Below are 111,683 nucleotides of genomic sequence, written 5' to 3' on the forward strand. Positions count from 1 at the left end.
GAGGTGCTCAAGGAGATCCAGGCCCGCCTCGGGTTCCTGCTCGACGTCGGGCTCGACTACCTGTCGCTGTCCCGGCCCGCGGCGACGCTCTCGGGCGGCGAGGCGCAGCGCATCCGGCTGGCGACGCAGATCGGCTCCGGGCTGGTCGGCGTGCTGTACGTCCTGGACGAGCCGAGCATCGGCCTGCACCAGCGGGACAACCGCCGGCTCATCGAGACCCTCACGCGGCTGCGGGACCTGGGCAACACGCTCATCGTCGTCGAGCACGACGAGGACACGATCCGGGCGGCCGACTGGATCGTCGACATCGGTCCCGGCGCCGGCGAGCACGGCGGCCACGTCGTGCACTCCGGTGACTTCGCCGGCCTCCTGGCCTCGCCCGAGTCGATCACGGGCGCCTATCTCTCCGGCCGGCGGGCCATCCCGATGCCGGCCGAGCGGCGACCGGTCGACCCGGCGCGCCAGGTGACGGTGGTCGGCGCGCGCGAGCACAACCTGCGCGGCATCGACGTGTCGTTCCCGCTCGGCACCCTCACCGCCGTCACGGGCGTGTCCGGCTCCGGCAAGTCGACGCTGGTCAACTCGATCCTGTACACGGTGCTCGCGAACGAGCTCAACGGGGCCCGCCAGGTCGCCGGCAGGCACAAGCGGGTGACCGGGATGGAGCACCTCGACAAGGTCGTGCACGTGGACCAGGGGCCGATCGGCCGCACGCCGCGCTCCAACCCCGCCACGTACACCGGGGTCTGGGACCGCATCCGCAAGCTGTTCGCCGAGACCACCGAGGCCAAGGTCCGGGGCTACACGCCCGGCCGGTTCTCGTTCAACGTCAAGGGCGGGCGCTGCGAGGCGTGCTCGGGCGACGGCACGCTCAAGATCGAGATGAACTTCCTGCCCGACGTGTACGTGCCGTGCGAGGTCTGCCATGGCGCCCGCTACAACCGGGAGACCCTCGAGGTCCGGTTCAAGGGCAAGAACGTCGCGGACGTGCTGGACATGCCGATCGAGGAGGCCGCGGAGTTCTTCGCCCCCTTCTCCGCGATCTCACGCCACCTGAGCACCCTCGTCGACGTCGGCCTGGGCTACGTGCGGCTCGGGCAGCCCGCCCCGACCCTCTCGGGCGGCGAGGCGCAGCGCGTGAAGCTCGCCACCGAGCTGGCGCGGCGCTCGACCGGCCGGACGATCTACGTGCTCGACGAGCCGACCACCGGCCTGCACTTCGAGGACATCCGTCGGCTGCTGGAGGTGCTGCAGTCCCTCGTCGACAAGGGCAACAGCGTCATCGTCATCGAGCACAACCTCGACGTGATCAAGAACGCGGACTGGGTCATCGACATGGGCCCCGAGGGTGGCAGCGGCGGCGGCATGGTGGTCGCCGAGGGCACCCCCGAGCAGGTGGCCGCCCACGAGGGCAGCCACACGGGCACGTTCCTCGCCGAGGTGCTCGAGCCGGCCGAGGTCGCGATCAGCGCCTAGGCCTCGGCGGCCCCGACCACCGCGGTCGGGCGGGTGCGCGGCGGGGACGGCTCGAACCGCACCGGGAAGTTCACCGAGCGGGCGATGAAGCAGTGCTCGTGGGCGCGCACGTGCAGGGCGTCCAGGCGGGCGTCGTCGACGGCGCCGCCGTCCCGTGCCCGCGTCCCCGCGGCGAGCGTGACGGACGGGCGCAGCACGACCTCGGTGAACTGGCCGTGCCCTGCGGCCTCGACCCGCATCGTGCCGTGGGCGCGGTCCGTGTACCCGGTGACGACCACCCCGTCGGCCGCCGCCAGGTGGAGGAACCAGAGCATGTGGCACTGCGCGAGGGCCGCGACCAGCAGCTCCTCGGGGCTGTACCGCGTCGGGTCGCCGCGGAACGCGGGATCCGAGGACCCGGGGAGCGGGGGCTTGTCCCCGACGCGCACGTCGTGGTCGCGGCTGTACGAGGTGTAGCTCGCGGTGCCGGAGGCTCCGGCCCCCGTCCACACGATGTCGGCGGAGTAGGTGTGCAGGGGTCCCATCGCGCCACGCTAGCGGCGCCGCGGCGGGCGTGGGCCGTGTTCGAGGTCAGGAGCGCGAACTAGGCTCGTGCGCATGGCCGATCCTGCGACCTATCGTCCCGCGCCCGGTGAGATCCCCGACTCCCCGGGCGTCTACCGGTTCCGCGACGAGCACGGCCGCGTCATCTACGTCGGCAAGGCGAAGAGCCTGCGCTCCCGGCTGAACAGCTACTTCCAGGACGTCGCGGGGCTGCACCAGCGCACGCAGCAGATGGTCACGACGGCCGCGTCGGTGCAGTGGACGGTGGTGGGCACCGAGGTCGAGGCGCTCGCCCTCGAGTACTCCTGGATCAAGGAGTTCGACCCCCGCTTCAACATCAAGTACCGCGACGACAAGTCCTACCCGTACCTGGCCGTGACCATGTCGGAGGAGTTCCCCCGGGTCCAGGTGATGCGCGGCGCCAAGCGCCCGGGCACCCGCTACTTTGGGCCGTACGGGCACGCGTGGGCGATCCGCGAGACCGTCGACCTGCTGCTGCGCGTCTTCCCGGTGCGGACCTGCTCGGCGGGTGTCTTCAAGCGGGCCAGCCAGCAAGGCCGTCCGTGCCTGCTGGGCTACATCGACAAGTGCTCGGCGCCGTGTGTGGGCCGGATCTCGCCCGACGACCACAAGGCGCTCGCCCAGGACTTCTGCGACTTCATGGCCGGGGACACCGCGAAGTTCACGCGCCGCCTCACCCAGCGCATGAAGGAGGCGTCGGCGGACCTGGACTTCGAGCGCGCGGCTCGTCTGCGCGACGACATCGCCGCGCTCGAGCGGGCCACCGAGAAGAACGCCGTGGTGCTGCCGGACGGCACGGACGCCGACATCTTCGCCCTCGTCGGTGACGAGCTCGAGGCCGCGGTCCAGGTGTTCCACGTGCGGGACGGGCGGATCCGGGGACAGCGCGGCTGGGTCGTGGAGAAGGTCGAGGACGCCGCCGACGACGACCTGGTCGAGCACCTGCTGCAGCAGGTGTACGGCGGGGAGGACGAGGCCGGGCGCGTCGACGGAGAGCGGCGGGGCGACACCCGCGCCGTGCCGCGGGAGGTGCTGGTGCCGGTCCTTCCGCCCGATGTCGAGCAGGTGCAGGCGTGGCTCACCGGGCTCCGGGGCAGCCGTGTCGAGGTGCGCGTGCCCCAGCGCGGCGACAAGAAGGACCTCGCGGAGACGGTGCGCCGCAACGCCGAGCACGCCCTCGCGCTGCACCGCACGCGCCGCGCGGGCGACCTCACCACGCGCAGCCAGGCGCTCCGCGAGATCCAGGAGGCGCTCGAGCTGCCCACCGCCCCGTTGCGGATCGAGTGCTACGACGTCTCGCACAACCAGGGCACGTACCAGTCGGCGTCGATGGTGGTGTTCGAGGACGGCCTGGCGCGCAAGAGCGAGTACCGGCACTTCTCGGTGCGTGGCGCCGAGGGCGACGGCGCACGGGACGACACCGAGGCGATGCACGAGGTCATCACCCGGCGGTTCCGCCGCTACCTCGCCGAGCGGGCCAACGCCGGCGACCTGGAGATGGGCGCCGACGAGGACGGCCACCCGCGCTCCGGCCCGATCGACGAGACCACCGGCAAGCCCGTCCGCTTCGCGTATCCGCCGAACCTCGTGGTCGTCGACGGCGGCCCCCCGCAGGTGGCGGCCGCCGCAGCCGCGCTCGCCGAGCTCGGGATCGACGACGTCGCCCTGTGCGGCCTCGCCAAGCGGCTCGAGGAGGTGTGGCTGCCCGGGGAGGAGTACCCGGTGATCCTGCAGCGCAGCTCCGAGGGCCTCTACCTGCTGCAGCGGGTGCGGGACGAGGCGCACCGCTTCGCCATCAACGCCCACCGCAAGCGCCGGAGCAAGGGCATGACCGTCTCGGCGCTCGACTCGGTGCCCGGGCTCGGGCCAGCCAGGTCCGCGGCGCTGCTCAAGCACTTCGGGTCGCTCAAGCGGCTGCGCGCGGCCTCGGTCGAGGAGATCGCCTCGGTGCCGGGCATGGGGGAGCGGACCGCCGCGGCCGTGGTCGCCGCGCTCGCCACGCCCTCGCACGCCGGAGCCACGCTCACCTAAGCGCGCCTGGCATGCTGGGGCCATGTCAGACGAGCCGTCCCCCATCACGGTGCCAGCCGGCATCCCCGCCCTCGAGGCAGCAGCCGAGGCCCCTCGCCTGGAGAAGCCCGAGGTCCTGATCATCACCGGCATGTCGGGTGCGGGCCGCACCCGTGCCGCCGCCGTCCTCGAGGACCTTGACTGGTACGTCGTGGACAACCTCCCCGCGCAGATGCTCACGCATCTCGTCGGGCTCATGACCCATGGCTCCGGAGGCGGCCTCCAGCAGCGGCTCGGTGCGGTGGTCGACGTGCGCGGGCGGGAGTTCTTCGCCGACCTGGAGCAGGTGCTGTCGGGGCTCGGAGAGGCGGGCATCGACTATCGCGTGCTGTTCCTCGACGCCTCGGACGAGGTGCTCGTGCGCCGCTTCGAGCAGGTCCGGCGCCCGCACCCGCTGCAGGGCGATGGGCGCATCCTCGACGGGATCGGCGCCGAGCGGGCGATGCTGCGCAGCACGCGCGAGCGCGCCGACGTCCTGATCGACACCTCCGATCTCAACGTGCACGACCTCGCCCGGGAGGTGCGCGCCGCCGTCGCCGGCGGCAGCTCCGACGCGCTGCGGGTCAACGTGGTCTCGTTCGGCTTCAAGTACGGCCTCCCGCTGGACGCGGACCACGTGGTGGACGTCCGGTTCCTGGCGAACCCGTACTGGATCACCGAGCTGCGCCACCTGTCCGGGCGGGACGCCCCGGTGCGCGACTACGTGCTGGGCCTGCCGGGCGCGCAGACCTTCGTCGACCGCTACGTGGAGGCCCTGGAGCCGGCCCTGGCCGGGTACCTGCAGGAGGAGAAGCGGTACCTGACGATCGCTGTGGGGTGCACGGGCGGCAAGCACCGCTCGGTGGCCATCAGCGAGGCCATCGCGGCACGCCTGCGCGAGCGCGGCGCCCGGGTGACCGTCTCGGCGCGGGACCTCGGCAAGGAATGAGCGCGCACGCGGGCGCCGCCCCCGCGTTCGTCGCGCTCGGCGGGGGGCACGGCCTCTCGGCGACGCTCTCAGCGCTGCGCCTCATGTCCGACCAGCTCACGGCCGTCGTCACGGTCGCGGACGACGGGGGCTCGTCCGGGCGGTTGCGGGACGAGCTGGGCGTGCTGCCGCCGGGAGACCTGCGGATGGCGCTCGCGGCGCTCTGTGACGACTCGGAGTGGGGCCGGACCTGGCGGGACGTGCTGCAGCACCGGTTCTCGTCGTCAGGCGACCTCGACCATCACGCGGTGGGCAACCTGCTGATCGTGGCGCTCTGGGAGCTCCTGGGCGACACGGTCGAAGGCCTCGACTGGGTGGCGAAGCTGCTCGGGGCCCGCGGCCGCGTCCTGCCGATGGCTGCCGTCCCGTTGGAGATCGAGGCGGACGTCGACAAGGGCGACGGCGTGACCTGCGTGGTCCGTGGGCAGAGCGCCGTGGCGGTCGTCGGCGAGCGCATCACCCAGGTCCGGCTGGTGCCCGAGGCCCCTCCGGCGTGCCCCGAGGCCGTGGCCGCCGTCGAGGCGGCGGACTGGGTCGTGCTCGGGCCTGGCTCGTGGTTCACCTCGGTGCTCCCGCACCTGCTGGTGCCCGAGCTCGCCGATGCGCTGCACCGCACCGCCGCCCGGCGGGTGGTCGTCCTGAACCTCGCGCCGGACGCGGGGGAGACGGACGGCATGCGCGCGGAGGACCACATCGACGTGCTCCACCGGCATGCGCCCGACCTCCGGATCGACGCGGTGGTGGCCGACCCCGGGGCGGTCGAGGACGTGGGGGTGCTCGTCGAGCGCACCCGCGCGATCGGCGCGCGGCTCCTGCTCCGGCAGGTCGGCAGCAGCGACGGATCGCCCCGCCACGACCCGTTGCGGCTGGCAGCGGCCCTGCGCGACGTGGTCGACGGGTTTCTCGGCGACGTGGGGACGCGCGCGACGGACTCGTAGGGAATGGCAGGATGACGCCATGGCGCTGACGGCACAGGTGAAGGATGAGCTCGCACGGCTCCAGGTCGACAAGACGTCCTGCCGCAAGGCAGAGGTCTCGGCGATGCTGCGGTTCGCGGGAGGGCTGCACATCATCTCGGGGCGCATCGTCATCGAGGCCGAGCTGGACACGGGCATCGCGGCCCGGCGGTTGCGATTGGCGATCTCGGAGGTCTATGGGCACGGGAGCGACGTCATCGTCGTCTCGGGCGGCGGCCTGCGGCGCGGCAGCCGCTACGTGGTGCGCGTGGTCAAGGACGGCGAGTCGTTGGCCCGGCAGACCGGCCTGCTCGACAACCGCGGCCGGCCGGTGCGCGGGCTCCCGCCGCAGGTCGTCTCGGCGGGCGTCGGCGAGGCCGAGGCGGCGTGGCGGGGGGCGTTCCTCGCGCACGGCTCGCTCACCGAGCCGGGCCGATCGTCCGCCCTCGAAGTGACGTGCCCCGGGCCGGAGGCGGCCCTTGCACTGGTGGGCGCCGCGCGGCGGCTGGGCATCGCGGCGAAGGCCCGCGAGGTGCGGGGCGTCGACCGCGTGGTGATCCGCGACGGCGACTCGATCAGCGCGATGCTGGCACGGCTCGGCGCGCACGACACGATGCTCGTCTGGGAGGAGCGCCGGGTGCGGCGCGAGGTGCGCGGCACAGCGAACCGCCTGGCGAACTTCGACGACGCGAACCTGCGTCGCTCGGCCCGGGCCGCCGTCGCGGCGGGCGCGCGCGTCGAGCGCGCCTTCGAGATCTTGGGCGCCGACCTGCCCGAACACCTACGCGAGGCGGGCGAGCTGCGCCTCGCCCACAAAGAGGCGTCGCTCGAGGAGTTGGGCAAGCTGGCCGACCCGGTGCTCACCAAGGACGCGGTCGCCGGGCGCATACGGAGGCTGTTGGCGACGGCCGACAAGCGCGCCGCCGAGCTCGGCATCCCCGACACCGAGGCGGGCTTGAGCCCCGAGCTCTTGGACCTCTGAGCGGCGTCTCACGCAGACCAAGGTCCCGGCGTGATGCCTGTCACGGGTATAGGCTCGGGGTATCCGGTGGCCGGGGGAGGGCCAAGGGGGAGCACGACTCTTCCTCGCAGGACACCGGTGCGCACATCGGCGTGCGTGTCAGTCAATCACCGTAAATGTGTGCGCCGACCTCCGTCGGCGCTGCCGAGGAGGGCAAGTGACCATCCGCGTCGGTATCAACGGCTTCGGCCGCATCGGACGTAACTTCTACCGGGCCATCCTGGCGTCCGGGGCGGACATCGACGTCGTCGCTGTCAACGACCTCACGGACAACAAGACCCTGGCGCACCTGCTGAAGTACGACTCCGTCCTGGGCCGCCTCCCTGCTGAGGTCACCTACGACGAGTCGTCGATCATCGTGGACGGCAAGGCCATCCGCGCCCTCGAGGAGCGCGACCCCGCGCTGCTGCCGTGGGCCGAGCTGGGCGTCGACATCGTCATCGAGTCGACCGGCTTCTTCACGGACGCCACGAAGGCGAAGGCCCACATCGAGGCCGGCGCCAAGAAGGTCATCATCTCGGCTCCGGCCAAGAACGAGGACGGCACGTTCGTCGTCGGTGTCAACCACACCGACTACGACCCCGCGACGCAGCACATCATCTCCAACGCGTCGTGCACCACGAACTGCCTCGCGCCGATGGCCAAGGTCCTCGACGAGGCCTTCTCCATCGAGCGTGGCCTCATGACCACGATCCACGCCTACACGGGTGACCAGAACCTGCAGGACGGCCCGCACCGCGACCTGCGTCGTGCGCGTGCCGCTGCGGTCAACATCGTCCCGACCTCGACGGGCGCCGCGAAGGCTGTCTCCCTCGTGCTCCCGCAGCTCAAGGGCAAGCTCGACGGCTACGCGCTGCGCGTGCCGGTCCCGACCGGCTCCGCCACGGACCTGACGTTCACGGCTGGCCGCGAGGTCACCGTCGACGAGGTCAACGCCGCGGTGAAGGCCGCTGCCGCGACGGACGCTCTCAAGGGCATCCTGGTCTACACCGAGGACGAGATCGTCTCCTCGGACATCGTCACCGACCCGGCCTCGTGCATCTTCGACGCGAAGCTCACCAAGGTGATCGGCGACCAGGTCAAGGTCGTCGGCTGGTACGACAACGAGTGGGGCTACTCGAACCGTCTCGTGGACCTCACGGTCTACGTCGGCGAGCGTCTCTGATCGTCGACCTGACGTAGCACGACCATGCGTCCGCGTGCGCGCCGCGGCCTTCGGGTCCGGGGCGCGCACGCGGACGCTGTCATGTGTGGCGGGTCGCCGCGCGACCCCTGTGAGGAATGAGAAACGCCATGAAGACCATCGAGGACCTCGGGGACCTGCGGGGAAAGACCGTGCTGGTCCGCTCCGACTTCAACGTGCCGCTCGACGGCACGACCATCACCGACGACGGGCGCATCCGCGCCGCGCTGCCGACGCTGACCACGCTGCTCGACAAGGGCGCCCGCGTCGTCGTCGCCGCGCACCTGGGCCGCCCCAAGGGCGCCCCCGACGCGAAGTACTCCCTGGCCCCCGTCGCAGCGCGCCTCAGCGAGCTGCTCGGCAAGCCGGTCGCCCTCGCCGAGGACACCGTCGGCGACTCCGCCAAGGAGACGGTGGCAGCCCTGCAGGACGGCCAGATCGCCCTGCTCGAGAACATCCGGTTCGACGCTCGGGAGACCTCCAAGGTCGACGCCGAGCGCGAGTCGCTCGCCGAGGACCTCGCTGCCCTGGCCGACGCGTTCGTCTCGGACGGCTTCGGCGTGGTGCACCGCAAGCAGGCGTCCGTGTACGACGTCGCGAAGAAGCTCCCCAGCGCGGTGGGCCTGCTGGTGCTCAAGGAGGTCGAGTCCCTGAAGAAGGCGACTGAGAACCCCGAGCGCCCGTACGTCGTGGTGCTCGGCGGCTCGAAGGTCTCCGACAAGCTCGGTGTCATCGACAACCTGATCACCAAGGCCGACCGGATCCTCATCGGCGGCGGCATGGTCTTCACGTTCCTCGCCGCCAAGGGCTACTCGGTCGGCGCCTCGCTGCTCGAGGCCGACCAGATCGAGACCGTCAAGGGCTACCTGGCCAAGGCCGAGGAGCGCGGCGTCGAGATCGTGCTGCCCACCGACATCGTCGTGGCCGACGCGTTCGCGGCGGACTCCCCGCACGAGGACGTCGCCGCCGACGCGATCCCCGACGGCAAGATCGGCCTGGACATCGGCCCCGACTCCCGCGACCTGTTCCGCGCGAAGATCCTCGACGCGAAGACCGTCGTGTGGAACGGCCCGGCCGGCGTGTTCGAGTTCGAGGCGTTCTCGCAGGGCACCCGCGCGGTCGCGCAGGCGCTCGTCGACGCCGCCCAGAACGGCGCGTTCACCATCGTCGGCGGCGGCGACTCGGCTGCGGCCGTGCGCGTCCTCGGCTTCGACGAGGCCGGTTTCGGCCACATCTCCACGGGCGGCGGCGCCTCCCTGGAGTTCCTCGAGGGCAAGTCCCTCCCCGGCATCGCAGTTCTGGAGGGCTGAGCCATGACGACCCGTACCCCGCTCATCGCGGGCAACTGGAAGATGAACCTCGACCACAACGAGGCCATCCACCTGGTGCAGAAGCTGGCCTGGACGCTCAAGGACGGCAAGTTCGACTACGCCACGACCGAGGTCGTCGTGCTGCCGTCGTTCACGTCGATCCGCTCGGTGCAGACACTGGTGGACGCCGACAAGCTCGAGCTCGGCTACGGCGCCCAGGACATCTCGCAGCACGCCAGCGGCGCGTACACCGGCGAGGTGTCGGCGACGCAGCTCGCGAAGCTCGGCGTCACGTACGTGACGGTCGGCCACTCCGAGCGTCGCGAGTACCACCACGAGACGGACGCGATCGTCGCGGCGAAGGCTGTCGCGGCCTTCGGCGCGGGCATCGTCCCGATCGTCTGCGTCGGCGAGGGCCTCGACGTCCGCAAGGCCGGCGAGCAGGTGCCGTACACGCTGACGCAGCTCGAGGGCTCGCTGGCGGGCATCACGGCCGAGCAGGCGGCGACGGTCGTCATCGCCTACGAGCCCGTGTGGGCCATCGGCACCGGCGAGGTCGCCACGCCTGAGGACGCGCAGGAGGTCTGCGGCGCGATCCGCGGCAAGCTCGCCGAGCTCTACGGCCAGCAGGTCGCCGACGCCGTGCGCGTGCTCTACGGCGGCTCGGTGAAGTCCGGCAACGTCGCCTCGATCATGGCCAAGCCCGACGTCGACGGCGCGCTCGTCGGCGGCGCGAGCCTGGACGCCGAGGAGTTCGCGAAGATCGCGCGCTTCCAGGCGCACGAGGTCGGTCTCTGACCTCGGAGCACAGCTCGACCGGTGGGCGCGCGGGCCGCAGAGGCCCGCGCGCCCACCGGCGTGTGTGACGGCGCGCTCACCCGTTCGACCGGACGTCCTCCGGGATGTTGGCGGGGAAGGTGTGCCGTCGCCTAGGCTGGATCGCCTAGTCTTGACCCGATCACCTCTCGGTGACGGCCCGCACGAGTGAGGACAGACCCCCGACGTGGACGCCCTGCGCATCACCCTCCAGGTCCTGCTGGTGCTCTCCAGCTTCCTGCTGATCCCCCTGGTCCTGCTCCACAAGGGACGAGGCGGCGGTCTCTCTGACATGTTCGGCGGTGGCATCACCTCGAGCGCGGGCAGCTCCGGCGTGGCCGAGCGCAACTTGAACCGCATCACGGTGACTGTCGCGGTCCTGTGGGCGGTCATCATCATCCTGCTGGGCTTGATCCAGCGCGTGGCCTGAGGGGGCGTCACGATGGCGAGTGGGAGTGCGATCAGGGGATCGCGAGTCGGCGCCGGCCCCATGGGCGAGGCCGAGCGGGGTGACAGCGCCCCGCGCGTGTGGATCTCGTACTGGTGCGCCAACGGGCACGAGACGCGCCCCAGCTTCGCCGAGGAGGCCGCCGAGGAGGCGCCCGTCACGTGGGACTGCCCGCGCTGCGGGTTCCCCGCCGGCCAGGACCAGCAGAACCCTCCGTCGCCGTCCCGCAACGAGCCGTACAAGACGCACCTCGCCTACGTGAAGGAGCGCCGCTCGGACGAGGACGGGGAGGCCATACTCGACGAGGCGCTGGCCGCCCTGCGGGCCCGTCGGGGTCGCCGCTGATCGATGCCCGAGGCGCTGCCGCGTCCAGGGCGCCGCATCACCACAGCCTGTGAACGCGCGAAGAGCGCCCACCCGTGAGGGTGGGCGCTCTTCGCGCGTTCCACGGGCGGGGTCGTCCTGAGGCCCGGGTGTCGGTGGTCGGCGCTAGCCTCGGGCCTCCATCGACCGGAGGGACACCATCCATGCAGATCAGCGACCTGGAGCAGTTCATCGTGCGCGCCAAGGCCGCGACGTACGCGGGGTCGGGGGCGGCGGAGCCCGAATCCCGGCCCGGCACCGTGGACCTGGCCTACGCGGAGGGCGACTACGGCTACCTCGACAGCTATGCGGGCGGCAGCGACTTCCTCGGGCGCGAGGTCGTCGCCTTCGAGGGACAGCCTGTGTGGGCACTGGGGTACTACGGGTACTGGTGCGGCCTGAGGTGATCGACGCAGGCCGGGCGGGACAGGTGATCAAGGCGTCGCTGGCCGAGATGTACCGGGAGGGCCGATTCCTGGGCGGGTACCGCGCCACGCAGGGGGAGGACGTCTACGTCGACACCAGCGTCGGCGACGTGGCCCGCTTCGAGGGCAAGGAGTGGATCGAGCGATCAGGCGAGCGCGTGTACGAGCTCGTCTACCACGGTGGGCTGATCCGGCCATGACGGAGGGCGGAGGCTGGCCCGGCCCTCGCGTCGCCGCCGGGGCAGCCGTCGAGGTCGTCAGCCGGTGACGTCGGCGGAGGCCGCGTCGAGCAGCCACAGCGTCCGCTCCAGGCCGCAGACCCCTGAGGCGGGCGTCTGGGTCACCGGGGCGCCGGAGAGCGCTGAGGCGACCGCCTGAGCCTTCTCCGGGCCTGCTGCGACGACCCACACCTCACGGGCCGCGCGGATGGCCTCGAAGGTCAGCGAGACGCGTTCCGCGGGCGGCTTGGGGGAGCCGTGGACGCCGACCGTCGAGACGCCCTCGGCCGCCAGCGCGTCATGCCCGGGGAACAGCGACGCGACATGGCCGTCGGGGCCCATGCCGAGCATCAGCACGTCGAAAGCGGGCGTCGCGGCCCCGCCCGGCGCGAAGGCCGCCAGCTCGCCGGCGTAGAGGGCGGCCGCCTGCTCCGGCGTGCCGACCCCGTTGCCCGGCGCGGGCACGGCGTGCACGTTGCCCGCGGGGAGGGCGTCCCCCAGCGACCGCAGCAGCGCGTCGCGGGCCTGCGTCTCGTTGCGCTCCGGGTCCCCGTCGGGCAGGAAGCGCTCGTCGCCCCACCACACGTGCACCGCCGACCAGTCGACGGCCGCGCGCACCGGGTTGCGCGCGACGGCCGCGAGCGTGGCGATGCCCACCGAGCCACCGGTGAGCACCACGTGCACCGGGCTGCGCTGGGACTGCGCGTCCAGGACCCGGGTGAGGAGCCTCGCTGCCGCCGCCTCGGCGACGACGGCCGCGTCGGGGTGCACCACGACCAGTCGCTCGGTCATGACGCGATCCTCGTGAGCCCCTCGCGGAGCACCTCGCCGTAGACCTCGTCAGGGTCCAGCCGGCGCAGCTCCTCCGAGAGGCACTCCTGGAGCTGGCGGATGGGCAGCGCGATGCGGTGCTCGGGCTGGCCCGGCTGCAGCAGGGCCGCCGTCTTGCCGTCCGGGCGGTCGAGGATGATCGGCCCCGCGTCGCGCTCGAGGCGCACCTGCGTGATCGCCGGCGCGCCCGCGACGCGCTCGACGTCCACGGGGCACCGCAGCGCCTCGGCGAGCCAGGCGGCCATCAGGTCGACCGAGGGGTGCGTGCTCTCACCGACGACGACGGCCCGCTTGACCTGCTCGAACGGCGGCTGGTCGAGTGTCGCCGCGATGAGCCCGCGCCACAGGGTGGTGCGCGTCCAGGCCAGGTCCGAGTCCCCGTCCGTGTACACGGTCGCGAGGTGCCGGAGGGCGGCGGACGGGGAGCCCGCGTTGACGGTGTCGGTGATGCGACGCTGGGCCATCTTGCCGACGGGGTGCTCGGCGGGGTTCTCCGGGACGTCGTAGGGCCACCAGACGACGATCGGGGCGTCCGGCAGCAGCAGCGGGATCACGAGGGTGTCGGCGTGGCTGCGCAGGGCGCCGGCAGCGCGCAGCAGGATCACCTCGCTGGCGCCAGCGTCGCCGCCGAGCCGGATCTGCGCGTCGAGCGACGCCGGAGCCTCGCCCGGCTGGTCGGCGAGCACGATGACCCGGCACGGGTGCTCGCGGCTGGCCTGGTTCGCGGCCGCGATCGCCTCCTCCGGGTCGTGGCCCGCGAGGTCGATGATGAGGGTCAGCACACGCCCGAGGGCCACCGCGCCGCCCTCGTCGCGCGCCTTCACGAGACGCTTGTTGATCGCCCGGGTGCTGGTGCCCGGAAGGTCGATGATCACGGGAGCCTCCAGGCACGGCCGTCGCGGGCCATCATCTCGTCGGCAGAGGCCGGGCCCCATGTCCCGGAGCGGTACGGGTCGGGCTTGCCGTGCTTGGCCCAGTACTCGGTGATCGGGTCCAGGATCTTCCAGGACAGCTCGACCTCCTCGTGCCGGGGGAAGAGCGGCGGGTCGCCGAGCAGCACGTCGAGGATGAGCCGCTCGTAGGCCTCGGGGGAGGACTCGGTGAACGCGTGGCCGTAGCCGAAGTCCATCGTGACGTCACGGACCTCCATGGCGGTGCCGGGCACCTTGGCGCCGAAGCGCAGCGTGACGCCCTCATCGGGCTGCACCCGGATGACCAGCGCGTTCTTGCCCAGCTCCTCGGTGGCGGTCGACTCGAAGGGCAGGTGCGGGGCGCGCTTGAAGACCACGGCGATCTCCGTGACGCGACGCCCGAGGCGCTTGCCGGTCCGCAGGTAGAACGGCACCCCCGCCCAGCGGCGCGTGTCGATGTCGACGCGGATCGCGGCGAAGGTCTCGGTGGTGGAGCCCGGGTTGAAGCCCTCCTCCTCGGTGTACCCCGCGACCTTCTCCCCGCCCTGCCAGCCGGCGGTGTACTGCCCGCGGGAGGTGTGCTTGCCCAGGTCCTTCGGCAGCCGCACCGCGGAGAGCACCTTGGTCTTCTCCGCGCGGAGGCCCTCCGCGTCGAATGAGACCGGCTCCTCCATCGCGGTCAGGGCGAGCAGCTGGAGCAGGTGGTTCTGGATGACGTCCCGGGCCGCGCCGATGCCGTCGTAGTAGCCGGCGCGCCCGCCGATGCCGATGTCCTCGGCCATCGTGATCTGCACGTGGTCCACGTAGTGGGCGTTCCAGATGGGCTCGAAGAGCTGGTTGGCGAACCTCAGCGCGAGCAGGTTCTGCACCGTCTCCTTGCCGAGGTAGTGGTCGATCCGGAAGACGTCGTCCGGCCGGAACACCTCGGAGACCACCGCGTTGAGCTCGCGGGCGCTCTCGAGGTCGTGGCCGAACGGCTTCTCGATGACCACCCGGCGCCAGGTGCCATCGCTCGGCTGGGACAGCCCTGAGCGGGCGAGCTGGCGGCAGACCACGGGGAACGAGCTCGGCGGCACCGACAGGTAGAAGGCGTGGTTGCCCTCGGTGCCGCGCACCTTGTCGAGCTCGTGCACGGTGTCGCTGAGACGGTCGAAAGCGGAGTCGTCGTCGAATGTGCCCTCGACGAAGCGGATGCCCTCGGCGAGCTGGCGCCAGGTGGCCTCGCGGAACGGGGTGCGCGCGTTCTCCTTGACCGCGTCGTGCACGATCTCGGCGAACTGCTGGGTGTCCCAGTCGCGACGGGCGAAGCCGGTGAGGGCGAACCCGGGCGGCAGCAGGCCGCGGTTGGTCAGGTCGTACACCGCCGGCATCAGCTTCTTGCGCGCGAGGTCGCCCGTGACGCCGAAGATGACCAGGCCGCACGGACCGGCGATGCGCGGCAACCGCCGGTCCCGCGCGTCCCGCAGGGGGTTGTGGTCGGCGGAGACCTTCGCAGGGCTCATCGAGCGACCTGCGCGAGCCCGGCCGACACGGTCGACAGCAGGTCGTCCCAGCTCTTCTCGAACTTCTGGAGGCCCTCGACCTCGAGGTCGCGGGTGACCTCGTCGAGGTCGATGCCGAGCGCCGCGAGGTCCGCCACCACCCGGGCGGACTCCTGCTGGGTCCCCGCGACGGTGTCACCGCGGACCACGCCGTGGTCGGCGAAGGCATGCAGCGTGGACGAGGGCATCGTGTTGACGGTGCCCTCGGCGACCAGCTCCTCGACGTACACCGTGTCGCGGTAGGCCGGGTCCTTCACGCCAGTGGACGCCCACAGCGGACGCTGCGGGTGCGCGCCGTGCTCGGCGACACCCTGCCACCGGTCGCCGGCGACGACCTCCTCGTAGAGCCCGAAGGCCAGGCGCGCGTTCGCGATCGCGGCCTTGCCGCGCAGGGCGGCCGCCTCGGGGGTGCCAAGCGCGTCGAGGCGCGGGTCGATCGCGGCGTCCACGCGCGAGACGAAGAACGACGCGACCGACCCGATCGTGCGCAGGTCGTAGCCGTTGTCACGGGCCTTCTCGAGGCCCTCGAGGAACGCGTCCATGACAGCCGCGTACCGCTCGAGGGAGAAGATCAGCGTCACGTTGACGCTGATGCCCTCCCCGAGCACCGCGGTGATCGCCGGCAGCCCCTCGAGGGTCGCGGGGATCTTGATGAACACGTTCGGCCGGTCCACGGCAGCCCATAGGGCCTTCGCGGAGTCGATCGTCCCCCGGGTGTCGTGCGCGAGGCGGGGATCCACCTCGATCGAGACTCGACCATCGACCGTGTCCGTCGCGTCGTAGACCGGACGCAGCACGTCGGCCGCCTCCCGGACGTCGTCGGTCGTGATCGCGAACACCGCCGCGTCGACGTCGGCGCCGGCGGACGCGAGCTCGCTGAGCTGCGCGTCATAGGCGTCGCCCTTCGCGAGCGCGCTCGCGAAGATCGTCGGGTTGGTCGTGACCCCGACGACGTCGAGGTCCGCGACGAGCTGGGCCAGGTCGCCCCTGCGCAGCAGCTCTCGGGACAGGTCGTCGAGCCACACCGCCACACCGGCTCCGGTGAGCCGGTCAAGCGGGTTGCCAGTGGTCTCGGTCATGGTGGATCCCCTTCCTCGCATGGCGGGCTGTCAGACGATCTGGTCGCCGGTCCCGCTCTGCGTCGGCGTTCCCGCCTCGGAGGCCGGGGTGTGCTGGCCACGGGCGTCGGCGATCGACGCCAGAGCGGCCTCGGCGACGGCCTCGGCCGTGATGCCGAACTCCTGGTACAGGCGCTCGTAGTCGGCCGACGCCCCGTAGTGCTCGAGCGAGATGATCCGTCCAGCGTCGCCGACGAGGCGGTGCCAGGACAGGGCGATCCCGGCCTCGACGGCCACGCGTGCGCGGATCGACGACGGCAGGACCTGCTCGCGGTACGCCTCGTCCTGCTCGGCGAACCACTCCAGGCACGGCGCGGAGACGACGCGCGTCGCGACGCCCTGCGCCTCGAGGGCCTCGCGCGCGGCGACCGCGAGCTGGACCTCGGAGCCGGTGCCGATGAGGATGACGTCCGGCGTGCCGGTCGACGCCTCGAGCAGCACGTACGCGCCGCGCTCGACGCCGTCGGCTGTGGCGTAGCCGTCCTCGCCCCGCGGGAACGTGGGCACGTTCTGGCGGGTCAGGATGAGGCCGACGGGGCCGTGGGGGCGCTCGATGATCGTCTTCCAGGCCGCTGCCGTCTCGTTGGCGTCGGCCGGGCGGACGACGTCCAGGCCCGGGATGGCCCGCAGCGCCGCGAGGTGCTCCACCGGCTGGTGAGTCGGGCCGTCCTCGCCGAGCCCGATCGAGTCGTGGGTCCACACGTAGACCACCGGCACGCCCATGAGCGACGCGAGGCGCACCGAGCCGCGCATGTAGTCGCTGAACGTGAGGAACGTGCCGCCGTAGGGGCGCGTCAGGCCGTGCAGCGCGATCCCGGAGAGGATCGAGCCCATCGCGTGCTCGCGGATCCCGAAGTGCAGCGTGCGCCCGTAGGGGTTGCCCGCGAACTCCTTGGTGGAGCGCTCGGTGGGCAGGAAGGACGGCTCGCCCTTCATGGTGGTGTTGTTCGAGCCGGCGAGGTCGGCGGAGCCGCCCCAGAGCTCGGGCAGCGCGTCGGCCAGCGCGGTGAGCACCTCGCCGGAGGCGGCGCGGGTGGCGACGGCCTTGCCGGCGGGGAACGTCGGCAGCGCCTCGGTCCAGCCCTCGGGCAGCTTGTGCTCGACCAGCCGGTCGAGCAGCGCGGCGCGCTCCGGGTTCGCGGCACGCCAGGCGTCGTACTTGGGCTGCCACAGCTCCTTGGCGGCCTTCGCGCGGGCCGCGACCTGGCCGCGGGTGTGCGCGATGACGGCGGGGTCGACGTCGAAGGACTTCTCGGGGTCGAAGCCGACGACCTCCTTGAGCGCGCGGACCTCGTCGCCGCCGAGCTTGGAGCCGTGCGAGCTGTGGCTGTTCTGCTTGGTGGGGGAGGGCCAGGCGATGATCGTGCGCAGCCCGATGAACGACGGGCGGTCCGTGACCTGCTTGGCGGCCTCGATCGCGGCGTTGAGCGCGTCCACGTTCTCGGTGTAGCCGTCGTCGCCGGCGGTCCAGTCGACGAACTGCACATGCCAGCCGTAGGCCTCGTAGCGCTTGAGGACATCCTCGGTGAAGGCGATGTCGGTGTCGCCCTCGATCGAGATGTGGTTGTCGTCCCACAGCACCACGAGGTTGCCGAGCTGCTGCGTGCCAGCGATCGAGGAGGCCTCGCTCGTGACGCCCTCCTGCAGGTCGCCGTCGGAGGCGATCACGTACACGAAGTGGTCGAACGGGCTCTCGCCGGCCGGCGCGTCGGGGTCGAGCAGGCCGCGCTCGCGGCGAGACGCCATCGCGAAGCCGACACCGGACGCGAGGCCCTGGCCGAGCGGTCCGGTGGTGATCTCCACACCGGTTGTGTGCTTGTACTCGGGGTGGCCGGGGGTCTTGGAGCCCCACGTGCGCAGCGCCTCGATGTCCTCGATCTCCAGGCCGTAGCCGGCGAGGTACAGCTCGAGGTACTGGGTCAGGCTCGAGTGGCCCGCGGAGAGGATGAAGCGGTCGCGGCCGAGCCAGCTGGGGTCGGCAGGATCGTGCTTCATCACGTTCTGATAGAGCAGGTACGCCGCCGGAGCAAGGCTGATCGCGGTGCCGGGATGGCCGTTGCCAACCTTCTCCACGGCGTCAGCGGCTAGGACACGGACCGTGTCCACTGCCTTCTTGTCGAGCTCGCTCCAGCCAACTGACTGCGCCTCGGGGGCCTTGGCGTTCACCGCACCTCATTCCCGCCTGGGACTGTGTCTTCCCGGGCGTTGGATCGAACTGGCCGGCCGCCCTCGGTGGGGGCCGGTCACGAGCCCGACTCGGCCTGGTGGGGCTCCTCGCGCGCTCGTGCGCTTCGACCTTATCTCGCCGCGGCCCCCTTCGAGTGAAGGCGCTCACAGGATGGGAAGCGCTTTCCACGCGTATTGGCCGCTCGATTCACACCTGGGGGCCCTGGGTGTGACGTGCCGGGAGGCGTGTGCACGCGGGCTGCGCCGTAGCATGGGCGTCCGACGAAGGTCCCGTGTTCCTGAAGAACGGAAGTCCGTAGCCCGTGCGCACCACGAGCCCAGCCCCCCTGGACGATGCCGGGGCGTCCGCCCGAGCAGCGGGAGTCTGGCGGCCCCCTGTCGTGGAGGTGGTCGACGCGCCTGCTGTCCTGGAGGTGGTCGACGCGCCTGTGGCGCAGGCCGCTGCCATACCCCCCGTGGAGGCCTCGAGTGCGGGATCCCGGCGCTGGCGGGCGATGCGGCGGACGGTCGGCGGCTACGTCTCCCTCACCAAGCCGCGCGTGATCGAGCTGCTGCTCATCACCACGGTCCCCACGATGATCCTGGCCCAGGGCGGCTTCCCGTCGCCCGGGCTGATGGTCGCCACGCTGATCGGCGGCGCCGCCGCGGCGGGTGGGGCCAACGCGTTCAACTGCTTCCTCGACCGCGACATCGACGAGGTGATGAACCGCACCAAGCGCCGCCCGCTGGTCACCGGCGACATCACCCCGCGAGCCGCGCTCGTCTTCTCCTGGGCGCTGTCGCTGGCGTCGATCGCGTGGCTGGCACTGCTCGTCAACGTGGCGTCGGCGGCGCTGGCCGCCGTGGCGGTGCTGCTCTACGTCGTCGGCTACACCATGATCCTCAAGCGCCGGACGCCGCAGAACATCGTGTGGGGCGGCGCGGCGGGCTGCATGCCCGTGTTGATCGGCTGGTCGGCCGTCACCGGCGGCGTCTCCTGGGCGGCCGTGCTGCTGTTCGGGGTCATCTTCTTCTGGACGCCGCCGCACTACTGGCCGCTGTCGATGAAGTTCCGCCGCGACTACGCCGCCGCCAAGGTGCCGATGCTGCCCGTGGTCGCCGCGGACACGAAGGTCGCGCGGCAGATGATCGCGTACACGGTCGCGATGATCGCGTGCTCGCTGCTCCTGGCGCCCGTCGCCGAGATGACCTGGGTCTACACGGTGCTGGCGCTCGCACTCGGCGCCTGGTTCATGGCCTCGTGCATCGGGCTCTACCGGCGGGCCGTGGACCCGGCCCGCGGCAAGCTCGCCGCGATGAAGGTCTTCCACGCCTCGATCACGTACCTCACGCTGCTGTCCGTCGCGATCGCGGTGGATGTCTTCCTGCCCCTCTGACGAGGGTGGGCCAATGCCCGAGTCCCCGCTGCAGCGGATCCTGCAGGACTACCTCGCGCACCTGACGGTCGAGCGCGGCCTGTCCCCGAACACGCTGTCCGCGTACCGCCGCGACCTGGCGCGGTACCTCGAGCACCTCGCGTCGCGGGGCCGCACCAGCCCTGCCGAGGTGACCGAGGCCGACGTCGAGGACTTCGTCACCGTGGTCCGCACCGGCGCGGACGGCCGCGCGCCCCTCTCTGCCTCGTCCACGGCGCGCAGCGTGGTGGCGGTGCGCGGGCTGCACCGCTTCTGGGCCCTCGAGGGCCTCACCGGCAAGGACGCCGCCAGCGCGGTCCGGCCGCCCGCACAGCCCAAGCGGCTGCCCAAGGCGATCTCGACGGCCGACGTCGAGCGCCTGCTGGAGGCCGCCTCGGTGGGCGAGGGCCCCGTCCCGTTGCGCGACCGGGCCCTCCTCGAGCTCGTGTACTCGACGGGCGCGCGGATCTCCGAGGCAGTCGGCCTGGCCGTCGACGACATCGACCTGACGGCGGGCCGGGGGGCGGTGCGGCTGCTGGGCAAGGGCGACAAGGAGCGGATCGTCCCGGTGGGCTCCTACGCCATCGAGGCGGTCGAGGCCTACCTCGTGCGGTCGCGGCCCGTCCTCGCCGCAGGCGGCCGAGGCCTGCCAGCCCTCTTCCTCAATACCCGCGGCGCCCGGCTGAGCAGGCAGAGCGCGTGGGCTGTGCTGCGCGCCGCCGCCGAGCGCGCCGGCCTGCCGGCCGCGGCCCACATCTCGCCGCACACGTTGCGGCACTCGTTCGCGACGCACCTGCTGGCCGGAGGGGCCGACGTCCGCGTCGTGCAGGAGCTGCTCGGGCACGCGTCGGTGACCACCACGCAGGTGTACACGCTCGTGACGCGCGACACACTGCGCGAGGTCTACGCGACGGCCCACCCCCGCGCGATCCGGCGGTCCGCGCCCTCGTCGCCACCCGCCGACGACGTCGCGCGGTAGAGCCCGCCCGGGCGTGTCCGGTCTGTCGCCGCCGCACGGGGCGCCCGCTCCGGTAGGTTGTCCGCGTGGCAACCGAGCAGACGACCGCGATGGAGCTCGACCCCGTCGGTCGACCCCTGCCGCTCTTCCCCGACCCCGCGCCCCTGGCCTCGCACGGCCCGGCACGCGTGATCGCGATGTGCAACCAGAAGGGCGGCGTCGGCAAGACGACCACCACGATCAACCTCGCGGCCGCGCTCGCCGAGGTCGGCCGCCGGGTGCTCATCGTCGACTTCGACCCGCAGGGCGCGGCGTCCGTGGGCCTGGGCATCAGCCCGCACGAGCTCGAGCGGACCGTCTACAACCTGATGATGGAGCGCAACGCGTCGCTCTCCGAGGTGGTGCGCGCCACGGGCGTCCCCAACCTCGACCTGCTGCCCGCGAACATCGACCTGTCGGCCGCCGAGGTGCAGCTGGTCAGCGAGGTCGCGCGCGAGTCGATCCTGGCGCGCGTGCTGCGGCCGGCGCTCGACGACTACGACGTGATCCTCATCGACTGCCAGCCGTCACTCGGGCTGCTGACCGTCAACGCCCTCACGGCCGCGCACGGGGTGCTCATCCCGCTCGAGTGCGAGTTCTTCGCGCTGCGGGGCGTCGCGCTGCTCGTGGAGACCATCGAGAAGGTGCGCGACCGCCTCAACCCGCGCCTCGAGGTCGACGGGATCCTGGCGACCATGTACGACTCGAGGACACTGCACGCCCGTGAGGTCGTGGCCCGCGTGCACGAGGCGTTCGGCGACACGCTGCTGCAGACGGTGATCGGCCGCACGGTCAAGTTCCCGGACTCCTCGGTCGCCGCGGAGCCGATCATCACGTACGCGTCGAACCACAGCGGCGCGAGCGCCTACCGCCAGCTCGCGCGCGAGCTCATCGCCCGTGGCGACGCCGCCTAGCCTGGTCGCCGAGCCGCCTGGCCACCACGACATCGCCGACCGGGCGGCCGCCCCCAGCGACGAGGCAGCGCCACCGTCGAGGACGAGCCCCTTCGAGGTGCACCTCGACAACTTCAGCGGCCCGTTCGACCTGCTGCTCGGGCTCATCGCCAAGCACAAGCTCGATATCACCGAGGTGTCGCTGGCCCGCGTGACGGACGAGTTCATCGCGCACATCCGCGCCGCAGAAGGCGCCGCCGCGGCGGGCGGGTCCTCCTGGGACCTGAGCCAGGCCAGCGAGTTCCTGGTCGTCGCGGCCACGCTGCTGGACCTCAAAGCCGCGCGCCTGCTCCCGCAGGGCGACGTCGAGGACGCCGAGGACCTCGAGTTGCTCGAGGCGCGCGACCTGCTGTTCGTGCGGCTCCTCCAGTACCGCGCCTACAAGGTCGTCGCCCGCGACATCGGCGAGCGGCTGGCCGCCGAGGGGCGGCGGTTCCCCCGCTCGGTGGTGCTCGAGCCGCACCTGGCCGCGCTGCTGCCCGAGCTCGTGTGGCAGATCGGCCCCGAGCAGCTCGCCGTCCTCGCCGCCAAGGCCATGGCGCCGAAGGCCGCCCCGCCCAGCGTCGACCTCAGCCACCTGCACGCCCCCGCGGTGTCGGTCCGCGAGCAGGCGGCGCTGCTGGTCGAGCGGCTGCGGCGCGGCGGGTCGGCGACCTTCCGCGCGCTCACCGCCGACGCGGACTCGACCCTGATGGTCGTGTCCCGCTTCCTCGCGCTGCTCGAGCTGTTCCGCGAGGGAGCCGTCGGGTTCGACCAGGTCACCCCGCTCGGCGAGCTCACCGTGCGGTGGACGGGCGCGGAGGACGGCGACGTGCTGGTCTCCGACGACTTCGACGTGACGGACGTCTCACCTGACCCCCGCACCACCCAGGAGCCCGACGCATGAGCGAGACCCCTCCCGAGCCCTCCGACGCCGACGCCGAGGCCGACGCCGCCGCGGCGGCGGCCCCGGCGGTCGACGCCGACGAGCTCGCATTCGACGTCGACGACCTGCCGGGCGGCGCCCTCGCGGCCCTCGAGGCGGTGCTGATGGTCGCGGACGAGCCCATCCCCGCGGTGCGGCTGGCCTCGGTGCTGGCACTGCCCACCGAGCGCGTGGAGGGCCTGCTGGAGGCCCTGGCCGCGGAGTACCGGGGGGAGCGGGGCGGGCGGGCGCGCGGGTTCGAGCTGCGCCTGGCAGGGGCCGGCTGGCGCATCTACTCGGCGCCCGCGTTCGCCGAGGTCGTCGGGCGGTTCGTGCTCGAGGGCCAGACGTCCCGCCTGACCCAGGCAGCGCTCGAGACGCTGGCCGTGATCGCCTACCGCCAGCCGGTCACCCGGGGACAGGTCTCAGGGGTCCGTGGGGTCAATGTCGACGGCGTGGTCCGCACCCTGACATCGCGTGGACTGGTGGCCGAGGCGGGGTCGGATCCGACCACTGGCGCCGTGCTCTACGAGACCACGGGATACTTCTTGGAGCGGATGGGGCTCGCGAGCCTGGATGAGCTGCCTCCACTTGCGCCCTATCTGCCGGACTTCGACACGCTCGAGGGCGTGGACATGGCGAACAGGGAGACACGATGAGCACAGCTGATGGACGACGGGGCGGCGCCGCGGGCGCGGGCCGTGGACGCGATGGCGCCGCAGGCGCAGCGCGTGGACGCGATGGCGGTGGCGGTGGGCGCGCGGGCGCCAGCCGGGGCGGGCAGGCGCGTCCGGCCCGCGGCGCCGGGCAGCCCGGGCGCCCTGCGCGCCCCGCACGGGCCAAGGCCCCCGCGCGCGCTCCGGAGCCGCTGCCGGACATGCACGACCCCGAGGGCGTGCGCCTGCAGAAGGTGCTCGCGACCGCTGGGCTCGGCTCGCGCCGGGCGTGCGAGGACCTGATCGCGGCCGGGCGCGTGACCGTCGACGGCGTGCCGGTGACCGAGCTCGGCGTCCGGGTCGACCCCCAGAAGGTCGCGATCCACGTCGACGGGATGCGCGTGCAGCTCGACACCTCGATGGTGACGATCGCGCTGAACAAGCCGCTGGGCGTGGTCTCGACGATGCACGACCCCGATGGGCGCCCGTCGCTGGCGGAGTTCGTGAAGAACCGCGAGGAGCGGCTCTTCCACGTGGGCCGGCTCGACGCCGAGACCGAGGGCCTGATCCTGCTGACGAACGACGGCGAGCTGGCGAACCGCCTGGCGCACCCGTCGCACGAGGTGCCCAAGACGTACTTCGCGGAGGTCGAGGGGCGGGTGCACCCGTCGCTCGGCAAGCAGCTGCTGAAGGGCATCGAGCTCGAGGACGGGCTCGTCACGGTCGACAGCTTCCGGATCGTCGACCAGACCGCGCAGGCGAGCCTGGTCGAGCTCGTCCTGCATGAGGGGCGCAACCGCGTTGTCCGGCGCATCTTCGACGAGGTCGGCTTCCCGGTGACGCGTCTGGTCCGCACGCAGATCGGCCCGATCAAGCTCGGGGACCTGCGCCCGGGGCGCACGCGCGTGCTCGGCAAGACAGAGCTGGGCACCCTGATGGCGCTGGTGGGAATGTGACCCAGGCGGTCGCGACGCAGGGCCCGGTGCGGGTGGTCGGCACCGGGCTCCTCGGCGCGTCCGTCGGACTGGGCCTGGCCACGCGCGGCGTCGACGTGGTTCTGCACGACCCGTCCCGCACCGCTTTGGCCCTGGCACGAGACGTGGGCGCCGGCCGCCCGGCTGCCTCCGACGACGCCGCGCCGGCCCTCGTGGTCGTGGCGGCGCCGCCGGACGTGACCGCTGACGTGGTGCGCGCCGAGCTGGCCGCCTGGCCGGACGCCGTGGTGACCGACGTCGCGAGCGTGAAGGGCTACGTCCTCGACGAGCTGCGCGCCGCCGGCGCCGACCTCAGCCGCTACGTGGGCTCCCACCCGATGGCGGGCCGCGAGCGGTCCGGGCCCGCCGCCGCCGTCCCCGACCTGTTCGTCGGGCGCCCCTGGGTGATCGCGGACTCCGGGACGTCGTCCCCGCAGGCGCTGCTCGCCGTGCGCTCGCTGGCCGTCGACCTCGGCGCGATACCCGTCGAGATGGAGGCCGCGGCGCACGACGAGGCCGTGGCCCTGGTCTCCCACGTGCCGCAGGTCGCGTCGAGCCTCGTGGCGGCGCGCCTGCGCGAGGCCTCCGAGCCGGCGCTCGGACTGGCCGGCCAAGGGCTGCGGGACGTGACGCGGCTCGCCGCGAGCGACCCGGCGCTCTGGACGTCGATCCTGGCGGCGAACGCTGAGGCCGTGGCTGCTGTGCTGCGGGACCTGCGCACGGATCTCGATGTGGTGATCGAGGCGCTCGACCTGGCCGCCGCGGCCACCGGCCCGGAGAACGTGGAGCTGGGGGCCCTCGCGAGCATCGCGCAGGCGATCGGGCAGGGGAACACCGGCGTCGCGCGGGTGCCGGGCAAGCACGGCGGCGCCGCGCGGGCCTACGAGGTCGTCACCGCCCTGGTGCCCGACGTGCCCGGCGAGCTCGCCCGACTCCTCGCGGACGTGGGCGATGCGGGCGTCAACCTGGAAGACCTCCAGCTGGAGCACTCGGCGGGCAGGCCCGTCGGCATGGCGTCGATGTCGGTGCTCCCCGGACGGTCGGAGCACCTCGAGGCGGAGCTCAGTGCCCGCGGATGGAGATTGGTGAGTTGAGCACGGAACAGCAGGACGCACGGCGCCAGCAGGCGATCGTGATCGCGATCGACGGCCCGTCGGGCTCGGGCAAGTCCAGCGTCTCGCGCATGGTCGCCGAGCGGCTGGGGCTCGCCTTCCTCGACACGGGGGCGATGTACCGGGCGGCCACATGGTGGTGCCTCGAGCGGGGCGTCCCGCTCACGGACACCGACGCGGTGGCCGCGCTGGTGCGCGAGCTGCCCCTGGTGGTCGGCGTGGACCCCGCGGCCCCCACAGTGCACGTGGGCGGCACGGACGTCGGCGAGGCGATCCGCACCACGGCGATCTCCTCGGCGGTCAGCGCCGTCGCCACGAACCTGGAGGTCCGTGCCGAGCTCGGCCGCCTGCAGCGCGAGGCCATCGCCGCCGAGCGCGTCCCGCAGTCCTTCTCCGAGGGCCGTGGCATCGTGGCGGAGGGCCGCGACATCACCACGGTGATCGCGCCGGACGCCGACGTCCGCATCCTGCTGACGGCCAGCGAGGAGGCCCGGCTCGCGCGCCGCGCCAAGGAGGTGCACGGCGCCGCCGACGCGGCCTCGGTGCAGGCCACGCGCGACCAGGTGCTGCGCCGCGACCGTGACGACTCGACGGTCTCGGCCTTCCACGTCGCAGCCGACGGCGTCGTGACCGTCGACTCGTCGGACCTCGACCTCGAGGAGACCGTCCAGGCGGTCCTCGACGTCGTGGCCCGGGTCTCCGGGCGGGTGGCACTGTGACCGTCGAGGGGACCGCGCAGGCCGCGCCGCCGCGCGAGGCGGCGCCCGTGCCGGACGAGCGCCAGGCCCGGCGCGGCCACACGCTCGGCAAGTTCTTCGCCCATGTGCTGTGGAACACCGAGGTGATCGGCGCGGAGAACGTGCCGGCCGACGGCCCCGTGCTCCTGGCCGCCAACCACTCGGGCTTCGCCGACGGGCCCGTGCTCGTGGGCGCGTCGCCCCGGCCCTCGCACGTGCTGATCAAGGCGTCGATGTTCGCCGGCGTGGTGGGGTCCGTGCTCCGCAACATCGGGCAGATACCGGTCGAGGAGGACGGCGGGCGCGGGTCGCTCGCGATGGCGCTGGGCGTGCTGCGGCGCGGCGGCGTGGTCGGCGTCTTCCCCGAGGGGAGCCGGGGCCGCGGAGATGTCGCGGACGCTCGCGCCGGAGTGGCCTGGCTGGCGATCAACGGGGGCGCCCGGGTGGTCCCTGTCGCAGTGCTCGGCACCCGCCGGACCGGGGAGCCCGTGGGCCGGATGCCAGGGCTGCGCCGGCGCCTCGTGGTGGAGTTCGGCGAGCCGTTGTCGCTCGAGCGGGCGCCCGGCACATCGGGCCGAGCCGCCGTCGCCCACGCCAACGAGGAGATCCGCGTGGCGCTGGCCGCGCTCGTCGGCTCCGCGGCGGAGCGGGCCGGCCTGCCGCTGCCCACGGACGACCCCAACCGAGAGGCTCAGGCAGCGCATTAGTCGTCCGGCCCCCGGGCAGGGGAGAATAGGCCCCATGACCGAGACCGACCCGACCGCGGGCATGCCCGACGACGCTGCCGCGACGGCAGCAGACACACCTCTGGACCCCGCACAGTCGGACGCCGCCCGCGAGGAGGCCCTGCGCGCCGGGCTCGCCGAGTACGACCTCGAGGCCGACGACCTCGCGCTCCTCGAGGGCGAGGCCGCCGCCGAGGCGGGCGAGCCCGGGGGAGCCCCGCTGCCGGTGCTGGCCGTCGTGGGCCGCCCGAACGTGGGCAAGTCCACGCTCGTCAACCGCATCCTCGGCCGCCGCCAGGCCGTCGTCGAGGACAAGCCGGGCGTGACCCGCGACCGCGTGAGCTACCCGGCGGAGTGGGCGGGCCGCAACTTCACGCTCGTCGACACCGGCGGGTGGGAGGTCGACGTCCTCGGCATCGACGCCCGCGTCGCCGAGCAGGCCGAGGTCGCGATCTCGCTGGCCGACGCGGTGCTGTTCGTCGTCGACGCCACGGTCGGGCCCACGGCCACCGACGAGCGTGTCGTGCGCCTGCTGCGCAAGTCCGGCAAGCCCGTGGTGCTGTGCGCCAACAAGGTGGACGGCCCCCGCGTGGAGGCCGACGCGACCGAGCTCTGGAGCCTGGGCCTCGGCGAGCCGCACCCCGTCTCCGCCCTGCACGGCCGAGGCACGGGCGACCTGCTCGACGCCGCGATGAAGGCGCTGCCCCAGGTCTCGCAGCACGGCACGGCGATCCCCGCGGGGGGCCCGCGCCGCGTGGCCCTGGTGGGACGGCCCAACGTCGGCAAGTCGTCGCTGCTCAACAAGATCATCGGCGCCGAGCGGGTCGTCGTCGACGACGTCGCCGGAACCACGCGCGACCCGGTCGACGAGCTGGTGCAGCTCAAGGGCAAGACGTGGTGGTTCGTCGACACGGCGGGCATCCGCCGCCGCGTGCACCAGTCCCAGGGGGCCGACTTCTACGCGTCGCTGCGCACCCAGGCCGCGATCGAGAAGTCCGAGGTCGCCGTGGTGCTCCTCGACGCCTCCACCAAGCTGACCGAGCAGGACACGCGTGTCATCTCGCAGGCGATCGAGGCCGGCCGCGCGATCGTGCTGGCGTACAACAAGTGGGACCTGATGGACGAGGACCGCAGGCCGTTCCTCGAGCGGGAGATCGAGCAGGACCTGGTCCAGGTCCAGTGGGCGCCTCGCGTCAACCTGTCGGCCAAGACCGGCTGGCACGCCGAGCGACTGGTCCCGGCGATCGAGCGCGCGCTCGCCTCGTGGGAGACCCGCATCCCCACCGGACGCCTCAACGCGTTCCTCGGAGAGCTCGTCGCCGCGCACCCGCACCCACTGCGGGGCGGCAAGCAGCCGCGCATCCTCTTCGCCACGCAGGCGTCGACCTCCCCGCCGAGGTTCGTGATCTTCGCCAGCGGCTTCCTCGAGGCGGGCTACCGCCGGTTCATCGAGCGCCGCCTGCGCGAGACCTTCGGGTTCGAGGGCACGCCGATCGAGATCTCGGTGCGGGTGCGGGAGAAGCGCAAGCGGTGACCCGGGAGGCGGCCGACGGCGGGAAGGCCGCCGTCGGCGCGCCCGCGGACGGGAGCGCCCGATCGGCTGCGTTGGCTGGTCGGGCGCTCTTGCTGCGCCTGGGCATGCCTCGCGACCCGGCGGCGCCCCGGCACCTGGCCGCGTTCCTGGTGGCGACCGTCGCGACGGTGCTGCTCACCCGTGGCGCGCTGGCGGCGACCGGCTACCCCCAGGTCGGGGGAGCCACCCTGCACATCGCGCACGTGCTGTGGGGCGGCCTGCTCCTGGCTGTCGCCGTGGTGCTGCTGCTCTCCTACGCCGGGCCGGTGGTGCGGCCGGTCGGCGCGCTGCTCGGCGGGATCGGGTTCGGGCTGTTCGTCGACGAGATCGGCAAGTTCGTCACCGCGGACAACGACTACTTCTACGAGCCGACCGCCTCGCTGATCTACGTGGTCGTGGTGCTGCTCGTGCTGCTCGCCGAGGCGTTGCACGGGCGGCGCGAGCGGGATCCTGTCGAGTTGCTGGCCGGGGCGGTCGACCACGCCGTGTCCGGCGTCACCGGTGGCTTCAGCCCGCGCGCCCGGCGCCAGGCGCGCGCCCTGGTGCGGGCGGCGGGGGACCAGCGGGGGACCGCCGAGGTGAGGGCGCTGCTGCGGGTGGTCGAGGACGACCACGAGGAGCTGCCCGACATCACCGGCGCGGTGGCGCGCTGGGTCGTCCGGTGCACGTACCGGCTGGTGCGCGAGCGCTGGGTCCCGTGGGCCGCCGTCGTCGTCCTCACCGGCGCAGGGGTGGCGACGGTCGGCAGGGGGATGGTCGCGTGGCTCCAGGGCGCCGACGTGCCCGGGTGGGTCGTGACCGGGATGCTGCTCTCCGGCGCCGGCTCCCTGGCCTGTGCGGTGGTGGGCCTCGTGGTGGTCCGGCGCTCGCGGGAGAGCGGCTTCGCCTGGTTCCGCCGGGCGGTGCTGGTCAGCCTGCTGCTGACCCAGATCTTCCTGTTCCGGCTCGACCAGTGGGCCGCGGTCACGGGCCTGGTGGTCGACCTCGTCGTGCTCGCGGTGGTGGCTGCCGAGGCGGAGGTCGCGCGCTCCCGCCGAACCGAGGGCGAGGGCGCGTCGACGACGACATAGACTCATCTTGTGTCTATGTCGTCCACCACGCTCGCGCCCCTGACAGGAAGCACCATGCCGATGCCCCCCGTGAGCGCCGAGCAGCCCCCAGTCCCCGCCTCCGAGCGCGCGTACACGCACGTCAAAGAGCTCGTCCTCACCGAGACGCTCCCCGGCGGCGCCATGGTCAGCGAGGGAGACATCGCCGCGCGGCTCTCGATGAGCCGCACCCCGGTGCGCGAGGCGTTCCTCCGGCTCGAGACCGAGGGCTGGCTTCGGCTCTACCCGAAGCGGGGCGCCCTCGTGGTGCCGGTGGCCGCCGGGGAGGCGCAGGCGGTCGTGGACGCCCGGCTCCTGCTCGAGGTCCACGCCGTCGAGGCCCTGCGGCACCGCGACGACCGGGAGCGCCTGCAGGACCGCCTGCGCGCGTCGATCGACCAGCAGCGCGCCGCGCTCGACCGCGGCGACATCGACGCCTACGCGGAGCACGACACCGAGTTCCACCTGACGATCGTCGCGGCCGGCGGCAACCCCCTCCTCACGAGCTTCTACGTCACCCTCCGCGAGCGGCAGCGGCGCATGGTGGCCCGATCGCTGTGGCGCGACGAGAGCCGTGCCCGGACCTTCGTCAGCCAGCATGAGCACCTCGCCCAGGCCGTGGGCGCCGGGGCGGTCGCGGAGTTCAAGGTGGCGCTGCGCCGGCACCTTGACCATGCGCACCTGCCCGAGCGGGCTGCCGAGGCGGTCGACGCCCGATGACCGCCACCGCGCCCGGCGCCGCCCCTCGTGGAGCCGGCGCCGGGGCCCCTCGTCGCGCCTGGCTCCCGGTGGCGGCCTCGATGGTCGCCATCGCCTGGGGAGGCAACGAGTTCACGCCGCTGCTGGTGATGTACCGCGAGGTCAGCAGCTTCTCCGCAGTCACGGTCGACCTGCTGCTCGGCGCCTACGTGCTCGGCATCGTGCCCGCGCTGCTGCTCGGCGGGCCGCTGTCCGACAGGCACGGGCGCCGCCGGCTGCTGCTCCCGGCGGCCCCGCTGAGCCTGCTCGGCTCGCTGGTGCTGGCCGTCGGGCCAGGGTCGCCCGCCGCGCTCGGCGTCGGACGCGTGCTCTGCGGGGCGGCGCTCGGGCTGGCGATGGCAGTGGGGTCGACGTGGATCACCGAGCTGTCCGACGGTGCCGGCGAGGACCAGCGCGCCGGGGCCCGGCGCGCCTCCCTGGCGCTGACCCTGGGGTTCCTGGTGGGCGCCGGGGTGGCCAGCGTGCTCGCGCAGTGGGGCCCATGGCCGGCGCACACCTCGTACCTGTTGCACGCCGCCCTGACCACCGGCGCCGGGCTGTGGGTTCTGGGCGTGCCCGAGACCAGGCAGCCCTCGTCGACGTCGCGGCCGTTGCGGGACGACCTGCGCATCCCCACGGCCGGGCACCGCCGGTTCCTGCGTGTCGTGGCCCCGCTGGCGCCGTGGGTGTTCGGCTGCGCGGGGTCCGCGTACGCGGTGCTGCCCGGCCTGATGCGAGAGCACTCCGGTGGCGCGCCCATCGCGTTCTCCGGGCTGCTCACCGTGCTCACCCTCGGCTGCGGCATCGGCATCCAGGTGCTGGGCCGCGCCATCGACACCGAGCGCAGCGCCCGGGCGTCGGTCGTGGCCCTCGCGATCATCGTCGTCGGCATGGCGCTCGGGGCTGTCGCGAGCGCGCTGCTCACGCTGCCGGTCGCCCTGCTCGCCGCGGCCGTGCTCGGCATGGGGTACGGCCTCGCGCTCGTCGCCGGGCTCAACGAGGTGCGCCGCATCGCCGGGCCCGACGACCTGGCCGGCCTCACCGCCGTCTACTACTCGCTGGCCTACCTGGGCTTCTTCATCCCCGCGGCGCTGGCCGTGCTGGCCGACTGGTGGAGCTACCCGCAGATGTTCGGCGGGGGACTGGTGGTGGCGCTGGCCTGCCTCGCGGTGGTCGCCGTCGCCTGGAAGGCGCACCTGCCCTCCACAGCCTCCGTGACGCTGCCCACAGGCGAGGCCCTGACCAGCGTGGGCATCGGCCCGGATCGTGCCCAGGGAGAGCGCAGCGTACGAGAGACCCCCCTCGGGTGAGGTAGAGTCTCCGTGTTCCCACGGGAACGGACGGGCTGTGGCGCAGCTTGGTAGCGCACTTGACTGGGGGTCAAGGGGTCGCAGGTTCAAATCCTGTCAGCCCGACGTATCTGCCCTGGCGAGAGAGGTTTCTCGCCAGGGCATCGTCATGTCCGGGGGACGTCAGCGGAGCTCGACCGCCGCAGTGCTCGGGTCCTCCGACGGCGCCGCTCCGCGCCGCGCTGGGCCACGCAGCACGACGAGCACGAGCGGCACGACGTCGTGCGCCTCCGCTTCTTCGTCGCGCGGTGGCGGCCTGAGATGGGCGACCTCATGTCGGGCATCACCCGTGTGCTCAAGGAGCTGCAGATCCCGTAGCCCTTGCCGCCGGTGTCGCTGATCGGGGTCGAGAGCCTCTTCGAGCCGGACGTCCTCGTCGAGGTGGAGGCGGTCGCGGTGCTCGACTGACGCGGCCGCAGCGCCCGTGCGCGACGCGTCCGTCCAGCGAGCCGCACTGCGCGCTCGTCGGACGGGCACGTCGCGGATGGAGGGGTTACACAGGGCTGATACCGGTGTCATACTGACCGGCCTCGCGCAAAGTCTCAAGCAATTCATCGGACGTCATCGCTGCGAGGCCCGCCTCGTCGTGGCACGAGGGGTCAACAGGAGGTCGGACACCGATGTCAGAAGGGACCCGCGAGCCCCGCTATGCGACTATGCGCGACGTTGCGGCGGTCGCTGGGGTCGGCGTCAAGACGGTCTCACGCGTGCTCAACGGCGAGCCGAACGTCTCGGACGAGCTGAGGGAGCGCGTCACGCGCGCCGCGGAGGCGCTCAACTATGAGCTCAACGTCTACGCGGGCGGGCTGCGCCGCTCAGGCGCCCGCACCAACGCGATCGGGCTCATGCTCGAGAGCGTCGACGACGCGTTCTCTGCCGCGATCCACCGCGGTGTCGAGACCGTGATGCGCAGGCACTCGATCATCGTGCTCGCGCAGAGCTTCGAGGAGGACGCGGACCGCGAGCGGACAGTGGTCAAGGAGTTCCTCCGTCGCCGCGTCGACGGCCTGATCCTCACCACCGTCTCGCGCGACCAGGCCTACTTGTCCGCGGAGGCGGCGCGGGGCACGTCGATCGTCTTCGTCGACCGGCCGGCGGTGTCCGTCGCCTTCGACTCGGTGGTGTCGTGCAACTACGACGGCGCGGTCGCGGCGACGCGCCACCTGCTGCACCACGGCCACCGCCGGCTCGCCTACGTGGGCGGCGACCACGAGATCTGGACCTTGCGAGAGCGGGAGCGCGGCTTCTACGCCGAGCTCGACAGATGGGGCGTGCCTCGGTCGGACGCGATCGGCCTCACCGGGGTCCTCGGCGAGGAGGGGGCGCGGATGGCCGTGCACGGAATGCTCGACGGCCAAGACCCTCCGACGGCGATCTTCGCGGCTCACAACCGCATGATCATCGGGACGTTGCGCGCGCTCCACGAGCGTGGCGCCCAGAATGACGTGGCACTGATCGGGTTCGACGACGTCCAGCTGCTGGACCTCCTCGAGCCCGGCGTGAGCGTGGTGGCGCAGGACCCTCACCGGCTGGGCGAGCTCGCTGCTGAACGCCTTCTCGCGCGGATGGCGCGGAAGCCGCTCGAGCTGGAGACGCTGACCGTCCCGACCACGCTGATCGAGCGCGGGTCAGGCGAGATTCCCGGGCCGTTCGCCGGCGAAGGCTGATTCCTGGGCCCACGTCTGTGGGCCACGCGCGTGGGCTGGACGGTGGTGCATGCCACCCAACTCGGTCCGCGCTCTTTCGCGCGCCCTGGTGGCGGCGCGGGCGCGCATTAACTCTGCCCGACCCTGAATAATGACACCGCTGTCAATGACCGGGTCGCGGTTGACATATTTTGCGCCGAATTGCGCGATCCCGCTGCTCAGAAGTTTGACATGTGCCCCCGGCGGGGTAATCTCGCTCCTGCATGACACCGTTGTCAGTCCGGAGGTGCGAAGCTGCGCCACGGCGGATTGACCATGAATGAGGCGTCCTGCGGTCAGCGAAGACCCGAAGGACTCAGGGATCGATGTGGATCCCAGGAGGAGAGGTGACGTTTCATGGTCGGCTATCTCGTCAGGCGGCTGTTCTTAGCAGTCTTTGTTCTGTGGGGCGTCGCCACAGTGGTTTTCCTCATCGTCCGGGTCGTCCCCGCCGACCCGGCACTGCTCATCGCCGGCTCGGACGCGCCGGCTGAGCAGCTGGCACAGATCCGTCAGGACCTCGGACTCGACCAGTCGCTGCTCGTGCAGTACGGCAGGTTCCTGGGTGGCGCCGTCACCGGCGACCTCGGCCAGTCGTACTCCATGAAGCAGCCCGCGGTGACCCTCATCGGGCAGGTGCTGCCGAACACCGCGCTGCTCGCGATCCTGGCGTGCGCGGTGGCCCTGCTGCTGGCCTTCCCGCTGGGCCTCGTCGCGGCGCTCCGAGCGAACCGCGCCCTTGATCGCGTGGTGACGACAGGCTCGCTCTTCACCCAGGCGCTGCCGAACTTCTGGATCGGCGTGGTGCTGCTGCTGGTGTTCTCCCGGACGCTCAAGTGGCTGCCCAGCGTCGGGCTCGACGGGGCGAAGAGCTTGATCCTGCCGACGATCGTGCTGGCACTGCCGTTCGTCTCGGTCCTCACCCGAATGATCCGCAACGGTCTGCTCGAGGTGATGGGCGAGAGCTACATCCAGACAGCACGCGCCAAGGGCCTGCCTGAGCGGATCGTGATCTTCCGGCACGCCATCCGCAACGCCGCGATCCCCGTCATCACGATCGTCGGCCTCCAGTTCGGCACCCTGCTCGGCGGAGCCGTGGTCACCGAGTCGGTCTTCTCGTTCCCGGGCATCGGCCGGCTCCTCGTGACGTCCATCCAGCTGCGTGACTACAACGTGGTCCAGGCCTGCGTCCTGGTGATCGCCGCCGTCTTCGTCATCATCAACCTCGTCGTGGACCTGATGTACGGGCTCCTCGACCCTCGAGTGAGGCTCGCCAAGTGACCGCCGCCGCACCTGTCCTCGCCGTCAACGCGACGATGCGTCGGGCCCGCCGGGCCCGACGGGGGGTCAAGACCCGCATCATCGCTCCGCTCGTCGTGATCGGCCTGATCATCGTCGGCGCCATCGCGGTGCCGATCGCCTACGGCTTCGATCCCCTGCAGGCGGACCTCCTGGCGCGTCTGGCGCCACCCGGGGCCGTGACGTCGGACGGCAGCACCGCGCTGCTCGGCACCGACCAGATCGGGTCGGACCTGTTCGCGCAGATCATGGCCGGCGCTCGCGTCTCGCTCCTCGTCGGTGTCGCGACGCTCGCCATCTCGGGCCTCGTCGGCGTGGCGCTGGGCCTGCTCGCCGGACACTTCGGCGGCTGGATCGACGCGACGCTGATGCGGATCGCCGACATCCAGCTGGCGTTCCCGTCCATCCTGCTCGCGATCCTCATCGCCTCGGTGCTCGGCCAGGGCGTCGGGAACATCATCATCGTGCTGTCGATCTCCAACTGGGTCGTCTTCGCCCGGGTGGCCCGCAGCCAGGTGCTCTCACTGAAGAACCGCGAGTACGTCGAGGCGGCGCGCACCCTCGGCGCCGGCAACTGGCACCTGATGTTCCGCACGCTGCTGCCAGGGTGCATGGCGCCCGTGATCGTCGTGGCGACCACCCAGTTCGCCCAGGTGATCCTCACGGAGGCGTCGCTGTCGTTCCTCGGGGTTGGTGTCCCGCTCGGCACCCCGAGCCTCGGCAGCACGATCTTCAACGGCACGCAGTACCTGTCCACCGCCTGGTGGATCTCCACCTTCCCCGGCGTCGTGCTCGTGATCCTCATGCTGGCCTTCGGGATCCTCGGCGATGCCCTCCGCGACAAGTTCGACCCGACGCTCCGGAGCGCATGATGACGACGACACAGACAGGCATTGCCGGCTGGACGACGCACACGAGCGGCACGCCGCTGCTGAGCGTCCAAGGCCTCACGGTGGAGTTCTCCACTGCCGCGGGTGTGGCCCGCGCGCTGAATGACGTCAGTTTCGAGGTCAGCGCAGGCGAGACGCTCGCCATCCTCGGCGAGTCGGGTTGCGGCAAGTCGACGACCGCGCAGGCGATCATGGCGTTGCTGCCGAAGCCGGCCGGCACGATCACCAGCGGCAAGATCCTCTACGACGGGCGCGACCTCGCCGCGGAGCCGGTCCACAAGGTCCGCGAGGTGTGCGGCACCGAGATCGCCATGATCTTCCAGGACCCGTTGAGCTCGTTGAACCCGGTGTTCCGAGTCGGGGCGCAGGTGGCGGAACCGTTCCGGGCGCGTCGTGGCATGCCGCGAAAAGAGGCGTGGGCGCGAGCGCTCGAGCTGCTCAAGCGAGTGGGGATTCCGGACGCGGAGACGCGGATCAACGACTACCCGCACCAGTTCTCCGGTGGGCAGCGGCAACGGATCATGATCGCGATGGCGCTGGCCCTCGACCCGAAGCTGCTCATCGCGGACGAGCCGACCACGGCGCTGGACGTCACCGTCCAGAAGCAGGTGATGGGTCTGCTGGCCGACCTCCAGGCCGAGACCGGGATGGCGATGATCCTGATCAGCCACGACCTCGGCGTGGTCGCGGAGGTCGCCAATCGGGCCGCCATCATGTACGCCGGCCGCATCGTCGAGACCGGCGAGATCCGGGACATGTACGACCACCCGGCGCACCCGTACACCAAGGGCCTGCTCGAGTCGATCCCGAGCCAGAGCAGTGTCGGCGGTCGGCTGAAGCCCATCGTCGGGGCGCCGCCGAACCTGCTCGACCTACCGCGCGGTTGCTCATTCAACCCGCGCTGCCCGTTCACGACCGACCTCTGCCGGGATCTGGTGCCGACTCTGCGCACCGCTGAAGGGCGGCCGGTCAGCCACGAGGCCGCGTGCCACCTGTCCGAGGAGATGCTCGCTCATGACTAGCCCCGGGTCCACACCACTGTTGAGTGTCAGGCACCTGAAGGTCGCCTACCCGATCCGCTCCTCGCTGCTGCAGCGGAGGATCGGCGAGAACGTCGCTGTCAACGACGTGACGTTCGACATCAGCCCGGGGGAGACGGTCGGCCTCGTCGGCGAGTCGGGCTCCGGCAAGTCGACGGTCGCGCGGGCCGTGATCGGGCTGGTGAAGTCCGACGGCGGCGAGATCGTGTTCGAGGGGAACGACATCACTCGTTACTCCTCGAAGCAGCTCAAGCCCGTGCGCCGCGAGATGCAGATGGTCTTCCAGGACCCGTACGCGTCGCTCAACCCGCGGCTGACAGTGCGGGACCTGATCGCCGAGGCGTGGCGCGTGCACAGCGACGTCGTGCCGCGCGACCGGTGGACGGCCGAGGTCAAGGAGCTGATGGAGCGCGTCGGCCTCAACCCCGACTACTCGGACCGCTACCCCCACCAGTTCTCCGGCGGGCAGCGTCAGCGCATCGGGATCGCCCGGGCGCTCGCTCTGCGGCCGAAGCTGATCATCTGCGACGAGCCCGTCTCCGCGCTCGACGTGTCGGTCCAGGCGCAGGTGCTCAACCTGCTCGACGACCTGCAGGACGACCTCGGCCTCGCCTACCTGTTCATCTCGCACGACCTGTCGGTCGTCGAGCACCTGTGCGACCGCGTGCTGGTCCTGCACCACGGCGTCGTCGCCGAGGAGGGCTCCGCGCGGGAGGTCTTCGACCACCCGCGCGACGACTACACGCGCGCGCTCCTGGCCGCCGTGCCCGTGGCGCGTCCCTGGTTGGAGCCCTCGACCTGAACCCCGCGTGAGCTCGAGCGAGCCGCGAGGCGGCGCCCCACGAGGCGCCACACCGTTCCTTCCGATCACAGATGTCAACAATCAAAGGAGATGGACATGGCATCCTTCCGTAAGAGGGTGGGATCTGTCGCAGGCATTGCGGCCGCTCTCGCACTCGTCCTCACGGGTTGCGGCGGCGGCGACGCCGACGACACCGGCTCAGGCTCAGGCGAAGCCACCACCGGCGCTGTCGGCGCGGCGTTGCCGGACGACCAGCAGCACCTCACGTATGTCCTGAACTACGGCTGCACCTCCCTGGACCCCACAGAGAACTTCGACAACTGCCGCATGCAGGTCGACAGCAACGTCCTGCAGGGCCTGGTGTCGCTCGACAGCGACTCCCAGCCGCAGCCGCTGCTCGCGTCCTCCTGGGAGTGGACCGACGACACGACGCTCGTGTTCACGCTGCGCGACGACGTGACCTTCAGCGATGGCACGCCGTTCACCTCGGCGGACGTCGTGGCCACCTTCGACCGCTACATCGCGATGCAGTCGGTGCTCGCGACCCAGCTCGCGGTCATCGACACCTACACCGCCGACAGCCCGACGACGCTCACCATCAAGACGAAGAACCCGACCGGCACGCTGATCGGCGTGCTGTCGATGATCTTCATCGGCCAGGCGGACAACGCGGCCGACGACGCCTACTGGGCCAAGCCGATCGGCACCGGCCCGTTCGCGGTGACCGAATTCGTGACGAACTCTCATGTCACGCTCACCCGCAATGACAACTACTGGGGCGAGCCGGCGAAGCTCCAGACGGTCACGTTCAAGCAGATCACCGACACGAACGGCAAGGTCACGGCGCTGGCGAACGGTGAGGCCCACGTGATCGCGGGCGTCCCGAGCGACCAGATCGCGACCGTCGAGTCCATGGCGGACGTCACGCTCGAGCAGATCCCCAGCTTCACCTACACGTTCCTGTGGTTCCAGAACAGCCGTGAGCCGTTCACCGACCCGAAGGTGCGCGAGGCCATGTGGACGGCCCTCGACCTCGACACGATCGTCACCTCGCTCCTGGGCGAGACGGCCGACACGATGACCTCGCTCTGCCCCGAGGCGGCGTTCGGGTGCCTCCCGGCGACAAACGCGCCCTCGTACGACCCGGAGCGCGCCAAGACCCTGCTCGCCGAGGCTGGCTTCCCCAATGGCTTCACCACCTCGATCGACTACAGCACGGCGAACCCGGGCTTCGACCAGATCGTGTCCGCGATGGTCTCGTACTGGAAGGCCGTCGGCATCACCGTGGAGCCGAAGTCCGACGACCAGGCGACCTTCCTGGCCGCCATCGCCAAGCCGGGCGCCTTTGACATGATCGTCAACTCGAACCTGACGAGCACCGGTGACGCCGACTTCACGCTCAACCGCCTGTACACGTGCGCCGCGGACCGTCTCGGCTACTGCAACCCGGACCTCGACGCCCTCCTGGCCCAGGCTCAGCAGACGGTCGACTCGACCGAGCGTCTGGCCCTCTACCAGAAGGTCTCCGACCTCCTGGCGGCCGAGGCGCCCGGCATCGGGCTGTTCCAGCAGAACACCAACCTCGCGTTCTCGAACTCGGTGAAGGGCCTCGAGCTCATCCCCAGCGAGAACTACGACTGGAGCACGGCCTACCTGACCGACTAGGTCCGGACGACGGGCGTGGGGACGGTCGAGAGACAGCCGTCCCCACGCCCGGAACGGGCGAGGACAACACCCCCCGCTGGTTAGTGCAAAGGAGCATGCAGCGTGTTCGTGTCAGAACCCGGCCGCCAGGCGCCGGTTGTCGGAAGCTATGACGTCATCGTGTGCGGTGGCGGGCCGGCCGGCCTCGTCGCGGCGACAGCCGCGGCCCGGAACGGGGCGAAGACGCTGCTCATCGAGAGGTACGGGTTCGTCGGCGGCATGGCGACGAGCGCGCTCGTCACCCCCATCAGCGAGTTCCGCCACTACGGCAAGCAGCACATCGGGGGGATCCCCTTCGAGCTGATGGTCACGGCGGCCGAGCTGGGCGGCGCCGAGGTCTCCCGCGAGAGCGGGAACTACCCGGTGAACGACGAGATCCTCAAGCTGGCCGCGCAGCGCATGCTGCTCGACAGCGGCGTGACGCTCCTGTACCACTCGTGGTTCTCCGACTGCGTGACGCAGGACGGCAGGGTGACGCACGTCATCGTGCAGAACAAGGCTGGCCGCGTCGCCTACGAGGGCAAGGTCTTCATCGACTGCACCGGCGACGCCGACCTGGTGCGGGCGGCGGGCTACGAGACAATCAAGGGCGACGTGCTGCAGCCGGCGTCGCTGTGGTTCCAGCTGGGCGGGGTGGACACCGACGCGTTGGAGTACCTGTTCGGTGACGCGGTCGACGCGATGCTGCCGGTCTCCGCGGTGATCCGGGACAGGCTCACCGAGCTCCATGGGCAGGGCGTCATCCCGATCTTCGGCGGTCCGTGGATCAACAGGTTCTTCCACGACGGCATGGTCAGCATCAACCTGCTGCGCGAGGCGACGGACGCGAGCGACCCCGAGTGGTTCACCCGCACCGAGTGCAGCATGCGCGAGACCTTGCACCTGATCATCGAGGTGCTGCGCGAGAACTTCCCCGAGTTCAAGGACTGCTGGCTGGCGAAGTCCGGCATCCAGACAGGGGTGCGCGAGACGTATCACATCGTCGGTGAGTACGAGCTGTGCAAGGACGACATCGTGACGCCGAAGGCGTTCCCGGACACGATCGCCAAGGGCGCCCACGTCATCGACATCCACGCCACGGACAGCACTGAGCAGAACGACATGGTGATTCCGCGGCAGGAGTACAACGTGCCGCTGCGGTGCCTGGTTCCGCGGGGGAGCGTCAACCTCGTCACGGCCGGGCGGTGCCTGAGCGCCGACGGCCCGGGCTTCGGCTCGGTGCGGGTCATGGCGACCTGCATGGCCATGGGGCAGGGCGCGGGGACTGCCGCGGCGTTGAGCGTGCGGCACGGCTACAGCATGTCCGCGATGGACGACGACCTGCTGCGGGCGACGCTCGTCGCGCAGGGAGCCATCGTCGATTTCGACAACACAGTCAACCCCGGGGAGCCCGTCGCAGTGACGGTCTACCCGGGCGTTCAGAACTAATCAAGGAGAGAGCAGAGATGCAGAAGTTCCTCAGCTATGACCGCGGCCTCGAGCGGTTCAACCCGCTCGCGCGAGTCATCTGCTACGACGACTTCGACACGGGGTTCAACGGGTGGCTCGACCTCACGCCGAACTACGTCGAGGAGAACTACGAGTCCTTCGACAGCGTGATCGACCTCTCGAGCTGGGCCCCCAACCAGCTGAGCTCCGCGGCGATGCGCTTCGCGTCCTCGCACGGCTCGATGGAGGGCACCTACTCGCTGAAGCTCACGACGGCGCCGACGGGCGGCCCGCACACCGAGCCTCCCCGCAACGGGTCCATGGGGCACGCGATCAAGCGGCTGTCGCGGTTCGGCAACCCCAAGCTCATCCAGATCGAGTCCTGGTACTCCTACACCCCGGTGCAGGACCGCGAGGGGAAGGGCGAGGAGGACATCCGCGCGATCGGCTTCTTCTTCGACGTGCAGGACTCCGAGTACCGCTACATGCCGGGCGTGCGCTACGTGAACTCCCTCGGCGGCAAGCTCGTCAAGAAGTGGCAGTACTACCAGGTCGCCGACGGAGTCACCCCCGAGGACTGGAACTTCGGTGTCAAGGACGGCTGGTGCGTCCCGGGCGTGGACAACCAGTGGTACGGCCGGCGCTTCGAGGACGGCTCGGGCGACGGCTACCAGTGGCTGCCGGGCGGCGAGCAGGACCTCGTCTTCAACGAGAGCCCCGACAAGATCAACTGGATGTACTTCCGCCTGACCGTCGACATCGAGAAGCGCGAGTACGTCGAGCTGCAGAGCGGCGACCAGGTCTTCGACATGCGCGGCATCAAGCCGACCCTCACGGAGGGCTACGCCTCGATCGACAACCTGATCAACCCCATCTTCTTCATCGAGACCGACACCGACCGCTCGGTGAACCTCTACCTCGACTCCGTCGTGTACTCGGTCGAGTGACGACCCACCCCTGACGACACCTGAGAGACGAAGACATGCAGACAACGAACACCTCCGTCATCGCACGACGGGTCAAGATCTCCGACGACTACGCGACCCTTCCCTACGAGGCCGGCTGGGCGAACGAGGCGGTGACCTTCGTGCAGGCCGAGGGCGATCACCCCGACCTGGCCATCGCGGTCGAGGTCTCGCCCGACGGCATCAACTGGATCCGACGCACCGGCGGGACGCTCGCCGCCTCGCAGCAGATCGTCGACCTGCCCCTCGCGCAGTTCGGCAACTGGCTCCGGGTCGTCATCACCGGCGCGACCAGCGAGCAGCCCGCGCGGGTGCTCGTCCACCTCAACCTCAAGGGCTGAGCGGCCATGGAACGTCTGGGAGCTCGCACACTCGGCTCCCTTCCGCGCGCGGTGGAGGTTCCGGGCTATCTCGACGAGGACCTGAGAATCGGGATCGTCCACTTCGGGGTGGGGAACTTCCACCGCTCGCACCAGGCGATGTACGTCGAGCGGCTGCTCAATGCCGGGACCGCCCGCGACTGGGCGATCTGCGGTGTCGGGCTGCTGGACCGCGACGCCCGGATGCGTGACGCGCTCGCCGAGCAGGACGGGCTCTACACGCTGACGCTGCGCGAGCCGGACGGCTCGAACCGGTTCAGCGTCATCGGGGCGATCCGGCGCTTCATCTACGCGCCCGACGACCCGGCGGCCCTGCTCGAGCAGCTCGTGTCCCCGGACGTGCGCATCGTGTCGTTGACGGTCACCGAGGGTGGCTACGTCAGCGACCCGACGACCGGGCGGTCGCCCCAGGACGACCCCCTGGTGATCGAGGAGGTCGCGGGCGGGCTCGCGCAGCCGCGCACGGCGTTCGGCTGGATCGTCGCGGCGCTGCGCGAGCGACGGCGACGGGGCACCGCTCCGTTCACGGTCATGTCCTGCGACAACATCCAGGGCAACGGTCGTGTCGCCCGGCTGAGCGTCGAGGGCGTGGCGCGTCTCGTGGACGCGGAGCTGGCCGACTGGATCGCCGCCGAGGTGTCGTTCCCCTCCACCATGGTGGACAGGATCACGCCGGTGACGACGCAGACGGACGTCGACCGCATCGCGACCGAGCTGGGCGTCGAGGACGCCTGGCCGGTGTCGAGCGAGCCGTTCACTCAGTGGGTGATCGAGGACGTGTTCGCCCACGGTCGTCCGCCGTTCGAGCAGGCGGGCGCGGTGCTCGTCTCCGACATCGACCCGTACGAGGCGATCAAGCTCCGGCTGCTCAACGCGTCGCACCAGGCGCTCGCGTACATCGGGCAGCTCATGGGCTACGAGTACGTGCACGAGGCGGTCGCCGATGCGCGCATCGCCGGGTTCGTGCGCGCCTACATGGAGCAGGAGGCGGTCCCGACGCTCGTGGTGCCCGCAGGCTTCGAGATCGCCGAGTACATCGACGAGCTGTTCGTCCGCTTCGGGAACCCTCATGTGCAGGACTTCCTGGCGCGGCTGTCCGTCGACTCCTCGAACCGGATTCCGAAGTTCCTGGTCCCGGTGCTCGCCGACGGTGTGGCGGCGGGCGCGGCGAGCGGGGTCGGCGCGTCGATCATCGCCACGTGGCGCGCGTGGTGCCGTGGTGTCGACGCGGGGCAGTTCGCCATCGACGACGTGGACGGGAAAGTGCTGGTCTCGGCCGCCGCGCAGGAGCCACTCGGCTTCCTCCGGGGCGTCCCGACGCTGACCCCGTTCCTGGAGTCGCCCTCCTTCGTCGACGCGTATGAGCGCGCCGCCAACGCGCTCGAGCAGGAGGGTCCTGAGGCGTTCCTCGGAGCCGTCCTGGTGCAGGAGTAGGGCGATGGTGTCCAGCGGCAGGGACGCGAGGATCCCCGGGCTGGCGCAGGCCGTCTTCGTCGTCGGCGAGGCGCTGGTCGACGTGACCGTCGACGCTGACGGCGTCGAGCGTCGACAGCCCGGCGGCAGCCCGATGAACGTCGCCTTCGGGTTGGCGAGGCTGGGCGTGCCCGCGCGGCTGTTGAGCTCCATCGGCGACGACGTCGACGGCCAGCGCATCGCCGCGCACCTGCGGTCGGCCGGGGTCAAGCTCGACGACGTGTCGGTGGCGCCCGGAGCGGTGACGTCCACGGCCTCCGCGACGTTAGACGCCCAGGGCATCGCGACGTACTCGTTCGACCTGCGGTGGGATCTTCCCGCCAGCGGGAGCGTTCCGGCGGAGTGCGGCGTGATCCACACGGGGTCGATCGGAGCGGTGCTCGCGCCAGGCGCCGATCGCGTGCTCGAGCTCTTCAGGTCGGCGTGCGCCGACGTGATCCGCTCGTTCGACCCCAACGTCCGTCCGGCGATCACTCCGGATCGCGTGGCGGTGCTGGAGCGCGTCGAGCAGTTCGTCAGCCATACCGACGTGCTCAAGTTGAGCGACGAGGACGCGGAATGGCTCCACCCTGGCAAGGACGAGGAGTTCGTCGCGGACTGGGCCCTCGGCCTGGGCGTCAAGCTCGTCGTCCTCACCCGGGGCGCGCGGGGGTGCACGGTCGTCACTCCGTCGCACCGGATCGTGCAGGGCGCCATCCCCACCCATGTGGTGGACACCATCGGGGCCGGTGACGCCTTCATGTCGGGGCTCTTGGCTGGGCTCTCGCGGTGGGGCCTGTTCGACGCGCTGCGGGGTGACGGCGTCAGCGTCGGCGACCTCAGCCGGCTCGCCGAGCTCGCCACGCGCGTCGCGTCGTTGACGGTCGCGCAGGCCGGAGCGCAGCCGCCGACCTGGGCGGAGGTCCGCTCGGCCGCCTGAGCACGCGCACGACGCCGCACCGTCCCCGAGGACGGTGCGGCGTCGTGCTGTCGTGGCGCCTACGCGCGGGCCGACGTTCGGTGCTGGCGGGGCGTGACGCCGTATGCGCGGAGGAACTGCCGGTTGAAGTTCGACAGGTTGCTGTACCCGACGGCTCCCGCGATCGCGCCGACCGTGTCGTCGGTCCGCTCGAGCAGCCGGCACGCCTGGGTGAGGCGCAGCTGACGGACCATGTCGGTGAACGTCTGACCGCTGCCCGCCTTGAAGTAGCGAGAGAAGGCGGAGTCGCTCATCGCAGCCTGCCGCGCGGCCTCGTGCAGGCTCGCTCCGGTGGTGAGGTTGTCGAGGATGTAGTCGATCGCGCGGCTGATGAGCTCCGAGTCGGCTCCTCCCAGTGCTGGCAGCCAGCCACGCACGACGGGCTTCTGCTCGCCCGCCGGGCCTGCGGCGAGGACGCGGAGCACGTCGAGAACGCGCACGAGGCGCTCCATCCCGGGATCGGCGTCGCGGACCGCGAGGAGGGCGGTGGCTCCGCGCGCTGCCGTGTCGCCCTGGAACTCGATGCCGTGCGCGGATCGGCTGAGCAGCGAGTCGAGGGTCCGCAGCTCGGGCATGGCGGTCTGGCAGCCCCGGATCCACGCGTCGCTGAAGTGCAGCACGGCGTGCGTGTCCTCCAACACCTCGTTCTCGCCGTGGTCGGCGATCCAGTGGTGCGGCAAGTTGGGGCCGACGAGCACGAGCTGCCCGGGGTTGTAGGCGTCGACGACGTCCCCGAGGACGTACCGACCGCTCGATCGCAGGATGAGGTGGAGCTCGTACTCGGGGTGGAAGTGCCAGCCGGCGAACGGGTGCGGGTCCTCGTGGACGTAGAAGCGGAACGACGAGACGGGGTCGCCAGCGATCACCTCGCGCACGGCCCTGCGGCGCAGCGTTCCCACGGCGCGTGACTCCAGGGTGGTCGCGATGCTGTTCATGGTGCAATTCTCCACCACCATTCCTCCCTCTCCTCGCGGCGACTGGCCGCGAGAGCGCAAGAGAGCATCGGAATCGAGCATCGTGGAGCGATGTGCCTCAGGGCCCAGAAGGCCACGATGTGAGGACAGGGCCTTCTCTTCGGGGGCGCGTCACAGCGAGAACAGGTTGGGTGAGCGGGTATGAGCGCGACGATGCGCCAGGTGCTGGTCGCACGGTTGGACGAGGTCACGGTGATCGACGCCCCGATCCCGGAGCCGGGCCCGGGCGAGGTGCGGATGGCGGTCGCGCTCGCGGGCATCTGCGGCTCCGACACCCACGCGGTTGTGGGGCACCACCCGCTGCTGGGACCGCCGTACCTGCCGGGCCACGAGCTCGTCGGGAGGATCGAGAAGGCCGGCGCCGGCGCCGATGCCTCACTCGTCGGCGCGCGCGCGGTGGTCAAGCCCAACGTCGACTGCGGGGAGTGCGTCAACTGTCGCGCCGGGCGCAGCAACGCCTGCCAGGAGCTCCAGTGGATCGGCTGCGACCCCTCGGGCGCGCTGCCCGGCGGGATGGCCCAGTACGTGGTCGTCCCGGAGCGCAACGTCTTCCCGGTGCCGGACGAGGTCTCTGACGTGGACGCCGTGCTCGTCGAGTGCCTCGCGACGCCCGTCCACGCGGCGCGCATCGCGGGCGACCTCACCGGCGCGAAGGTCGTCGTGATCGGCGCAGGGACCATCGGGCTCTTCTCCGTCATCGCGGCGCGTCGTGCCGGCGCCGGTGTGATCGTCGTCTCGGACCCCGTGCCCGCCAAGCGCGAGCGCGCGCTGGGCCTCGGCGCGGACGCGGCCGTCGACGCGGCGGAGCCAGACTTCACCGCAGCGGTGCATCAGGCGCTCGGCGGTCCGGCGGACGTCGTCTTCGACTGCGTCGGCATCGAGGCGTCGATCCGTCAGGCGGTCGGGGCGCTGCGCCGCGCGGGCACGCTGCTCATCGTCGGCGTGCCGCCCCGGGACGGCGTCGTGCCGCTGCCGCTGTTCCAGGACTGGGAGCTCCGAATCCAGGGCTGCGCCAACTACACCCCGGAGGACATCGAGGCCGCGATCGCCATCGCCGTGGACGGCGGCCTGCCGGGCGACGACATCGTCAGCGCCACCTACTCGGTCGAGGACGCGGTGTCGGCCTTCGCGGCCGCGGCCCTCGGGACCGCCGGCAAGGTCGTGATCGCGCCCGGCCCCGCGGCCTGACAAGGACCGCCCCGCGGCGCCAGCCCCCGATGGCGCCGCGGGGCACACGCAACGGGGCCGTCTCGACGAGACGGCCCCGTTGTCGTGCGCGTCGCAGGGTCAGCCCTTGAGCTCCAGGCGCACCAGCACTGTCGCCGGCGCGTCCTGGGTGGCGCCCTCGATCAGCAGCCGGACCCACGTGCCGAACCGGGCCATCTCGACGTCGACCAGGTCACGGTCGGCCCGGAGCGTCACCTGGTCGCCGCGGTCGAGCCAGTCGATGCCGTCCGGCGAGACCTGCGGCTGGATGGTCAGCTCGGGGTGGGGCCCCTCGGCGCGGACGAAGAACAGCGCCTCGGACGCCCAGGCGGCCTCGTAGGGGTGGGTGCCGAACGCGGCAGTGAGGACTGCTCGGCGCTCGACGAGCGTGGTGGCAGAAGTCAGCATCGTCCGTCTCCTCTCAGGCGTTGGGCTCGCGCCCCGTCGAATACACGACGGAGTCGAGATACAGGAAGACGCGACGATCGGTGTCGGTCTCGATGAAGAACACAGGGTTGATGAGGCCGGTGATGCCGTCGTACGGCAGCGACGGCGTCGTCGGCAGGCCCCGCAGGTCGAACGTGCGGCCCATGCTCTGGAACTCGACGTACTCCCGCGTCTCGAGGTCGACGAGCATCCGCATGTACAACCAGTTGAGCTTGTCGGGGCTCTCGTTGTAGACCAGCTTCTGGTCGCCGTCGGGGATCCACTGGAACCCGTCTGCCGAGCCGTCCGGGTAGCGCTCGCCGCACCAGATGGCGTCGATGCCGGGGGACTCCCAGCCCTCGGGGCTGCCGGTCCACTGCTCGCGGGTGATGTCCTCGGAGGTGTGGAAGTACTGCCACCGCTTGACCTTCGTCCCGTTGACCGAGTTCACGTAGCGGACGCCCGGCTGCCAGCGGCAGGTCTCGTCCTGCACGTCGAACCACATCCCGAACGCGCGGATGTCCTCCTCGCCGGTGCCCCAGCGGTCCTGCTCGGGCGTGTAGGAGTACCACGCCTCGAGCTGGAGGTACCGGTGGTCGTCGTCGAGCCGCGAGAGCCGCTTGATCACGGTGCTCATGCTCCCGTTGACCGGGGGCTGCTCGTACGGCCCAGCCTTCGGGCGGGTGGCGAGCTTGAGCGAGTAGTTGCCCTCCATCGACCCGTGCCCGGCTGCGAACCGCATCGGGGCGGCGCTGATCATCGACGGCCCCCAGGAGCCCAGATCGAGCTGCGAGGGCTGGGACTGGAACCCTTCGCGGACGAAGTTCGGCGTCAGGTCGAGCCAGCCGTTGAAGCCGAGGTCGAAGTCGTCGTGGACCAGGACCTTCTCCAGCGGCCTGAACTTCTCGAGGCCGCGTTCATGGACGATGAGCGCCATCGCTCGTGTCTCCATCCGTCTCGGTAAATGGATTTACTTGTCAAACTACAGAGCGGCCGACAACAGTGTCAACTGCCGAGCCGTGGGCTCGGGGGAGCGGAGACGGCATGGCATCGACGCAGGACAAGGGCGGGCTCGGCGAGGTGCGCCGTCCTGCCCGGATCCGGGACGTGGCGGCCCGCGCGGGGGTCTCGCCGGGTCTCGTGTCGCGCCTTCTGAACAACGACCCGACCCTCACCGTGCGGCCGGAGACGCGCGCGCAGGTGATGGACGCGGTCCGTGAGCTCGACTACGTGGCGAGCTCGGCGGCGGCATCGCTTCGGCGCAACCGGGCCGACGCGCTCGGGCTCGTGCTCGACCGCGTCACCAACCCCGTCTTCGCCGACGTCGTCCACGGCGCGGAGGAGGCGGCCACCGAGATCGGTTGCGGGCTGCTCATCCTCGACGCCGAGGAGATCGCCCGCGACACGGCGTTCCTCACCGAGGTCGTCAAGTCACGCCGAGTGGACGGGCTCCTCCTCCAGGGCGGGTACGGCCCGGACGCCGGGCTCCTCGCCCGGTACTCGGCCGAGATCCCCAGCGTCATCGTCAACAGCCCGGGGAACGACGTCGCCTCCGGTGTGAGCCTTGAGGACGAGGCGGCGACGAGGCTCGCCACCAGCCACCTGATCGAGCTCGGCCACCGGGACGTCGCCTTCGTCGCCGGCGCGCCGGGCGCCGCGTCCGACACCCGCCTGCGTGGGTTCAGGGCGGCGCTCCGGGACGCCGGGCTGGAGGCGCGACCGGACAGGATCCTCGGGGGCGGGTGGCAGGCGGAGGACGGCCTCCAGGCCGTCAGGGCGTCGGACCCGTCCACGAGCCCGGTGACCGCCTACGTCGCCGCGTCGTCGGTCGTCGCGCTCGGCGTCGTGTCCGCGCTCGCCGAGGCGCAGGTCCGGGTGCCCGAGGACGTGTCGGTCGTCGGGATCCACGACCCGTGGTTCGCCCCGTACCTGGCCCCGGCGCTGACCACCGTCGCACTGCCGCTCTTCGAGCTCGGGCGGCAGTCGGTGCTCCAGCTGATGGAGCACCTCCAGTCGGGGAAGCCCTCCGAGACCGTCATCACGGATCCTGCGCCGCGACTCGTCGTGCGCGGCTCGACGCGTCCTCCGCGGTCCTTCCGGGCGTGATCGGCCGAGCCTTCCGGCTCGTCGACAGACGCGACCCGAGGCTCGCACGGGCGAGGCCCGGACCATCGGGTCCGGGCCTCGGGGGCGTGACAGCGTCGCGTCAGACGGCCATGCCCGCCTGGAACCCGGTGTGCACGGCCTCCGCGACCTTCGCCGGCTGGACCGCGTCGCCGACGACGTGCAGCTCCGCCACCGTGCCGGCCAGCGCGTCCGCCAGGGCCGTGTTCGCGCGCACCCCGAACGCGGTGATCACCGTGTCCGTCTCGATGCGCTCGTCACCGTCAGGCCCCTTGACCTGCACGGCGCCGGGCTCGACGGCCGTGACCACGTGCCCGGTGAGGAGGCGCACCCCGTGCTCGCCGAGCTGGCGCAGCAGCGCGACACGGTTGTGCATCACCATCGTGGGCGCGATCGCGTCGGCCATCTCGACCACGGTGACCTCGTGGCCGTCCTTCGCGAGCTCGAGCGCGGAGTCCACCCCGGACAGCCCGCCGCCGCACACCACCACGCGGGGGCCCACCAGGGCTCCGCGGTGGAACGCGAGGACGTCCACGACGCCGGGCGCGGTGATCCCGGGCACATCGGGCACGATCGGCGTCGATCCGCTGCCGACCACGACGGCGTCGGCGCCCAGCAGCTCGGGGGAGTCCGGCCCGACCTCGTGGTCGAGGTGGACGCGCACCCCCAAGTCGGCGAGCTCGCCGCCCCACCAGTCGATCATCCGGTGCAGCTCGCGCTTGAAATCGGGTGTAGCGGCGGGCTCGAGCACACCGCCGATGGCGCCCGTGCGCTCGTACAGGTCGACGTCGTGCCCGCGCGACGCGGCGACCCGGGCGGCCTCGAGCCCGGCCGGCCCGGCACCCACGACCGCGACCCGACGGCGCGTCGGCGCCTGCAGCAGCACCCGGTCGGCCTCGTGCCCGGCCTGCGGGTTCACCGCGCACTCGAGGCCGCAGCCGCGCACCACGTTGCCGATGCACATCTCGTTGCAGCGGATGCACGGCCGCACCGAGGCGGCGCGACCGGCGCGCACCTTCGCGGGCAGGTCGGGATCGGCGATGAGCATGCGGCCGAAGCCGATGAAGTCGGCGATCCCGTCCTGCAGCGCCCGCTCGCCCAGCTCGGGGGTGAGGTTCCCGCACACCGCGACCGGGATGTCGAGCGAGGGCTTCACGGCGGCCGCGTCGGGCAGGTACACGCCGTCGCCCATGTAGTAGGACGGGAACGACCAGTCGACCGCCTCGTACGAGCCGGAGTCCACCAGCAGCACGTCGAGCCCGGCCGCCTGCAGGATCAGCGCCATCTGCCGCGACTCGTCGGCCTCGCGGCCGCCGGGGAAGTGGTGTCTGACGGTGATGCGCATCGACAGGGGGAAGTCGGCGCCCGCCTCCTCGCGCACGATCCGCAGCATGTCCGTGGGGAACCGCATCCGGTTCTCCAGGCTGCCGCCGTACTCGTCGGTGCGGCGGTTCCACGTCGAGGACATGAACTGGTCGGTGAGGTACCCGGTGTGCGCGTGCAGGTCGATCGCGTCGAAGCCGCAGTCGAGCGTGCGGCGCACAGCGGCGCGGAACTGCTCGAGGATCTCCCCGATCTGCTCCAGGCTCAGCTCGCGGCAACGCCGCGCGGGGTCCGCGAGGATCGTGTTGTCGGACGCCGAGTAGGCGGGCCCCCCGTCGGGCGCCACGGGCATGACGCGGCCGAGGCCCGGCGTGAGGTTGGCCGCGATCAACGCTCCGGCGGCGTGCACCTGGGCGACCGCGTCGCGGAGCGGGGCGACTTGATGGTCGGCCGAGATCGAGATGACCGAGGGGTTCGCGATCTCTGAGACGGTCTGCGTCTGGATGGACTCGGTGATGAGCAGGCCGACCCCACCCCGGGCGCGCGCCATCCAGTAGGCCAGGCCCACATCGGAGATCGTCCCATCGGGGTGGGTGGTGTGCGTGCCCATCGGCGGCATGAACATGCGGTTCGGCAGCTCGAGAGAGCCCCAACGTGCCGGCTCGAGGAGCCGCGGGAAGTCAGACATCGTGTGCGCCTTCGCGGACGGGGATGTGATGCCGCTCATCGTGCTCGGCGAACGCCCAGGCCAGGCCGGACCTTCGTCCGTGCAGGCCGCCTGCGGCGCTCCGCACGCTCGTCTCGGCACGCTCGACGGGCGGCCCCCTCGCAGCCGATGACGTGCCCCCGCTCGAGGGCGCCGTCCGCGCCGAGGGTGATCGCGACCCGAGCGTGGTCCGCGAGCACGGCGCCGACGGCCGCCGGGTCGCCGTCCTCGAGACCGGCGAAGACGGCTCAGGGCGCAGCCAGGGAGCGGCGCTCCCACGATGACCGGTCCGCGGCGCCCCTGGAAGCCCGTCGGCGACGGCGGGCCGAGGACCCTCGCGGAGGTCGATGGCCACGATCAGCGCGAGCGCAGTCACCGGGCGCTGCCGGGGCCTCGCCCGACCTGGTAGCGCAGGTGCAGCACGTCGCCCCACCGCTCGGACTCCAGGAGGCGCAGCGGGACCGGAGGGCCGGGTGGCACGAGGCGCCTCCCGCTGCGCAGCAGGAGCGGCGCCACGAACAGGTCCAGCTCGTCGAGCTGCCCGGCGGCGATCAGGGCGTGCACCAGGCTGACCGAGCCCCACACCAGGCAGCGGCCGCCGGGGCCGCCACGACGCGCCCGGACGTGCTCGACAGCGTCTGGGGCCACCGCGGCGCTCGCGAAGCCGCCCCATGGCGCGGTGGTCAGAGAGCGGGACGCGACGGTCTTGGGCACGGAGTTCACCCGGGGCGCGATCGCGTCCCGTGCCTCAGGCCAGTACCCCGCGAACGACTCGTACGTCGTCCTGCCGAGGAGCACCTCGTCGACGGTGTCGAGCAGGCGGTCGTTCCACCGCTGGCTGGCGTCGTCCGCCTCGGCGCTCACCGCCGCGAAGACGTCCGCCTCGCCACCGGCTCCCGCGGCGAGCCCGTCGAGCGAGACCCACTCCTGGGCGATCACCCGGAAGGGTGCTCCGCGGTCTGTGTCCATCAGGGCCTCCTCCGGGAGGACCGGCGAGGGAGCGGGGCGCCCCCGGCCTGTGTGGCGGGCGACCTAGGGCGATGTGGTCGACGCGCCGGTCGATCTGCCTCACGGCCTCCACCGGGGTGTCGTGGTCCGCGCCGAGCAGCGACGCGAGGACCTGTGTCTGCGCCAGGTGGTCGCCGGCCCGCTCGGGCTCCCACTCGGTGGCCGCCACGAGCACGTCGAAGGACTGCTGGCCGCCGTCGCGGGTCCGAGCCTGGAGGGCCACCGGCGCCACCTGTCCGTGCCGGGCTGGGAGGGTGTGGCCCAGCACTCCTGGAGGCCGAGCACGTCGGGCTGCGCCTCCTCCAGCACCGCCAGGATCGCCCGCTCCCGAGCCCGCCAGTCAGGCTCGAACCGCCACAGGACATTCCAGGTCATGAGGCGCGTGCGTCGGGCCTCAGGGTGGCGCACCGTCGCCTCCTCACCGGTCGAGAGCCGCCGCCTCGCGGCGGGAACCATCGTGGCGCGGTTCCGGCGCCTGCGCCACAGCGTGCGCGACGCAGGCGCCACGACCGCCACGCCGACGCCCGGACCGCCAACGCCGACGTCCGACCGCTAGGCCGGTGAGCGTGGCGCGGCCTTGGGCCACACGGTGTAGCTGATCGCCCACAGCAGGTCGATGACGACGACCAAGCCCAGGACGCGCGAGAAGCCGGTCAGCGCGTCGAGGTTCCCGGCGTCGCCGGCGACCAGGTCGACGAGCCGCAGGATGCCGGTCGCGATCCCGAACGCGACCAGCGTGCGGACGACGTCCTTCCAGGACTCGACCGCGTACTGGCGCCCGTAGAGCCGCACCGGGGCCGGCCCGCCGGCGTAGCGATGGGCGAACCGCGTGTCCGCCCATCTGATCATCTTGTGCCCGTACGCGACCGAGACCCCGATGTACGCGGCGGCGAGCCCGTGGGCCACGGTGGCGGTCGCCCCACGCGCCAGGTCGACGGTGGTCGCGACGAGCAGGACCAGGTCGACGACGGGGGTGAGGGCGAGCAGGACCAGCCCTGCCCTGGGCCGGCGCCAGGTGTACCGGGCCAGCAGGCCCAGGACGATCAGCACCCAGAACCCGATCTCGCAGGCGATGATCAGGGCGAGGAGCACGGTGTGCCTCCGATTCTGGACGTCGCGCCCTCGGTCCGATCGGGCTCTCGCGGTAGGGGGATCGTCGCCCAGCCTCGCCCGTCCCGTCCACCGGTGTCCAGGCGTCGGGATCGCCTCGCCCCGGCTGGTCGCGCCTCGCATGGCCGAGCCCAGCCCGGTGGCCCGGGCTGGGCTGGTGGCAAGGTGCAGGGCTGCGGCCCTGGTTCAGCCGGCGTCCCTCCGAGCGCTGGCCAGGGCCCAGGTGATGAGGCCGCTGATGGCGCCGATCGCCGCGCCGGTGACCGTGCCGCTCACCATGGCCGCGAAGCGGGGGATGAAGGTCGAGCCGCCGACGACCGGAAGGTCGCCCTGGAACGCCGAGTCCCAGAGCAGCTGGTGGGTGACCACCATCATCAGGCCGCTCATGATCCCGATCGTCAGGACCGTCAGGAACGGGTGCGGCGAGCGGGCGCGGATGGTCACGAAGACCCAGGCCGCGATGGGGAGGAGGGCCAGAGGCCAGTTGACCAGGGCGAACCCGCCGTCGATCAGGTGGAGGTCGTGGAGGACGACCCGGGGGAGGACCAGGGCGGCGAGGCCGGCCATGGCGAGCAGCGGGATGCCGAAGTACCGCTGCGAGGAGCGCGTGGGGTTCTGGGTTGCGATGTCTGGAGTCATGCCACCGACGCTAAGAAGGGCGAGCCCTGGGCCGCGTCGGCGGGGAGCGTCGCTTGACGTCGCCTTGAGCCGACACGCGACGTCAACATACGACGTCGCCACGCGGCTACCGTGCCAGGCCTGACCGGTGCGCGATGACGGCGAGCTCGGTGCGGTCCCGGGCTCCGAGCTTGGCGAGGATGCGGCTGACGTACGTGCGGGAGGTCGCCGGGCTGAGGAACAGGCGCGCGGCGATCTCGTCGTTCGTGTCGCCGTGGGCCACCCGGACCAGGACGTCGACCTCGCGCTCGCTGAGCAGGGCGAGGCGGGGATCGGGCGCGGGCGCCGGAGGGCTTGCCGCGACGATGTCCAGGAGCTTGCCCGTGATGCCCGGGGACAGGATCTTCTCCCCGTCTGCCGCCCGGTGGACGGCGTCCCGCAGGCGCGCCGCGGGGGTGTCCTTCATGAGGTAGCCGACGGCCCCCGCCTGGATGGCCGCCACGACCTCGTCGTCGTCGTCGAACGTCGTGAGGACGACGACGCGGGTCCCGTCCAGGCGATCGTCGGCGCGGATGGCGCGGGTGGCCTCGATCCCGTCCATCACCGGCATCCGGAGGTCCATGAGCACGACGTCAGGGCGGCTGCGCACGACGCTGTCGACCCCCCGGCGGCCGTCGGCGGCCTCGGCGACCACCCTGATGCCGTCGTCGTTGGCCAGCAGGGCGCGCAGGCCCGCCCGGACGAGGTCCTGGTCGTCGACCAGCACGACGGAGATCACCGCTCCTCCCACGGCAGCGAGGCCTCGACCTCGAAGCCCGAGGCCGTGCGCCGCGCGCGCAGGACGCCGCCGAGGCTCTCCACGCGCTCGCGCATGCCCACCAGGCCGAGCCCCCTCGTGTCGGGGGCCCTGTGCTCCCGGTCCCGGACGGCCACGGGCGCGTCGGCGTGGGCGCCCCCGTCATCGGCGACGAGCACCCGGACGGCGCCGTCGGCGGCGTCCACCCGCACTTGCGCGGTCGTCGCCGACGAATGGCGCACGATGTTGGTGATGGCCTCCTGCACGACGCGGAGCACGGTCGTCTCGACCGACGCGGGCAGGGCGCCCGCCACGTTGGTGGCGACGCGCACCTCGACCCCGGCGGCCCGGGCGGGCTCGACCGCGGCCCCCAGGGAGTCCAGGCCCAGGGCGTGGCGGGGCGGTGGCTCGCCCCGTCGGAGCCCGGCCACGGTGCGCCGCAGGTCCGACATCGTCTCGGTGGCGGTGGTCCGGACGACCTCCAGCGCGCGCGTGGCGTCACCGCGCGAACCGGCCTCCCGCGCGACCTCCGCGTGGAGCGAGATCACGGCGAGCGCGTGCCCGATCGAGTCGTGCAGGTCGCGGGACATCTCCAGCCGTTCCGCGGCGATGAGCGCCTCCGCCTCCCGGCGGTACCGCTCGGCGGTGAGGGCGGCGATCTCGGCCGACTGGCGCTGCACCTCTCGCCGGGCGCGGATGCCGTCGCCGAGCGCGACCGCCGCGGCCAGGACGAGGACGTTCTGGGTCAGGTCGTAGCCGAGCACGAGCGCCGGGTCCTGCCCCGCGGAGAGGCGGTACGCGACGGACACCAGCACGACGAGCGCCGAGCCGCCGATCGCGGCGCCGAGGCGGCTCGCCTCCGCCGCGGAGAACACCGCCGCGGCGACAGGGGCCGCCACGCCGATCGGGGTGAACCCGGCGGCGTAGTAGGCGATGAACCCGAGCACGGTGAGCACCACCACGAGCCGGGGGTGGGAGCGCCGGATGAACATCAGCGCGCCCAACCCGACCGCCCACAGGTACGCCCAGCCGTCCGGGTGGGAGTCGTCGACGTCGGCGAAGATGAGCAGCGCGAGGATGAGCGCCACGCCCGTCGCGAGCAGCGCGTCGTACAGCACCCAGGGGGCTGACGCGGGCGCGGCGCCCGCTGGACGACCGGCCACGCGGTGCGCCGTCATGGGCCCATCGTATGAAGATCACGCGCCGCCGGCTGGTCCGTGGCGGAGCTGTCGCCGGGAGGCGACGACGCGGTCGCGCCCAGGCGACAGAGCGGTCAGCCGCTAGTCGTCGTGCCCGCCGTCGCGGGGTCGCCCGCCGTCGCCGGGTCGACCGCGGGCGCCGGGGGGAACCGCCGTGCCAGGTCTGCCTGGATCTCGAGGTGGCGCACCAAGAAGGCGCGCTCGTCCAGTCGCTTGCGCCGCAACCAGCCGGTCACCTCGTCGTTGCACTTGCTGGCGTTGCACGAGCGGCACGCCGGCGCGATGTTGTCGAGGGTGTAGCGCCCGCCACGAGAGATCGGCAGCACGCAGTCGCGCTGGAGGGGTGCGCCGCTCGCCCCGCAGTAGGCGCAGCCGCCCCAGGCGGACTGGAGCGCGGCCCACTGCTCGTCGGTGAGGTCGTGCTCCACGGCCAGCATCCGACGGGCCCGCTTGCGTGCGGCCCTCGCCTTGCGACTTCGAGCGACGGCCATGCGGCCAGGCTAGGCGCTCGCGGGCCGCGGGCCGCGCACGCCGTGCCGTCGCGCGTCGCGGACGGCGCCGGCGATCCCGCGCGGGCGGGACCGCCGGACTGCCGTCGCGGGCGCGGTCAGGCCGTGGCGGCCTGCGCCTCGATCTCCAGGCAGGCCTGGATGGTCGCGACGATCGCGGCAGGCACGTCGGCGTCGGCATAGCGCAGCACCGGCTGCGAGAGGGCGGGGTCCGACACCGCGTCACGGGCGTTGAACTGCGTGGAGTCGCTGATGTGGATCCCGTGCTCCTTGCCCGCGGCGGCCGCGGCGGCGTCATGCTGCGCGGCCACCGGCAGCATCACCTCGAGCGGCACGACGCCGACCTCGTCGGGGTCGCGGCCGATCAGCTCGCAGATCGTGCGGTGGAACTCGACGTGCGTCAGGTTGTAGCCGTTGATGGGGTACCGCCCGCCGTGCTCCCCGTGCTCGATGGCGCCCACGGCGGCCTGGGCCACCTGGTCGACGGTGACCGACGACGTGGACCCGGCGCCGACGCCCACGAACCCGGGCTGCGCACGGATCAGGTCGATGAACATCTGCCACAGCGGGGCGCGGCCCGGCATCGTGCCGAAGATGTAGGGCAGCCGCAGCGACATGACGTCCATCGCGCCGTCGCCCTCCAGGTAGGCGACCTCCTCCTGCGCGAGGCGCGTGCGGGGGTACCCGTTGCGGGTCCGGTAGCCGAGGTCGGGCCACCGCTCGGCGAACTCCGCCGTGTAGGAGTTGAACAGCACGAACTTCTTCACCCCGGCGGCACGCGCCAGCCGCGCCACCCGCTGGACCGGCCGCACGTTCGCCTCGTAGAAGAAGTGTGCGGCCGGGGCGTCGGGGATGACGCGCTCGTCGGCGCCCGCCGCGTAGACGACGGCGTGACGGCCCGCGAGCATCGCGCCCAGCTCGTCGTCCGAGAGCTCGCCGACGTCCGCCAGGACGTTCTCGACCTCGGCGGGGAACAAATCCTCCACCGGCATCGGCGGCAGGGCCAGCGACGTCACCGCGTAACCCCGGCGCAGCAGCTCGAGCGTCGTGTGGTAGCCCAGGAGGCCTGTGCCTCCGATGACGAGGACCGAGTCCATGGTGTGGCTCCTTCAGTGCGTCGGCGCCCCCGGCGCCGCGACGGCCCACGCCGTCCTCACCAGTCTGTTCGGGCCCGCGTCCCCCACACGGAGGGCCTAGGTCCCGGCCGGACGGGGCCCTAGGTCCCGCGAACCGGCTCCCGGACGAGAGCCCACATGGTCGACGTCAGGCCGGGCCCGGGGGCTCGGCAACGGGGTCCGCCAACGCGCCCTTGCGGGCGTGGGGATACAGCGGCGCCCGCCCCTGGAAGTCCAAGATCGCTCCGTTCACCACAGAGCCGTCCCGCACCTCGATGGCCCGGCTGATCGTCCCATCGGCGTCCCACGCCTCGGGTCCGGCCATGACCGTCGGCAGGAAGGGCAGAAGCGCCTCGCTGATCTCCCAGGTGGCCGACGCCCACAGGTACGACGGGCTGTGGTCGACGCCGTAGTAGCGCACCCGGTCGCCGACCTCGAACACCGGCGCCGCGAACGAGGTCGCCCTGGCCCAGGTGAAGCCCATGCCCTCGTCGCACGAGACGTCCACCACCAGGCTGCCCGGCCGGAACCCGGCGAGGTCCGCCTCGCTCAAGTACGTCAGAGGCGCGGCTGGGTCCTGAAGGGTGCAGTTGACGACGATGTCGAAGGTCGCGAGGAACGGCGCGAGCGGCAGGCGCCCTGCCTCGGTGATGACGTGGCTCACGAACGGGGCGACCTCGTCATGGTCGAGCTGGGAGATGCGCGCCGAGTGGATCGGGGAGCCGACGGCCGCGACGCCCCGATGGGTGAGGACATGGACGTCATGCACGCCATGCGCGTTGAGGGCCGTCACCGCGCCCCGTGCCGTCGCGCCGAAGCCGATCACCACCGCGCGCAGGCGTCGCCCGTAGTCGCCCGTGGCGCCGCTCAACTCGAGAGCGTGAAGCACCGAGCAGTACCCCGCCAGCTCGTTGTTCTTGTGGAACACATGCAGGCCGAAACCCCCGCTGGGAGTCCAGTGGTTCATGGCCTCGAAGGCGATCAACGTGAGCCGTCGGTCGACGGCGAGCTGGGTCAGCGCTGCGTCCTGCACGCAGTGCGGCCATCCCCACAGCACCTGGCCGTCGCGCAGGTCGGCGAGGTCGGCGGCTTGGGGCTTCGGCAGCAGCACCACGTCCGAGCGCTCGAGCAGCTCGGCCCGTGAGCAGACCCCACCCACCAGCGCGCGCAGGCCGTCATCGGTGGCGCCGAACGCCGCGCCGTAGCCGTGCTCCAGGACCATCCGCTCTCGGAGGCCCGGGTCGATCCGCTCGAGGTGCTCAGGGTGGATCGGGAGCCGGCGTTCGTCCTGCTTGCGGGACGCGGCCGGCATTCCGAGGTGGATAGCGCCGGACCTGACGGTCATCGTGGCTCCCTCGTGCGGGCCGAGCGGCCCGCACCACGACAGTACGGCGCCCGCCCCTCGGCCCTCCGCCACGCACCCGGACAGGCGCCGATCGCGCGTGCCACGCGCCACGAGTCAGGACGTGGGTCCCGGTGGCGGGCACGGGGCGCGCGACATGCTGAGAACTGGAGCGAAGGAGCGCCATGACCATCCTCGTCGCCTACGCCACCACGTACGGCGCCACCGGCGGCATCGCCGAGCACATCGCCCGTGAGCTGACCGCAGCGGGGCACGACGCCGAGGCTCGCCCGGCCGCCGCCGTGAAGGACGTGTCCGGGTGCTCGGCCGTCGTGGTCGGCGGCGCCGTCTTCGCCGGCCGCTGGCACCGCGACGCCCGCGCGTTCGTCCGGCGCCACCACGACGCCCTCCGCGCCCGCCCCGTGTGGCTGTTCAGCAGCGGCCCGCTCGGAACAGCGACGCACGACAAGGACGGCAACGACCTCGTGGAGGCCTCCCGCCCGCTCGACCTGGCGAAGCACGAGCAGCTGACCGGCGCTCGCGGTTCGACGGTGTTCTTCGGCGCGCTCGACCCGTCCCGCCTCAACCGGGCCGGGCGGCTGATGATGCGGGTCCCCGCCGCGCGCGAGGTCATGATCGAGGGGGACTTCCGGGACTGGCCCGCGATCGGGGCCTGGGCCCGCTCGATCGCCGACGAGCTCGCGCCCGCGTCGTGAGCCGTGCGCGGCGCGGCGCCACCGGGCGGGCTCCCAGGCTGGTCCTGGCGCCCGGTCGATACGATCGGAGCGGCCGGGGACGTCCTGGCCGGGAGACGAAGGTGGTGGCGCACCGATGAAGGTCGCGCGCTTGCACGGGGTCGGCGACGTCCGGCTCGCCGAGGAGCCAGACCCCACCCCCGCTGCGGGGGAGAGCCTCGTACGGGTCACCGCCGTGGGGCTGTGCGGGTCCGACCTGCACTGGTTCACGGACGGCGGCATCGGGGACGCGGGGCTCACCAACCCGCTGGTGCTGGGCCACGAGATGGCCGGGGTCATCGTCGGCGGACCGCGGGACGGCCAGCGGGTCGCCGTGGACCCCGCGAACCCGTGCGGGGTGTGCGAGCAGTGCCTCGAGGGCAACCGCAACCTGTGCCCCACGGTGCGCTTCGCCGGGCACGGCAGCACCGACGGAGGGCTGCGCGAGCTCATGGCCTGGCCCAGTCACCTGCTGCACCCGGCGCCGGACACGCTGTCCGCCGCGGACATCGCGGTGCTCGAGCCGCTGGGCGTCGCGCTGCACGCCATGGACCTCGGCAAGCCGCGGCTCGGCGCGACGATCGTGGTCGTGGGGTGCGGGCCCATCGGGCTGTGCCTGGTCCAGCTCGCCCGCGCGGCGGGGGCTGCGCGGGTGGTCGCGGTCGAGCCGCTGGCCCACCGCCGCGACGCCGCCCGCTCGCTCGGGGCCGACGAGGCGCTCGACCCCCTGGACCCCGAGATCGGGTCGCTGCTCGACGCGGCGACCAGCGGCAGGGGCGCTGACCTCGTCGTCGAGGCCGCGGGCACGGACGCGGCCGTCGACCTGGCGATGCGGGCGGCGCGCCCGGGGACGCGCGTCGTGCTCGCGGGCATCCCGTCCGAGGACGCGACGACCTTCCCGGCCTCGGTCGCGCGCCGTAAGGGGCTGACGATCATGATGTCGCGCCGCATGAAGGAGATGTACCCCCGCGCGATCGGGCTGGTGGGGCGAGGCCTCGTGGACGTGGCGTCGCTGGTCAGCCACACGTTCCCGCTGGCCGAGGCGGCCGAGGCGTTCCGTGTCGCCGACGCGCGCACCGGGCTGAAGGTCGTCGTCGAGCCGGCCGGCGTCGAGGGCGGCGCATGACCGACCAGCTCGTCGTCGCGGTCGACTGCTCCACCACCGCGGCCAAGGCCGTGGTCGTGACGGCCGATGGCCGGGTGGTCGCCGCCGCCTCGCGCCCGCTCCAGACGGACCAGCCCCACACGTCCTGGCACGAGCAGGACGCGACGCAGTGGTGGACGGCCACCCGGGACGCCGTCGCGGCGGCGGTGGCGTCGCTCGACCACCCGGACCGCGTGGCCGCGGTCTGCCTGACGCACCAGCGTGAGTCGTTCACCTGCCTGGGCCCGGACGACGTCCCGCTGAGGCCCGCCATCCTGTGGCTCGACGCCCGGGCGCACGCCGAGATCGCCGAGCACGGCTCAGCCCGGGTGCACGAGCTCTCCGGGAAGCCGGGGGACACCACCCCGGCGATCTACAAGCTCGCCTGGCTGGCCCGGCACGAGCCCGAGGTGCTGCGGAACGCCTCCCGTGTGGGAGACGTCCAGGCCTACCTCAGCCTTCGCCTGACAGGGCGGTGGGCCACCAGCCCGGCCTCTGCCGACACCCTGGGACTCCTCGATCTGCCGCGCCGGGCGTGGTCCGCGGAGCTGCTCGACATCGCGGGGGTCCGCGCCGACCAGCTTCCGGAGCTCGTGCCCGCGGGGGAGCCGCTCGGGACGCTGCTGCCCGAGGCAGCACGGGCGCTCGGCCTGAGCGGCCCGGTGCCGCTGGTCTCGGGCATCGGCGACGGGCAGGCTGCGGGCCTCGCGCTCGGGGCGACCGCGCCGGGCGTCGCCTACCTCAACCTCGGCACGTCGATGGTGCTCGGGGTCTCGTCTGGCGCCTACCGGTGGGATCCGGCGTTCCGCACCCTCGCCGGGATCGGGCCCCACGACTACACGCTCGAGACCGTGCTCAACGCGGCCGCCTACGTGGCCACGTGGTGCCGGGAGCAGTTCGCCACGGAGGCCGACCTCGAGCAGCAGGCCGCGGCGCTGCCTCCGGGCGCCGACGGCCTGCTGACCCTCCCGTACTGGAACGCCGCGCAGACGCCCTACTGGGACCCCTTGGCGCGGGGCGCGGTGATCGGCTGGCACGGCCGGCACACCCCCGCCCACCTGTACAGGTCGATCCTCGAGGGGGTCGCCTTCGAGCTGCGATTGCACCTCGAACGGCTCGAGGCCGCGACCGGCTCGGACGTCGAGCAAGTCCGGGCGGTGGGCGGCGGCGCGCGCAGCCCGCTGTGGGTGCGCATCGTCAGCGACGTGACGCAACGACCGGTGCGCGTCTGCGCGGCCGGCGAGGCGAGCGCCGCGGGGGCGGCAGCGCTCGCCTGGTCCCACCTGACGGGCACGAGCCCGCAGCAGGCGGCGGCCGCCGCGGCCGGCCCGCTGCTCGACGGCCACGACGTCCACCCCGACCCGTCGACCGCCGCCCGCTACGACGCGCTGCACGCCGTCCACCAGCGGATGTACCCCCAGCTCCGCGACGTGTACGCGGCACTGGCCGACGCGCGATCGGTCCCCTGGGGATGACCGGCCGAGGGCCACGGGAACGCCGTCCAGGGAGCCCGCACGGCGGTTCGATGGGCACAGAGGGCAGGTATCCCACGCTGACTGGGTACGGTAGGGCGATACATCTCAGCTCGCCGAGTCGAGTTGAGCCCACTTCGTAGGCCAGGTCTGAGCACGACACGACACATGGGTGGCGACGCACGAGCCAGAACGCCGCGTGCACCATCTGCACCTCGCGGGCGCTCCTCGTGCCGACGCACCCATGGACCTGGCCGGTCTCAGCGGCAACGCTTCGCGCCGCCACGACCGCACTTGGCACGTCCGGGGCCGCTCGTCGTCGCGGCTCCACCTCGACCTGATAGATCCGAGGGCGAACGCCCTCCTGCTCTGGAGTCACTACATGCAATCTGCACACAGCAAGAAGCTGCCCGCGCCCCCGGCCGTCCCGCGCGGCGCGCTGCGCATCACGCCGCTCGGCGGCGTCGGCGAGGTCGGCCGCAACATGACCACCTTCGAGTTCGGCGGCAAGATCCTCGTCCTCGACTGCGGGGTCCTGTTCCCGGAGGAGACGCAGCCGGGGATCGACGTGATCCTCCCCGACTTCTCCTCGCTCCGGCACCGCCTCAAGGACATCGTCGGCATCGTGCTGACGCACGGCCACGAGGACCACATCGGCGGGGTCCCGTACCTGCTGCGGGAACGGCCCGACATCCCCGTCATCGGCTCCGAGCTCACGTTGGCGTTCATCAACGCGAAGCTGCAGGAGCACAAGATCCGCGCCAACACGGTGCGCGTCGAGGCGGGTGACACGCACGAGGCCAAGCCGTTCGGCCTGGAGTTCATCGCGGTCAACCACTCCATCCCGGACGGGCTCGCCGTCGTGATCCGGACGCCTGCCGGCGTGGTGATGGCCACCGGCGACTTCAAGATGGACCAGTTCCCGCTCGACGGCCGCCTGACCGACCTGCGGGCGTTCGGCCGCCTCGGTGAGGAGGGCCTCGACCTGGTCCTGACTGACTCGACGAACGCCGAGGTGCCCGGGTTCATGATGTCCGAGCGCGACCTCGCGCCGGCCATCGACAACGTGTTCGCGACGGCGCCCAAGCGCATCATCGTCTCGAGCTTCGCGAGCCACGTGCACCGCATCCAGCAGGTGCTCGACGCGTCCCACCATGCGGGCCGCAAGGTCGCCTTCGTCGGCCGGTCGATGGTCCGCAACATGGGCATCGCCAGCGAGCTCGGCTACCTGAACATCCCGCGAGGGCTGGTGGTGGACTTCAAGAAGCTCAGCTCCATGCCGGACGACAAGGTCACGCTGGTCTGCACCGGGTCGCAGGGCGAGCCGATGGCCGCGCTGTCCCGCATGGCCAACGGCGAGCACCAGATCCGCCTCAACGCAGGCGACACCGTGCTGCTCGCGAGCTCGCTGATCCCCGGCAACGAGAACGCCATCTACGGGATCATCAACAAGCTCACCGACCTGGGCGCCAACGTGGTCCACAAGGGCAACGCGAAGGTCCACGTCTCCGGCCACGCCAGCGCCGGCGAGCTCGTGTACTGCTACAACATTCTCAAGCCGAAGAACGTGGTGCCCTACCACGGCGAGTCGAAGCACCTGCACGCCAACGGCGAGCTGGCGGTCCGCACCGGCGTCGACCCCGAGCGCGTCATCATCGCGCGCGACGGGTCCACGATCGACCTCATCAAGGGCAAGGCGACGCTGTCCGGGCAGGTCCAGGCGGACCTGGTCTACGTGGACGGCGACACCGTCGGCCGCGCCACCGAGGACACCCTCAAGGAGCGCCGCCGCCTCAGCGACGGCGGCCTCGTCACCGTGCTGGCCATTGTGGACCCCTCCACCAACACGCTCGCGGAGCCGTTGGAGTACGTCACCCGCGGGTTCGTCCACGATGAGATCCACCTGGAGAACGCCTCGGCCGAGGTCGAGCGGGCGCTGGCCAAGGCCGCCGCGCAGGGCATCGACGACCTCGAGAAGGTCGAGCACGTCATCGCGGGAGCCGTGTCCAACTACCTCAAGCGCAAGTCGCGTCGCGAGCCGGTCGTCGTGGCCATCGCCGTCGACGCGTAGCGCGCGCCTCGCGGCTCCCGGAGCGGAGCACGAGGCCCAGCGAGCGGCCCGCCCACACCGTGGGCGGGCCGCTCGTCGTTCAGGCCCGGATGTCGAACTGCCGCAGCCGCTTGCGGTCCCGCGTGGACGACGACGCCTGCAGGGCCAGGAGCTGGGCGTAGATGCCCCCCGAGGCCGCGAGCTCGTCGGGCGTCCCGATCTCGTCCACGCGCCCGTCCTTGAGGGTGACGATCCGGTCCACCGCGGAGATCGTCGACAGCCGGTGCGCGATGATCAGGGTCGTGCGGTCGGCCATGAGGCGTTCGAGCCCTTCCTGGACCAGGCGCTCCGAGCGGGAGTCGAGCGAGCTCGTGGCCTCGTCCAGCACCAGCACGGGGGCGTCCTTGAGCATGGCGCGCGCCACCGCGATTCGCTGCTTCTGGCCTCCGGAGAGCTTGACGCCGCGCTCGCCGATGGGGGAGTCGTAACCGAGCGGGAGCCTGCTGACGAACTCGTGGGCGTTCGCGGAGCGGGCCGCGGCGGCGACGTCCTCGTCGGTGGCCTCCGGGCTGCCGTAGGCGATGTTCTCGCGGATGGTGCCAGAGAACAGTGACGGGTCCTGGAAGACGACGCCGATGCCGGACCTCAGCTCCTCCAGGGGGAGGGCCGTGATGTCGGCGCCGTCAATGCGGATCGCGCCCGAGCTGGGCTCGTACAGGCGCATGAGCAGGCTGACGAGCGTCGTCTTGCCGCCGCCGCTCTCGCCGACGAAGGCGATGTGCTCGCCCGGCAGGATGGAGAACGTGAGGTCGTGCAGCACGTCGGCGCCTCCGGCGTAGCCGAAGCTGACCTGCTCGAGCTCGATGCCAGCCGGCCCACGGCGCCGCCCGGGGCCTTCGGCCGGGAGCGCGGGGAGCGTCTCGGCCTCGGAGAGCTCGTCCATCGCGCGGAAGTAGTCACGGCTGCCCGCCACCGCCCGTTGGGCCGAGTCGACCATGTAGCTCATCGAGAACACCGGCTGGCGGGCCATGGTCACCAGCTGGATGAGCAGCACCATCACCCCGATGGTGAACTCGCCCCGCGCCGTCTGCACGAAGAGGATCGCGAAGATGCCGAAGAACAGCACGTTGAGCGCGGCGCGCCGGGCCGCGTCCATGCCGTGCCAGTAGCGGGACTGCGTCTGGGTCGTCTCGACGGTGCTGTCGTAGCGGCGGGTGAACGCGGCGAGCTCCCGGCGCTCCTGGACGAAGCTCTTCACCACGCGGATCTGCGCGATGACCTCCGCGAAGCGGCCGCCGGCGATGTCGAGCTCGCGGTTCTTCTGCGTCTCGAGCGCCTGCCAGCGGGTGCTCGTCTTGGTGGTGAGCCACATGAAGATCGGGTAGATCGCCGCGAGCAGCAGCGCCATGGGCAGGGAGTAGAAGCCGGTCACGGCGAGCACCGCCACGACGGTGAGCAGCATCTGGAAGAAGGAGTTGGCGAACATGTTGAGGAAGCCCGTGACCTCGGTGATCGAGCGCGAGAGCCGGTTGATCACGGCGCCGGTCAGCTCGTCGTCGAAGTAGCGCTGCGGCAGCGACAGCAGCTTGGCGAAGTACCGGGCGGACAGCGTGGCCCGCAGCCGAGCGGCCATCGTGTCGCCGAGGTACCCGCCGATGTTGCTCAGCAGGGTGTTCGCGAGGTCAGCCGCGAGCAAAGCGGCCGCCAGCCAGACCACCGTGGCCACGCCGGACGCCTCGCCCTGGGTGGCGGCGACGACATAGTCGGTCGCCGCCTTGATGATGAACGGGGTCAGCAGGCCCGTGGCGGTGACCGCCACCGAGCACAAGATGATCCCGACGTAGTGGCGCCACAGCTCCTGGGTGGAGCTGAGGACGCGGATGATGCTGCGCACGCTGGCCTTGCCTCCATGTCGCGGATGCGGGATGCGGGATGCGGGGACCAGGCATTCTGCGCCGTCATGCTGGCGAACGACGACTCGCGGCCGGCGCGCCCGTCCGCGACAGGACGAGGAGCGGGGCGCCCCGTCCGATCCTCCGTGATCGCCCGGGCCCGCTCTCGGGTCCTCAGGTCGTGAATTCACAGGCGACCGTATTTGGTCCGCCATTTCGAATGGGTCGCGAATTGAAGGCCCGCCGGATTCATGAGAATGACACCCGGGATATTGATGTCAATGACTGGAAAGCGGACTGTGTTACAATGGGCGCGCAATGCGGCCCGTCTCCACGACGAAGATCTGCGCACAGCGGGGACTTTCTTGAGCGAGTGTCCGCTGGTAACAGGCGCATGCGCGTCGCATTCTCGCGGCGCAGATTCCTTCGAGAGGGGACTCCTCCACCATGAGCCACACCCTGGCCGCAACGAGCGTCGAACCGCCGCCGCCCGCCGAGGCGCCCCACGCGGAGGCCGACGACACGGACGAGCCCGGGCGGCAGGTCGGGGCCCAGTCGCGGGAGTACGTGCTGTCCGCCGAGGCGGACGACGACCCGGACCCCGTGGTCATGACGGCCGGCGCGTCCGCGGACCCGGTGAAGGACTACCTGCGCCTGATCGGCCGGGTCAAGCTGCTCGACGCCGAGCAGGAGGTCGACCTCGGCGGACGGATCGAGGCAGGGCTGTACGCGACCCACCTCCTGGAGCACCCCGAGATCCCGACCCGCGCGACGCGGCGCGAGCTGCAGCGTCTCGCGCTGGACGGCGCACGGTCCAAGAACCACCTCCTGGAGGCGAACCTGCGCCTCGTGGTGTCCATCGCCAAGCGGTACACCGGCCGTGGAATGCCCTTCCTCGACCTCATCCAAGAGGGGAACAGCGGCCTGATCCGCGCGGTCGAGAAGTTCGACCACACCAAGGGCTTCAAGTTCTCCACCTACGCGACGTGGTGGATCCGGCAGTCGATCACGCGGGCGATGGCCGACCAGTCCCGCACCATCCGCATCCCCGTGCACATGGTCGAGCTGATCAACAAGCTCACGCGCTGGCAGAAGCAGATGACCCAGGAGCACGGGCAGGCGCCGACCACCGAGGAGACCGCCGCGGAGTTCGACCTCACGCCCGAGAAGGTCGAGGCGGCTCTCAAGCACGCCCGCGACCCCATCTCCTTGCAGGCGCCCCTGGGCGAGGCCGGCGACTCCGAGTTCGGCGACCTTCTCGAGGACTCCGAGGCGCTGGCGCCCTCCGAGGTCGTGCAGTTCGGGCTGCTCCGCGACCAGCTGCGCTCGATCCTCGACAGCCTGTCGGAGCGCGAGGCAGGGGTGGTGTCGCTGCGCTACGGGCTGGCGGACGGCCGCGTCCGCACCCTCGAGGAGATCGGCGAGGTGTACGGGGTGACCCGGGAGCGGATCCGGCAGATCGAGGCCAAGACCATGTCGAAGTTGCGCCACCCGTCGCGGTCGCAGTCCCTGCGCGACTACCTGGACTGATCGGGGCGCGGGCGCCGGCGAGACGCCGCCCTCCGGTGGTGGGCGGCCGGAGGCCGCGATAGGAAGTCATGCATGACCGATCAGACGACGCCCCAGGACCCGACCAGCCAGTACCCGCAGCCCGGGCAGCCGGCCGAGAAGATCGAGCATCCCGGCCGCACCTCCGACATGGCGCAGAAGCCCGACCACGGCGAGGACACCTACCGGGGGTCCGGTCGTCTCGAGGGACGACGCGCGCTGATCACCGGCGGCGACTCCGGGATCGGCCGGGCGGTGGCGATCGCGTTCGCCCGCGAGGGCGCCGACGTCGCGATCTCCTACCTGCCGGAGGAGGAGCCCGACGCGCAGGAGACGGTGCGCCTCATCGAGGCCGCCGGGCGCCGTGCGCTGGCGGTCCCCGGCGACATCCGCGACGAGGCCCACTGCGTCGACCTGGTGGAGCACGTGGCCCGGGAGTTCGCCGGCCTGGACATCCTCGTCAACAACGCCGCCTACCAGATGTCGCAGGCGGGCGGCCTGCGGGACATCACCACCGAGCAGCTCGACCGGGTGCTCAAGACGAACCTCTACGCGATGTTCTGGATCACCCGCGCGGCTCTTCCCCACCTGGGCGCCGGCGCCTCGATCATCAACACCACGTCGATCCAGGCGTACGACCCGAGCCCGCAGCTGCTCGACTACGCGACCACCAAGGCGGGCATCCTCAACTTCACGCGCGGGCTCTCCCAGCAGCTCGCGGAGGAGGGCATCCGGGTCAACCTCCCCGAGCGTGGCCGTCTCCGACCTTCGCAGTCCCAGCCCGTCCACATGGGCCGCGGCGCCCCGGAGGTCCGGCACGCGCAGGCTCAGGCTGCAGCCGGGCTCCGCCGGGGTGATCTCGTCCTTCTCGACGAGTTGCAGCGTGGTGCTGGGCGTCAGCACGAACACCGACGTGCCGTCGTCCGGCTCCACCGGCTCCAGGTCGAGCAGGCGCTGGTACCAGAGGGTGGAGGTGGGCAGGTCGGTGACCACGACCCGCACGATCACCTCGACAAGCTCCACAGCGCTCCGTCCGCTCGGCACGGCGGGCTCACGGGGACCGCTCGATCCGCAGGGCCCGCACCCCTCGCAGGTCGAGCCAGGCGTCGTGGTCGGACGTGACCCAGCGGAGCAGCACGTGGTCGCACCCGGGGCAGCGCAGCACGAGCCCGGGACCCCGCCCGTAGAGCCGCGCCTGCGCCATCCGGCAGGCGCGGCCGCACGCGACGCACACCCCCTCGGCGGCGCTGACGTCGACGGCGAACACCTCGGCGAGCGCGCCTGCAGCGGCGTTCCCGTCGGTGTGGGCGGGCTCGATCGACGACGTGGTCATGAGCGTCCTCCGGTGGGTCCGAATCGTTCCGCCCGGATGCGGCCGGGGTCGTGCCCCGCGTCGACGAGCAGGGCCGCCGCGGTCTCCACGAACCCCGTGGGGCCGCAGACGTAGCAGGTGGGCGACTCCGAGGCGGCGAACGCGGCATCCTGCACGACGTGGGGGTCGATGCGGCGGGGCAGGGCGCCGTTCTCGCTGCCCCGGGTGTAGACCCACGTCACGTCGACGCCGTCGGGCTGGCGCCCCTGCTGCGCGAGCTCGCGCGCGTACAGCCGGGATGCCGGGTCGCGCACCGAGCAGAGCAGGCGCATTGGCGCCGGGCTATCCGCCTGGGCCCTGGCCCGCACCATGGACATCAGCGGCGCGAGCCCGACCCCGCCGGCGATGAGCTGCACCGGTCCGGGCTCCTCCGGGCGCCACACGAACCAGCCGCCCAGCGGCCCTCGCACCTCCACCTGGTCACCCTCGGCCATCGGCCCCGCGAGGTAGCCCGAGACCTCGCCGCCGGGCACCCGTGCCACGGCCAGTTCCAGCCGCCGGGGCGTCGGGGCGCTCGCGATCGAGTAGGACCGGGTGGAGGTGTACCCGTCGGGGGCCGTGAGGCGCACGTCCACGTGCTGGCCCGGCACGTGCCCGTCCCAGCCGTCCACGTCGAGGGTCACCCGGCGTGTGGTCGGCGTCTCCTCCGCGAGGTCGCTGACGGTCGCCTCGAGCCAGGTCAGTCGCCCCAGTACCGCTGCTCCCGCCATGGGTCCCCCTCGTTGTGATAACCGGCCGTCTCCCAGAACCCGGGCTCGTCGCCCACGGTGAGCGTGAGGCCGCGCAGCCACTTGGCGCTCTTCCACAGGTAGAGGTGGGGCACCAGGAGTCGCGCGGGGCCGCCGTGCTCGGGCGGGAGGGGCTCGCCGTCGTAGGCGTGGACCACCCACGCCTGGCCGTCCAGTAGGTCATCGAGGGGGAGGTTGGTGGTGTATCCGCCGTAGGAGTGGGCGACGACGTGCTCGGCCGCCGTCTCCACGTCGGCCAGGAGCACGTCGACCGCCACGCCGCGCCACGCGGTGCCGAGCTTGGACCACCGGGTCACGCAGTGCAGGTCGACCACGATGTCCTGCTGGGGGAGGGCCTGGAACGCCTGCCAGTCCCACGCGACCTGGGCGCCGGTCTCGTCGGCGACCGTCAGCGTCCAGTCCTTCTCGCTGACGGCGGGAGTCGGCCCTGCGGACAGCACGGGGAAATCCCGCGTGAGGTACTGGCCCGGAGGCAGGTCCGGGGCGAGCTCGCGAGCCTGGCCGGTGAAGCCTCGGGAGATCGGCGCCATGTCGGTGTCCTGCCTGCAGAGGGGCCGGACGTCCCTGGCCGCCGAGAAGTCACGCGGCGGGCGAGATGTCCCTGTCTATCCCGATTCTGCGGCCGTCGGGCGAGGCCGACAAGGGCTAGGCGCCCCAGCGGTCGGCGTCGGCCACCTGGAGCGTGGCCCAAGGACTGATCTGGCCCGGTGTCTGGGCCAGGCGGCGGAACTCCTCGAACGTCGCCCACCGGTGCTCCTCCACCTCCGTGGGATCGGGCGTGACCTGGGCTCCGACCGGGACGACCGCGGCGTACACCGGGCAGATCTCGTTCTCCACGACGCCGTTGTCCATCACGGCCCGGTAGCGGAACTCCGGGATGACGGGACGCAGATCGTCGACATGGGTGATGCCGAGCTCGTCGCGCAGCCGCCGGGCGATGGCGTCCTCGATCGACTCCCCGGGAGCCGGGTGGCCGCAGCAGCTGTTGGTCCACACCCCGGGGAACGTCGGCTTGTCGACGGCCCGGCGCGTCATCAGCAGCAGCCCGTCCGTGTCGAAGACGTAGCACGAGAAGGCCAGGTGCAAAGGCGTGGAGTCGGTGTGCACCGTGGCCTTGGGCGCCGAGCCGATCGGCTGGCCCGCCTCGTCGAGCAGCACCACGAGCTCGGGCTCCGAAGGCGCGGGGGAGGGGCGGTCGACGCTGGTCACCATGCCCCGACCATGCCACGGGAACGTGGGAGGTGTCGCGTCCGCCCGCCCGGCGCGCTCTGGCCGCCCTGCCCCGGTGGCGTCCGCGCCTCCCCGGTGCTCGCGCTCCGGCGTCGGGCGGTGCAGCATGCCGGGTATGGAGCCGTGCGGCCGCCGACCCGCCTCCCGGGTGGCCGCCGCCCTCGCGCTGGTGGGTCTCGCCGCCGGGCTGGCGGCATGCGAGGGGCCGTCATCCCCGCCGCCGGCCGCGGCCTCGCCGTCGGCGTCCCCGTCGCAGGGCGTGGACGCCACGCCCGTGCCGCTGCCGCCCGGGGTCTCCGTGGAGGTCGGCCAGGCGCGCGTGGAGTGGGGCGACCGGATCGTGCGGGTGGTCGTGGCCAACGAGTCCGCGGTCGACGTCGTCGTGGCGGCCGCGCAGATCACCGGTCCGCGGTGGGCGACGCCCGCGCGCTCGCTGGGCTCGGCGACCGCGGCGCCAGGCGGGTCCGCGACCGTGCGGCTGCTGCTCGGCGCCCCCCGGTGCGAGCAGCCGGAAGAAGCCGACGTCCTCACCCTCGAGCTCGACGACAGCGCCAGCCCGGGGTCGGCTCCGCGGGCGGTGCTGGCCCACGGCATCGACGCCTCGGCCGATCCTGACGACGTGCTCACGCGCCGGTGGGCCGAGGAGTGCGCAGCGGAGGCGGTGGCCACAGGGGCCCGGCTCTCCTGGTCGCCCAGGCTCGAGGTCGTCGAGGTCGTCGAGGTCGTCGAGGGCGTGGAGGGCGCCCGGGCGCGCCTGACGCTGTGGCTAGACCCGGTGCCAGGAGGGCCCCTCGTCGAGGTCCAGGCGATCGACGGCACCACGCTGCTCTCACCCGTCGGTGGGCCGCAGTGGGCTCTGGGCCTGTCCAGCGCGGCCGGCGGGCCCGTCGCGGCGACGCTCGAGGCGACACCCGCCCGGTGCGACCCGCACGCCGTGGCCGAGGACAAGCGCGGCGCGCAGATGCCGGTGCGCGCCACGGTCGACGGGGTGGCGCAGCCGGTGTTCTACCTGCCGTTGCCCGAGGCCGCCCGTGAGGCGCTCCACGCGTTCCTCGGGCAGGCGTGCGGGTGGCCGGCCGGCTGACCCGCGGGCCGAGCCCGGCGCGCGGCGTGCCGGGCTCCCCGTCGGGCGGGGCAGACTTCCCCTGTGCACCACGACCCCCTCGCACGGCTGCTCGCCGATCCGCCAGACCTCCCGGTGGTCGCCTGCCTGCCCGCCCTGCTGGGCGCCGTGCGCGATCGCGGCCTCGCCGTGGTCCAGGCGCCGCCCGGCACAGGGAAGACGACGCTGGCGCCGCTCGCCCTGGCGGCGGCGGTCGACGGCCGCGTCGTGGTCACCCAGCCCCGGCGCCTCGCCGTGCGGGCGGCGGCGCGCAGGCTCGCGAGCCTGCTCGGGGAGCCGGTCGGGGAGACTGTCGGGTACGCGGTGCGCGGCGAGCGCCGCTCCGGCCCCAGCACCCGGGTCGAGGTGGTGACGACCGGGGTGCTGCTGCGCCGCCTGCAGCACGACCCCGAGCTGGCGGGCGTCGGGGCAGTGGTCCTCGACGAGTGCCACGAGCGCAGCCTCGACGCGGACCTGGCCCAGGCGCTGCTGGTGGACGTCCGCGCGCACCTGCGCGAGGACCTGGTGCTCGTCGCCATGTCCGCGACCGTCGAGGCGGTCCGGACGGCGGAGGCGATCGCCGACGGGGCCCCGGCCCCCGTGGTGGAGGCGAGCGGGTCGCTGCACCCGGTGGACGAGCTGTGGCGCCCGCCGCCACCGCGGGTCAGGCGGACCGACGATCGTGGCGTCACCCCGGCCTTCCTCGACCACGTCGCGGCGTGCGTGCGCGACGCGTTGGCCGAGCGGGACGGCGACGTGCTCGTCTTCGTGCCCGGCGCCGGTGAGGTGAACGGGGTCGCCAGGCGGCTGGCCGGCGTCGACGCCGACGTGCGCCCGCTGCACGGCAGGCTCCCGCACCGGGAGCAGGACCTGGCGCTGGCGCCCGGCGGACGCCGGCGCGTGGTGGTGTCGACCGCGGTGGCGGAGTCGTCGCTGACCGTGCCGGGCGTGCGCGTGGTGGTCGACGCCGGGCTCGCGCGCCAACCCCGGATGGACCATCGCCGAGGGCTGGCGGGGCTGGTCACCGTCAACGTGAGCCGGGCCGGGGCCCGCCAACGGGCGGGGCGCGCCGGGCGCGAGGGCCCGGGGGCCGTGTACCGGTGCTGGTCGCAGGCCGAGCAGTCCCAGCTGGCAGAGCATCCCGAGCCCGAGGTCATGACGGCCGACCTCACGGGCTTCGCGCTCGAGCTGGCGTGCTGGGGGAGCCCCGACGGCGCCGGCCTGGCGTTGATGGACGCGCCTCCGCCGGCCGCGATGGCCTCGGCGCGGGAGGCCCTCGAGGCCCTCGGCGCCGTCGGCCCCGACGGAGCGGTCACCGCGCGAGGACGGGCCATCTCCCGGATCGGCGCCGACCCGAGGCTGGCACGGGCGCTGATCGACGCCTCCGGGCTGGTGGGGCCCAGGCGTGCCGCCGAGGTCGTCGCGATGCTGTCGGTCGACGTCCGGGCGCCCGGCGGCGACCTGGTGGCGGCTCTGCGGTCGCTGCGCCGCGGCGGGCCCGAGGCGTCGTCCACGGGATGGGCCGAGGAGGTCCGCAGGCTGCAGCGCGCCCTCGGCCCGGGCGGCGGGTCCTCTCCCTCACGGGACCTGACGGACGACCTCGCCACCGGGCTCGTCGTCGCCCTCGCGCACCCGGAGCGGGTCGCCAGGCTGCGGCCGGGAGGGTCGTCCTACCTCATGGCGTCGGGCACCGGCGCAGCGCTGCCCGCGGAGCACTCGCCGCTGCGCGGCCTCGGATGGCTCGCGGTGGCGGACGCCGATCGCGGGGCTGGCCGGCGCGACGCCACGATCCGCTCGGCAGCCCCCCTCGACGAGGACCTGGCCACCGAGGCAGCCGCGGCGCTCTGGCACGAGGACGAGTCCGTCGCCTGGGCGGACGGGCAGGTCGTCGCTCGGCGGACGGTGTCCCTCGGCGCCATCGAGCTGAGCTCGGCGCGCCTCCCGGACCCGCCGCGGGCGCTCGTCGCCGCGGCGGTGGGCGACGGGCTCGACCGGGAGGGCTTGGCGATGCTGCCGTGGAGAGAGGGCGCGGTCGAGCTGCGCCAGCGGCTGGCGTTCCTGCGATCCACGCTCGGCGACCCGTGGCCCGACGTCGGCGACACCGCCCTGCTCGAGGACGTGGACCGCTGGCTCGGCCCGGACCTGGCGCGTGTGCGGGGCGCCCGCGACCTGCAGCGGATCGACATGCGCGCCGCGCTGCGCCGGTTGCTGCCCTGGCCGGAGGCCGCCCGACTCGACGAGCTCGCCCCGGAGCGGCTGGAGGTCCCCAGCGGGTCGCATGTCCGCCTCGACTACAGCGGCGACCAGCCGGTGCTGGCGGTGCGGCTGCAGGAGGTGTTCGGGTGGCGCCAGACCCCGCGCATCGCCGGCGGGCGGGCCCCGGTCCTCCTGCACCTCCTCTCCCCGGCGCGCCGCCCAGCAGCCGTCACCGCCGACCTGGAGTCGTTCTGGGCCACTGGCTACCCCCAGGTGCGCGCCGAGCTGCGGGGGCGCTACCCCAAGCACGCGTGGCCGGCCGACCCGTGGACGGCCGAGCCAGCGCGCGGGGTGCGCCGCGATCGGTGACCTTCCCGCCGTCGGCCCCCAATCGTGGCGGCGGCGGCGGTGCGGGCGTCAGCGCTGCGCCGCTGGCCCGCGCTCCCTCGAGATCAGCACGGTTCCCGAGGCGCGCCGGACCACCTCGTTGCTCACCGAGCCCATCAGCATCCCGCGGAAGCTGCCGAGCCCGCGCGAGCCCACCACCACGAGCTGGGGCTCGGGAGCGGCGGACAGCACGGCATGCGCCGGCGCGTCGTCCACCAGGACGACCCGCACCTCGAGGGTGGGCTCCGCGGAGCGGAGCGCGTCGGCGACCTCGGTCGCCCGCTGATGGGCCGGGTCGTCGGGCGAGGCCTCTGCGCCCGCCACCGGGGGAAGTTGGACCCCGTGCCCGTATGGCTCGGCGATCGTCGGCCGCGCGTGCACGACGATCAGCGGGACGGACCGCATCACGGCCTCCCGGGCCGCGACCTCGGCAGCCGCGATCGACGCGGACGAGCCGTCGACGCCCACCACGACGGGCCCGTGGGCGACGCCGTCGGGAACGCCCCGCACTACCGCGACGGGGCACTCGGCGTGCGCCGCCATGTGGCCGGTCACGGACCCCAGCGGCAGGCGTGGCGCGCGCCCGCCCCCGCCGATCACGAGCAGCTGCGCCTCGGGGGTGAGCGCGCGCAGCGCCGGCACGGTGGGCCCGTGCAGGAGGCGCCCCTCGACCTGGAGGTCGGGGTGGCGCTCCCGCGCGGCCCGGACCGCGGAGGCGAGGCTGTCCCTGGCGTCCGCGTCGAGGGGGACGTCGGCAGACAGGTAGGGGTACCAGCCCCACGCCGTCAGCTCTTGCGGCTCCTGGTACGCGCGGGCCACCAGGACGCCGGCGCCGCGCATGGCGGCCTCGTCCACGCCCCAGCGCAGCGTCTCCGCGCTGTGCGGCGAACCGTCGATCGCCACGACCACCGGTGCGGCGGTGTCCATGGGCCCTCCTCTGACGCAGGCTCCGCTGACCTGTCCCACGATGCGCCGCGGCGGCCCACGGCGCACGTCGGAGGGGCGGCCAGGGCGTCGCGGCCACCTGGAAGGTCAGGCGTGGCGCAGCACGCTCACCGCGAAGTCGGCGTCCTCGTGCCACGCGCCCAGCTGCCACGTCGCGAAGCGGTGCTCGACGCGGAGCCCTGCCTCGGCGACGGCGGCGTCGAACACGGGCAGCGGGAGCCGCGCCGCCTGGTAGCCGACCACCACGAAGCCGTCAGGCGACACGCCGGCCGCCACCCGTCGCAGCGCCGCGGACTCCGTGCCCCGCACCAGGAAGGGCATCACGTTGCCGGCCAGCACCGCCGCGTCGAAGGGCTCCCCCTCGCCCAGGGCCTCGAGGTCGAGCGTCGCCAGGTCCGCGACGAGCCACCGCGGGCCGGGGTGGTCCTGCAGCGCCGCGTCGATCAGCAGCGGGTCCACGTCGACGCCCACCACGCGGTGCCCGCGCGCGTGGAGCTCCGCGCCCACCCGGCCGGGCCCGCAGCCCGCGTCGAGGATGCGGGCGCCGCGGTCCACCATCGCGTCGACGAGGCGGGCCTCGCCCGCGAGGTCCTTCCCGGCAGCGGCCATCGCGCGGAAGCGCTCGATGTACCACTGGGAGTGCTCAGGGCGGGTGAGTCCGGGCCAACCGGCTCCGTCAGACGTGGGCATGCCCGTAGTCTCCGCCGTCCGCGGCCCGGCCGCCGGCTCCGACACCCCGGCCAGCGGTTCGACGCCTCTTAGCCGCGGTCCCGGTCGCCGATCGCCACGGGGATGAAGAAGGCGAGCGTGCAGCTCAAGATGCCTGCGCCGAACACCCAGCCGTTCGCGTGGGTGAAGCCGAGCGAGATCAGCCAGAACCCCAGCATCAGGAGACCGAAGCACAGCACGTACAGCACCGGGCGGGCCTCGGGCGGCGCCGGTCGGGGGTCGCTGGTGTCGTCGGGAGCCACGTCACCCTCCTTCGTCGTCGCGGTCGTTCGCGAGCGGTGGCCGCGCACGTCCAGCATGCACCGGCGCCCTCGGCCCTGCCCGGCGCACGGTCACCGCGCTGGACTGGTCCGAGGCGGGGCGGGCGGCCCAGCGGGCCGTGTGAGCATGGTGCGGTGGAGGCCGAGGGGATGCTGCTGGAGCTGGCCGAGGCCGTGGACGTGCGGCTGACCCTGGCCCCGCTGTCCCGCGGCCGGTTCGACCCGACGTTCCAGCGGACCGCCGACGGCGCCGTGTGGCGCACCACCCGGATGCCCGCAGGCCCCGCCACCTGCCGCATCGCCCAGGTGTCGCCGTGCCACGTCCAGGTGGACGCGTGGGGGCCCGGGGCCTCGCAGGCGCTGGCCGCCACCCCCGACCTGCTCGGCGCGCGGGACGACCTGAGCGGTTTCGCGCCCAGGCACGAGCTGGTGCGCACGGCCCATCGCCGCCACCCGGGGCTGCGGTTGACGCGCACCGGCCGGGTGCTGGAGGCCCTCGTCCCCGCCGTGCTCGAGCAGCGCGTGATCCTGCGCACCGCGCACGACGCGTGGCGCTGGCTGCTCGCCCGCCACGGGGAGGAGGCGCCCGGCCCGGCCCCGCAGGGCATGCGGGTGGTCCCCGATGCCCGGGGGTGGCTAGCGATCCCGTCGTGGGACTTCCACCGCGCGGGTGTGGACCCGCGCCGAGCCCGCACGGTGCGCGAGTGCGCGAGCGTCGCGGCCCGGCTCGAGGAGGCGTCCGCCCTGGAGCCCGCCCTCGCCCGCGCGCGGCTGCGCCTCGTCCCGGGGGTCGGGGTCTGGACCGCGGCGGAGACTGCCCAGCGCGCGCTCGGCGACCCTGACGCGGTCTCGGTGGGCGACTACCACCTCGCCGACCACGTGGGCTGGGCGCTCGCAGGCAAGCGGGTCGACGACGAGCGCATGCTCGAGCTCCTCGAGCCGTTCCGCCCGCACCGGCAGCGCGTGGTGCGCCTGCTGCTGCTGTCAGGGGCCGCTCACGCCCCGCGGCGCGGACCACGGCTCGCGGTCCAGGACCACCGCGGCAACTGAGCCGCCGCGCCCGACGGCGTCGTCGCTGGGGCGTCGTCACCACGGGGTGCCGGGCGGACTGGTCCCCGGGCCCTCCTTCTCGCGTTCGAGCATGGCGAGGCGGGCCATCACCTGCTGGCGGGTGGCCGTCCGCTCTGAGCGCCCGCTGCCCACGAAGCTCACGGCCCAGTGCAGCAACGTCGTCAGGCGGTTCTTGAAGCCGATGAGGTACACGAGGTGCACCGCGAGCCACAGTGCCCAGGCGGGCAGGCCCCAGACCTTGCGCCCAGCCACCTCGGCCACCGCGTAGAACCGCGAGACGATGGCCATGCTGCCCTTGTCGTCGTACACGAAGGCCTGGCCCGTGGGCTCGCCGCGCAACCGGCGCCCGATCTGGTCGGCGGCGTGCTCGGCGCTCTGCATCGCGGCCTGGGCCAGGCCGGGGACGCCCTCCATCGCCAGCATGTCGCCCACCACGAAGACCTCGGGGCGCCCCGGCAGCGTGCAGTCGGGCAGCACCCGGACCCGGCCCGCGCGATCCGTCTCCGCTCCCGACTGCTCCGCCAGGCTCGCGCCCAGCGGCGACGCCTGGACGCCTGCCGCCCAGATCTTGGTGGGGGTCTCGATGCGGGTCCGCTCGCCGTCCGCCGCCTCGAGGTCCACGCCCGCCCTGTCGACCCCGACCACGCGCTGCCCGAGCTGCAGCTCGACGCCCATGGACTCCAGGTGGGCGGCGGCACGGTCGCGCAGGCGCGGGTCGAACGGGCCCAGCACCGCGTTCGCGAAGTCCACGAGGACGATCCGCACATGGGAGGGGTTGATGCTGCGGAAGTTGCCCCGCAGCGCGCGGTGCGCCAGCTCGGCGATCTGCCCCGCCATCTCCACGCCCGTGGGCCCGGCCCCCACCACCACGAAGGTGAGCTGCGCGCGCAACTGGTCGGCCGTGGTCGCCGGGTCCTGGGCCCGCACCTCGGCCATCTCGAAGGCCCCGAAGATCCGCCCCCGCAGCTCCAGCGCGTCGTCGACGCTCTTCATCCCCGGCGCGTACTCGGAGAACTCGTCGCGGCCGAAGTACGACTGCGTGGAGCCCGCGGCCACGATCAGCGAGTCATACGGCGTGCGCAGCGTCCCCGCCGGCGACTCCGAGACGACGGTGCGGGCGGCCAGGTCGATCTCGGTGACCGTGCCGAGCAGCACCCGGGCGTTGCGCTGGCGGCGCAGCACCTCGCGGGTCGCGGGCGCCACCTCCCCGACCGAGAGGACCCCCGTGGCGACCTGGTAGAGCAGCGGCTGGAACAGGTGGTAGCCGGTGCTGGCCACCACCGTGACCAGGACGTCCTCCCGGGCGAGCGCCTTGGTCGCGAACAGGCCGCCGAAGCCGGAGCCGACCACCACGACACGATGACGCGGAGCCCGACTGCGGGCCGGCGGCTGTTTGCTCTGCATGGTCTCTCCCGGTGACGTGCTCGCGGGGGCGCTCGCATCCGACGCTAGGCCCGGCTCCCGTCGAGCGCGCGCCGAGCGCGGGGCCCCGCCACCGATCATGTCTCGGCGCCCCGGTGGCGCCCCGGACCCCGTGGCGCGACGCTGGTCCCGCCACGCCGACGACCAGCCAAGGAGTGCCGCAGTGGGCATCCAGGAGACCGGACCAGGGCGCCCGACCATCACACCGAGGCCCCGCGTGGGCATCAGCGGCTGGAACTACGCGCCGTGGCGCGGCGCGTTCTACCCCCAAGGGATGCCCCACCGCCACGAGCTCGCCTACGCGGCCCAGCGGCTCGGCTCGATCGAGGTCAACGGGTCGTTCTACGCGTTGCAGCGCCCAGCCAGCTACCTGGCGTGGGCCGAGCAGACGCCCGAGGACTTCACGTTCTCCGTCAAGGGCGGCCGCTTCATCACGCACATGAAACGCCTCGTGGACGTCGACGTGCCGCTGGCCAACTTCTTCGCGTCGGGGGTGCTCGCGCTCGGCACCCGGCTCGGGCCCGTGCTCTGGCAGCTGCCGCCCAGCCTCCCGTACGAGCCCGAGCGGATCGCGGGCTTCCTGAGGCTGCTGCCCCGCTCCACGGCGGAGGCGGCCCGGCTCGCCAAACGCCACGACGAGCGCCTCGACGGGCGGGCGTTGACCACCACCGACGCGGATCGGCCAGTGCGGCACGCCCTCGAGGCGCGGCACGCCTCGTACGCCGTCCCGGAGTTCGTCGAGCAGCTCCGCGAGCACGACGTGGCCCTGGTGGTCGCCGACAGCCCAGGGCGGTGGCCCGCGCTCTTCGACGTCACCGCGGACTTCGTGTACGTCCGGCTGCACGGTGACACCGAGCTCTACGCCAGCGGGTACACCGACGACGCGCTCGACCTCTGGGCCGGGCGTGTGCGCGGGTGGCGCGCCGGGGACGGCGACGTCGGAGCCCCGCTCCTCACCACGGCAGCCCCCCACCGCCCCGAGGGGCGCGACGTGTTCGTCTACTTCGACAACGATGCCAAGGCCCACGCCCCGCACGACGCCATCGCGCTCGCGCGCCGGCTGGACGCGGCGGGCTCCGCCTGAGCGGAGCCCACTGGCGGGTCCCTTGGCGGGCGGTATCGTCGCAAGTGCGGCCTCAGCGGGCGCAGGGGGACGGCGGGCATCGCCCGGCGGCTGATCGACGGGGGGCGGCATGGACCGGAGCACGCGAGGGCTTTCGGGCGCCGTCTTCGACGAGCCGGTCTGAGGGCCTGGTGGGCGGCGCTGCCGAGCGCAGGCCGCGCCGCCGGCGCGGTGTCCAGCTCATCGTCTACCCCAATCGGTTCGGCGCCACCATCGCCGGGCTGCTGAGGCTCTTGGACGGCCCCCTCCTGCGGGACGTCTTCGAGGGGGTGCACCTGCTCCCGTTCTACATCCCGTTCGACGGCGCCGACGGCGGCTTCGACCCCGTCGACCACACGCAGGTCGACCCGCGGCTGGGCGACTGGGAGGACGTGCGAGAACTCGCGAGCAGGTACGAGGTCGTCGCCGACGTCATCGCCAACCACATGTCCGCCCAGTCGCCGCAGTTCCTGGACACCGTCGCGCGGGGCGACGCGTCAGAGCACGCCGGGATGTTCCTCACCATGGGCAGCGTGTTCACGGAGGGGGCCTCGGAGAAGGACCTGCTGTCCATCTACCGCCCCCGCCCGGGGATCCCGTTCACGGTCATGCCCTGGGGTGAGGGGCGCCGGCTCGTGTGGACCACGTTCACCGAGCACCAGGTCGACCTCGACGTCGACGACGCCGAGACCGCCGCCTACATCGACGAGGTTCTGCGCGCGCTCGCGGGGGCGGGCGTGGACATGGTGCGGCTGGACGCGGTGGGCTACGTCGTCAAGACGGCCGGCACGTCGTGCTTCATGACTCCCGCGACGATGGAGTTCATCCACCGGATCACCGCGCGGGCGCACGAGCTCGGCATGGAGGTGCTCGCCGAGGCGCACACCCACTACGCGATGCAGGTGGCGCTGGCCTCGGCCGTAGACTGGGTCTACGACTTCGCCCTGCCGCCGCTCGTGCTGTACAGCCTGTACACCGGCGACGGCGACCCGTTGCGCCGCTGGCTGGGCCTCCGTCCGGACAACTGCGTGACCGTGCTGGACACCCATGACGGGATCGGGGTCATCGACGTGGGTCCGTCACGCCACGGCAGCAGGCAGGCCGGGCTTCTCGCGCCCGACCAGATCGACCAGATCGTCGAGGGCATCTACGAGCGCGCCGGCCAAGAGTCGCGGCTGTCCACGGGCCGTTCCGCGTCCAACGTGGACATCTACCAGGTGAACACGACCTACTACGACGCTCTGGGGCGCGACGACCACCGCTACCTGCTCGCCCGCGCGCTGCAGTTCTTCACGCCCGGCCTGCCGCAGGTCTACTACGTGGGGCTCCTCGCGGGGCACAACGACCTGGCGCTGCTGGCGCAGACCGGCGTGGGAAGGGACATCAACCGCGGGCGCTACCTGACGCCCGACGTCGAGGAGCACCTCGCCCGCCCCGTGGTGGCGGCGTTGTTCGAGCTGATCCGGTTCCGCAACGCCCATCCGGCGTTCACCGGGGACTTCGACTTCGGCGGGTCCGGCGCCGTCATCACCATGACGTGGACGCTGGGGGAGCACCGGGCGACCCTCACCGCGAACCTCGTGGCCGGGCAGGCGACCATCACGTGGACGGACCGCAAGGGGCGGCTGCAGCGGACCGCCAACCTGCTCAACCCCCCGTGGCACACGCCGGACGACCTGTCACAGTGACGTCCGGACCAGCGTGAGGCGGGCGTCCCGGGCGCGCTCGGCCGGCGTGCGGCGGTCCCACGACGAGCGGCGCAGCGCGTAGAGCACGAACGGAGGGGCGCCCACCGCCACCACGAGGGCCGCGGTGGTCCACGCGTAGGCGTCGATGTCGACCTGTGTGCCCGTGGGCGGGATGAACGCTGCCAAGAACGCCGCGAGCGACGTCAGGAAGCCGATCCCGGCCACGAGCGGCAGCGCCGGCGCCCGGAACCCGCGGACCACGTCGGGACGGGTGCGCCGCAGTGCCACCGCGGCGGCGAACACCATCATGTACATGAGGAGGTAGAGCGCGAACGCCGTCGCGAGGACGAGGGCGATCGCGGCGGAGGTGTCGGGGGCCAGAGCGAAGAACGCGGCGAGCGTCGTGACCACGACGCCCTGCAGCAGCAAGATCACGCGGGGTGAGCCGCCTCGCCCCGAGCGTTGCAGCGGGCCGGGCAGGAGGCCCTCCCGCCCGGCCGTTGCGAGGGCGGTGCTCGGGCCGGCGGCCCACACGAGCACCGACCCGATGGCCCCGATCGCGAGCAGTGCCGACACCACGGGCACCGCCGCCGCCACGCCGAAGTGCTCGAGGTAGCGCCCCAACGCCAGGTTCACGGAGGTCAGACCGGGGTCGCCCTTCTCCACGGCGACGGAGATGGCGAGCGACGACAGCACGAGCACGGCCACCACGGCGATAGCGGCGGTCGCGACGGCCCGGGGCAGCCAGCGTGCTGGCTCGCCGGCCGACCCGGGCTGCGTGCCACCGGGCTGTGTGCCGCCGACCTGCGTGGCGCCGACCTCGAGCCCGGTGAACGCCAGGACGCCGGTGATCACCAGGACGATCGAGGAGGCCCCGGTGAGGGGCGGCACGAGCTGCGCGGCCTCGAAGCTCACGGCGGACCGCTCGCCGGTGGCCAGCCAGCCGAGGCCGAGGCCGGTGAGCAGCACCACCGGGACGACAACGCCCAGGAGCCCTGCCCATGCGGCCCACCGGCCGACCAGCGCCCTGCCCCGGGACACCGCGAGCGTCACCGCCCAGAAGAGCCCCACGACCATCAATCCGGTGTACACGTCCGAGCCCGCGAGGCCCGGGTCGAGCACGGCGAGGGCCAGGCTGGCGGCGGCGGACGCGAGCAGCGCCGGCATGCGGACCACGCCCTGCACCCACTGCAGCCATCCTGCCGCCAGGCCCCACCGCGGCCCCAGCCCTTCGCGCACCCACGCGTGGACACCGCCGTGCCAGGTGCTGCCCAGCTCCGCGACGACCAGCGCGGCTGGCACGAGGAAGAGCGTGGCCGGCACCAGCACGAGCGGCACCGCCCCGAGCCCGTAGGCGGCCATAGTGGGCGCCGCGCCCAGCGTGACCACTCCCACCACCGAAAGCAGGGCCAGCAGGGACGTCCCCCGAGCGCGGCCCGGCCGCTCCCGACGCCGCGGGCGGGCCCGCGACCGGGCGGTGACGGGGTGGACCGCCCCCGTCACCTCCGAGTCGGGCACGTCGCCGGTTCCCGGCGACGGCGCCCGCCCGAGCGGCACGCGCGCGGCTCAGTGGTGGAACGCCGACTGCTGCGCCTCCTGGGGCACTGGGCCCTCGAGTCCGTCGAGGTACTGCGCCTGCGTCTTGATGTCGTTGAGCAGCAGCGCGGCGAGGTCCATGCTGAGCCCGTTGCGCACGACGATGCGCTGCACCGTCACGTCGGCGAGGTCGTCCGGGAGCGGGTACGCCGGCACGAGCCAGCCGCGGGTGCGCAGACGGTCCTGCAGGTTGTAGAGCGTCCACTTGTCGGTGTAGCCGTCCTTGAGGCGCCACGCGAAGACGGGGATGTCGCTGCCGTCGTTCCACAGCTCGAACGGCCCGAGCTCCGCGATGCCCTTGGACAGGAAGAGCGCGACGTCCTGGGACGCCTTCTGCACCTCGAAGTAGCCCTTCCGGCCCAGCCGCAGGAACAGGTAGTACTGCAGCAGCACCTGCGCGCCCGGGCGGGAGAAGTTCAGCGCGAACGTCGGCATGTCGCCGCCCAGGTAGCTCACGTAGAAGATCAGCGACTCGGGCAGGTACTGCTTGTCACGCCACACCACCCAGCCCAGCCCCGGGTACACCAGGCCGTACTTGTGGCCTGACGTGGAGATCGAGTGCACGCGCTCGATCCGGAAGTCCCACTCGAGGTCCGGCTGGAGGAACGGCGCGACCATGCCTCCCGAGGCGCCGTCCACGTGGATGGCGATGTCCAGCCCGGTCTGCTCCTGGATGCGGTCGAGGGCCTCGGCGACCTGCCGCACGGGCTCGTACATCCCGGTGTACGTCACGCCCATGATCGACACCACGCCGATGGTGTTCTCGTCGACGTACTTGTCCAGGTCGTGCCCGTCGAGCGTCTTGTGCTCCTCGGTGATCGGCACGAGGCGCGGCTCGACGTCCCAGTAGTTGCAGAACTTCTCCCAGCACACCTGGACCGCCGAGCTCATCACCAGGTTCGGGCGGTCGGTGGGCTTCCCGTCCTTGCGGCGGGCCTCCTGCCACCGGCGCTTCAGCGCCAGACCTCCGAGCATGCACGCCTCTGAGGAGCCGATCGTCGAGCACCCGATCGTCGTCGAGAGGTCGGGAGCGTGCCACAGGTCGCCGAGCATCTTCCAGCAGGTCTGCTCGATCGCGGCAGTCTGCGGGTACTCGTCCTTGTCGATCATGTTCTTCTGGAACGAGTCGTTGTAGAGCCGGATGGCGTGGTCGTCCATCCAGGTCCCGACGAAGGTGGCGAGGTTGAGCCGCGCGTTGCCGTCGAGCATCGTCTCGTCGTGGACGATCTGGTACGCCGTCGCGGGCAGCATCGAGTCCTCCTCGAGGGACGTCCGCGACGAGACGGTGCCCTCCCCGCGGCGGGCGAAGATCGGGTCGGAGGCGTTCAGGCTCTCGTTGAGGCTCTCGTTGGTCGACATCTCACCCTCCTGCGGGCCTGGCGAGGCCCTCGTGCGGACGATCGCCCGAGCACCGCCGCGACGCCCACCTGGTGGGCGCGGCTGACGGCGCGCGGACGCTGGCTGTGGCGGGGGAGGGGGCCTCCGGCCGACGTGGCGGCAGGAGGAGGGCTCACGACGCGCCGTCGGCGCGGCGGCGGCGTGATGGCGAGGTCAGTCGGTGCGCGCCTCCGTGGCCGGGCGTGCCGGCCGGTCGGGTACACGTGCCCGAGAGCAAGCCGTGGGTGGTGTCATGTCTGCCCCCTCACTTCCACCCTGCGTGGCTTCAGGCTACGTCTGACGCCCGCGCACGGCGCGCGCAGGACGAGGGCGGGACGGGCGGTCCTCAGAGCCACTTGCGGTGGCGGAAGAACCCGTACAGGGCGAACGAGCACGTCGCCATGAGCGTGAGCGCCATCGGGTAGCCGAGGGGCCAGTCGAGCTCGGGCATGTTCTCGAAGTTCATGCCGTAGATCCCGCCGACCAGGCTGGGCGCGAAGAGGATCGCCGCCCACGCCGAGATCTTCTTGACCTCGTCGTTCTGGACGAGGCTCGCGCGCGTCATCGCGCGCATCTCCTCGTTCTGGCGCTCGGTCACCACCGTGGCGTTCACCGTCAGGGCGTTCTGCAGCAGCGCCCGGTGGTAGTCCACCCGCTCGACGACCCGCTCGACGTGGTCCTCCACATCGCGCAAGTGGCGGCGCAGGTCCGCGTCCACGCCGTACTTGTCGAACCCGGCTCGCAGCGCCGCGAGGGTGCGCACCAGCGGATGGGTGGCGCGCTGGAAGAGCATCACCTCGCGGTAGAGCTGGTAGACGCGCCGTGAGACGTCCGGGCTACCGGCGAACACGTCGTCCTCGATCTCGTCGATGTCGTTGCGCACCCCCTCGACCACGGGCGCGTACTCGTCGACCACCTGGTCGAGGATCGCGTACAGCACGGCCTCCGGCCCGAGCCGCAGCAGCTCGGGCTCCGACTCCATGCGCTCGCGGACGCTCGCCAGGTCCGGCGACTCGGCGTGCCGCACCGTCACCACGAAGTTCGGGCCTGTGAACACGTGCAGCTCGCCGAACTCGACGCGCTCCTCCTCGTCGACGTACCGGGCGGGGCGGAGCACGGTGAACAGGACGTCCCCGTAGCGCTCCAGCTTGGGCCGCTGGTGGGCCTTGATGGTGTCGTCGACCGCCAGCGGGTGGATGTCGAACTCGCGTGCGATCGAGGCGATCTCCGCCTCGTCGGGCCGGTACAGGCCGATCCACGCCATGCCGCCCTCGGCCGCGAGCAGCTCGTAGGTCTGCTCGAGAGACCCGGGCTCGGCGCGGCGGCGCCCGTCCACGTACACGGCGTTGTCGATCACGGTCATGGTTCTCGCGCCTCGCCTCTCTCGGTGCCGACCGCGGCGTCGCGGCCCACCAGCCCGTGGCGGACGTCGCGGCGGGCTGCTCCATCATGTCGTGCCTGCCCCGCCAGGCCGAACGCGGCGGCCGTGTTGCCGGAGCCTGGGGCTGGTGGCAGCGTGCAGGGCATGGCTGAGGCGAGCGACCTGCTGGTGGACGGTTTCGGTCGAGTGCGGGAGGTCGTCCACGCGGTGCTGCGCGGGGCGTCCGCCGCCGACCTCGTGTGGAGCCCAGAGGCGGGGGCCAACCCGATCGGGTGGCTCGTGTGGCATCTGACGCGCGTGCAGGACGACCACGTGGCCGACGCGTTCGACCTGCCGCAGGTGTGGGTCGAGCACGGGTGGGCCGAGCGGTTCGCGCTCCCTCGCCCGGTCGCCGACACCGGGTACGGGGACCACGCGGCGCAGGTGGCGGCCGTGCGGGTCGCCCCGGACCTGCTTGAGGGCTACCACGCCGCGGTCCACGACCGGACGGTGGCGCTCCTCGCCGAGGTGGGCCCGCCAGACCTCGACCGGGTGGTCGACACGTCGTGGGACCCGCCGGTGACGCTCGGCGTGCGGCTCGTCAGCGTGCTGTCGGACGATCTGCAGCACGCTGGCCAGGCCTCCTACGTGCGCGGCCTGCTGCGCGCCCGGGGCTAGTCGCCCCGGGCGCCGGAACGGTCAGAAGTCGATCTGGGCTGCGGCGGTCGCCGCGTCGACGCTGCCGTTCGCGACGTCGTGCAGGGCGTCCCAGGAGGCGTCCATCAGCGCGAGGTTGGTGACCAGCGCGGCCTCGAGCAGGGAGTCGAAGGCCGCGTCGTCGAGCTGGGCGTCGCCCAGCTCGATCCCGGTGCGGGCCCTGACCTCGCCGTCCTCCAGGTCGATCTCCACGGCGCCGGAGAGCAGGCCGTAGTTGATTCGGGCGAGCAGCTCGACGACGGCCGAGCGGTTCTCGGCGGGCACGTCGTCGGGCAGCACCGAGAACAGGCGCACCCCGGCGGGCTCCTCGTTGACGTGGGCGAGCACCGGCCAGGGCTGCGGCTCGTCGTCGGTGGTGTGCAGCAGCAGCAGGCTCGGGTCCTCGGCGGGCTCGACCACCCACTCCCGGGCCTCGAAGAACCTGGTGACGCGGGCCTGCAGGGCCGTCGTGGGCATGGTCAGCCGCCGATCCCGTGGAGCTGTCGCTCCACGATGTTGTGGATGCTCTGCCGGTGCTTCTGGTAGAGGTCCTTGTCTGCCTGGGTGGCCGTCGAGGGAGTGAGCCGGACGGCTTGGGACACCCTACGGAACTCGGCGAGGTCCCTCGCGTCGACCTTGGCGAAGAAGCCGGCCAGGTTGGTCTCGGCGATGATGTGCAGGATCTTCGAGGCGCGGGCGAACACCTGGTCGTTCGTGCTGCCCAGGCAGCGCACCAGGTCGTCGATGCGGCGGAAGACCTGCCGGGTCACCCGCTTGGACAGCGCGGCCTTCTGCTCGGGGGTCGCGGAGGCCAGCAGGGTGGCGCCCTTGCGGCCTGCGGCGAGGTCCGCCGTCGGGCTCTCGATGGCGGCGCGCACGTTGGCCTGCGAGGAGTCGACCTTGCCGCCGAAGAACTGCTTGGCGCCCCACCAGACCCCGCGGTCGGTCTGGCCGCCGTAGCCGATCTCGTTCTTCACAGTGCGCAGGTGGTGGATCCGCTTGGCCCGCTTGACGCCGGACTTGAGCGCCGAGTAGCCCGCGGCGGTGGCCTTGAGCGCCTTGCCGGTGATCTTCGTGGCGCCGAAGTCGCCGGCTGCGGACACCGTCCCGGCGGCGTCCATCACGTTGCCCGCGGCCTCGACGGCGCTGACGGCCGCCGTCTCGGCCTTGCGCCGCGTGCCGAACGAGGCGAGCTTGCCCAGGCTCCGCGTGTCGGTGTACTCGGCGCTGAAGCCGGCTTGGCTGGCGGCGTACTCCTCCTCCGCCCGCTTGCGGTGCTCGGTGCCGTACCCGAACTCCTTGACGTTCCGCCTCCGGCAGTCGTCGAGGAACGCGAGAACCTCGTCATCAGTCCCGGAGGCGATGAGCGAGGGCGCCCCGAGGCCGTTGCGGTAGGCGAGCGCCTCGGCCTCGAAGCGCGCGATGTCCTCGGGCTTCGTCGACTTCCTGGCCGCCGTGGCCGCCTTCTGCCGGGCCTTGCGCGCCGCCGCGGCCTCACGCGAGTCGCCGAGCACGGCCTCAGCCGCCGTCGTCTCGGCGAGGTGGGCGAGGTACGCGGTCGCGAACTCGCGGAACCTGGCCAGCCGGTGCTTCCTCGGCAGGTGGTGGTCCTGCTCCCGCTTGACCCGGATCTTCTGGTTCTGCAGCCTTCCCGCGGCCGCGCCGTCCTCCAGGGCCTGCTTGCCCTTGGCGATGCCGGTGTAGACGTTCGCGATGTCGCCGAAGACGGGGATGTCCCTGCCGCCGAAGCCCTTGGCGGCTCCCGCCATGGAGTCCATCGTGCCGGTGGTGTCGCCGAGGAGGTCCCAGAGGCCGCCCTCGAGCTCCACGCCCTTGTCGTTCCGGGCGAGCGAGTCACCGCGGGGCTGGCGGGCGGCGTGCAGGTCGCCCGCGGCGCCGAAGACGTCCCTGGCGCCCATCCCCATCTTGATCAGGCCCATCCCGGACCCGTAGAGGCCCGCCGCCGCGTCGCCGCCGTCCATGACGCCGAGCTCGTGCTTCTCCTCCCTCGTCACCGTCGCGTCCTGGATCGCGAGGATCGCGTCGGCGATGTCGGCGAGCTGGTCGAGCGCCGAGGGGTCGTCCGTCGCCGACTCGTGCAGTCCCAACGTGCGGGAGCCGAGGGTCGGCGCGGGAGGCGCAGGAGCCGTCCTGTTGAACAGGTTGCTCAGGAAGTGGCGGCGGATGGTCATGTCGTGGCCGCAGCCCGAGCCGTGCTGGTGCTCGACGGCCACGGGCGCGGCGGTGGTGGCGGCGTCGGCGGCGGCGGGGGAGCGGCGCAGCGCCTGCACCACCCGGGTGGCGTTCCGCTCCGCCTCGACCTCAGCCGGGTCGTCGGCGCGGCCGACGGTCATGGAGGAGCGCTGCACGGCGCCCGCGCCCGGGGCGGACTGCTGCACCACGTGCGTGAGCTCGTGGGCGAGCAGGTGCTGGCCCTCGGCGCTCCGCGGGTTGTAGGCGCCCGCCGTGAAGTACACGTCCGAGCCCAGCGTGAACGCGCGGGCCTGCACGGACCGGCTGAGGGTGTCCGCCTCGGCGTCGGCGTGCACCCGCACGTCCGACAGGTCGCGCTGCAGGTGCTCGCCCATCGAGCGGGCCACGTCGGGCGGCAACGGGGCGCCGTGGCCACGGCGGCGGCGCAGGGTGGCGGCCATGTCGCCGTCGACCTGCCCGCCGCCCAGGGCGTCGGCGCCCGTCGCCGCGCGGCGCAGGCGCTCGTCGTCGGAGTGCACCAGTCCGCGCACCGGGGGCCTGGTCGCTGTGCGGGCCGTCGCGCCCTCGGGCGGCTGCTCGCCCCGCGGCCGTTCAGCACGGGCGGCGGGACGGGTGCGCTCGCTCACGGCAGACTCCTCACAGGGGGGTGCATGGTCCCCGTCACACTACGAGCGAGGCGTCGCCCCACGGGACCTGCCCCGGGGAAATTCCGTAGCGATTGCGCAGGTGGCGGCGCCTGATCGGCTCAGCCGGCAGTGCCAGGCGCCGGGATCTCCGCGAAGCCGCCCGGCGGCATCCGGCGGCCGAGCTTGGCGTACTCCCGGCGCGCGGCCGCTGCCAGGGTCCGCATCCCGATCCGGCCGCCCGCCGCGGCCGCGTCGTAGGCCGCGGCCATCACGATGTTGCGGATGTCCCCGCCGGCCAGCTCGACGCTCTCCGCGAGGAGGTCGTAGTCGACCGGGTCGGCAGCGTCCAACGGCGCGAGGTGGGTGAGGTGCTGCTGCCACAGCCGCCGCCGGGTCGGGACGTCCGGGTCGGGGAAGTGGATGACGAAGTGCAGGCGCCGGGAGAACGCGGCGTCGAGGTTGGCGCGCAGGTTCGTGGCCAGCAGCACGATCCCGTCGAACTGCTCCATGCGCTGCAGCAGGTAGGACACCTCGAGGTTCGCGTACCGGTCGCGCGAGTCGCGCACCTCCGAGCGGCTGCCGAACAACGAGTCGGCCTCGTCGAAGAACAGCACCACGTTGAGGCTCTCGGCCTCGTGGAAGACCCGCTCGAGGTTCTTCTCGGTCTCCCCGACGTACTTGTCCACCACGCTCGACAGGTCCACCGGGTACAGGTCCAGGCCGAGGGCGTCGCTGACGACGTGCGCGGCGAGCGTCTTCCCGGTGCCGGGACCGCCGCTGAACAGGGCCGCGAGCCCCGACCCCTTGCCGCCCTGGCCGTGCACGGGCCCCTGCGCGAGGACCTCGTCGCGGTGCTGCGCCCAGCTGATCAGCTGGGCCACCTGCTGGCGGGCGGTGTCCGGCAGCACCAAGTCGGACAGCGAGGCGCCGCTGCGCCCGGGCAGCCGCCCGCCCGCGCCCCCGCCCAGCCGCCGGGCCGCCTCGCGGACCAGGCCCGGCCCGACCGCCTCGTCGCGCACGGCGCCGAGCATCGACGCGTACCGCACCGTGGCGGCCACGTCGCGGGGCTCCAGGCGAAGCCCCACCACGTCCCGCCACTCGGCCGCGGCCAGGTCGGCTCCCGGGAGCTCGCGGCGCCACACCTGGCCGCGCACGGCGTGCGGCACCCGCGCGGCCTCGACGCACAGGGGCAGGTCGCGCGACCACCCGCGATCCCAGCCGCGGTGCCCGACTCCCACGACGGGTACCGCGGCGTCCTCCAGCGCCGTCACCACCGACAGGTCGGCGGGCTGGTCGGGAGCCGCCACGATCGCGTCGTCGAGGCCGAGGACGACCAGGCCCGCGCGGACCATGCCGGCCTCGCGGGCCGCCGCCGCCACGGCCACCGCGCCACTGGTCTGCGCAGGGCGGCGCCGCAGGTCCACCACCAAGGGCTGGATCCCCAAGGCGCCGAACGCCCCGGCCGCGACCGCCGCGCCCGGAGCCCCCAGCGGGGCTCGCACGTAGACCAGGCGAACGCCGAGCTCGACGGCCCGGGCGACGCTCTGCGCCTCGGGCAGGTCCACCCCGTCCGCGTGCACGGTCAACGTGGCCACCAGCGGGTCCGGGGTGTCGTCGCCCACCAGGCGCCCGACCACGCGGTCCGGGACCTGCAAGGTGCGTGCGAGCCACGGCCCGTCGCCGTGCACCAGGAGCAGGTGGTGGCGCCGCAGCGGGGCGGCGGGGTGCAGCCGGGCCCGGGCCTCGGCGGACGCGCTGCCCAGGCCGCACAGCTCGAGCGCCGTGCCCAGGGAGACGTGGCCGCTGCCCGCGGGGAGCGCCCCGCCGAGCAGGTCGAGCGCGGCGCCCAGGTTCGCGTCCACATCCGGCGCGGCCGCGATCATCAGCAGGCGCACGTCCAGCTCGTCGAGCCCGAAGATCTCCGCGAGAGCGGCGACCCGGTCGGGGTCGTCGTCGGCGGCCCCGTGCGGCTCCGCGGGGTGGTCGGCGCGCAGCACCGCCACGAGCGCTCCCAGGCGGTCCGTCGCATCGCCCGAGGCGTGCGGCGCCTGCGCCCTCCGCTCGGCGGCGCCCGCCACCTGGGTCACGACATGGGCGAGGCGGCGGCGCATGGATCTCCTGGCGGTGACGAGCGCGGGCCCAGCGCCCGGCAGGACGGCACGTTACTGGCGCCGCTGTCCTAGGCCCGGGCCCGCCACGCTCATCGGGTCACCAGGCGGAGCGCGCGTAGTCCTTCAAGAAGCACCCGTACAGGTCCTCGCCCGCCTCGCCCCGCACGATCGGGTCGTACACCCGGGCGGCGCCGTCCACCAGGTCCAACGGGGCGTGGAAGCCCTCCTCGGCGAGGCGCACCTTGGTCGGGTGCGGCCGCTCATCGGTGATCCAGCCCGTGTCGACGGCCGTCATGAGGATCCCGTCCTGGGCCATCTCCTCGGCGCTGGTGCGCGTGAGCATGTTCAGCGCGGCCTTCGACATGTTCGTGTGCGGGTGCCCCGGCCCCTTGTACCCCCGGGCGAAGACGCCCTCCATCGCCGAGACGTTCACCACGTACGTGCGGCGGGCGGGCGAGGCCTTCATCGCCGGGCGCAGCCGGCTGATGAGGATGAACGGCGCCGTCTGGTTGCACAGCTGCACCTCGAGGAGCTCCATCGCGTCCACCTGGTCGACCGTCGCCACCCAGCTGTTCGACTCGGCCGTGTCGGGCACCAGGCCCCCCGCGTCGATGGACGTGCCCGCGACGAGCCGCTCCAGGGACGCCGCCTCGGCGGTCAGCGCCATCGTCGCCACGTCCGAGCGGGACGCGAGCTCGAAGACCGGGCTCGTCAGCTCCGTGACCGCCCCCGCCAGCGCGCGCGGGTGCGCGTCGCTGGTGTGGCCCAGCGTGCGGATCTCCGGCATGGGGCCCGCCGGCAGCGGGGCCAGCTCGGCGTCGGCCAGAGGCGAGTACGCGCCAGGGGAGCGGCGCACGGTCTGCGCCGCGTTGTTGATGAGGATGTCCAGCGGGCCTTCCGCGGCCACCGAGTCCGCCAGCGCCACGACCTGCGCCGGGTCGCGCAGGTCGATGCCGACGATCGACAGCCGGTGCAGCCACTCGGCGCTGTCCTCCATCGCCGCGAACCGGCGGGCGGCGTCCTTGGGGAAGCGCGTGGTGATGGTGAGGTGAGCCCCGTCGCGCAGCAGCCGCAGGGCGATGTACATGCCGATCTTCGCCCGCCCGCCGGTCAGCAGCGCCCGGCGCCCCGTCAGATCGGCGCGGGCGTCACGCTTCGCGTGGTTCAGCCGCGCGCACGAGGGGCACAGCTGGTGGTAGAAAGCGTCGACGGTGGTGTACGGCTCCTTGCAGATGTAGCAGGGACGCGGGCGCAGCAGGGTGCCGGCGATCGCGCCCTGCGCGTTCGAGGTGATCGGCAGCCCCCGCGTCTCGTCGTCGATGCGCCCCGGGCTCCCCGTCGCGGTGGCCGCCACCACGGCGCGGTCCGCCTCGCTGATCGCCGCCCGCTTCTCCGTGCGGCGCTGCTTCTTCGCCGCCTTGAACAGGCCCGCCGTCGCACGTCGCGCCACCGCCAGATGGGGGTGGTCCGAGGGCAAGTCGCCGATCTGGTCGATCACCCGCAAGAACACCTCGAGGTCCGCGGGGTCCACGCCCTCGGCGGCCTCCGCCGCGCGCACGTCAGAGGAGTCCGTCGCCGTCATGTTGCTGTGCCGTCCTACGTCCTGGGGCCGGTGTGCCGGCCACCCGAGATGAGCCGCGCCCACTGTACGGGCCGCGCCTGGAGTTCCTTGACCCGGCCGCAGGGCCGACCTACGTTCGAAGGAGGCCGACCGGGCGACGGTCGTGCGGTCCGCCGCTGGAGGAGCCATGCTCTCCGACTACTCGCCCTGCCCCACCCTGGCAGTCGCGGACCTGGAGCGGGCCCGCGCGTTCTACGAGGGGACGCTCGGGTTCGCGCCGCTCGAGGAGGCGTCCCCCGACGGGGTGTTCTACTCCGCGGGAGGGGACCGCTTCCTGGTGTACCCGTCCGCCTTCGCCGGCACCAACCAGTCGACCGCCATGTCGTTCCAGGTCGACGGCGCCGACTTCGACGAGGAGATCACGAACCTGCGCCAGCACGGGATCGTCTTCGAGACGTTCGAGGCGCAGGACATCGTCTGGTCCGACGGGATCGGCGCCATCGGCGACCTCCGCTCGGTGTGGTTCTCCGACCCGGACGGCAACATCCTCAACGTGGAGTCCACCCTCTGAGGCTCCGGCGGGCGCCGGACGGGGCGCCTCGCGCAGACTGTCCGGGTGCGCGCACGCCCGGTGACCCCTGACGCCCTGGTGCGGCACGTCGTCGGGGAGATCGGGGACCGCCCCTCCGGGCGGCTGCGGGTCGCGATCGACGGGCACCCGGGCGCCGACCCGCGCGCGCTCGCGGACGCGCTCGTGGACCCGCTCCGCGCGGCCGGGCGCCCCGTGGTCCGCGTCCACGCCCAGGACTTCCTGCGGCCGGCGTCCATCCGGCTGCAGCACGGCCGGCACGACCCCGACGCGTTCTTCGACCAGGTCGACGTCGGGGCGCTCACCCGCGAGGTCCTCGACCCGCTGGGCGCCGAGGGCGACGGGCGTTACCTGCCGACGCTGTGGGACCCCGCCCTCGACCGCGCCACCCGCGCCCCGTACGAGCAGGCGCCTCCGAGAGCCGTGCTGCTGCTCGACGGCGCCCTCCTGCTCGGGCGCTGGCTCGAGCTCGACCTCACGGTGCACCTCGCCCTGAAGCCCTCGACCCGCGAGCGCCGCACGGCCCGCGAGGAGAGATGGGCGCTGCCCGCCTACGACCGCTACGACCAGGAGGCGCTCCCCGAGGAGTCGGCGGACATCGTCGTGCGGCTCGACGACCCCCGGCGACCGGCCCTCGTCGTCGAGCGGTGAGCGCCCTCGCGAGCGCCCGGGCCAGGCCCCCCGCACGCGCGGAGGGCCACCAGGTGAGACGGTTCGAGAGTGGGAAAGGCGACCAGCAGCGCCGGGCTGCTCCTGTACCGAGTGCGCGGGACGCACGTCGAAGTCCTCCTCGGCCACATGGGCGGGCCCTACTGGCAAGCCAAGGACGCCGGCGCCTGGACCATCCCCAAAGGCGAGCACACCCCCGACGAGGACCCGCACACCGCAGCGCTGAGGGAGTTCACCGAGGAGATCGGGCAGCGGCCACCACCCGGCCCCGACATCGACCTGGGCACGGTGCGCCAACGCGGCGGGAAGACGGTCGCCGCCTGGGCGCGACGCGCTGACCTGGACGTCAGCACGATCACCAGCAACACCTTCGAGATCGAGTGGCCACCGCGATCCGGTCGCCGCCAGCAGTTCCCCGAGCTCGACCGGGCCGCCTGGCTCAGCCTCGACGAGGCGGCGCTCGCGGTCGTCTCCGGGCAGGCGGAGCTGATCGACAGGCTGCGGACGGCGGTCGCCGGGCCCGTGCCCTGAGCGCGCCACGACCGGCGGCCGGGCGGCCCTGACGCCGCGCGGCGCGCCATGGCCCGTGGCCGTCCGCACGGACGTCCGTCCTGCATGTCGACCTTGTCTCCCGTTGACGCGGGCCTGCATCGTGACAGGCGTCCGACAGCACGCAGAGCCGCGTCGTCAACCACGGAGGTGCCACCATGGCCAGCACCCGATTCGCCCGCCCCGCCACCGAGGCGCCGGGCGCCGCCGAGACCATCCAGTCAGACCTCCTCAGCACAGCGCCCGGCCGCCGTGCCCTCGCCGCGCTGCGCATCGCCGTGGGCTTCGTGTTCCTCTGGGCGTTCCTCGACAAGACCTTCGGGCTCCGGCACAGCACGGGCGCCCCGCGCGAGGACGGCTCCGTGGCGAGCTCGTGGATCGACGGCGGCGCCCCCAGCCAGGGGTATCTCCAGAACGGCGCCGTCGGCCCGGCGAAGGACCTCTTCGCGTCGATGGCGGGCCCGCTCACGGACTGGCTGTTCATGCTGGGCATGCTGGGGGTCGGCCTCGCCGTCGTCCTGGGCATCGGCCTGCGGGTCTCCGCCGTGGCGGGCTCCCTGCTGATGATGTCGCTGTGGCTCACCCAGTGGCCTCTGCGAGACGGATCGATGAACCCCGTGGTCGACCAGCACCTCGTCTACACACTCGTCCTGATCGTGTGCGCGCTGCTCCTCGCCGGAGACACGTGGGGGCTCGGGCGGCGCTGGGCCAGCCTGCCGCTCGTGCGCCGGGCGCCGGTGCTGCGCTGACCCTTGGCGCGCTCCGTCAGGAGGGGTCGGGCGCGCCGATGTCGAGCTCCTGCGAGCCCGGGTCGCCCTCGTCGAGGGCTGATCGGTCCTCGGGGGCGACGGGCAGGCACGGGCCGGCGACCCGCAGCGCGATCGACGGCACGTCGTCGTAGGCGTGCACCGTCACCGCGACGTCCTCCCACGTCCCCCGGGCGGTGCTGCGGGTGCTCTGCGCGGTGACATCGGGGGACCACCCGGTGAGGTCGGTGACGGCCTCGACGACCTGGTCGAACACACCGGTCGAAGGCCCGTCGGCGTCGAGCTGCGCGGTCGCCTCGTACTGCCACTCCACTCCGTCGTCGCTGCACGTCGCCCACCGCCCGCTCGCGTGCACGGGGGACAGTCCCGTCCCTTCCACGGCACGAGCGATCTGCTGCAGCCGCGACCGTGCGTCCTCACGCGTCACCTGCATCGTCTCGAAGTCCATGCCCGCCCCCTCGGCGTCGTTCTGCGGGTTCGCGCACCCGCCGGCCGTCGCAGCCAGCAGAGCGAGCGTGAGTGCGGCGCGGACCGCGTTCTCGCGGCGGCTCACGGGGCCTCACACCCCCAGGCGGCGTCCACGGCGCCCGTGCGCCGCACCGCCAGCACATGATCGCCGACCACAGCGGGCACAGTGCATGAGATGTCCAGCAGGCGTTCCGGCCCGCCCTCGACGAGTTCGATGCCCTGGTCATCGAGCTCGGCGGTGAGTCGCCGCCCGGTTGCGCCGAGGGCACGCTCGGTCACGTGCCAGCCTCGCGCGATGAGGGTGCTCCCCGCGGCTGGCAAGGCGCTGCCGAGGCCCGCAGGGCGCACTACTCGGCCCGCGGCACGCGCGCGGACCGTGCCCGGGACTCCAGGCTCCCACCCGTGGCGCACGGTGGACGGCGGCTCCGTCCCCGCGGCCACGACGGGCCACATCACGTGCAGCAGTCGGCCAGCCGCCTGCCGGACCCCGGCGGCTCGCATCGCCGCGGTCGCCGGATCGATGTCGGGGACAGCGACCGGGACGGCCGCCGCCGCAGGCGGAAGAAGCACGACGGGAATGTCGGGCTGCAGGCGGTGGAACTCGTCGAAGAAGGGCTCCGTCGTCATCGGTGGCTCCGCTCGGTCGGGGCTCGGTCTTCCTCGGGCTCGTCGGACGTGCGCCACCACGGGTCAGTCCGGTGGTCGGCGCGGACCACGTCTGCGTCCAGGCCCGTGACGATGCTCGCCATGTTCGCGAGCGCCTCGCTGTCCGGCTGGTAGTAGCGGGTGTGGTCGGCGATGTTGACCCCCTCGTCGCGGTCGGTGAGCTCGGCCTGGAACCGCTGGGCCCCGAAGTCGTCCTCGGCGGGGTCGTTGCCGAGCCCCACGCCACCGAGCCAGTTCTCGGAGTTGAACCAGCCATTCGAGCCGAGGTATGTCACGTAGTCGGTGCTCGCGCTCCCGACCCAGACGTGCTCGGCGCCCACGCCCAACTGCGCCGCCTCGTTTACCCCGCTGCCCGCGCCAGGCGAGCCGATCAGCACGATGTCGTCGACGTCGAGTCCGACGTCGGTGGCCGCGTGGGCTGTGGTCGTGCTGCCGTAGCTGTGACCCACGACCGTCAGGTGCGGGCGGTCGTCGCCACGGCTGGCGAGGAATCCCGCGACGTCGCGGGCGAGCATCGCGCCGCCATCACGCGCCGAGCCCTCAAGAGCCACCCGACCCGAGTCCCAGTCCGAGGGGGCGTCGTAGCCGACCCAGGCGAGGCTCGCCATCGTGGATCCTGGCGCGGCCCAGCGCGCCTCACGGTAGAGGTTCACCGCGTTGTCGACGTTGCCCCCGAGGCTCCCGGACACGGTGGTGGTCAAGCCGGGGACGTTGATCGCCACGTTGTCCGCCGTGGACATGTCTCCGACGCAGACGAGCGCCCGCCCGTCCCCGGAGAACGCGTAGGGCTCGTAGTCGTAGAGCTGCGCGACCAAGGGCGTCCTGGTCCACGGGTCATCGGTGAGGGCGATCTCCTCGAGCTGATCTCGCACCGCACGGGCGTTGGCCAGAGCGGCGCGCCCTGCTCTGTCGAGAACGCCAGCGCGCTCGCGGGCCTCGAGGTCGGCGAGGTCGCGGTCGAGCAGGGTGCGGTTGGCGGTGTCGCGGGCATCCGCCGGGACGCCGTCGAGCGTCCCGATCACCTCGGGGTACGCGGTCAGCAGCGCAGCCCGCTCGTCGGCCGTCAACGACTCCCACCAGGCGGCCGCCTCGTCGGGGACGAGGCCCGACAACGTGGCGCCGGTGCGTCCGCCCGACTTCTCGAGGGCGCTCGCGAGCGGGTCGCCGGCCGCTGCGGCCATGCGCTGCCGTGCCTGGGACGCGCCTGCGGACAGCGCTCGCAGCGCCACCGCCAGGTCGTCTTCCGCGGCGAGGGAGTCTCGGCGCAGCGTCGCGCTCTCGTGGGCCACGCCGTCGACCTCGCCGCGGAGCCGCAGCGCGGACTGCAGCAGCTCGAGCGCGACGTCCGGGCGGGGCGCGGGCAGGGAGGCTCGCGCCCGCCGCCAGAAGGCGTCGATCTGTCGAGTGAGGTGGGCGGCGGCGTCCGTGAGGCGATCGGCACGGGACAGCAGTACCTCCAGCGTCGCCGCGTAGGAGTCTGCGGCGGTGGCCGCGGCCCGCAGCGCGTCGGCGGCGTCCTCGAACGCTCCGCCGACCGGCCGCACATGCGCGACGAAGCTCGTCGCCGCGGGTCCTGACCAGCCGCGCCCTCTGCCCACCGCGGCGGTGGACGTCGTCACCCAGGAGCCTCTCTCGTCGAGAGCCGCCGCGCTCCGTCGGAGCTGATGAGCCCAGGACCTGGCAGCCCATGGGCTGCCGTCGGGCTGGTAGGTGGCCGCCGGGCGTGCAGGCAGAGACAGGATCATCGTGGCGTCCGCGTGAGGCATGTGGCCGCCGCCCGGGCGTCGACGGCCAGGTAGGCGGCTGACGTCGACACGAGCTCGTGCTGGACAGTGGTCGCGTGGTCGGCCAGCTGGCCGAGCGCTCCCGACCACGCGTTCGTGAACGCCGCGACAGCCGGTCCCACGTGCTCGCACCAGCCTGCGTCACGTTCGACGAGCGCCCGCGCCGTCCCGCGGACCTCGACCGCCGTTTGCCGCCAGCCGGCGGCGAGGGCCTCGAGGCGAGCGTGGTCGACGATGACCTCCCCGTCCACTGGACCTCCCCGCATGCTCTCTCCGGTGAGCCTGCTGGTCAGCGGCCTGGGCGGGAGGCTACAGCAGGCCGCCGCGCAGCGGGCCGGCCGGGGAGGGCTGGTTCTCTAGCGGTCGCGTTGTGCCACCCTGCTCCCATGAGCGGACGTGTCGCCGAGAGAGACGTGGCGGTGCCCGTCAACGCCCAGCGATGGACGGATCTGGCCTTCGCGCACTGGCGGTACGACCAGCGCACGCTGCAGCGGCTCGTCCCGCCAGGGCTCGAGGTGCAGGTGCTGGACGGATCGGCCTGGCTCGGGCTCGTCCCGTTCCGGATGGGCGGGGTGCGGACGCCGCCGCTGCCGCCGGTGCCGGGCTGGTCGGACTTCCCCGAGCTGAACCTGCGCACCTACGTCCGCGGGCGCGACGGCCGGGAGGGCGTGTGGTTCTTCTCGCTCGCGTGCCCGCGCCGGGCGTTCGTCGCCGCGATGCGCGGCGTCGGCCTCCCGTACCAGTTCGCGCGGGCAGAGGTCACGTCCATGAGGCCCGGTCCAGGGTCCGTGCGGGGCACGCGCTACCGCTTCGCCGGGCCGGGCTCCCGTTCGCGCCCCGCGTGGCGGCTCGACGCGCAGGTCGTGGTGGGGGAGCCGCTGAGCGAGGCCGCACGCACGCCGCTGGTCGACGCGCTCACGGCCCGTTGGGCCGCGTACAGCCGCGTCGCCGGGGCGCTATGGCGCATCCCGATCAGCCACGAGCCGTGGCCGCTGCGCGAGGCGGCGATCACCGGGGACCTGGCCGGCCCGATCACCGCGGTCGGGCTTCCCGCTCCCGACGAGGGCCCCCTGGCGCACTACTCGCCAGGCGTGGCCAGCCGTATCGGCCTGCCGACCTCAGCCGGTTGACCTGGCCTGTCCCGGCGTCCGGCTCTGTCAGCCGAGCCCTGCGTCGTGGACGAACCGTGCGATCTGCACCCGGTTCGTCGCATGGAGCTTGCTGAAATGGCTGCCCCCTGGCGATCGGTCTGTGGCGCATCGGACGCCGCGAAGTCGGCTGACCGCTCAGCACGGCAGGGGCCGTCCCGGACGGGGACGGCCCCTGCCGTGCTGTCGGGGTGGGGGACGGCGGGCTCCGCCGGTCCCAGACCCGCGAACGGGCGGTCGTGTCAGCTGGTGCGCGTTCGCCGGGCGCCGCGGCGACGGCGCGTGCCGGTCCGGAGCAGCAGCGCACCCGTGAGCACCAGGAGCAACGCGCCCGTGGCCGCAGCGACGGGGTCCGCTCCCGTCTGGGCGAGCCGGTCGGCCCGAGGCGCCTCAACGGCGCCGCCGCGGCCGGGAGCGGCGTGCGCGGTGTCGTAGCGCAGGACGCTCATGGCCCCGCTGTCGACGCCCACCAGGACGATGTAGTGCTCCCCGGCGTCGAGCGCCACCCCGGTCAGCGTCACCCGACCCGCCGCCACGGCGAATGTGCCGAGGTACGTGGGGTCGGAGTAGACGAACGCGGTGACCGCCGAGTCGCCGGCGGTCCACGGCAGGGTCAGGGTCACGGTTCCCGGGAGCTGGGATCGGTCGAGTCCCGGGACGGCGCCGAACAGGTCCGTGGCGCCGGGGAAGCGCTCGGCGAGTTCCCGGTGGTCGACGCCGGCCTGGACGCGGACGTCCCAGACGGACAGCCGGGCGGGTTCGCTCGGGGTGTGGGCGCCGTCGGTCCAGGTGACCACTGCGCGGTACCAGGAGTCGCCGCCGACGGTGACGGGGACCGAGAGGGCGAGCCCGTCGGAGCCCGGCACGTCGCGCCATGAGGCGGTCGCGCCCGGCTTCGCGGTCGAGGACGTGACCTGCCACCGGACCGACGCCACGGTGCTCGGATCGGCGACCTCGACCGCGAACGTCGCCGTCGCCCCGGGGACGACGGCGAGCCGGTCCGACGGCTGAACGGTGACGGCCTGCACCGGTGGCGTGCGGGCCACGGTGACTGCCAGCACCGCTTCGGTGCGGTTGCCCGCCTGGTCGACCGCGGCGACCCGGACGGTGCGCGGCCCGGCTCCGGCGGCGGCCGGGTCGCGCAGCACCAGGCGGCCTCCCTGCACGGCGAACCGGCCGTTGTCCGTGTCACCCGCGCCGGCGACCAGGATGAACGCGAGCTGCCCAGTCGCGTCCGTAGCCGTCAGCACCCCGACATCGGCGTCCGGGCCGGCGTCGGCGCGGACAGGGGTCGGGTCCAGCGTGGGAGGGGTCGGCGCCGTCAGGTCGATCAGGAGCACCCCGCCTGACACCCAGTCTGGGCTGGTGTTGCCCGCGGCGTCGGTCTGCCGGATCCGCACCGCGCCCGCGGCGTGCGCGCCCTCGGGAAGCACCAGTTGGTCTGCCGTCCCGCCGGACCAGGTCGCCCCGCCGTCGGCGGACCACTCCCAGGCGCCGCCCTGCTCGAGGCCTGACACCTGAACCCGGCCGTCGGATGTCACGCCGTCGGTGGCGCTAGCGCCCGTGTCGCGGACCAGCGCCGCGACGGGCGGGGCGGGGCGGACGCCGTCGACGAGGATGCCGGCCGTCGAGCCCACCGCGTTCAGTGCTGTCACCAGATCGGCCCCGACGGCGGTGCGCAGCGTGCCGCCGTTCGTGGTCAGAGCCCTGACCGAGATCCCGCCCGCGTCCTGCCAGCCGGCCTGAACGGTCACCGCGAAGGTCAGCGTCGTGCCCCCGCTCCCGGACGTGTAGTCCGCGCGTGCGGTGGTGGCGCCGACGACCAGTGCCAGCGACGGCGTGCCCCCGGTGGTGTCGACCTGCACGGCCTCCTGCGTGTTGACCTGGAACTCCAGCACGGCGCCGATCCCGTACAGCCCGTCCGCGGGCACGGAGACCGAGTTCACCGCCGGGAAGGGGGCGCCGATCACCAGTGTCTGCCCGGCGGACGGGGAGACGTTCCCGGCGGCGTCGGTGGCCATGACGACGACCGGGTTCGAGCCGGGGGTGTTCAGCGCGAGCGTGCCCGCCTTGGGGTGCGCGACGGCGAGGTCCACCGTCCACGCGCGGTCGCCCGACGCCGAGGTGGCGTACGTCGCCCCGCCCACGATGAGGGTGATGGTGGCGCCGCTCTCGGCGGTCCCGGTGATCGTGGGCCGGGAGCTGGTGGTGGTGGCGGCGGAGGTGAGCACCGGCGCGGCGGGAACCATCGCGTCGACCGTGTACAGCTCACCGCTGGTGAAGCCGTCCTGGATCGGCCCACCGATCGCCTCACCCCCATCGGTTTTCACGATCCCGGTCCCGCCCTCAACGAGATCGAGGCGCAGCATGCCGTGACCCGTGAGCCTGTTGACGGTGACGTCCCAGGTGTTCCCTGCACCGCTCACGCTGGCGATGTAGCCGCTGACGCTGCCGATGGCGTACAGCCTGAAGTCCCCGGCGTCCACCCCTGTGACCGCGGCGTCGAACGTCACGACGTAAGTCAGCTCCGCGTTAGCCCCGACGATGTCGGGGGCGCCGGCGACGCGCGAGATGCTCATGACGACGGGCGGGCCGGCCGCCACCGCCGGGACGCTCCCGACCAGCGGGATCAGCATGCCGATCACGAGCGCCAGGACCAGGCGGAGCCGGGCCCGCCCAGCGGGCTGGACAGCGGTGCGCTGAGCGCGTGCGGGGCGTACGGGAGCAGGAAACGACATGACCACGACCTTCGCGAGACCGACGGGACGGGGCGGGAGCCTCCGGGGTCGGCCCACGAACGGACCGTGAGGCCCATGGTGGCACGCGTGACCGGGCCCTCCGCATATTTCCCGGCCTCCGCCGACGGGTGAAGTTGTCGGCGTTCCCGCAGTTCAGGGTGGATTTCGCACGATCAGGGGGGGCTTCCTCCCTGCGTCGCGGGGAGGGTGGAGGCCGTGGGGAATGAACTGCCCGCTTCATGGACATGACAAGAGCCCCAGGTCGATGACCTGGGGCTCTGTTGGTGGGCGATACTGGGATCGAACCAGTGACCTCTTCCGTGTCAGGGAAGCGCGCTACCGCTGCGCCAATCGCCCAGATGTGCTGCGAGGTGGAGATGGGATTCGAACCCACGTGGACGGCTTTGCAGGCCGCTGCCTAGCCACTCGGCCACTCCACCATGAGAGCCGGTCCCGTCCGGCGCGCAAGCGCCCCGGACCAAGATCCATCTCCGAGCGGACGACGGGATTCGAACCCGCGACCCTCACCTTGGCAAGGTGATGCTCTACCACTGAGCCACGTCCGCACGACGGTCCCGACGGCTCTCACCGGCGTTTCCCGTGCGTGAGAACAATAGCCGACTCTGAGGGTGGTGGTGTCACCCGGCTCGCCGTTGCCGCCCTGGCCGGCTGCCACCATGCTGGCTGTCACGGTCGGATCCGGCGCGAGCCGGTGGCGCTGGGGAGGCGCTCATGGCACGACGACGTGTGGCGATCGCGGCCGGGCTCGTTGGCGTGGCGCTGCTCATGGCGGCCTGCGCGCCGGGCCCCAACTACGCCGCGGAGGCCGGCGGGGCGGACCCGGCCGGCTTCTGGCTAGGGCTGTGGCAGGGCCTGATCAGCCCGATCGTGTTCGTGGTGTCCCTGTTCACCGACACCGTGAACATCTACGAGGTCGACAACAACGGGAACTGGTACAACTTCGGCTTCCTGCTCGGCGTGTCGTTCGCTTTCGGGGGAGCCGCCGGATCCGGGGGCGCGGGGCGACGTCGGCGTCGGAGGGCGTGAGACCGGGCTCGCAGCGGGCGGGCAGGAATACCGCGGGCTTCGCCGCCCTTGGGTGGACATGAGCTCACCTGTCTCCGTCCACGTGTGGTCCGACATCGCCTGCCCCTGGTGCTTCGTCGGAAAGCGCCGGTTCGAGCGCGCCGTCGCCGATTTCGAGGGCGAGGTCGTCGTCGAGTACCACTCGTTCGAGCTCGCCCCGGACACCCCGGTGGACTTCGAGGGCGACGAGGTCGAGTTCCTGGCGGGGCACAAGGGCATGCCGGTCGAACAGGTCCGGCAGATGCTCGACCAGATGACCGGGCTCGCCGCGGCCGAAGGGCTGGCGTTCGACTTCGGATCGGTGCGCCACACCAAGACCCTGTTGGCCCACCAGGCCTTGCACCACGCCAAGGAGCAGGGCAAGCAGCTGGACCTCGTGGAGAGGTTGTTCAGCGCGTACTTCGAGCAGGGGCGGCACGTCGGGCGCGCCGAGGAGCTCGCCGCGCTGGCCGCGGAGGTCGGCATCGACCCTGTGGACCTGCTCGAGGCCCTCGCCGACGGCCGTCACAGCACGGCGGTGGAGGCGGACATCGCTGCAGCCCGGCAGTTGGGGATCCGCGGCGTGCCGTTCTACGTGATCGACGACCGCTACGGGATCTCGGGAGCGCAGTCGCCAGACGTGTTCCGTTCCGCGCTTGAGCGGGCCGTGGAGGACAGGGCGGCGGCTGGCGGCCAGCCGGAGCAGCCCGAGTCGCCCGTGGCGGGCGCACGGTGAGCGCCCGGCAGGACGGCCAGCCCGCGGGGGCGACGGGGAACGCCCGCGCGGCACGCGAGCCCGCCCCGCGTGGCGCCGTGCCCGCGCTGGCCAGCCTCGCGGCGCTGTCGTTCGAGCCGTGGGGCGATGAGGGTGCGGGCGCGTGCGCCGACGGGGTCTGCGACGTGCCGGACGCGGGAGCCGGCGACCGCTGAGCGGCTCCCGCGTCGGCGCTGGCTAGCCCTCGGCGCGTCGGACGGCCGCACGCGCCTCGAGGATGCTCACGTCGCGCACCGCGCCCTTGTCGGCGGACAGCGCCATCGCGGCGTAGGCGCGCAGGGCAGGGGAGACCACCCGGTCGCGTGACCGCGGCTGGTAGCCGCCGTCCGCCTCAAGACGGGCGCGCCGGGCGGCGAGCACGTCCTCGGGCACGTCGAGGCGGATGGACCGCCGGGGGATGTCGATGACGACGGTGTCGCCGTCCTCGACGAGGGCGATCGTCCCGCCCGCGGCGGCCTCGGGGGAGACGTGGCCGATCGAGAGGCCTGACGTCCCGCCGGAGAACCGGCCGTCGGTGACCAGCGCGCACGCCTTGCCCAGGCCGAGGCCCTTCAGGTACGAGGTCGGGTAGAGCATCTCCTGCATGCCCGGCCCGCCGCGCGGCCCCTCGTAGCGGATGACCACCACGTCGCCGGCCTTGACCCGCTTGGAGAGGATCGCCTCGACCGCGTCGTCCTGGGACTCGACCACGAGCGCGGGGCCGGAGAACGTCCAGATGGACTCGTCGACGCCCGCCGTCTTGACGATGCAGCCGTCCTCGGAGAGGTTCCCGCGGAGCACCGCCAAGCCCCCGTCCACGGAGTACGCGTGCGCGACGTCGCGGATGCAGCCGTTGGCCGCGTCGACGTCGAGCTCATCCCAGCGCGAGGACTGAGAGAACGCCTTGGCGGACCGCTGGCGGCCCGGCCCGGCGTGGAACAGCTCGACGGCCTCCTCTGAGGCGCTGCCGCCGCGCACGTCCCACTCCTTGAGCCAGGACTCGAGCGAGGGGGAGTGCACCGAGTGGACGCCCTCGTGCAGCAGGCCGCCGCGGCGCAGCTCGCCCAGGATCGCGGGGATGCCGCCGGCCCGGTGCACGTCCTCCATGAGGTAGATGCCGTTCGGCGCCACCTTGGACAGGCAGGGCACCTGGCGCGAGCGCGCCTCGATGTCCTCGAGGGTGTAGTCGAGCTCGGCCTCGTGGGCGGCGGCGAGCAGGTGCAGCACCGTGTTCGTCGAGCCGCCCATGGCGATGTCGAGCGCCATGGCGTTGTCGAAGGCGTCGTGCGTGGCGATCGCACGTGGGAGGACGCTCTCGTCGTCCTGCTCGTAGTACCGGCGCGCGATCTCCACCACGGTGCGCCCGGCGTCCTGGTACAGGGCGCGGCGTGCGGTGTGGGTGGCGAGGGTCGAGCCGTTGCCGGGCAAGCCCAGGCCGAGGGCCTCGATCAGGCAGTTCATCGAGTTCGCGGTGAACATCCCCGAGCACGAGCCGCACGTGGGGCACGCGGCCTCCTCGATGCGGTCGATGTCCGCGTCGGAGACTTTGTCGTCCACCGCCTCGGCGATGGCCGTGACCAGGTTCAGGCCGGTGCGCGTCGACCCGTCCGTCAGCGTCGCCGAGCCGCCCTCCATCGGGCCGCCGGAGACGAACACCGTCGGGATGTTGAGCCGCAGGGCGGCCATGAGCATGCCCGGCGTGATCTTGTCGCAGTTCGAGATACACACCAGCGCGTCGGCCCGGTGCGCCTCGACCATGTACTCGACCGAGTCGGCGATCAGGTCGCGGGACGGCAGGGAGTAGAGCATCCCCGCGTGGCCCATGGCGATGCCGTCGTCGACGGCGATGGTGTTGAACTCGCGCGCCACGGCGCCCGCCTCATGGATCGCCTCGGAGACGATGCGGCCGACGGGCTGCAGGTGCGTGTGGCCGGGCACGAACTCGGTGAAGCTGTTCGCGACGGCGATGATCGGCTTGCCGATGTCCTCCCGGGCCACGCCGGCGGCGCGCAGCAGCGCGCGGGCTCCGGCCATGTTCCGGCCGTGGGTGACGGTTCTCGATCGCAACTGTGGCATGTGCACATCTCATCACTCCGACATGGGTGCTGGCGTCACCGACCGGGCGCTGGACACCCGCGTCGGTGGTGGCCGGGACACGGCGACGCGCCCAGGGCGGTCAGACGGCGCCGGTCCCGCGCAGCCGGAGCAGGTCGCCATGAGCCGACGCAGCCTCCGGCCCGAGCGCGACCAGGTAGCGGCGGCCGTCCGACGTCGCGACCTCCACCACCTCGTCGTCACCCGTGCTGATGAGCACACCCTGCTTCCGGTGGCTGCTCTTGACTCCCCAGCCGCCGAAGTCCTCGAAGGGCCGCACCGTCCGCAGCTCGACCGACTCCACGTCCTCCCAGCGGATCGTGCGGCGCCAGAACGGCGCCAGTGCGACGGCCACACGCCTCTCGTCGGCGTAGAGGGCTGCCCCGGTGGCGAACACGATGACCATGAGCAGGACGACCGCGACCCCCACGGCGACCCACTCGGCAGTGGACGACGCCGTCGCGGCGATCACGACGGCCACGATCGCCGGGCCGACGCCGATCATGAGCCGAAGCCCGAGGTGGAACGGGCGGAAGGCGATACGGCGCAATGGGAGGCTCCCGTCGGGTCAGAACGGCATGTCGGTCGTGATCTGCTCCGGGGCGGGCGCCGTCACGGGGGAGCCCGCGCCGAGGTTCGTGACGATGATCGTGGTGACCGAGCCGTTGAGCTCGTGGACCGTCTTCCGGGGGACGTCATCGCCGTCGACCCAGTACGTGAACGTCACGGTGGGCGGCAGGGCGTCCATGCCCTCCTCGAGCATGTCGCTGGCGGCCTCGGCGGAGAACTTGGCCGTGTCCAGCACCACCTCGTAGGCCTGCACCTCGACGCCGTCGAGCACCTCGGGGGAGCCGACCGGCGTGACGCTCACCACCGCCTGCTCGGTCCCCTCGAAGCCCGACTCCATGACGGCGTCGTCGAGCCCGCCGAACGCCGATGCCAGCTCGTTCGATGGGTCGTCGGGGTCGAGCTGGAGGAAGAGGTCGCCGGTCAGCATGGCCATCTTGAGGAACAACGCGCCGTCCACGAAGCGCAGCTCGAGCGCGCCGAGCTCCGAGTCTGAGATGACCATCGCGATGTTCTGCTTGCCGCCGGCGAGGTCGGCGGACCCGGTGATCTCCATCGGTGTGGCGCCCGTGACGGACAGGGCGACGTCGTAGCTCGTGAGCGCGGCCTCAGCCGCGGTCAGGCGCGCGATGACGTTCTCCGGAGTCAGCGGCTCGACGGTCGGCGTCGGCGTCGGCGTCGGGGTGGGGGTCTCCGCCTGTGTCCGGCTGGGCTTAGGTGACTCACTGGCGGCCGGCGACCCGCCGCCACAGGCGGCCAGGCTCCCGGCGAGGAGGAGGGCGAGGGGCAGCGCGAGGAGACGGTCAGCAGGCACGGTGGACACACCTTCACGACGCCGCTGCTGCAGGCGGGGGTCCCGGTCGGGCGGAGCGGCACGTCGCGCGACGCGCACAGTGTGCTCGCCTGTGGCGCCCGCTTTGGCCGATGTGATGCGCGTTCACCCGATCGGCTGAGATCGGGCGTGGTGGCGGGGCATCTATTCCGGAACCAGAACAGGCTGCCCCGGCGAGTGCCGGAACAGCCTGTGACCTGCGTGATGCTGGTGGGCGATACTGGGATCGAACCAGTGACCTCTTCCGTGTCAGGGAAGCGCGCTACCGCTGCGCCAATCGCCCAGATGGTGGTGCTGCGAGGTGGAGATGGGATTCGAACCCACGTATACGGCTTTGCAGGCCGCTGCCTCGCCACTCGGCCACTCCACCCTGAGATCGTGAGTCCTCAGCGGTGCACTGGTGCGCCGATCAAGGATCCATCTCCGAGCGGACGACGGGATTCGAACCCGCGACCCTCACCTTGGCAAGGTGATGCTCTACCACTGAGCCACGTCCGCACGACACTTCCGCCGGGCTCTCACCGGCGTTCCGTGTGCGTCCCAGACTCTAACTGACGAGTTCGGCGTGCGTCCAACCGGCCCCCGCAGACGCGCGCCCGCCGTGATGGGTACGGTGGCGCCGTGCCCCTGACCAGCCACTCCACGCCGCCCGAGCGCGACGGGGCCTTGTCGGGCGAGGCGTGGTTCGCCGGCGTCCGCGCGCGGGGGGTAGTCGAGTCCATCGACGTCCTCGCGACCCCCGAGCGGCTGCGTGCTCCCGGCTTCTGGGCGGTCGTCGGGGACTTCGACGGCCCGGTGCGCGCCTGGCGGTTCGCCGACGTCGACCGTTCGTCGCCCGCTGCCGCCGACACCGGGACCGAGGCGTGGGACGGCCCGCCCGCGGGCGCGTGGACCTCCTCGATGAGTCGGCGGGAGTACCGGGACGCTGTGGAGCAGACGCGTGCGGCGATCAAGCAGGGGAGGGTCTACCAGGCGAATATCTGCCGAGTGCTCTCTGCCCCGCTCGCGGGGCGCGACGGCGCGGAGCCCGACGCCCGGGCGTTGTCGGCGGTGCTCGCCCGCGGCAACCCGGCGCCGTACGCGGGCGGCGTCCACGTGCCGCACGGCGCGGGGCAGCGCCCCGTCTGGGTCGTCACGGCGTCGCCCGAGCTGTTCCTGCGCGTCGACGGGGGAGCGGTCGCCTCCGCGCCCATCAAGGGGACGGCCGAGCACCCCGACGCCTTGCAGGCCAAGGACCGCGCGGAGAACGTCATGATCACCGACCTGGTGCGCAACGACCTGCAGCGCGTGTGTGAGCCCGGCACCGTGGAGGTCGTCGACTTGTTGGCCGTCGAGGCGCATCCGGGCCTGGTGCACCTGGTCTCAACCGTGCAGGGGGCCCTCCGGCCGGAAGTGGCCGCCTCGCCACGGCTGTGGGCCCATCTGCTGGGGGCCGCCTACCCGCCCGCCTCTGTCTCCGGCGCCCCGAAGAGCTCGGCGCTGCAGGTCATCGCCGAGCTCGAGCGCGCCCGCCGTGGGCCCTACTGCGGCGTCGTCGGGTGGGTCGACGTGGCTGAGGACGGCGCGGCACGCGCCGAGCTGGCGGTGGGCATCCGCACGTTCTGGTGGTCGCCGGACGGTGCGCGTGGCGGGGAGTTGCGGTTCGGGACGGGCGCCGGCATCACGTGGGGCAGCGACCCGCAGGCCGAGTGGGACGAGACCGAGCTCAAGGCGCGCCGGCTGGTCGCCCTCGCGTCGTCGCCCCGCTGAGGCACGCCGCGGACCCGATCCTGCCGCGCACGCCACACGGGCCGCCGCGCGGCGCCACACTGGCCCTCATGAGCGAGCCGACGCGTCCGGTGATCTGGTCCGAGGGGCGCCTGCTGGGCCCCGACGAGCCGCTGGTGACAGCCGTGGACCACGGCCTGACCGTGGGGGACGGGGTCTTCGAGACCTGCGGCGTCGTGCGCGGCCAGGCGTTCGCGCTGACCCGGCACCTGCGGCGGTTGGCGCGCTCGGCACGAGGCCTCGGCCTGCCGGCGCCGGACGAGGCGGCGGTCCGCGCAGGCGTCGAGGCGGTGCTCGCCGCCAGCGGCCCGGACATCGGGCGCGTCAGGATCACCGTGACCGGCGGCCCTGGGCCCCTCGGCTCGCAGCGATTCGCCCCCGAGCAGGCCCACCCGACCGTGATCGTCCTCGGCGGCCCGGCGCCCCGCTCCCCGGTGGCGCGTGTCGCGCGCGTGCCGTGGGTGCGCAACGAGCGCTCGGCCGTCGCCGGGCTCAAGACCACCTCGTACGCGGAGAACGTCGTCGCGCTGGCGGAGGCCTACCGCCAGGGCGCCGACGAGGCGTTGCTCGCGAACACGATCGGCGAGCTCTGCGAGGGGACGGGCTCCAACGTGTTCGTGGAGCGTGACGGCGAGCTCCTCACCCCGCCGTTGTCGAGCGGCTGCCTGGCGGGCATCACGCGCGAGCTGCTGCTCGAGTGGTCCGCCGCGGAGGGCCTGCCGGCGCGCGAGGCCGCCCCGGGAGAGCTGGCCTACGCGGTGCTCGACGACGTGGTCGCAGGCCGGGCCGGGCTGGCCCTCAGCGGGTCGGTCCGCAACGTGTCGCCGGTGGTCGCGGTGGACGGGCGGCCGGTCGAGGCGGGTGCGCTCAGCGAGGCGGCGAGGAGGCTCTTCGAGGAGCGGATGGCGCAGGACGTCGACCCGTGAGCGATCCGCGAGCCTCGATCGCCTAGACGTCCACGAGGGTGACCCGCACGTGGGCGGTGTCGCCGATGTCGAGGCCCTCGGCCTTCCGCACCGCCTTCTTGACCGGCAGCACGTAGCCGCCCCGTCCGCCGTCGGGGAAGATCGACGTCCGCCAGCTCGTGCCGCCGATCGTCACGTCCACCCGCAGCGAGCCGAACCCGCGCGCGTACCGGTCGGCGACGTCCGCGATCTCGTCGGAGGCTTCTGCGGGCAGGGTCACGAAGGTCCACGTCTCGGTCCGCCGGGCCTCCCAGACCCAGACGGCGGCGTCGAACTCGTACGTCATGCTGCCCCCCGGTGTCGAGCTTTGATCTGGACGGGCACGCGACAGGCCGGCCACCTGAGCGGGTGGCCGGCCTGCGGCGAAGTGCGGGAGTCGCCCTCTCAGGCGGTCAGGAGCGCGGCGATGAGCGCGGAGATCTCGCTCTCCATGCGATCGCTCTCCGAGCCGAGGGGCACGAGGGCCTGGGTGGCGGCGAGGAAGCGCTCGAAGGGCTCGGCGGGAGTCGCGAGCAGCGCGCTGCCCTCGACGCCGCTGAGCGAGAGGAGCGCGTAGTCGGGGTCCTCGTCCCGCCACACCTGCACGTCGCCGGTTCCGGCGGGGGCGTCGCTCCGCGCCAGCATCCCCTGTACGAGGAGCTCGCGGCCGAGCAGCCAGGTGGACATGGTGTGAGGGCCGGTGAAGACAGCGCGAACCGTGTACGGGTCGGCTATCCGGAATGAGATCTCTGCGGTCACCGGGATCACGCTCGCGTCGGAGCTGATCAACTGCATGGTGACGACCTCGACGACGTCAAATGACTGCTGCGTCACCGGAGTCCTCCTGATTCGCACGGGAGTGGAGATGCCATCATGGCAGTGGGAGGCGGCTTCGTGGGGATATTCGTCCCAGAGTTCACCCATCAGGCCCTGAGACGGGTCCAGTTCGGAATATCGCCCAAC

Annotated in this window: 106 protein-coding genes and 7 tRNA genes (1 of these 113 only partly in view); 62 read left to right on the forward strand and 51 right to left on the reverse strand. The window is 72.6% G+C overall.

All coding sequences use genetic code 11. The features are described from left to right. Positions 1-1,476, forward strand: the 3' portion of a protein-coding gene (gene uvrA / locus NP064_RS07115; RefSeq protein ID WP_227568928.1) for an excinuclease ABC subunit UvrA. 1,386 nt of this gene lie to the left of the window's left edge; only the last 1,476 of its 2,862 coding nucleotides appear in the window; its start codon lies beyond the left edge, outside the window; its stop codon occupies positions 1,474-1,476. Here the strand turns inward: uvrA and NP064_RS07120 are convergent. Beyond that, on the reverse strand, positions 1,473-2,000 hold the full coding sequence (locus tag NP064_RS07120; RefSeq protein ID WP_227568929.1) for an OsmC family protein: 528 nt from the start codon (positions 1,998-2,000) through the stop codon (positions 1,473-1,475). The genes uvrA and NP064_RS07120 overlap by 4 nt on opposite strands. A 73-nt stretch (positions 2,001-2,073) precedes the next feature. Here NP064_RS07120 and uvrC point away from each other — a divergent pair, with 73 nt between their 5' ends. The 11 genes from uvrC (at position 2,074) to NP064_RS07175 (ending at position 11,799) form a co-directional block, all read left to right on the forward strand. Further along, positions 2,074-4,071, forward strand: a complete 1,998-nt coding sequence (uvrC, locus tag NP064_RS07125; RefSeq protein WP_227568930.1) for an excinuclease ABC subunit UvrC — start codon at positions 2,074-2,076, stop codon at positions 4,069-4,071. Between the two features lie 22 nt (positions 4,072-4,093). Further along, positions 4,094-5,038 carry an RNase adapter RapZ gene (gene rapZ, locus NP064_RS07130; protein ID WP_227568931.1) on the forward strand — a complete coding sequence of 315 codons (945 nt, stop codon included), beginning with the start codon at positions 4,094-4,096 and terminating at the stop codon, positions 5,036-5,038. Continuing rightward, positions 5,035-6,015: a gluconeogenesis factor YvcK family protein gene (locus tag NP064_RS07135; protein ID WP_227568932.1), complete on the forward strand. Its 981-nt coding sequence runs from the start codon at positions 5,035-5,037 to the stop codon at positions 6,013-6,015. Before rapZ ends, NP064_RS07135 begins: the two co-directional genes overlap by 4 nt. Before the next feature lie 19 nt (positions 6,016-6,034). Continuing rightward, entirely contained in the window at positions 6,035-7,015 is a 981-nt protein-coding gene (whiA, locus tag NP064_RS07140) for a DNA-binding protein WhiA (RefSeq protein WP_227568933.1), read from the forward strand. Between the two features lie 196 nt (positions 7,016-7,211). Further along, the gene (gap, locus tag NP064_RS07145; protein WP_227568934.1) at positions 7,212-8,219 is read left to right on the forward strand and encodes a type I glyceraldehyde-3-phosphate dehydrogenase; all 1,008 of its coding nucleotides are present in this window, start codon (positions 7,212-7,214) and stop codon (positions 8,217-8,219) included. A 128-nt stretch (positions 8,220-8,347) separates the two neighbouring features. After that, the gene (locus NP064_RS07150) at positions 8,348-9,547 is read left to right on the forward strand and encodes a phosphoglycerate kinase (protein ID WP_227568935.1); all 1,200 of its coding nucleotides are present in this window, start codon (positions 8,348-8,350) and stop codon (positions 9,545-9,547) included. Between the two features lie 3 nt (positions 9,548-9,550). Next, a complete protein-coding gene (gene tpiA, locus NP064_RS07155) occupies positions 9,551-10,345 on the forward strand; it encodes a triose-phosphate isomerase (RefSeq protein WP_227568936.1) in 795 nt (264 codons plus the stop codon). 205 nt (positions 10,346-10,550) lie between these two features. Beyond that, entirely contained in the window at positions 10,551-10,793 is a 243-nt protein-coding gene (gene secG, locus NP064_RS07160) for a preprotein translocase subunit SecG (RefSeq protein WP_227568937.1), read from the forward strand. 12 nt (positions 10,794-10,805) lie between these two features. Then, entirely contained in the window at positions 10,806-11,156 is a 351-nt protein-coding gene (locus tag NP064_RS07165; RefSeq protein ID WP_227568938.1) for an RNA polymerase-binding protein RbpA, read from the forward strand. Between the two features lie 182 nt (positions 11,157-11,338). Then, positions 11,339-11,581 (forward strand): DUF5680 domain-containing protein, encoded by a 243-nt coding sequence (locus NP064_RS07170; protein WP_255623732.1) that lies wholly within the window; start codon positions 11,339-11,341, stop codon positions 11,579-11,581. Continuing rightward, positions 11,578-11,799, forward strand: a complete 222-nt coding sequence (locus NP064_RS07175) for a DUF5680 domain-containing protein (protein ID WP_256813833.1) — start codon at positions 11,578-11,580, stop codon at positions 11,797-11,799. The genes NP064_RS07170 and NP064_RS07175 overlap by 4 nt, the downstream gene beginning before the upstream one ends. A 57-nt stretch (positions 11,800-11,856) precedes the next feature. Here NP064_RS07175 and pgl read toward each other — a convergent pair whose 3' ends face one another. From pgl to tkt, 5 genes are read right to left on the reverse strand one after another with little or no spacing between them, the layout of a single operon-like run. Continuing rightward, positions 11,857-12,609, reverse strand: coding sequence for a 6-phosphogluconolactonase (gene pgl / locus NP064_RS07180; protein WP_227568946.1), 753 nt, complete (start codon positions 12,607-12,609; stop codon positions 11,857-11,859). Continuing rightward, entirely contained in the window at positions 12,606-13,523 is a 918-nt protein-coding gene (locus NP064_RS07185) for a glucose-6-phosphate dehydrogenase assembly protein OpcA (RefSeq protein WP_227568947.1), read from the reverse strand. Before NP064_RS07185 ends, pgl begins: the two co-directional genes overlap by 4 nt. Next, positions 13,520-15,061, reverse strand: coding sequence for a glucose-6-phosphate dehydrogenase (zwf, locus tag NP064_RS07190; protein ID WP_227568948.1), 1,542 nt, complete (start codon positions 15,059-15,061; stop codon positions 13,520-13,522). The genes NP064_RS07185 and zwf overlap by 4 nt, the downstream gene beginning before the upstream one ends. Continuing rightward, positions 15,058-16,179 carry a transaldolase gene (gene tal, locus NP064_RS07195; RefSeq protein WP_227568949.1) on the reverse strand — a complete coding sequence of 374 codons (1,122 nt, stop codon included), beginning with the start codon at positions 16,177-16,179 and terminating at the stop codon, positions 15,058-15,060. Before tal ends, zwf begins: the two co-directional genes overlap by 4 nt. A gap of 30 nt (positions 16,180-16,209) precedes the next feature. Beyond that, a complete protein-coding gene (tkt, locus tag NP064_RS07200) occupies positions 16,210-18,384 on the reverse strand; it encodes a transketolase (protein ID WP_227568950.1) in 2,175 nt (724 codons plus the stop codon). Between the two features lie 515 nt (positions 18,385-18,899). Between tkt and NP064_RS07205 the strand changes: the two genes are divergently transcribed. The 25 genes from NP064_RS07205 (at position 18,900) to NP064_RS07325 (ending at position 44,190) form a co-directional block, all read left to right on the forward strand. Next, a complete protein-coding gene (locus NP064_RS07205; protein WP_255623739.1) occupies positions 18,900-19,781 on the forward strand; it encodes a heme o synthase in 882 nt (293 codons plus the stop codon). A 13-nt stretch (positions 19,782-19,794) separates the two neighbouring features. Next, positions 19,795-20,778, forward strand: a complete 984-nt coding sequence (locus NP064_RS07210) for a site-specific tyrosine recombinase XerD (RefSeq protein WP_227568952.1) — start codon at positions 19,795-19,797, stop codon at positions 20,776-20,778. Positions 20,779-20,867: 89 nt separating this feature from the next. Beyond that, positions 20,868-21,710: a ParA family protein gene (locus tag NP064_RS07215; protein ID WP_227569181.1), complete on the forward strand. Its 843-nt coding sequence runs from the start codon at positions 20,868-20,870 to the stop codon at positions 21,708-21,710. After that, the gene (locus NP064_RS07220; RefSeq protein ID WP_372456358.1) at positions 21,694-22,635 is read left to right on the forward strand and encodes a segregation and condensation protein A; all 942 of its coding nucleotides are present in this window, start codon (positions 21,694-21,696) and stop codon (positions 22,633-22,635) included. The genes NP064_RS07215 and NP064_RS07220 overlap by 17 nt, the downstream gene beginning before the upstream one ends. Further along, positions 22,632-23,312, forward strand: coding sequence for an SMC-Scp complex subunit ScpB (gene scpB, locus NP064_RS07225; protein WP_227568953.1), 681 nt, complete (start codon positions 22,632-22,634; stop codon positions 23,310-23,312). Before NP064_RS07220 ends, scpB begins: the two co-directional genes overlap by 4 nt. Next, positions 23,309-24,265, forward strand: a complete 957-nt coding sequence (locus tag NP064_RS07230) for a pseudouridine synthase (RefSeq protein ID WP_227568954.1) — start codon at positions 23,309-23,311, stop codon at positions 24,263-24,265. Before scpB ends, NP064_RS07230 begins: the two co-directional genes overlap by 4 nt. Then, entirely contained in the window at positions 24,262-25,377 is a 1,116-nt protein-coding gene (locus NP064_RS07235) for a prephenate dehydrogenase (RefSeq protein ID WP_227568955.1), read from the forward strand. The genes NP064_RS07230 and NP064_RS07235 overlap by 4 nt, the downstream gene beginning before the upstream one ends. Beyond that, the gene (cmk, locus tag NP064_RS07240; RefSeq protein WP_372456359.1) at positions 25,359-26,114 is read left to right on the forward strand and encodes a (d)CMP kinase; all 756 of its coding nucleotides are present in this window, start codon (positions 25,359-25,361) and stop codon (positions 26,112-26,114) included. The genes NP064_RS07235 and cmk overlap by 19 nt, the downstream gene beginning before the upstream one ends. Then, entirely contained in the window at positions 26,111-26,839 is a 729-nt protein-coding gene (locus tag NP064_RS07245) for a lysophospholipid acyltransferase family protein (protein ID WP_227568957.1), read from the forward strand. Before cmk ends, NP064_RS07245 begins: the two co-directional genes overlap by 4 nt. Before the next feature lie 34 nt (positions 26,840-26,873). After that, complete coding sequence (gene der / locus NP064_RS07250) at positions 26,874-28,391, forward strand: ribosome biogenesis GTPase Der (RefSeq protein WP_372456360.1); 1,518 nt, start codon at positions 26,874-26,876, stop codon at positions 28,389-28,391. After that, complete coding sequence (locus NP064_RS07255; RefSeq protein WP_227568958.1) at positions 28,388-29,500, forward strand: hypothetical protein; 1,113 nt, start codon at positions 28,388-28,390, stop codon at positions 29,498-29,500. Before der ends, NP064_RS07255 begins: the two co-directional genes overlap by 4 nt. A 54-nt stretch (positions 29,501-29,554) precedes the next feature. Next, positions 29,555-30,238 (forward strand): GntR family transcriptional regulator, encoded by a 684-nt coding sequence (locus NP064_RS07260; RefSeq protein WP_227568959.1) that lies wholly within the window; start codon positions 29,555-29,557, stop codon positions 30,236-30,238. Beyond that, positions 30,235-31,566 (forward strand): MFS transporter, encoded by a 1,332-nt coding sequence (locus NP064_RS07265; protein WP_227568960.1) that lies wholly within the window; start codon positions 30,235-30,237, stop codon positions 31,564-31,566. Before NP064_RS07260 ends, NP064_RS07265 begins: the two co-directional genes overlap by 4 nt. A gap of 31 nt (positions 31,567-31,597) precedes the next feature. Then, positions 31,598-31,671: transfer RNA gene (locus tag NP064_RS07270), tRNA-Pro, on the forward strand. A gap of 590 nt (positions 31,672-32,261) precedes the next feature. After that, positions 32,262-33,272, forward strand: coding sequence for a LacI family DNA-binding transcriptional regulator (locus tag NP064_RS07275; RefSeq protein ID WP_227568961.1), 1,011 nt, complete (start codon positions 32,262-32,264; stop codon positions 33,270-33,272). A 375-nt stretch (positions 33,273-33,647) separates the two neighbouring features. Beyond that, the gene (locus NP064_RS07280) at positions 33,648-34,571 is read left to right on the forward strand and encodes an ABC transporter permease (RefSeq protein WP_227568962.1); all 924 of its coding nucleotides are present in this window, start codon (positions 33,648-33,650) and stop codon (positions 34,569-34,571) included. Next, the gene (locus NP064_RS07285) at positions 34,568-35,461 is read left to right on the forward strand and encodes an ABC transporter permease (protein WP_227568963.1); all 894 of its coding nucleotides are present in this window, start codon (positions 34,568-34,570) and stop codon (positions 35,459-35,461) included. Before NP064_RS07280 ends, NP064_RS07285 begins: the two co-directional genes overlap by 4 nt. Then, complete coding sequence (locus tag NP064_RS07290; RefSeq protein WP_256813835.1) at positions 35,458-36,501, forward strand: ABC transporter ATP-binding protein; 1,044 nt, start codon at positions 35,458-35,460, stop codon at positions 36,499-36,501. Before NP064_RS07285 ends, NP064_RS07290 begins: the two co-directional genes overlap by 4 nt. 19 nt (positions 36,502-36,520) lie before the next feature. Further along, positions 36,521-37,321, forward strand: a complete 801-nt coding sequence (locus NP064_RS07295) for an ATP-binding cassette domain-containing protein (protein ID WP_227568965.1) — start codon at positions 36,521-36,523, stop codon at positions 37,319-37,321. A gap of 96 nt (positions 37,322-37,417) precedes the next feature. Continuing rightward, positions 37,418-38,986, forward strand: coding sequence for an ABC transporter substrate-binding protein (locus tag NP064_RS07300; RefSeq protein ID WP_227568966.1), 1,569 nt, complete (start codon positions 37,418-37,420; stop codon positions 38,984-38,986). A gap of 102 nt (positions 38,987-39,088) precedes the next feature. Next, positions 39,089-40,453: an FAD-dependent oxidoreductase gene (locus NP064_RS07305; RefSeq protein WP_227568967.1), complete on the forward strand. Its 1,365-nt coding sequence runs from the start codon at positions 39,089-39,091 to the stop codon at positions 40,451-40,453. Between the two features lie 17 nt (positions 40,454-40,470). Beyond that, on the forward strand, positions 40,471-41,400 hold the full coding sequence (locus NP064_RS07310) for a DUF6772 family protein (protein WP_227568968.1): 930 nt from the start codon (positions 40,471-40,473) through the stop codon (positions 41,398-41,400). A gap of 35 nt (positions 41,401-41,435) precedes the next feature. Continuing rightward, positions 41,436-41,759: a DUF6385 domain-containing protein gene (locus NP064_RS07315; RefSeq protein ID WP_227568969.1), complete on the forward strand. Its 324-nt coding sequence runs from the start codon at positions 41,436-41,438 to the stop codon at positions 41,757-41,759. A gap of 6 nt (positions 41,760-41,765) precedes the next feature. Continuing rightward, complete coding sequence (locus NP064_RS07320; protein WP_227568970.1) at positions 41,766-43,232, forward strand: mannitol dehydrogenase family protein; 1,467 nt, start codon at positions 41,766-41,768, stop codon at positions 43,230-43,232. Between the two features lie 4 nt (positions 43,233-43,236). After that, the gene (locus tag NP064_RS07325) at positions 43,237-44,190 is read left to right on the forward strand and encodes a carbohydrate kinase family protein (protein WP_227568971.1); all 954 of its coding nucleotides are present in this window, start codon (positions 43,237-43,239) and stop codon (positions 44,188-44,190) included. A 59-nt stretch (positions 44,191-44,249) separates the two neighbouring features. Here NP064_RS07325 and NP064_RS07330 read toward each other — a convergent pair whose 3' ends face one another. Beyond that, a complete protein-coding gene (locus tag NP064_RS07330) occupies positions 44,250-45,164 on the reverse strand; it encodes an AraC family transcriptional regulator (protein WP_227568972.1) in 915 nt (304 codons plus the stop codon). A 180-nt stretch (positions 45,165-45,344) separates the two neighbouring features. On the opposite strand from NP064_RS07330, the gene NP064_RS07335 reads away from it, so the two are divergent. Continuing rightward, complete coding sequence (locus NP064_RS07335; RefSeq protein WP_227568973.1) at positions 45,345-46,391, forward strand: zinc-dependent alcohol dehydrogenase; 1,047 nt, start codon at positions 45,345-45,347, stop codon at positions 46,389-46,391. A gap of 99 nt (positions 46,392-46,490) precedes the next feature. Here the strand turns inward: NP064_RS07335 and NP064_RS07340 are convergent, their stop codons facing one another. Beyond that, positions 46,491-46,817: a DUF6385 domain-containing protein gene (locus NP064_RS07340; RefSeq protein ID WP_227568974.1), complete on the reverse strand. Its 327-nt coding sequence runs from the start codon at positions 46,815-46,817 to the stop codon at positions 46,491-46,493. Positions 46,818-46,830: 13 nt separating this feature from the next. Next, complete coding sequence (locus NP064_RS07345) at positions 46,831-47,772, reverse strand: DUF6772 family protein (protein WP_227568975.1); 942 nt, start codon at positions 47,770-47,772, stop codon at positions 46,831-46,833. Positions 47,773-47,879: 107 nt separating this feature from the next. Here NP064_RS07345 and NP064_RS07350 point away from each other — a divergent pair, with 107 nt between their 5' ends. Further along, entirely contained in the window at positions 47,880-48,941 is a 1,062-nt protein-coding gene (locus NP064_RS07350; protein WP_227568976.1) for a LacI family DNA-binding transcriptional regulator, read from the forward strand. A gap of 100 nt (positions 48,942-49,041) precedes the next feature. On the opposite strand, the gene NP064_RS07355 is transcribed toward NP064_RS07350, so the two are convergent. Further along, entirely contained in the window at positions 49,042-50,970 is a 1,929-nt protein-coding gene (locus tag NP064_RS07355) for an oxidoreductase (protein ID WP_227568977.1), read from the reverse strand. Between the two features lie 152 nt (positions 50,971-51,122). Here NP064_RS07355 and NP064_RS07360 point away from each other — a divergent pair, with 152 nt between their 5' ends. Beyond that, positions 51,123-51,272, forward strand: a complete 150-nt coding sequence (locus NP064_RS07360) for a hypothetical protein (protein WP_227568978.1) — start codon at positions 51,123-51,125, stop codon at positions 51,270-51,272. A gap of 88 nt (positions 51,273-51,360) precedes the next feature. Here NP064_RS07360 and NP064_RS07365 read toward each other — a convergent pair whose 3' ends face one another. From NP064_RS07365 to NP064_RS07400, 9 genes are all read right to left on the reverse strand, one after another. Further along, positions 51,361-51,957, reverse strand: coding sequence for a dihydrofolate reductase family protein (locus NP064_RS07365; protein ID WP_227568979.1), 597 nt, complete (start codon positions 51,955-51,957; stop codon positions 51,361-51,363). A 99-nt stretch (positions 51,958-52,056) separates the two neighbouring features. Continuing rightward, a complete protein-coding gene (locus tag NP064_RS16750; protein WP_372456362.1) occupies positions 52,057-52,452 on the reverse strand; it encodes an endonuclease/exonuclease/phosphatase family protein in 396 nt (131 codons plus the stop codon). A 96-nt stretch (positions 52,453-52,548) separates the two neighbouring features. Next, complete coding sequence (locus NP064_RS07370) at positions 52,549-53,088, reverse strand: hypothetical protein (RefSeq protein ID WP_227568980.1); 540 nt, start codon at positions 53,086-53,088, stop codon at positions 52,549-52,551. 204 nt (positions 53,089-53,292) lie between these two features. Next, positions 53,293-53,745 carry a hypothetical protein gene (locus NP064_RS07375; protein WP_227568981.1) on the reverse strand — a complete coding sequence of 151 codons (453 nt, stop codon included), beginning with the start codon at positions 53,743-53,745 and terminating at the stop codon, positions 53,293-53,295. 106 nt (positions 53,746-53,851) lie between these two features. Beyond that, entirely contained in the window at positions 53,852-54,502 is a 651-nt protein-coding gene (locus NP064_RS07380) for a response regulator (protein ID WP_227568982.1), read from the reverse strand. Then, positions 54,499-55,698 carry a sensor histidine kinase gene (locus tag NP064_RS07385; RefSeq protein WP_227568983.1) on the reverse strand — a complete coding sequence of 400 codons (1,200 nt, stop codon included), beginning with the start codon at positions 55,696-55,698 and terminating at the stop codon, positions 54,499-54,501. The genes NP064_RS07380 and NP064_RS07385 overlap by 4 nt, the downstream gene beginning before the upstream one ends. 95 nt (positions 55,699-55,793) lie before the next feature. Beyond that, positions 55,794-56,210 (reverse strand): HNH endonuclease, encoded by a 417-nt coding sequence (locus tag NP064_RS07390; RefSeq protein ID WP_227568984.1) that lies wholly within the window; start codon positions 56,208-56,210, stop codon positions 55,794-55,796. 116 nt (positions 56,211-56,326) lie between these two features. Beyond that, positions 56,327-57,325: an NAD-dependent epimerase/dehydratase family protein gene (locus tag NP064_RS07395; protein ID WP_227568985.1), complete on the reverse strand. Its 999-nt coding sequence runs from the start codon at positions 57,323-57,325 to the stop codon at positions 56,327-56,329. Between the two features lie 166 nt (positions 57,326-57,491). Continuing rightward, entirely contained in the window at positions 57,492-58,688 is a 1,197-nt protein-coding gene (locus tag NP064_RS07400) for a N(5)-(carboxyethyl)ornithine synthase (protein ID WP_227568986.1), read from the reverse strand. Positions 58,689-58,870: 182 nt separating this feature from the next. Between NP064_RS07400 and NP064_RS07405 the strand changes: the two genes are divergently transcribed. The 4 genes from NP064_RS07405 (at position 58,871) to NP064_RS07420 (ending at position 64,106) form a co-directional block, all read left to right on the forward strand. Beyond that, a complete protein-coding gene (locus NP064_RS07405) occupies positions 58,871-59,401 on the forward strand; it encodes a flavodoxin domain-containing protein (protein WP_227568987.1) in 531 nt (176 codons plus the stop codon). Positions 59,402-59,516: 115 nt separating this feature from the next. Further along, entirely contained in the window at positions 59,517-60,545 is a 1,029-nt protein-coding gene (locus NP064_RS07410; protein ID WP_227568988.1) for a zinc-dependent alcohol dehydrogenase, read from the forward strand. Then, a complete protein-coding gene (locus NP064_RS07415; protein ID WP_227568989.1) occupies positions 60,542-62,038 on the forward strand; it encodes a xylulokinase in 1,497 nt (498 codons plus the stop codon). The genes NP064_RS07410 and NP064_RS07415 overlap by 4 nt, the downstream gene beginning before the upstream one ends. A 379-nt stretch (positions 62,039-62,417) precedes the next feature. Next, positions 62,418-64,106, forward strand: a complete 1,689-nt coding sequence (locus NP064_RS07420; protein WP_227568990.1) for a ribonuclease J — start codon at positions 62,418-62,420, stop codon at positions 64,104-64,106. Between the two features lie 79 nt (positions 64,107-64,185). On the opposite strand, the gene NP064_RS07425 is transcribed toward NP064_RS07420, so the two are convergent. Further along, on the reverse strand, positions 64,186-65,979 hold the full coding sequence (locus NP064_RS07425) for an ABC transporter ATP-binding protein (protein WP_227568991.1): 1,794 nt from the start codon (positions 65,977-65,979) through the stop codon (positions 64,186-64,188). A 445-nt stretch (positions 65,980-66,424) separates the two neighbouring features. Between NP064_RS07425 and NP064_RS07430 the strand changes: the two genes are divergently transcribed. Both NP064_RS07430 and NP064_RS07435 read left to right on the forward strand, forming a co-directional pair. After that, a complete protein-coding gene (locus NP064_RS07430) occupies positions 66,425-67,507 on the forward strand; it encodes an RNA polymerase sigma factor (RefSeq protein WP_227568992.1) in 1,083 nt (360 codons plus the stop codon). 72 nt (positions 67,508-67,579) lie between these two features. Beyond that, entirely contained in the window at positions 67,580-68,647 is a 1,068-nt protein-coding gene (locus tag NP064_RS07435; RefSeq protein ID WP_227568993.1) for an SDR family NAD(P)-dependent oxidoreductase, read from the forward strand. Here the strand turns inward: NP064_RS07435 and NP064_RS07440 are convergent. The 4 genes from NP064_RS07440 to idi all read right to left on the reverse strand — a co-directional run bounded on the left by NP064_RS07440 (position 68,577) and on the right by idi (position 70,858). Next, positions 68,577-68,858, reverse strand: coding sequence for a DUF6510 family protein (locus NP064_RS07440; protein ID WP_227568994.1), 282 nt, complete (start codon positions 68,856-68,858; stop codon positions 68,577-68,579). The two genes, NP064_RS07435 and NP064_RS07440, sit on opposite strands and share 71 nt — an antisense overlap. After that, positions 68,855-69,607, reverse strand: a complete 753-nt coding sequence (locus tag NP064_RS07445; protein WP_227568995.1) for a ferredoxin reductase — start codon at positions 69,605-69,607, stop codon at positions 68,855-68,857. Before NP064_RS07445 ends, NP064_RS07440 begins: the two co-directional genes overlap by 4 nt. After that, complete coding sequence (locus tag NP064_RS07450; RefSeq protein WP_227568996.1) at positions 69,577-70,176, reverse strand: sulfite oxidase-like oxidoreductase; 600 nt, start codon at positions 70,174-70,176, stop codon at positions 69,577-69,579. The genes NP064_RS07445 and NP064_RS07450 overlap by 31 nt, the downstream gene beginning before the upstream one ends. Before the next feature lie 115 nt (positions 70,177-70,291). After that, positions 70,292-70,858, reverse strand: a complete 567-nt coding sequence (gene idi / locus NP064_RS07455) for an isopentenyl-diphosphate Delta-isomerase (protein ID WP_227568997.1) — start codon at positions 70,856-70,858, stop codon at positions 70,292-70,294. Between the two features lie 133 nt (positions 70,859-70,991). Between idi and NP064_RS07460 the strand changes: the two genes are divergently transcribed. Together NP064_RS07460 and hrpB are read left to right on the forward strand one after the other, a co-directional pair. After that, positions 70,992-71,960: a hypothetical protein gene (locus tag NP064_RS07460; RefSeq protein ID WP_227568998.1), complete on the forward strand. Its 969-nt coding sequence runs from the start codon at positions 70,992-70,994 to the stop codon at positions 71,958-71,960. Between the two features lie 63 nt (positions 71,961-72,023). Beyond that, positions 72,024-74,543: an ATP-dependent helicase HrpB gene (gene hrpB, locus NP064_RS07465; protein WP_227568999.1), complete on the forward strand. Its 2,520-nt coding sequence runs from the start codon at positions 72,024-72,026 to the stop codon at positions 74,541-74,543. A gap of 48 nt (positions 74,544-74,591) precedes the next feature. Here the strand turns inward: hrpB and NP064_RS07470 are convergent, their stop codons facing one another. The 3 genes from NP064_RS07470 to NP064_RS07480 form a co-directional block, all read right to left on the reverse strand. Beyond that, positions 74,592-75,488, reverse strand: a complete 897-nt coding sequence (locus NP064_RS07470) for a universal stress protein (RefSeq protein WP_227569000.1) — start codon at positions 75,486-75,488, stop codon at positions 74,592-74,594. Between the two features lie 105 nt (positions 75,489-75,593). Beyond that, the gene (locus NP064_RS07475) at positions 75,594-76,196 is read right to left on the reverse strand and encodes a class I SAM-dependent methyltransferase (protein ID WP_227569001.1); all 603 of its coding nucleotides are present in this window, start codon (positions 76,194-76,196) and stop codon (positions 75,594-75,596) included. Between the two features lie 68 nt (positions 76,197-76,264). Beyond that, on the reverse strand, positions 76,265-76,477 hold the full coding sequence (locus tag NP064_RS07480; protein WP_227569002.1) for a hypothetical protein: 213 nt from the start codon (positions 76,475-76,477) through the stop codon (positions 76,265-76,267). 153 nt (positions 76,478-76,630) lie between these two features. On the opposite strand from NP064_RS07480, the gene NP064_RS07485 reads away from it, so the two are divergent. Next, complete coding sequence (locus NP064_RS07485; RefSeq protein ID WP_308015264.1) at positions 76,631-77,545, forward strand: DNA-3-methyladenine glycosylase family protein; 915 nt, start codon at positions 76,631-76,633, stop codon at positions 77,543-77,545. Positions 77,546-77,581: 36 nt separating this feature from the next. On the opposite strand, the gene NP064_RS07490 is transcribed toward NP064_RS07485, so the two are convergent. Beyond that, positions 77,582-78,916 carry an NAD(P)/FAD-dependent oxidoreductase gene (locus tag NP064_RS07490; RefSeq protein WP_308015925.1) on the reverse strand — a complete coding sequence of 445 codons (1,335 nt, stop codon included), beginning with the start codon at positions 78,914-78,916 and terminating at the stop codon, positions 77,582-77,584. Positions 78,917-79,151: 235 nt separating this feature from the next. Between NP064_RS07490 and NP064_RS07495 the strand changes: the two genes are divergently transcribed. Continuing rightward, the gene (locus NP064_RS07495) at positions 79,152-80,072 is read left to right on the forward strand and encodes a DUF72 domain-containing protein (RefSeq protein ID WP_227569004.1); all 921 of its coding nucleotides are present in this window, start codon (positions 79,152-79,154) and stop codon (positions 80,070-80,072) included. A 170-nt stretch (positions 80,073-80,242) separates the two neighbouring features. Continuing rightward, on the forward strand, positions 80,243-81,778 hold the full coding sequence (gene gtfA, locus NP064_RS07500) for a sucrose phosphorylase (protein ID WP_227569005.1): 1,536 nt from the start codon (positions 80,243-80,245) through the stop codon (positions 81,776-81,778). On the opposite strand, the gene NP064_RS07505 is transcribed toward gtfA, so the two are convergent. From NP064_RS07505 to NP064_RS07515, 3 genes are all read right to left on the reverse strand, one after another. Beyond that, positions 81,770-83,296, reverse strand: coding sequence for an APC family permease (locus NP064_RS07505; RefSeq protein WP_227569006.1), 1,527 nt, complete (start codon positions 83,294-83,296; stop codon positions 81,770-81,772). The two genes, gtfA and NP064_RS07505, sit on opposite strands and share 9 nt — an antisense overlap. A gap of 48 nt (positions 83,297-83,344) precedes the next feature. Beyond that, positions 83,345-84,733: a glutamate decarboxylase gene (gad, locus tag NP064_RS07510; protein WP_227569007.1), complete on the reverse strand. Its 1,389-nt coding sequence runs from the start codon at positions 84,731-84,733 to the stop codon at positions 83,345-83,347. 364 nt (positions 84,734-85,097) lie between these two features. Then, complete coding sequence (locus NP064_RS07515) at positions 85,098-86,114, reverse strand: magnesium and cobalt transport protein CorA (protein WP_227569008.1); 1,017 nt, start codon at positions 86,112-86,114, stop codon at positions 85,098-85,100. 162 nt (positions 86,115-86,276) lie between these two features. Here NP064_RS07515 and NP064_RS07520 point away from each other — a divergent pair, with 162 nt between their 5' ends. Beyond that, positions 86,277-86,789 carry a mycothiol transferase gene (locus tag NP064_RS07520; RefSeq protein WP_227569009.1) on the forward strand — a complete coding sequence of 171 codons (513 nt, stop codon included), beginning with the start codon at positions 86,277-86,279 and terminating at the stop codon, positions 86,787-86,789. A 21-nt stretch (positions 86,790-86,810) separates the two neighbouring features. Here NP064_RS07520 and NP064_RS07525 read toward each other — a convergent pair whose 3' ends face one another. The 4 genes from NP064_RS07525 to NP064_RS07540 all read right to left on the reverse strand — a co-directional run bounded on the left by NP064_RS07525 (position 86,811) and on the right by NP064_RS07540 (position 93,340). Then, the gene (locus tag NP064_RS07525; RefSeq protein ID WP_227569010.1) at positions 86,811-87,284 is read right to left on the reverse strand and encodes a YbjN domain-containing protein; all 474 of its coding nucleotides are present in this window, start codon (positions 87,282-87,284) and stop codon (positions 86,811-86,813) included. A gap of 2 nt (positions 87,285-87,286) precedes the next feature. Then, the gene (locus NP064_RS07530) at positions 87,287-89,647 is read right to left on the reverse strand and encodes an eCIS core domain-containing protein (RefSeq protein WP_227569011.1); all 2,361 of its coding nucleotides are present in this window, start codon (positions 89,645-89,647) and stop codon (positions 87,287-87,289) included. A 119-nt stretch (positions 89,648-89,766) separates the two neighbouring features. After that, entirely contained in the window at positions 89,767-91,758 is a 1,992-nt protein-coding gene (locus NP064_RS07535; protein WP_227569012.1) for an ATP-binding protein, read from the reverse strand. A 97-nt stretch (positions 91,759-91,855) separates the two neighbouring features. Further along, positions 91,856-93,340: an SDR family oxidoreductase gene (locus tag NP064_RS07540; RefSeq protein WP_227569013.1), complete on the reverse strand. Its 1,485-nt coding sequence runs from the start codon at positions 93,338-93,340 to the stop codon at positions 91,856-91,858. A gap of 166 nt (positions 93,341-93,506) precedes the next feature. Between NP064_RS07540 and NP064_RS07545 the strand changes: the two genes are divergently transcribed. The 4 genes from NP064_RS07545 (at position 93,507) to NP064_RS07560 (ending at position 95,875) form a co-directional block, all read left to right on the forward strand. After that, on the forward strand, positions 93,507-93,890 hold the full coding sequence (locus NP064_RS07545; protein WP_227569014.1) for a VOC family protein: 384 nt from the start codon (positions 93,507-93,509) through the stop codon (positions 93,888-93,890). 45 nt (positions 93,891-93,935) lie between these two features. Further along, positions 93,936-94,559: a nucleoside/nucleotide kinase family protein gene (locus tag NP064_RS07550; RefSeq protein ID WP_227569015.1), complete on the forward strand. Its 624-nt coding sequence runs from the start codon at positions 93,936-93,938 to the stop codon at positions 94,557-94,559. A gap of 69 nt (positions 94,560-94,628) precedes the next feature. Next, a complete protein-coding gene (locus NP064_RS07555) occupies positions 94,629-95,108 on the forward strand; it encodes an NUDIX hydrolase (RefSeq protein WP_227569016.1) in 480 nt (159 codons plus the stop codon). A gap of 176 nt (positions 95,109-95,284) precedes the next feature. Further along, positions 95,285-95,875 carry a DoxX family protein gene (locus NP064_RS07560; protein ID WP_227569017.1) on the forward strand — a complete coding sequence of 197 codons (591 nt, stop codon included), beginning with the start codon at positions 95,285-95,287 and terminating at the stop codon, positions 95,873-95,875. A 16-nt stretch (positions 95,876-95,891) separates the two neighbouring features. On the opposite strand, the gene NP064_RS07565 is transcribed toward NP064_RS07560, so the two are convergent. The 4 genes from NP064_RS07565 to NP064_RS07580 form a co-directional block, all read right to left on the reverse strand. Continuing rightward, a complete protein-coding gene (locus NP064_RS07565; protein WP_227569018.1) occupies positions 95,892-96,446 on the reverse strand; it encodes a hypothetical protein in 555 nt (184 codons plus the stop codon). Continuing rightward, on the reverse strand, positions 96,443-96,988 hold the full coding sequence (locus NP064_RS07570) for a hypothetical protein (protein ID WP_227569019.1): 546 nt from the start codon (positions 96,986-96,988) through the stop codon (positions 96,443-96,445). The genes NP064_RS07565 and NP064_RS07570 overlap by 4 nt, the downstream gene beginning before the upstream one ends. Next, a complete protein-coding gene (locus NP064_RS07575) occupies positions 96,985-98,646 on the reverse strand; it encodes an alpha/beta hydrolase (protein ID WP_227569020.1) in 1,662 nt (553 codons plus the stop codon). The genes NP064_RS07570 and NP064_RS07575 overlap by 4 nt, the downstream gene beginning before the upstream one ends. 122 nt (positions 98,647-98,768) lie before the next feature. Beyond that, entirely contained in the window at positions 98,769-99,077 is a 309-nt protein-coding gene (locus NP064_RS07580) for a type VII secretion target (protein WP_227569021.1), read from the reverse strand. Positions 99,078-99,197: 120 nt separating this feature from the next. Here NP064_RS07580 and NP064_RS07585 point away from each other — a divergent pair, with 120 nt between their 5' ends. After that, the gene (locus NP064_RS07585; RefSeq protein WP_227569022.1) at positions 99,198-99,941 is read left to right on the forward strand and encodes a YqjF family protein; all 744 of its coding nucleotides are present in this window, start codon (positions 99,198-99,200) and stop codon (positions 99,939-99,941) included. A 260-nt stretch (positions 99,942-100,201) separates the two neighbouring features. Here NP064_RS07585 and NP064_RS07590 read toward each other — a convergent pair whose 3' ends face one another. The 4 genes from NP064_RS07590 to NP064_RS07605 all read right to left on the reverse strand — a co-directional run bounded on the left by NP064_RS07590 (position 100,202) and on the right by NP064_RS07605 (position 103,263). After that, positions 100,202-102,697 (reverse strand): Ig-like domain-containing protein, encoded by a 2,496-nt coding sequence (locus tag NP064_RS07590; protein WP_227569023.1) that lies wholly within the window; start codon positions 102,695-102,697, stop codon positions 100,202-100,204. A 282-nt stretch (positions 102,698-102,979) separates the two neighbouring features. Continuing rightward, positions 102,980-103,054: transfer RNA gene (locus NP064_RS07595), tRNA-Val, on the reverse strand. Between the two features lie 12 nt (positions 103,055-103,066). Next, a tRNA-Cys gene (locus NP064_RS07600) sits at positions 103,067-103,137 on the reverse strand. Between the two features lie 54 nt (positions 103,138-103,191). Continuing rightward, positions 103,192-103,263: transfer RNA gene (locus tag NP064_RS07605), tRNA-Gly, on the reverse strand. A 166-nt stretch (positions 103,264-103,429) separates the two neighbouring features. Here NP064_RS07605 and NP064_RS07610 point away from each other — a divergent pair. The 3 genes from NP064_RS07610 to NP064_RS07620 are packed head-to-tail and all read left to right on the forward strand — an operon-like array spanning position 103,430 to position 104,692. Continuing rightward, positions 103,430-103,744 carry a hypothetical protein gene (locus tag NP064_RS07610; protein ID WP_227569024.1) on the forward strand — a complete coding sequence of 105 codons (315 nt, stop codon included), beginning with the start codon at positions 103,430-103,432 and terminating at the stop codon, positions 103,742-103,744. A gap of 58 nt (positions 103,745-103,802) precedes the next feature. After that, positions 103,803-104,498 (forward strand): DsbA family oxidoreductase, encoded by a 696-nt coding sequence (locus tag NP064_RS07615; RefSeq protein WP_227569025.1) that lies wholly within the window; start codon positions 103,803-103,805, stop codon positions 104,496-104,498. Then, the gene (locus NP064_RS07620; protein ID WP_227569026.1) at positions 104,495-104,692 is read left to right on the forward strand and encodes a hypothetical protein; all 198 of its coding nucleotides are present in this window, start codon (positions 104,495-104,497) and stop codon (positions 104,690-104,692) included. The genes NP064_RS07615 and NP064_RS07620 overlap by 4 nt, the downstream gene beginning before the upstream one ends. Positions 104,693-104,714: 22 nt before the next feature. Here NP064_RS07620 and ilvD read toward each other — a convergent pair whose 3' ends face one another. The 6 genes from ilvD to NP064_RS07650 form a co-directional block, all read right to left on the reverse strand. After that, positions 104,715-106,592 carry a dihydroxy-acid dehydratase gene (gene ilvD / locus NP064_RS07625; RefSeq protein WP_227569027.1) on the reverse strand — a complete coding sequence of 626 codons (1,878 nt, stop codon included), beginning with the start codon at positions 106,590-106,592 and terminating at the stop codon, positions 104,715-104,717. Positions 106,593-106,692: 100 nt separating this feature from the next. Beyond that, positions 106,693-107,160 carry a hypothetical protein gene (locus tag NP064_RS07630; protein WP_227569028.1) on the reverse strand — a complete coding sequence of 156 codons (468 nt, stop codon included), beginning with the start codon at positions 107,158-107,160 and terminating at the stop codon, positions 106,693-106,695. 18 nt (positions 107,161-107,178) lie between these two features. Beyond that, positions 107,179-107,991 (reverse strand): hypothetical protein, encoded by an 813-nt coding sequence (locus NP064_RS07635; protein WP_227569029.1) that lies wholly within the window; start codon positions 107,989-107,991, stop codon positions 107,179-107,181. A gap of 226 nt (positions 107,992-108,217) precedes the next feature. Next, positions 108,218-108,292: transfer RNA gene (locus NP064_RS07640), tRNA-Val, on the reverse strand. A 16-nt stretch (positions 108,293-108,308) separates the two neighbouring features. After that, positions 108,309-108,379, reverse strand: a tRNA-Cys gene (locus NP064_RS07645). A gap of 56 nt (positions 108,380-108,435) precedes the next feature. Next, positions 108,436-108,507, reverse strand: a tRNA-Gly gene (locus tag NP064_RS07650). Positions 108,508-108,630: 123 nt separating this feature from the next. Here NP064_RS07650 and NP064_RS07655 point away from each other — a divergent pair. After that, entirely contained in the window at positions 108,631-109,758 is a 1,128-nt protein-coding gene (locus tag NP064_RS07655; RefSeq protein WP_227569030.1) for a chorismate-binding protein, read from the forward strand. Between the two features lie 68 nt (positions 109,759-109,826). Then, positions 109,827-110,702, forward strand: coding sequence for an aminotransferase class IV (locus NP064_RS07660; RefSeq protein ID WP_227569031.1), 876 nt, complete (start codon positions 109,827-109,829; stop codon positions 110,700-110,702). 22 nt (positions 110,703-110,724) lie between these two features. On the opposite strand, the gene NP064_RS07665 is transcribed toward NP064_RS07660, so the two are convergent. Together NP064_RS07665 and NP064_RS07670 are read right to left on the reverse strand one after the other, a co-directional pair. Beyond that, entirely contained in the window at positions 110,725-111,027 is a 303-nt protein-coding gene (locus NP064_RS07665; protein WP_227569032.1) for a DUF1905 domain-containing protein, read from the reverse strand. Positions 111,028-111,125: 98 nt separating this feature from the next. After that, positions 111,126-111,554, reverse strand: a complete 429-nt coding sequence (locus tag NP064_RS07670) for an SsgA family sporulation/cell division regulator (RefSeq protein ID WP_227569033.1) — start codon at positions 111,552-111,554, stop codon at positions 111,126-111,128. Positions 111,555-111,683: the final 129 nt, after the last annotated feature.

The organism is Cellulomonas chengniuliangii, from assembly GCF_024508335.1.
Lineage (GTDB): Bacteria > Actinomycetota > Actinomycetes > Actinomycetales > Cellulomonadaceae > Cellulomonas_A > Cellulomonas_A chengniuliangii.

Excerpts from the sequence above, each read along its gene's own strand:
- idi (WP_227568997.1), bottom strand. The coding sequence starts at position 70,858 with ATGGTGACCAGCGTCGACCGCCCCTCCCCCGCGCCTTCGGAGCCCGAG.
- NP064_RS07435 (WP_227568993.1), top strand. The coding sequence starts at position 67,580 with ATGACCGATCAGACGACGCCCCAGGACCCGACCAGCCAGTACCCGCAG.
- NP064_RS07320 (WP_227568970.1), top strand. The coding sequence starts at position 41,766 with ATGGAACGTCTGGGAGCTCGCACACTCGGCTCCCTTCCGCGCGCGGTG.
- NP064_RS07280 (WP_227568962.1), top strand. The coding sequence starts at position 33,648 with ATGGTCGGCTATCTCGTCAGGCGGCTGTTCTTAGCAGTCTTTGTTCTG.
- NP064_RS07460 (WP_227568998.1), top strand. The coding sequence starts at position 70,992 with ATGGAGCCGTGCGGCCGCCGACCCGCCTCCCGGGTGGCCGCCGCCCTC.
- zwf (WP_227568948.1), bottom strand. The coding sequence starts at position 15,061 with ATGAGCCCTGCGAAGGTCTCCGCCGACCACAACCCCCTGCGGGACGCG.
- NP064_RS07535 (WP_227569012.1), bottom strand. The coding sequence starts at position 91,758 with ATGCGCCGCCGCCTCGCCCATGTCGTGACCCAGGTGGCGGGCGCCGCC.
- NP064_RS07415 (WP_227568989.1), top strand. The coding sequence starts at position 60,542 with ATGACCGACCAGCTCGTCGTCGCGGTCGACTGCTCCACCACCGCGGCC.
- cmk (WP_372456359.1), top strand. The coding sequence starts at position 25,359 with ATGGAGATTGGTGAGTTGAGCACGGAACAGCAGGACGCACGGCGCCAG.
- NP064_RS07355 (WP_227568977.1), bottom strand. The coding sequence starts at position 50,970 with ATGTCTGACTTCCCGCGGCTCCTCGAGCCGGCACGTTGGGGCTCTCTC.
- NP064_RS07545 (WP_227569014.1), top strand. The coding sequence starts at position 93,507 with ATGCTCTCCGACTACTCGCCCTGCCCCACCCTGGCAGTCGCGGACCTG.
- NP064_RS07260 (WP_227568959.1), top strand. The coding sequence starts at position 29,555 with ATGCCGATGCCCCCCGTGAGCGCCGAGCAGCCCCCAGTCCCCGCCTCC.
- NP064_RS07230 (WP_227568954.1), top strand. The coding sequence starts at position 23,309 with ATGAGCACAGCTGATGGACGACGGGGCGGCGCCGCGGGCGCGGGCCGT.
- NP064_RS07405 (WP_227568987.1), top strand. The coding sequence starts at position 58,871 with ATGACCATCCTCGTCGCCTACGCCACCACGTACGGCGCCACCGGCGGC.
- tal (WP_227568949.1), bottom strand. The coding sequence starts at position 16,179 with ATGACCGAGACCACTGGCAACCCGCTTGACCGGCTCACCGGAGCCGGT.
- NP064_RS07525 (WP_227569010.1), bottom strand. The coding sequence starts at position 87,284 with ATGCCCACGACGGCCCTGCAGGCCCGCGTCACCAGGTTCTTCGAGGCC.
- NP064_RS07515 (WP_227569008.1), bottom strand. The coding sequence starts at position 86,114 with ATGACCGTGATCGACAACGCCGTGTACGTGGACGGGCGCCGCCGCGCC.
- uvrC (WP_227568930.1), top strand. The coding sequence starts at position 2,074 with ATGGCCGATCCTGCGACCTATCGTCCCGCGCCCGGTGAGATCCCCGAC.
- NP064_RS07410 (WP_227568988.1), top strand. The coding sequence starts at position 59,517 with ATGAAGGTCGCGCGCTTGCACGGGGTCGGCGACGTCCGGCTCGCCGAG.
- NP064_RS07570 (WP_227569019.1), bottom strand. The coding sequence starts at position 96,988 with ATGACGACGGAGCCCTTCTTCGACGAGTTCCACCGCCTGCAGCCCGAC.
- NP064_RS07165 (WP_227568938.1), top strand. The coding sequence starts at position 10,806 with ATGGCGAGTGGGAGTGCGATCAGGGGATCGCGAGTCGGCGCCGGCCCC.
- NP064_RS07350 (WP_227568976.1), top strand. The coding sequence starts at position 47,880 with ATGGCATCGACGCAGGACAAGGGCGGGCTCGGCGAGGTGCGCCGTCCT.
- NP064_RS07300 (WP_227568966.1), top strand. The coding sequence starts at position 37,418 with ATGGCATCCTTCCGTAAGAGGGTGGGATCTGTCGCAGGCATTGCGGCC.
- whiA (WP_227568933.1), top strand. The coding sequence starts at position 6,035 with ATGGCGCTGACGGCACAGGTGAAGGATGAGCTCGCACGGCTCCAGGTC.
- NP064_RS07135 (WP_227568932.1), top strand. The coding sequence starts at position 5,035 with ATGAGCGCGCACGCGGGCGCCGCCCCCGCGTTCGTCGCGCTCGGCGGG.
- NP064_RS07335 (WP_227568973.1), top strand. The coding sequence starts at position 45,345 with ATGAGCGCGACGATGCGCCAGGTGCTGGTCGCACGGTTGGACGAGGTC.
- gad (WP_227569007.1), bottom strand. The coding sequence starts at position 84,733 with ATGTCGACCAACGAGAGCCTCAACGAGAGCCTGAACGCCTCCGACCCG.
- NP064_RS07665 (WP_227569032.1), bottom strand. The coding sequence starts at position 111,027 with ATGACGTACGAGTTCGACGCCGCCGTCTGGGTCTGGGAGGCCCGGCGG.
- NP064_RS07385 (WP_227568983.1), bottom strand. The coding sequence starts at position 55,698 with ATGACGGCGCACCGCGTGGCCGGTCGTCCAGCGGGCGCCGCGCCCGCG.
- tpiA (WP_227568936.1), top strand. The coding sequence starts at position 9,551 with ATGACGACCCGTACCCCGCTCATCGCGGGCAACTGGAAGATGAACCTC.
- NP064_RS07590 (WP_227569023.1), bottom strand. The coding sequence starts at position 102,697 with ATGTCGTTTCCTGCTCCCGTACGCCCCGCACGCGCTCAGCGCACCGCT.
- NP064_RS07470 (WP_227569000.1), bottom strand. The coding sequence starts at position 75,488 with ATGGACACCGCCGCACCGGTGGTCGTGGCGATCGACGGTTCGCCGCAC.
- NP064_RS07340 (WP_227568974.1), bottom strand. The coding sequence starts at position 46,817 with ATGCTGACTTCTGCCACCACGCTCGTCGAGCGCCGAGCAGTCCTCACT.
- NP064_RS07610 (WP_227569024.1), top strand. The coding sequence starts at position 103,430 with ATGGCACGACGACGTGTGGCGATCGCGGCCGGGCTCGTTGGCGTGGCG.
- NP064_RS07275 (WP_227568961.1), top strand. The coding sequence starts at position 32,262 with ATGCGCGACGTTGCGGCGGTCGCTGGGGTCGGCGTCAAGACGGTCTCA.
- NP064_RS07265 (WP_227568960.1), top strand. The coding sequence starts at position 30,235 with ATGACCGCCACCGCGCCCGGCGCCGCCCCTCGTGGAGCCGGCGCCGGG.
- scpB (WP_227568953.1), top strand. The coding sequence starts at position 22,632 with ATGAGCGAGACCCCTCCCGAGCCCTCCGACGCCGACGCCGAGGCCGAC.
- NP064_RS07150 (WP_227568935.1), top strand. The coding sequence starts at position 8,348 with ATGAAGACCATCGAGGACCTCGGGGACCTGCGGGGAAAGACCGTGCTG.
- NP064_RS07420 (WP_227568990.1), top strand. The coding sequence starts at position 62,418 with ATGCAATCTGCACACAGCAAGAAGCTGCCCGCGCCCCCGGCCGTCCCG.
- NP064_RS16750 (WP_372456362.1), bottom strand. The coding sequence starts at position 52,452 with ATGGTTCCCGCCGCGAGGCGGCGGCTCTCGACCGGTGAGGAGGCGACG.
- NP064_RS07400 (WP_227568986.1), bottom strand. The coding sequence starts at position 58,688 with ATGACCGTCAGGTCCGGCGCTATCCACCTCGGAATGCCGGCCGCGTCC.
- NP064_RS07615 (WP_227569025.1), top strand. The coding sequence starts at position 103,803 with ATGAGCTCACCTGTCTCCGTCCACGTGTGGTCCGACATCGCCTGCCCC.
- NP064_RS07585 (WP_227569022.1), top strand. The coding sequence starts at position 99,198 with ATGAGCGGACGTGTCGCCGAGAGAGACGTGGCGGTGCCCGTCAACGCC.
- der (WP_372456360.1), top strand. The coding sequence starts at position 26,874 with ATGACCGAGACCGACCCGACCGCGGGCATGCCCGACGACGCTGCCGCG.
- NP064_RS07450 (WP_227568996.1), bottom strand. The coding sequence starts at position 70,176 with ATGGCGCCGATCTCCCGAGGCTTCACCGGCCAGGCTCGCGAGCTCGCC.
- NP064_RS07170 (WP_255623732.1), top strand. The coding sequence starts at position 11,339 with ATGCAGATCAGCGACCTGGAGCAGTTCATCGTGCGCGCCAAGGCCGCG.
- NP064_RS07345 (WP_227568975.1), bottom strand. The coding sequence starts at position 47,772 with ATGGCGCTCATCGTCCATGAACGCGGCCTCGAGAAGTTCAGGCCGCTG.
- NP064_RS07375 (WP_227568981.1), bottom strand. The coding sequence starts at position 53,745 with ATGACTCCAGACATCGCAACCCAGAACCCCACGCGCTCCTCGCAGCGG.
- NP064_RS07325 (WP_227568971.1), top strand. The coding sequence starts at position 43,237 with ATGGTGTCCAGCGGCAGGGACGCGAGGATCCCCGGGCTGGCGCAGGCC.
- NP064_RS07210 (WP_227568952.1), top strand. The coding sequence starts at position 19,795 with ATGCCCGAGTCCCCGCTGCAGCGGATCCTGCAGGACTACCTCGCGCAC.
- NP064_RS07440 (WP_227568994.1), bottom strand. The coding sequence starts at position 68,858 with ATGACCACGTCGTCGATCGAGCCCGCCCACACCGACGGGAACGCCGCT.
- NP064_RS07540 (WP_227569013.1), bottom strand. The coding sequence starts at position 93,340 with ATGACGGCGACGGACTCCTCTGACGTGCGCGCGGCGGAGGCCGCCGAG.
- NP064_RS07475 (WP_227569001.1), bottom strand. The coding sequence starts at position 76,196 with ATGCCCACGTCTGACGGAGCCGGTTGGCCCGGACTCACCCGCCCTGAG.
- ilvD (WP_227569027.1), bottom strand. The coding sequence starts at position 106,592 with ATGCCACAGTTGCGATCGAGAACCGTCACCCACGGCCGGAACATGGCC.
- NP064_RS07390 (WP_227568984.1), bottom strand. The coding sequence starts at position 56,210 with ATGGCCGTCGCTCGAAGTCGCAAGGCGAGGGCCGCACGCAAGCGGGCC.
- NP064_RS07365 (WP_227568979.1), bottom strand. The coding sequence starts at position 51,957 with ATGGACACAGACCGCGGAGCACCCTTCCGGGTGATCGCCCAGGAGTGG.
- NP064_RS07205 (WP_255623739.1), top strand. The coding sequence starts at position 18,900 with ATGCGGCGGACGGTCGGCGGCTACGTCTCCCTCACCAAGCCGCGCGTG.
- NP064_RS07395 (WP_227568985.1), bottom strand. The coding sequence starts at position 57,325 with ATGGACTCGGTCCTCGTCATCGGAGGCACAGGCCTCCTGGGCTACCAC.
- rapZ (WP_227568931.1), top strand. The coding sequence starts at position 4,094 with ATGTCAGACGAGCCGTCCCCCATCACGGTGCCAGCCGGCATCCCCGCC.
- NP064_RS07120 (WP_227568929.1), bottom strand. The coding sequence starts at position 2,000 with ATGGGACCCCTGCACACCTACTCCGCCGACATCGTGTGGACGGGGGCC.
- NP064_RS07290 (WP_256813835.1), top strand. The coding sequence starts at position 35,458 with ATGATGACGACGACACAGACAGGCATTGCCGGCTGGACGACGCACACG.
- NP064_RS07520 (WP_227569009.1), top strand. The coding sequence starts at position 86,277 with ATGGCTGAGGCGAGCGACCTGCTGGTGGACGGTTTCGGTCGAGTGCGG.
- NP064_RS07330 (WP_227568972.1), bottom strand. The coding sequence starts at position 45,164 with ATGAACAGCATCGCGACCACCCTGGAGTCACGCGCCGTGGGAACGCTG.
- NP064_RS07215 (WP_227569181.1), top strand. The coding sequence starts at position 20,868 with ATGGAGCTCGACCCCGTCGGTCGACCCCTGCCGCTCTTCCCCGACCCC.
- NP064_RS07445 (WP_227568995.1), bottom strand. The coding sequence starts at position 69,607 with ATGGCGGGAGCAGCGGTACTGGGGCGACTGACCTGGCTCGAGGCGACC.
- NP064_RS07315 (WP_227568969.1), top strand. The coding sequence starts at position 41,436 with ATGCAGACAACGAACACCTCCGTCATCGCACGACGGGTCAAGATCTCC.
- NP064_RS07580 (WP_227569021.1), bottom strand. The coding sequence starts at position 99,077 with ATGCGGGGAGGTCCAGTGGACGGGGAGGTCATCGTCGACCACGCTCGC.
- NP064_RS07560 (WP_227569017.1), top strand. The coding sequence starts at position 95,285 with ATGGCCAGCACCCGATTCGCCCGCCCCGCCACCGAGGCGCCGGGCGCC.
- NP064_RS07430 (WP_227568992.1), top strand. The coding sequence starts at position 66,425 with ATGAGCCACACCCTGGCCGCAACGAGCGTCGAACCGCCGCCGCCCGCC.
- NP064_RS07660 (WP_227569031.1), top strand. The coding sequence starts at position 109,827 with ATGAGCGAGCCGACGCGTCCGGTGATCTGGTCCGAGGGGCGCCTGCTG.
- NP064_RS07310 (WP_227568968.1), top strand. The coding sequence starts at position 40,471 with ATGCAGAAGTTCCTCAGCTATGACCGCGGCCTCGAGCGGTTCAACCCG.
- pgl (WP_227568946.1), bottom strand. The coding sequence starts at position 12,609 with ATGACCGAGCGACTGGTCGTGGTGCACCCCGACGCGGCCGTCGTCGCC.